At 61.7% G+C, this 115,343-nt stretch carries 102 protein-coding genes, 3 tRNA genes, 1 other RNA gene and 1 pseudogene (2 of these 107 cut by a window edge); 41 read left to right on the top strand and 66 right to left on the bottom strand.

What is annotated here, in order from left to right; translation table 11 throughout:
* The 5 genes from POS17_RS04375 to POS17_RS04355 form a co-directional block, all read left to right on the top strand.
* Positions 1–482, top strand: partial view of an ABC transporter permease gene (locus POS17_RS04375; RefSeq protein ID WP_060837515.1) — the 3' portion only. Its footprint begins 235 nt before the window's first position; only the last 482 of its 717 coding nucleotides appear in the window; its start codon lies beyond the left edge, outside the window; its stop codon occupies positions 480–482.
* Positions 483–506: 24 nt separating this feature from the next.
* Positions 507–1,403, top strand: coding sequence for a glycine betaine ABC transporter substrate-binding protein (locus tag POS17_RS04370; RefSeq protein ID WP_060837514.1), 897 nt, complete (start codon positions 507–509; stop codon positions 1,401–1,403).
* Positions 1,404–1,418: 15 nt separating this feature from the next.
* The gene (locus POS17_RS04365; protein ID WP_060837513.1) at positions 1,419–2,072 is read left to right on the top strand and encodes an ABC transporter permease; all 654 of its coding nucleotides are present in this window, start codon (positions 1,419–1,421) and stop codon (positions 2,070–2,072) included.
* On the top strand, positions 2,069–3,226 hold the full coding sequence (locus POS17_RS04360; RefSeq protein ID WP_060837512.1) for an osmoprotectant ABC transporter ATP-binding protein OsmV: 1,158 nt from the start codon (positions 2,069–2,071) through the stop codon (positions 3,224–3,226). The genes POS17_RS04365 and POS17_RS04360 overlap by 4 nt, the downstream gene beginning before the upstream one ends.
* 651 nt (positions 3,227–3,877) lie before the next feature.
* Entirely contained in the window at positions 3,878–5,041 is a 1,164-nt protein-coding gene (locus POS17_RS04355; protein WP_047301731.1) for a type III PLP-dependent enzyme, read from the top strand.
* Between the two features lie 170 nt (positions 5,042–5,211).
* On the opposite strand, the gene POS17_RS04350 is transcribed toward POS17_RS04355, so the two are convergent.
* Together POS17_RS04350 and POS17_RS04345 are read right to left on the bottom strand one after the other, a co-directional pair.
* The gene (locus tag POS17_RS04350) at positions 5,212–5,973 is read right to left on the bottom strand and encodes a tetratricopeptide repeat protein (RefSeq protein ID WP_060837511.1); all 762 of its coding nucleotides are present in this window, start codon (positions 5,971–5,973) and stop codon (positions 5,212–5,214) included.
* A gap of 3 nt (positions 5,974–5,976) precedes the next feature.
* Positions 5,977–6,657 (bottom strand): Fe2+-dependent dioxygenase, encoded by a 681-nt coding sequence (locus POS17_RS04345; protein ID WP_060837510.1) that lies wholly within the window; start codon positions 6,655–6,657, stop codon positions 5,977–5,979.
* Between the two features lie 207 nt (positions 6,658–6,864).
* Between POS17_RS04345 and POS17_RS04340 the strand changes: the two genes are divergently transcribed.
* Together POS17_RS04340 and POS17_RS04335 are read left to right on the top strand one after the other, a co-directional pair.
* Positions 6,865–9,120 carry a TonB-dependent receptor gene (locus POS17_RS04340; protein WP_060837509.1) on the top strand — a complete coding sequence of 752 codons (2,256 nt, stop codon included), beginning with the start codon at positions 6,865–6,867 and terminating at the stop codon, positions 9,118–9,120.
* Between the two features lie 156 nt (positions 9,121–9,276).
* Positions 9,277–11,808: a PepSY domain-containing protein gene (locus tag POS17_RS04335; RefSeq protein WP_060837508.1), complete on the top strand. Its 2,532-nt coding sequence runs from the start codon at positions 9,277–9,279 to the stop codon at positions 11,806–11,808.
* 379 nt (positions 11,809–12,187) lie between these two features.
* On the opposite strand, the gene POS17_RS04330 is transcribed toward POS17_RS04335, so the two are convergent.
* A complete protein-coding gene (locus POS17_RS04330; RefSeq protein WP_060837507.1) occupies positions 12,188–13,729 on the bottom strand; it encodes an alkaline phosphatase D family protein in 1,542 nt (513 codons plus the stop codon).
* Positions 13,730–13,959: 230 nt separating this feature from the next.
* Here POS17_RS04330 and POS17_RS04325 point away from each other — a divergent pair, with 230 nt between their 5' ends.
* Together POS17_RS04325 and POS17_RS04320 are read left to right on the top strand one after the other, a co-directional pair.
* Positions 13,960–14,739, top strand: a complete 780-nt coding sequence (locus POS17_RS04325) for an SDR family NAD(P)-dependent oxidoreductase (protein WP_060837506.1) — start codon at positions 13,960–13,962, stop codon at positions 14,737–14,739.
* Positions 14,740–14,794: 55 nt separating this feature from the next.
* A complete protein-coding gene (locus POS17_RS04320) occupies positions 14,795–15,427 on the top strand; it encodes a LysE family transporter (RefSeq protein ID WP_060837505.1) in 633 nt (210 codons plus the stop codon).
* A 66-nt stretch (positions 15,428–15,493) separates the two neighbouring features.
* On the opposite strand, the gene POS17_RS04315 is transcribed toward POS17_RS04320, so the two are convergent.
* From POS17_RS04315 to ptsP, 4 genes are all read right to left on the bottom strand, one after another.
* A complete protein-coding gene (locus POS17_RS04315) occupies positions 15,494–15,832 on the bottom strand; it encodes a hypothetical protein (RefSeq protein ID WP_060837504.1) in 339 nt (112 codons plus the stop codon).
* Positions 15,833–16,507: 675 nt separating this feature from the next.
* Complete coding sequence (locus tag POS17_RS04310) at positions 16,508–18,250, bottom strand: PTS fructose-like transporter subunit IIB (RefSeq protein WP_060837503.1); 1,743 nt, start codon at positions 18,248–18,250, stop codon at positions 16,508–16,510.
* An 11-nt stretch (positions 18,251–18,261) separates the two neighbouring features.
* Positions 18,262–19,203, bottom strand: coding sequence for a 1-phosphofructokinase (gene pfkB / locus POS17_RS04305; protein ID WP_060837502.1), 942 nt, complete (start codon positions 19,201–19,203; stop codon positions 18,262–18,264).
* Positions 19,203–22,064 carry a phosphoenolpyruvate--protein phosphotransferase gene (gene ptsP, locus POS17_RS04300; RefSeq protein WP_060837501.1) on the bottom strand — a complete coding sequence of 954 codons (2,862 nt, stop codon included), beginning with the start codon at positions 22,062–22,064 and terminating at the stop codon, positions 19,203–19,205. Before ptsP ends, pfkB begins: the two co-directional genes overlap by 1 nt.
* A 302-nt stretch (positions 22,065–22,366) precedes the next feature.
* On the opposite strand from ptsP, the gene cra reads away from it, so the two are divergent.
* Positions 22,367–23,362: a catabolite repressor/activator gene (cra, locus tag POS17_RS04295; RefSeq protein WP_060837500.1), complete on the top strand. Its 996-nt coding sequence runs from the start codon at positions 22,367–22,369 to the stop codon at positions 23,360–23,362.
* Between the two features lie 4 nt (positions 23,363–23,366).
* A complete protein-coding gene (locus tag POS17_RS04290; protein ID WP_060837499.1) occupies positions 23,367–24,158 on the top strand; it encodes a TatD family hydrolase in 792 nt (263 codons plus the stop codon).
* Here the strand turns inward: POS17_RS04290 and POS17_RS04285 are convergent.
* The 6 genes and pseudogenes from POS17_RS04285 to POS17_RS04265 form a co-directional block, all read right to left on the bottom strand.
* Positions 24,144–24,515: a hypothetical protein gene (locus POS17_RS04285; RefSeq protein WP_060837498.1), complete on the bottom strand. Its 372-nt coding sequence runs from the start codon at positions 24,513–24,515 to the stop codon at positions 24,144–24,146. The two genes, POS17_RS04290 and POS17_RS04285, sit on opposite strands and share 15 nt — an antisense overlap.
* A 196-nt stretch (positions 24,516–24,711) precedes the next feature.
* Positions 24,712–25,416 (bottom strand): methyl-accepting chemotaxis protein, encoded by a 705-nt coding sequence (locus tag POS17_RS32620; RefSeq protein WP_430523205.1) that lies wholly within the window; start codon positions 25,414–25,416, stop codon positions 24,712–24,714.
* 153 nt (positions 25,417–25,569) lie between these two features.
* A pseudogene (locus POS17_RS32615) lies at positions 25,570–25,773 on the bottom strand (HAMP domain-containing protein); the annotation flags it as partial.
* Between the two features lie 1,124 nt (positions 25,774–26,897).
* The gene (gene ampE / locus POS17_RS04275; RefSeq protein WP_060837496.1) at positions 26,898–27,734 is read right to left on the bottom strand and encodes a regulatory signaling modulator protein AmpE; all 837 of its coding nucleotides are present in this window, start codon (positions 27,732–27,734) and stop codon (positions 26,898–26,900) included.
* Positions 27,731–28,291: a 1,6-anhydro-N-acetylmuramyl-L-alanine amidase AmpD gene (gene ampD / locus POS17_RS04270; protein WP_060837495.1), complete on the bottom strand. Its 561-nt coding sequence runs from the start codon at positions 28,289–28,291 to the stop codon at positions 27,731–27,733. The genes ampE and ampD overlap by 4 nt, the downstream gene beginning before the upstream one ends.
* Positions 28,292–28,354: 63 nt before the next feature.
* Entirely contained in the window at positions 28,355–30,577 is a 2,223-nt protein-coding gene (locus tag POS17_RS04265; protein WP_060837494.1) for a DUF1631 domain-containing protein, read from the bottom strand.
* Positions 30,578–30,940: 363 nt separating this feature from the next.
* Between POS17_RS04265 and nadC the strand changes: the two genes are divergently transcribed.
* Positions 30,941–31,789 carry a carboxylating nicotinate-nucleotide diphosphorylase gene (gene nadC / locus POS17_RS04260; RefSeq protein WP_060837493.1) on the top strand — a complete coding sequence of 283 codons (849 nt, stop codon included), beginning with the start codon at positions 30,941–30,943 and terminating at the stop codon, positions 31,787–31,789.
* Positions 31,790–31,829: 40 nt separating this feature from the next.
* Here nadC and POS17_RS04255 read toward each other — a convergent pair whose 3' ends face one another.
* The 18 genes from POS17_RS04255 to rlmE all read right to left on the bottom strand — a co-directional run bounded on the left by POS17_RS04255 (position 31,830) and on the right by rlmE (position 48,870).
* Positions 31,830–32,126: a DUF6388 family protein gene (locus POS17_RS04255; protein WP_042942084.1), complete on the bottom strand. Its 297-nt coding sequence runs from the start codon at positions 32,124–32,126 to the stop codon at positions 31,830–31,832.
* Between the two features lie 269 nt (positions 32,127–32,395).
* The gene (locus POS17_RS04250; RefSeq protein ID WP_082729316.1) at positions 32,396–32,917 is read right to left on the bottom strand and encodes a hypothetical protein; all 522 of its coding nucleotides are present in this window, start codon (positions 32,915–32,917) and stop codon (positions 32,396–32,398) included.
* Positions 32,918–33,396: 479 nt separating this feature from the next.
* A tRNA-Thr gene (locus tag POS17_RS04245) sits at positions 33,397–33,472 on the bottom strand.
* Between the two features lie 118 nt (positions 33,473–33,590).
* Positions 33,591–35,696, bottom strand: a complete 2,106-nt coding sequence (gene pnp, locus POS17_RS04240; protein WP_016967781.1) for a polyribonucleotide nucleotidyltransferase — start codon at positions 35,694–35,696, stop codon at positions 33,591–33,593.
* A 197-nt stretch (positions 35,697–35,893) separates the two neighbouring features.
* Positions 35,894–36,163 (bottom strand): 30S ribosomal protein S15, encoded by a 270-nt coding sequence (gene rpsO / locus POS17_RS04235; protein ID WP_060837491.1) that lies wholly within the window; start codon positions 36,161–36,163, stop codon positions 35,894–35,896.
* A 115-nt stretch (positions 36,164–36,278) separates the two neighbouring features.
* A complete protein-coding gene (gene truB, locus POS17_RS04230; RefSeq protein ID WP_060837490.1) occupies positions 36,279–37,196 on the bottom strand; it encodes a tRNA pseudouridine(55) synthase TruB in 918 nt (305 codons plus the stop codon).
* 3 nt (positions 37,197–37,199) lie between these two features.
* Entirely contained in the window at positions 37,200–37,601 is a 402-nt protein-coding gene (gene rbfA, locus POS17_RS04225; RefSeq protein ID WP_016967778.1) for a 30S ribosome-binding factor RbfA, read from the bottom strand.
* A 159-nt stretch (positions 37,602–37,760) separates the two neighbouring features.
* On the bottom strand, positions 37,761–40,277 hold the full coding sequence (gene infB / locus POS17_RS04220; RefSeq protein WP_060837489.1) for a translation initiation factor IF-2: 2,517 nt from the start codon (positions 40,275–40,277) through the stop codon (positions 37,761–37,763).
* A 27-nt stretch (positions 40,278–40,304) separates the two neighbouring features.
* The gene (gene nusA / locus POS17_RS04215; protein ID WP_011059201.1) at positions 40,305–41,786 is read right to left on the bottom strand and encodes a transcription termination factor NusA; all 1,482 of its coding nucleotides are present in this window, start codon (positions 41,784–41,786) and stop codon (positions 40,305–40,307) included.
* A 47-nt stretch (positions 41,787–41,833) separates the two neighbouring features.
* Positions 41,834–42,292, bottom strand: a complete 459-nt coding sequence (gene rimP / locus POS17_RS04210) for a ribosome maturation factor RimP (RefSeq protein ID WP_041120545.1) — start codon at positions 42,290–42,292, stop codon at positions 41,834–41,836.
* Positions 42,293–42,422: 130 nt separating this feature from the next.
* Positions 42,423–42,499 (bottom strand) — tRNA-Met (locus POS17_RS04205).
* 96 nt (positions 42,500–42,595) lie between these two features.
* Positions 42,596–42,681 (bottom strand) — tRNA-Leu (locus POS17_RS04200).
* Positions 42,682–42,710: 29 nt separating this feature from the next.
* A complete protein-coding gene (gene secG, locus POS17_RS30695) occupies positions 42,711–43,094 on the bottom strand; it encodes a preprotein translocase subunit SecG (protein ID WP_015634120.1) in 384 nt (127 codons plus the stop codon).
* A gap of 4 nt (positions 43,095–43,098) precedes the next feature.
* Entirely contained in the window at positions 43,099–43,854 is a 756-nt protein-coding gene (gene tpiA, locus POS17_RS04190) for a triose-phosphate isomerase (protein ID WP_011059200.1), read from the bottom strand.
* Between the two features lie 66 nt (positions 43,855–43,920).
* On the bottom strand, positions 43,921–45,258 hold the full coding sequence (glmM, locus tag POS17_RS04185; protein WP_016967235.1) for a phosphoglucosamine mutase: 1,338 nt from the start codon (positions 45,256–45,258) through the stop codon (positions 43,921–43,923).
* A gap of 16 nt (positions 45,259–45,274) precedes the next feature.
* Entirely contained in the window at positions 45,275–46,126 is an 852-nt protein-coding gene (gene folP / locus POS17_RS04180; protein ID WP_060837487.1) for a dihydropteroate synthase, read from the bottom strand.
* 8 nt (positions 46,127–46,134) lie between these two features.
* Positions 46,135–48,039 carry an ATP-dependent zinc metalloprotease FtsH gene (ftsH, locus tag POS17_RS04175; protein ID WP_060837486.1) on the bottom strand — a complete coding sequence of 635 codons (1,905 nt, stop codon included), beginning with the start codon at positions 48,037–48,039 and terminating at the stop codon, positions 46,135–46,137.
* A gap of 201 nt (positions 48,040–48,240) precedes the next feature.
* On the bottom strand, positions 48,241–48,870 hold the full coding sequence (gene rlmE, locus POS17_RS04170) for a 23S rRNA (uridine(2552)-2'-O)-methyltransferase RlmE (RefSeq protein WP_016967229.1): 630 nt from the start codon (positions 48,868–48,870) through the stop codon (positions 48,241–48,243).
* 105 nt (positions 48,871–48,975) lie between these two features.
* On the opposite strand from rlmE, the gene POS17_RS04165 reads away from it, so the two are divergent.
* Positions 48,976–49,284, top strand: coding sequence for a YhbY family RNA-binding protein (locus tag POS17_RS04165; RefSeq protein ID WP_007920867.1), 309 nt, complete (start codon positions 48,976–48,978; stop codon positions 49,282–49,284).
* Between the two features lie 12 nt (positions 49,285–49,296).
* Here the strand turns inward: POS17_RS04165 and POS17_RS04160 are convergent, their stop codons facing one another.
* The 8 genes from POS17_RS04160 to grpE form a co-directional block, all read right to left on the bottom strand.
* Complete coding sequence (locus tag POS17_RS04160) at positions 49,297–49,701, bottom strand: hypothetical protein (protein WP_060837485.1); 405 nt, start codon at positions 49,699–49,701, stop codon at positions 49,297–49,299.
* A 28-nt stretch (positions 49,702–49,729) separates the two neighbouring features.
* Entirely contained in the window at positions 49,730–50,206 is a 477-nt protein-coding gene (gene greA, locus POS17_RS04155; protein WP_060837484.1) for a transcription elongation factor GreA, read from the bottom strand.
* Complete coding sequence (gene carB, locus POS17_RS04150; protein ID WP_060837483.1) at positions 50,203–53,424, bottom strand: carbamoyl-phosphate synthase large subunit; 3,222 nt, start codon at positions 53,422–53,424, stop codon at positions 50,203–50,205. Before carB ends, greA begins: the two co-directional genes overlap by 4 nt.
* A gap of 130 nt (positions 53,425–53,554) precedes the next feature.
* Complete coding sequence (gene carA, locus POS17_RS04145) at positions 53,555–54,691, bottom strand: glutamine-hydrolyzing carbamoyl-phosphate synthase small subunit (RefSeq protein ID WP_060837482.1); 1,137 nt, start codon at positions 54,689–54,691, stop codon at positions 53,555–53,557.
* Positions 54,692–54,947: 256 nt separating this feature from the next.
* A complete protein-coding gene (gene dapB / locus POS17_RS04140) occupies positions 54,948–55,754 on the bottom strand; it encodes a 4-hydroxy-tetrahydrodipicolinate reductase (RefSeq protein WP_060837481.1) in 807 nt (268 codons plus the stop codon).
* A 10-nt stretch (positions 55,755–55,764) separates the two neighbouring features.
* Complete coding sequence (dnaJ, locus tag POS17_RS04135) at positions 55,765–56,889, bottom strand: molecular chaperone DnaJ (protein WP_060837480.1); 1,125 nt, start codon at positions 56,887–56,889, stop codon at positions 55,765–55,767.
* A 322-nt stretch (positions 56,890–57,211) separates the two neighbouring features.
* On the bottom strand, positions 57,212–59,128 hold the full coding sequence (gene dnaK, locus POS17_RS04130) for a molecular chaperone DnaK (protein ID WP_060837479.1): 1,917 nt from the start codon (positions 59,126–59,128) through the stop codon (positions 57,212–57,214).
* A 102-nt stretch (positions 59,129–59,230) separates the two neighbouring features.
* The gene (grpE, locus tag POS17_RS04125) at positions 59,231–59,797 is read right to left on the bottom strand and encodes a nucleotide exchange factor GrpE (RefSeq protein ID WP_047301678.1); all 567 of its coding nucleotides are present in this window, start codon (positions 59,795–59,797) and stop codon (positions 59,231–59,233) included.
* Between the two features lie 250 nt (positions 59,798–60,047).
* On the opposite strand from grpE, the gene recN reads away from it, so the two are divergent.
* On the top strand, positions 60,048–61,721 hold the full coding sequence (recN, locus tag POS17_RS04120) for a DNA repair protein RecN (RefSeq protein WP_060837478.1): 1,674 nt from the start codon (positions 60,048–60,050) through the stop codon (positions 61,719–61,721).
* 94 nt (positions 61,722–61,815) lie between these two features.
* Here the strand turns inward: recN and fur are convergent, their stop codons facing one another.
* A complete protein-coding gene (fur, locus tag POS17_RS04115) occupies positions 61,816–62,220 on the bottom strand; it encodes a ferric iron uptake transcriptional regulator (protein ID WP_011059185.1) in 405 nt (134 codons plus the stop codon).
* A gap of 98 nt (positions 62,221–62,318) precedes the next feature.
* Here fur and POS17_RS04110 point away from each other — a divergent pair, with 98 nt between their 5' ends.
* Positions 62,319–62,846 (top strand): outer membrane protein assembly factor BamE, encoded by a 528-nt coding sequence (locus tag POS17_RS04110; RefSeq protein ID WP_060837477.1) that lies wholly within the window; start codon positions 62,319–62,321, stop codon positions 62,844–62,846.
* 59 nt (positions 62,847–62,905) lie between these two features.
* Here the strand turns inward: POS17_RS04110 and POS17_RS04105 are convergent, their stop codons facing one another.
* The 3 genes from POS17_RS04105 to POS17_RS04095 are packed head-to-tail and all read right to left on the bottom strand — an operon-like array spanning position 62,906 to position 65,058.
* Positions 62,906–63,220, bottom strand: a complete 315-nt coding sequence (locus tag POS17_RS04105) for an RnfH family protein (RefSeq protein WP_060837476.1) — start codon at positions 63,218–63,220, stop codon at positions 62,906–62,908.
* Positions 63,213–63,647 (bottom strand): type II toxin-antitoxin system RatA family toxin, encoded by a 435-nt coding sequence (locus POS17_RS04100; protein ID WP_016967218.1) that lies wholly within the window; start codon positions 63,645–63,647, stop codon positions 63,213–63,215. The genes POS17_RS04105 and POS17_RS04100 overlap by 8 nt, the downstream gene beginning before the upstream one ends.
* 7 nt (positions 63,648–63,654) lie before the next feature.
* Positions 63,655–65,058: a sodium-dependent transporter gene (locus POS17_RS04095; protein ID WP_060841873.1), complete on the bottom strand. Its 1,404-nt coding sequence runs from the start codon at positions 65,056–65,058 to the stop codon at positions 63,655–63,657.
* A 117-nt stretch (positions 65,059–65,175) separates the two neighbouring features.
* On the opposite strand from POS17_RS04095, the gene smpB reads away from it, so the two are divergent.
* Complete coding sequence (gene smpB, locus POS17_RS04090) at positions 65,176–65,658, top strand: SsrA-binding protein SmpB (protein ID WP_022642145.1); 483 nt, start codon at positions 65,176–65,178, stop codon at positions 65,656–65,658.
* An 81-nt stretch (positions 65,659–65,739) separates the two neighbouring features.
* On the opposite strand, the gene POS17_RS04085 is transcribed toward smpB, so the two are convergent.
* The gene (locus POS17_RS04085) at positions 65,740–66,507 is read right to left on the bottom strand and encodes an FCD domain-containing protein (protein ID WP_060837475.1); all 768 of its coding nucleotides are present in this window, start codon (positions 66,505–66,507) and stop codon (positions 65,740–65,742) included.
* Between the two features lie 261 nt (positions 66,508–66,768).
* Here POS17_RS04085 and POS17_RS04080 point away from each other — a divergent pair, with 261 nt between their 5' ends.
* The 8 genes from POS17_RS04080 to POS17_RS32610 all read left to right on the top strand — a co-directional run bounded on the left by POS17_RS04080 (position 66,769) and on the right by POS17_RS32610 (position 76,163).
* Positions 66,769–68,463, top strand: a complete 1,695-nt coding sequence (locus POS17_RS04080) for a lactate permease LctP family transporter (RefSeq protein ID WP_060837474.1) — start codon at positions 66,769–66,771, stop codon at positions 68,461–68,463.
* A gap of 141 nt (positions 68,464–68,604) precedes the next feature.
* Positions 68,605–69,429: a (Fe-S)-binding protein gene (locus tag POS17_RS04075; protein WP_060837473.1), complete on the top strand. Its 825-nt coding sequence runs from the start codon at positions 68,605–68,607 to the stop codon at positions 69,427–69,429.
* Complete coding sequence (locus tag POS17_RS04070) at positions 69,426–70,880, top strand: LutB/LldF family L-lactate oxidation iron-sulfur protein (RefSeq protein ID WP_060837472.1); 1,455 nt, start codon at positions 69,426–69,428, stop codon at positions 70,878–70,880. The genes POS17_RS04075 and POS17_RS04070 overlap by 4 nt, the downstream gene beginning before the upstream one ends.
* Complete coding sequence (locus POS17_RS04065) at positions 70,880–71,551, top strand: LutC/YkgG family protein (RefSeq protein ID WP_060837471.1); 672 nt, start codon at positions 70,880–70,882, stop codon at positions 71,549–71,551. The genes POS17_RS04070 and POS17_RS04065 overlap by 1 nt, the downstream gene beginning before the upstream one ends.
* Positions 71,548–74,358: an FAD-binding and (Fe-S)-binding domain-containing protein gene (locus tag POS17_RS04060; RefSeq protein ID WP_060837470.1), complete on the top strand. Its 2,811-nt coding sequence runs from the start codon at positions 71,548–71,550 to the stop codon at positions 74,356–74,358. The genes POS17_RS04065 and POS17_RS04060 overlap by 4 nt, the downstream gene beginning before the upstream one ends.
* 210 nt (positions 74,359–74,568) lie before the next feature.
* A complete protein-coding gene (locus POS17_RS04055) occupies positions 74,569–74,856 on the top strand; it encodes a hypothetical protein (protein ID WP_016967212.1) in 288 nt (95 codons plus the stop codon).
* Between the two features lie 87 nt (positions 74,857–74,943).
* Positions 74,944–75,337: a transfer-messenger RNA gene (gene ssrA / locus POS17_RS04050) on the top strand.
* 1 nt (position 75,338) lies between these two features.
* Positions 75,339–76,163, top strand: coding sequence for a DUF3987 domain-containing protein (locus POS17_RS32610; protein WP_430523201.1), 825 nt, complete (start codon positions 75,339–75,341; stop codon positions 76,161–76,163).
* A 171-nt stretch (positions 76,164–76,334) separates the two neighbouring features.
* Here POS17_RS32610 and POS17_RS04040 read toward each other — a convergent pair whose 3' ends face one another.
* The 8 genes from POS17_RS04040 to POS17_RS04005 form a co-directional block, all read right to left on the bottom strand.
* A complete protein-coding gene (locus POS17_RS04040) occupies positions 76,335–77,552 on the bottom strand; it encodes an O-antigen ligase family protein (RefSeq protein WP_060837468.1) in 1,218 nt (405 codons plus the stop codon).
* A 14-nt stretch (positions 77,553–77,566) separates the two neighbouring features.
* Complete coding sequence (locus POS17_RS04035) at positions 77,567–78,349, bottom strand: WecB/TagA/CpsF family glycosyltransferase (RefSeq protein ID WP_082729816.1); 783 nt, start codon at positions 78,347–78,349, stop codon at positions 77,567–77,569.
* Positions 78,330–79,622, bottom strand: coding sequence for a hypothetical protein (locus tag POS17_RS04030; RefSeq protein WP_060837467.1), 1,293 nt, complete (start codon positions 79,620–79,622; stop codon positions 78,330–78,332). The genes POS17_RS04035 and POS17_RS04030 overlap by 20 nt, the downstream gene beginning before the upstream one ends.
* The gene (locus POS17_RS04025; RefSeq protein ID WP_060837466.1) at positions 79,619–80,620 is read right to left on the bottom strand and encodes a class I SAM-dependent methyltransferase; all 1,002 of its coding nucleotides are present in this window, start codon (positions 80,618–80,620) and stop codon (positions 79,619–79,621) included. Before POS17_RS04025 ends, POS17_RS04030 begins: the two co-directional genes overlap by 4 nt.
* Complete coding sequence (gene asnB / locus POS17_RS04020) at positions 80,613–82,454, bottom strand: asparagine synthase (glutamine-hydrolyzing) (RefSeq protein WP_060837465.1); 1,842 nt, start codon at positions 82,452–82,454, stop codon at positions 80,613–80,615. The genes POS17_RS04025 and asnB overlap by 8 nt, the downstream gene beginning before the upstream one ends.
* Before the next feature lie 15 nt (positions 82,455–82,469).
* The gene (locus POS17_RS04015) at positions 82,470–83,768 is read right to left on the bottom strand and encodes a hypothetical protein (protein WP_129405367.1); all 1,299 of its coding nucleotides are present in this window, start codon (positions 83,766–83,768) and stop codon (positions 82,470–82,472) included.
* Between the two features lie 98 nt (positions 83,769–83,866).
* A complete protein-coding gene (locus tag POS17_RS04010; protein WP_060837463.1) occupies positions 83,867–84,793 on the bottom strand; it encodes an NAD-dependent epimerase/dehydratase family protein in 927 nt (308 codons plus the stop codon).
* On the bottom strand, positions 84,793–85,878 hold the full coding sequence (locus POS17_RS04005; protein WP_129405366.1) for a hypothetical protein: 1,086 nt from the start codon (positions 85,876–85,878) through the stop codon (positions 84,793–84,795). Before POS17_RS04005 ends, POS17_RS04010 begins: the two co-directional genes overlap by 1 nt.
* A 356-nt stretch (positions 85,879–86,234) precedes the next feature.
* On the opposite strand from POS17_RS04005, the gene POS17_RS30685 reads away from it, so the two are divergent.
* Complete coding sequence (locus tag POS17_RS30685) at positions 86,235–87,167, top strand: class I SAM-dependent methyltransferase (RefSeq protein WP_082729814.1); 933 nt, start codon at positions 86,235–86,237, stop codon at positions 87,165–87,167.
* Here the strand turns inward: POS17_RS30685 and POS17_RS30680 are convergent.
* Together POS17_RS30680 and POS17_RS03990 are read right to left on the bottom strand one after the other, a co-directional pair.
* Positions 87,097–88,401 carry a sugar transferase gene (locus tag POS17_RS30680; RefSeq protein WP_129405365.1) on the bottom strand — a complete coding sequence of 435 codons (1,305 nt, stop codon included), beginning with the start codon at positions 88,399–88,401 and terminating at the stop codon, positions 87,097–87,099. The genes POS17_RS30685 and POS17_RS30680 overlap by 71 nt on opposite strands.
* Positions 88,398–89,558 carry a nucleotidyltransferase family protein gene (locus POS17_RS03990; protein WP_060837460.1) on the bottom strand — a complete coding sequence of 387 codons (1,161 nt, stop codon included), beginning with the start codon at positions 89,556–89,558 and terminating at the stop codon, positions 88,398–88,400. The genes POS17_RS30680 and POS17_RS03990 overlap by 4 nt, the downstream gene beginning before the upstream one ends.
* A 104-nt stretch (positions 89,559–89,662) precedes the next feature.
* Here POS17_RS03990 and POS17_RS03985 point away from each other — a divergent pair, with 104 nt between their 5' ends.
* From POS17_RS03985 to wecB, 4 genes are all read left to right on the top strand, one after another.
* The gene (locus tag POS17_RS03985) at positions 89,663–90,961 is read left to right on the top strand and encodes a hypothetical protein (protein WP_129405364.1); all 1,299 of its coding nucleotides are present in this window, start codon (positions 89,663–89,665) and stop codon (positions 90,959–90,961) included.
* On the top strand, positions 90,958–92,709 hold the full coding sequence (locus POS17_RS03980; RefSeq protein ID WP_060837458.1) for a glycosyltransferase: 1,752 nt from the start codon (positions 90,958–90,960) through the stop codon (positions 92,707–92,709). Before POS17_RS03985 ends, POS17_RS03980 begins: the two co-directional genes overlap by 4 nt.
* A 92-nt stretch (positions 92,710–92,801) precedes the next feature.
* A complete protein-coding gene (locus POS17_RS03975; protein WP_159426416.1) occupies positions 92,802–94,490 on the top strand; it encodes an ATP-binding cassette domain-containing protein in 1,689 nt (562 codons plus the stop codon).
* The gene (wecB, locus tag POS17_RS03970; RefSeq protein WP_060837456.1) at positions 94,481–95,575 is read left to right on the top strand and encodes a non-hydrolyzing UDP-N-acetylglucosamine 2-epimerase; all 1,095 of its coding nucleotides are present in this window, start codon (positions 94,481–94,483) and stop codon (positions 95,573–95,575) included. The genes POS17_RS03975 and wecB overlap by 10 nt, the downstream gene beginning before the upstream one ends.
* A gap of 51 nt (positions 95,576–95,626) precedes the next feature.
* On the opposite strand, the gene POS17_RS03965 is transcribed toward wecB, so the two are convergent.
* The gene (locus POS17_RS03965; protein ID WP_159426415.1) at positions 95,627–96,343 is read right to left on the bottom strand and encodes a class I SAM-dependent methyltransferase; all 717 of its coding nucleotides are present in this window, start codon (positions 96,341–96,343) and stop codon (positions 95,627–95,629) included.
* 81 nt (positions 96,344–96,424) lie between these two features.
* On the opposite strand from POS17_RS03965, the gene POS17_RS03960 reads away from it, so the two are divergent.
* From POS17_RS03960 to POS17_RS03955, 3 genes are all read left to right on the top strand, one after another.
* The gene (locus POS17_RS03960) at positions 96,425–97,174 is read left to right on the top strand and encodes a hypothetical protein (protein WP_060837454.1); all 750 of its coding nucleotides are present in this window, start codon (positions 96,425–96,427) and stop codon (positions 97,172–97,174) included.
* 68 nt (positions 97,175–97,242) lie between these two features.
* Positions 97,243–97,401, top strand: a complete 159-nt coding sequence (locus tag POS17_RS32030) for a hypothetical protein (protein WP_159426267.1) — start codon at positions 97,243–97,245, stop codon at positions 97,399–97,401.
* A 37-nt stretch (positions 97,402–97,438) separates the two neighbouring features.
* Positions 97,439–99,364 (top strand): asparagine synthetase B family protein, encoded by a 1,926-nt coding sequence (locus POS17_RS03955; protein ID WP_082729811.1) that lies wholly within the window; start codon positions 97,439–97,441, stop codon positions 99,362–99,364.
* A 31-nt stretch (positions 99,365–99,395) separates the two neighbouring features.
* On the opposite strand, the gene POS17_RS03950 is transcribed toward POS17_RS03955, so the two are convergent.
* The 5 genes from POS17_RS03950 to POS17_RS03935 all read right to left on the bottom strand — a co-directional run bounded on the left by POS17_RS03950 (position 99,396) and on the right by POS17_RS03935 (position 102,942).
* On the bottom strand, positions 99,396–100,235 hold the full coding sequence (locus POS17_RS03950) for a sulfotransferase domain-containing protein (protein WP_060837452.1): 840 nt from the start codon (positions 100,233–100,235) through the stop codon (positions 99,396–99,398).
* A complete protein-coding gene (locus POS17_RS31505; protein WP_148654940.1) occupies positions 100,232–101,188 on the bottom strand; it encodes a hypothetical protein in 957 nt (318 codons plus the stop codon). The genes POS17_RS03950 and POS17_RS31505 overlap by 4 nt, the downstream gene beginning before the upstream one ends.
* A 10-nt stretch (positions 101,189–101,198) precedes the next feature.
* Positions 101,199–101,612 (bottom strand): lasso peptide biosynthesis B2 protein, encoded by a 414-nt coding sequence (locus POS17_RS32605; RefSeq protein ID WP_082729810.1) that lies wholly within the window; start codon positions 101,610–101,612, stop codon positions 101,199–101,201.
* Positions 101,609–101,893, bottom strand: coding sequence for a PqqD family protein (locus POS17_RS03940; RefSeq protein ID WP_060837450.1), 285 nt, complete (start codon positions 101,891–101,893; stop codon positions 101,609–101,611). The genes POS17_RS32605 and POS17_RS03940 overlap by 4 nt, the downstream gene beginning before the upstream one ends.
* A 419-nt stretch (positions 101,894–102,312) precedes the next feature.
* Positions 102,313–102,942 carry a helix-turn-helix domain-containing protein gene (locus POS17_RS03935; protein ID WP_060837449.1) on the bottom strand — a complete coding sequence of 210 codons (630 nt, stop codon included), beginning with the start codon at positions 102,940–102,942 and terminating at the stop codon, positions 102,313–102,315.
* Between the two features lie 165 nt (positions 102,943–103,107).
* Here POS17_RS03935 and POS17_RS03930 point away from each other — a divergent pair, with 165 nt between their 5' ends.
* The 3 genes from POS17_RS03930 to POS17_RS03920 all read left to right on the top strand — a co-directional run bounded on the left by POS17_RS03930 (position 103,108) and on the right by POS17_RS03920 (position 105,803).
* Positions 103,108–104,244, top strand: coding sequence for an NAD(P)/FAD-dependent oxidoreductase (locus POS17_RS03930; RefSeq protein ID WP_060837448.1), 1,137 nt, complete (start codon positions 103,108–103,110; stop codon positions 104,242–104,244).
* Positions 104,245–104,270: 26 nt separating this feature from the next.
* Positions 104,271–104,648: a RidA family protein gene (locus POS17_RS03925; protein ID WP_025131445.1), complete on the top strand. Its 378-nt coding sequence runs from the start codon at positions 104,271–104,273 to the stop codon at positions 104,646–104,648.
* Positions 104,649–104,747: 99 nt separating this feature from the next.
* Complete coding sequence (locus tag POS17_RS03920; RefSeq protein WP_060837447.1) at positions 104,748–105,803, top strand: YkvI family membrane protein; 1,056 nt, start codon at positions 104,748–104,750, stop codon at positions 105,801–105,803.
* 177 nt (positions 105,804–105,980) lie between these two features.
* Here POS17_RS03920 and POS17_RS03915 read toward each other — a convergent pair whose 3' ends face one another.
* From POS17_RS03915 to POS17_RS03905, 3 genes are all read right to left on the bottom strand, one after another.
* Positions 105,981–106,442, bottom strand: coding sequence for a GNAT family N-acetyltransferase (locus tag POS17_RS03915; RefSeq protein WP_060837446.1), 462 nt, complete (start codon positions 106,440–106,442; stop codon positions 105,981–105,983).
* 70 nt (positions 106,443–106,512) lie between these two features.
* A complete protein-coding gene (locus POS17_RS03910) occupies positions 106,513–108,153 on the bottom strand; it encodes an ArnT family glycosyltransferase (RefSeq protein ID WP_060837445.1) in 1,641 nt (546 codons plus the stop codon).
* Between the two features lie 351 nt (positions 108,154–108,504).
* Positions 108,505–109,389, bottom strand: a complete 885-nt coding sequence (locus POS17_RS03905; protein ID WP_060837444.1) for an EamA family transporter — start codon at positions 109,387–109,389, stop codon at positions 108,505–108,507.
* Between the two features lie 115 nt (positions 109,390–109,504).
* On the opposite strand from POS17_RS03905, the gene POS17_RS03900 reads away from it, so the two are divergent.
* Positions 109,505–110,287 (top strand): AraC family transcriptional regulator, encoded by a 783-nt coding sequence (locus tag POS17_RS03900; protein ID WP_060837443.1) that lies wholly within the window; start codon positions 109,505–109,507, stop codon positions 110,285–110,287.
* A 26-nt stretch (positions 110,288–110,313) separates the two neighbouring features.
* Here POS17_RS03900 and POS17_RS03895 read toward each other — a convergent pair whose 3' ends face one another.
* Together POS17_RS03895 and POS17_RS32120 are read right to left on the bottom strand one after the other, a co-directional pair.
* Complete coding sequence (locus POS17_RS03895) at positions 110,314–110,631, bottom strand: hypothetical protein (protein ID WP_011059155.1); 318 nt, start codon at positions 110,629–110,631, stop codon at positions 110,314–110,316.
* A 5-nt stretch (positions 110,632–110,636) separates the two neighbouring features.
* The gene (locus tag POS17_RS32120; RefSeq protein ID WP_164990710.1) at positions 110,637–110,798 is read right to left on the bottom strand and encodes a hypothetical protein; all 162 of its coding nucleotides are present in this window, start codon (positions 110,796–110,798) and stop codon (positions 110,637–110,639) included.
* A 200-nt stretch (positions 110,799–110,998) separates the two neighbouring features.
* On the opposite strand from POS17_RS32120, the gene POS17_RS03890 reads away from it, so the two are divergent.
* From POS17_RS03890 to POS17_RS03880, 3 genes are all read left to right on the top strand, one after another.
* Positions 110,999–111,469 (top strand): hypothetical protein, encoded by a 471-nt coding sequence (locus tag POS17_RS03890; RefSeq protein WP_231979002.1) that lies wholly within the window; start codon positions 110,999–111,001, stop codon positions 111,467–111,469.
* Positions 111,470–111,552: 83 nt separating this feature from the next.
* A complete protein-coding gene (locus POS17_RS03885) occupies positions 111,553–112,041 on the top strand; it encodes a hypothetical protein (RefSeq protein ID WP_173655885.1) in 489 nt (162 codons plus the stop codon).
* A 162-nt stretch (positions 112,042–112,203) separates the two neighbouring features.
* Positions 112,204–113,670, top strand: coding sequence for an ArnT family glycosyltransferase (locus POS17_RS03880; RefSeq protein ID WP_060837440.1), 1,467 nt, complete (start codon positions 112,204–112,206; stop codon positions 113,668–113,670).
* Between the two features lie 55 nt (positions 113,671–113,725).
* Here the strand turns inward: POS17_RS03880 and POS17_RS03875 are convergent, their stop codons facing one another.
* Positions 113,726–114,061 carry a lipoprotein gene (locus POS17_RS03875; RefSeq protein WP_041115848.1) on the bottom strand — a complete coding sequence of 112 codons (336 nt, stop codon included), beginning with the start codon at positions 114,059–114,061 and terminating at the stop codon, positions 113,726–113,728.
* Between the two features lie 214 nt (positions 114,062–114,275).
* On the opposite strand from POS17_RS03875, the gene POS17_RS32265 reads away from it, so the two are divergent.
* Together POS17_RS32265 and POS17_RS03865 are read left to right on the top strand one after the other, a co-directional pair.
* Positions 114,276–114,824 (top strand): hypothetical protein, encoded by a 549-nt coding sequence (locus POS17_RS32265; protein WP_231979001.1) that lies wholly within the window; start codon positions 114,276–114,278, stop codon positions 114,822–114,824.
* Positions 114,825–114,911: 87 nt separating this feature from the next.
* On the top strand, positions 114,912–115,343 hold the 5' portion of the coding sequence (locus POS17_RS03865; protein WP_060837439.1) for a hypothetical protein. 27 nt of this gene lie beyond the right edge of the window; only the first 432 of its 459 coding nucleotides appear in the window; it begins with the start codon at positions 114,912–114,914; its stop codon lies beyond the right edge, outside the window.

Genomic DNA, 115,343 nt, shown 5'->3' with positions numbered 1-115,343 from the left:
TCATGCAGGTGTTCAACATCGGTAACACCGTCCCCCCTCTGGCCGTCCTGGCCATCGCCCTGGGGATCCTCGGCATCGGCAGCGGCCCGGCCATCTTCGCGTTGTTCCTCGCCTCCTTGCTGCCCATCGTGCGCAACACCTACGAAGGCCTGAAAAACGTCCAGGGCTCCCTCAAGGAAGCCGCGGTCGGCATCGGCATGACGCCGCGCCAGGTGCTGTGGAAAGTCGAATTGCCCAATGCCGTGCCGATCATCATCGGTGGCGTGCGGGTGGCCCTGGCGATCAACGTCGGCACCGCGCCCCTGGCCTTCCTGATCGGCGCCAACAGCCTGGGCAGCCTGATATTCCCCGGCATTGCCCTGAACAATCAGCCGCAACTGCTGCTCGGCGCCGCCTGCACCGCGCTGCTGGCCTTGCTCCTCGACGGCCTGGTCACCCTGGCCAGCCGCCTCTGGCTGGAACGCGGTCTGCGCCCGTCCTAAGCCCGTCAGAGACAAGGAATCGACATGAAAAAACTAAGTCTGATACTCGGCTGTGCCCTGCTGTTCGCCGGGCTGGCCCACGCCGCGGAAAAACCGCTGATCCGCATTGGCGCCCGGGTCTTCACCGAACAGACCCTGCTGGCGGAAATCACCTCCCAGTACCTGCGCAGCAAGGGTTACGACACCCGCGTCACCGGCGGCCTGGGCAGCAACCTGGCCCGCAGCGCCCAGGAAAGCGGACAACTGGACCTGATCTGGGAATACACCGGGGTGTCGCTGGTGGCCTACAACCACATCGACGAGAAGCTCGACAGCCAGCAGTCCTACGCCCGAGTCAAAGAACTCGACGCGAAAAAAGGCCTGGTCTGGTTGGCGCCGTCCAAGTTCAGCAACACCTACGCCCTGGCCCTGCCGGAGAACGTGGCCAAGGAACATCCACAGATCAACAGCATCAGCGACCTGACCCGAGCCCTGGCCGAAAAACCCGAGGAGAACCGCCTGGTGGCCCTGGACACCGAGTTCGCCAACCGCTCCGACGGCATGGCCGGCATGGTCAAGCTGTATGAGATGAACCTGACCCGCAAAAACACCCGGCAAATGGATGCCGGCCTGGTCTACACCGCCCTGCGCAACGGCCAGGTGTTCGCCGGCCTGGTCTACACCACCGACGGTCGGCTCAACGCCTTCAAGCTCAAGCTGCTGGAGGACGACAAGCACTACTTCCCGGACTACACCGCCGCCCCCGTGGTGCGTCAGGTGTACCTCGACGCCCATCCGCAACTGGCGGCGGACCTCAAGCCGCTGGCGGCGCTGTTCGATGACGAAACCATGCGCCAGCTGAACGCGCGGGTCGATGTCGACCATGAAAGCCCTTCCGCCGTGGCCGCAGATTTCCTGCGCCAGCATCCGATCAACCACTGATAGAGAGGAGAAGACATGGAATTTTTAAACGCCTTTTCCCATCTCGATTGGGCCCAGGTCCTGCACCTGACCTGGCAGCACATCACCCTGGTGGGCATCGCCGTGAGCCTGGCAATTGTCTTCGGTGTGCCCCTGGGCATCCTGATGACCCGCTTCCCGACCCTGGCCGGCCCGCTGCAGGCCAGCGCCACGGTGTTGCTGACCATTCCGTCCATCGCCCTGTTCGGCCTGCTGCTGCCGTTCTACTCCAAGTTCGGCCAGGGCCTGGGCCCGCTGCCGGCCATCACGGCAGTGTTCCTCTATTCGCTGCTGCCGATCATGCGCAACACCTACCTGGCGCTGACCGGCGTCGAACCGGGCATCCGTGAAGCCGCCCGCGGTATCGGCATGACCTTCGGCCAGCGCCTGCGCATGGTCGAGTTGCCCATCGCGGTGCCGGTGATCCTCGCCGGGGTACGCACCGCCGTGGTGATGAACATCGGCGTCATGACCATCGCCGCCACCATCGGCGCCGGCGGCCTGGGCGTACTCATTCTTGCTTCCATCAGCCGCAGCGACATGTCGATGCTGATCGTCGGCGCGGTGCTGGTCAGTCTCCTGGCCATCTTCGCCGACCTGCTTCTGCAATGGCTGCAACGCTCGCTGACACCAAAAGGACTGCTCAAATGATCGAACTTCAAAAGCTGACCAAGACCTTCCAAAGCAACGGCAAGACCATCACCGCCGTTGACTCCGTAAGCCTGACCGTCAATGAAGGCGAAATTTGCGTATTCCTCGGCCCTTCGGGCTGCGGCAAAAGCACCACGCTGAAGATGATCAACCGCCTGATCAAACCCACCTCGGGCAAGATCCTGATCAACGGCGAAGACACCACCGACCTCGACGAAGTCACCCTGCGCCGCAACATCGGCTACGTGATCCAGCAGATCGGCCTGTTCCCCAACATGACCATCGAGGAAAACATCGTGGTGGTGCCCAAACTGCTGGGCTGGGACAAGCAGAAATGCCACGACCGTGCCCGCGAGCTGATGAGCATGATCAAGCTCGAACCCAAGCAGTACCTGCACCGCTATCCGCGGGAACTGTCCGGCGGCCAGCAGCAGCGCATCGGGGTGATTCGCGCCCTGGCGGCGGACGCCCCGCTGCTGCTGATGGACGAACCCTTCGGCGCGGTGGACCCGATCAACCGCGAGATGATCCAGAACGAGTTCTTCGAGATGCAGCGCGCGCTGAACAAGACCGTGATCATGGTCAGCCACGACATCGACGAAGCCATCAAGCTGGGGGACAAGATCGCCATCTTCCGCGCCGGCAAGCTGCTGCAGATCGATCACCCGGACACCCTGCTCGCCCACCCGGCGGACGACTTCGTCAGCAACTTCGTCGGCCAGGACAGCACCCTCAAGCGCCTGTTGCTGGTCAAGGCCGAAGACGCGGCAGACAACGCCCCGTCGGTCAGCCCGGAAACCCCGGTGGCCGAAGCCCTGGAATTGATGGACGAACACGACCGCCGCTACGTGGTGGTGACCTGCGCCGAGAACAAGGCCCTGGGTTATGTACGCCGTCGCGACCTGCACCGTCAGACCGGCACCTGCGCCCAGTTCCTGCGCGAATTCAACGCCACTGCCGCCTACGACGAGCACCTGCGGATTCTTCTGTCACGCATGTACGAGTTCAACCGCTCGTGGCTGCCGGTGCTGGATGCCGAACGAGTGTTCCTGGGGGAAGTGACCCAGGAATCCATTGCTGCCTACCTGAGCTCGGGGCGTTCACGGGGGATGAAGACCAATATCGTCTCACCGGCTGAAGCGGTGGTTGCCTGATCAATAAATAGCCAACAACGAACCTGTGGCGAGGGAGCTTGCTCCCGCTGGGCCGCGAAGCGGCCCCTCTTGGCAAAAAAGAGTGGAACTGCTGCGCAGTCCGCGGGAGCAAGCTCCCTCGCCACAAGGTTTTTTGTCCGCCAACGCGCCGGAAAAAAATATCAACAGCCACCCCCTTGAACGCTGTCCGGCGACACCTTCCGAAACAGCCAAAATCCCCCTCACACCCGCCTCTCGCCGCTAACGTCGCCGATGTTGACGACTTGACACTTTCCAGCCACTTGGCGCGCAAAAGCGTCGAACGTGCAGGTATTTTTAACACCCGTGAATTCTTCGGGAACATCTGTCCGTCATCTGTGTCGGCTACAAAGAGAGGTGTCGTCAACGCACGTCAGACAAGTGCAAAAACGCGACATTTTTTGTTGATCTCAGGCCCCTCACCGCCTAAAGTTCGCGCCGAACGTCCATGCTGGAAACGATCCATCCGGCTCAAGTACTGACGACGAGACAGCAAGGCCAAGGGCAGATTGCCCATGGCCTTTTTGCTTTCGGCGACATGCCTTGGGAAGTAGGCGAACCAAAGTGGGGATACGGAGGACGTTCATTTGCACCCATTGATTTCTAACGTTTGCCAGTAGGAGCTCCCAACGCATGTCGATTAACGTCGAAGACTATTTTGCGCGCGAAACCTTTCAAAAAATGAAGGCGTTCGCCGACAAGCAAGAAACCCCATTCGTGGTCATCGATACCCAGATGATCGCCCAGGCCTACGACGACCTGCGCGCCGGTTTCGAATTCGCCAAGGTCTACTACGCGGTCAAGGCCAACCCGGCCGTCGAGATCATCGACCTGCTGCACGAAAAAGGCTCCAGCTTCGACATCGCCTCGATCTACGAGCTGGACAAAGTGCTGAGCCGCGGCGTCAACCCGGCCAACATCAGCTACGGCAACACCATCAAGAAGTCCAAGGACATCCGCTACTTCTATGAGAAGGGCGTGCGCCTGTATGCCACCGACTCCGAAGCCGACCTGCGCAACATCGCCAAGGCCGCCCCGGGTTCGAAAGTCTACGTGCGCATCCTCACCGAAGGTTCCACCACCGCCGACTGGCCGCTGTCGCGCAAGTTCGGCTGCCAGACCGACATGGCCATGGACCTGCTGATCCTCGCCCGCGACCTGGGCCTGGTGCCTTATGGCGTGTCGTTCCACGTCGGTTCGCAACAGCGCGACATCAGCGTCTGGGACGCGGCGATCGCCAAGGTCAAAGTGATCTTCGAACGCCTGAAGGAAGAAGACGGCATCGAACTCAAGCTGATCAACATGGGTGGCGGCTTCCCGGCCAACTACATCACCCGCACCAACAGCCTGGAAACCTACGCCGAGGAAATCATCCGCTTCCTCAAGGAAGACTTCGGTGACGACCTGCCGGAAATCATCCTCGAGCCGGGCCGTTCGTTGATCGCCAACGCCGGCATCCTGGTCAGCGAAGTGGTACTGGTGGCGCGCAAATCCCGCACTGCCGTCGAGCGCTGGGTCTACACCGACGTGGGCAAATTCTCCGGCCTGATCGAAACCATGGACGAGTCGATCAAGTTCCCGATCTGGACCGAGAAGAAAGGTGAAGTCGAAGAAGTGGTGATCGCCGGTCCGACCTGCGACAGCGCCGACATCATGTACGAAAACTACAAGTACGGCCTGCCGCTGAACCTGGCCATCGGCGACCGCCTGTACTGGCTGTCCACCGGTGCCTACACCACCAGCTACAGCGCGGTGGAATTCAACGGCTTCCCGCCGCTGAAGGCCTTCTACCTGTAAGGGCAGTGGCTAGCTGTTAGCGACAAACTGCAAGAAAAAGCCCATGACGTGTCATGGGCTTTTTTGTATCCGAACACACATCCGTACCTGTAGGAGCGAGCTTGCTCGCGAAACGCAGACGCCCCATTGCCTGGGTCTGCCCCCTTCGCAGACAAGCCTGCGCCTCCAGGTCATTGCGGTGCGTCACCCAGCTCCACCGCCCGCTGCTGATAAGCCTGGGCCAGTTGGCGAATCTCGGGATGCGTGGCATTAAGCAACTCGGCGCAAGCCACCCGCAGGAAGTTCAGATTGCCGCCGACCAGGGCGCGCTTCAGCCAATCCACCGCTTCGTCGATCCGCCCGGCATCGGCCAGCACCGCCGCATAGCTGAACTGTCCGCGAAAGTCTCCACCCTCGGCCGAACGCCGGTACCAGTCCCGGGCCGCCTCGGGGTCGGCCGGACAGACCAGCCCTTCCTCCAGGTAACGCCCCAGCAGGTTCATCGATTTGGCATGGCCAAGGTCTGCCGCACGGCGGTAGCAGGCCAGGGCCAGGGCATGGTTCTGCGCCACGCCACGGCCAGTGGCCAGCAGGTTGGCGTAGTTGTACAGGCCCCAGTCCAGCCCCGCTTCGGCGGCCAATCGATAATGCCCGGCAGCGCGGGCGGCATCGGCCGGGCAGCCCCAGCCATGTTCATGGCAGCGCCCGAGCATGTTGCGGGCCATCAGGTGCCCGCCTTGGGCGGCGATGTCGAACCAGCGCAAGGCCAGGGCCTGGTCCTGCTGGATGCCGTGGCCGTCGAGGAGGATCTGCCCCAGCAGCGCCTGGGCCTCCACCAGGCCCTCGCCAGCAGCCACCAGGATCGCCTGGGCCGCGCGGGACGGGCTTTGCTGGAGCATGGCGCTCAGTTGCGCGCCGTCGAGGACTTCCTTGCGGCGAAGTTGAACAGTCACCGCCTACACCTCGACCCAGCGCCGCAGCAGGTTGTGATAGGTGCCGGTCAGGCGGATCAGCGAAGGATGCTCGGGCACGTCCCGGGTCAGTTCCTGGATCGCCCCGTCCATCTCGAACAGCAAGGCGCGCTGGCTGTCCTCGCGCACCAGGCTCTGGGTCCAGAAGAACGAGGCGTAGCGAGCGCCACGGGTCACCGGGTTGACCTTGTGCAGGCTGGTGCCGGGGTACAGCACCATGTCCCCCGCCGGCAGCTTGACCCGCTGCAGGCCGTAGGTGTCCTGGATCTCCAGTTCCCCCCCGTCATAGTCCTCGGGGTCGCTGAAGAACAGGGTCGACGACAGGTCGGTGCGCACCCGCTCCGCGCTGCCCTTGGGCTGGCGCACGGCGTTGTCGATATGGAAGTCGAAACTGCCGCCGGCGGTGTAGCAGTTGATCAGCGGCGGGAACACCTTGTGCGGCAAGGCGGCGGACATGAACAGCGGGTTCTGCCACAGGCGCTCGAGCATCGCCGCGCCGATCTCCTGGGCCAGCGGATGCCCTTCGGGCAACTGCAGGTTGTGCTTGGCCTTGGCCGACTGGTAACCGGCAGTGATCTTGCCATCCGCCCAGTCCGCCTGCTCCAGGGCTTCTCGGATACGCCCCACTTCATCACGGGTGAACACGCCGGGGATGTGCAGCAACATGGCCAGGTACCTGAGCAGCGAAAGGTCGTCAATGATATTGATTCTTATTGACTGTGTAAAACCCGGTGACGAATGAGAACGCAAAAACCGTAAGGATAAATTGTAAAGATTGTAAATTCAGTGCGAATAGTAACGTTTCGCAATTGATAACGATTGTTTCTTTCCCCTATATTCCGCGACCTCAAATCCTTGGGGAGGGAAACCACCATGTCACGCCAACAACCACCATCCGCTGTCAGTTCACCGCGCCTGCTGGCCTCCGCCATTGGCGTGGCGATTACCGCCGGCTCCGCGGGCCATATGGTTCAGGCCGCCGAAGACACCCAGCAAAAGACCGCGGGCAAGGCCATTGCCCTGGATGCCACCAGCATTAGTGGTGAGGCCCAGGAGCAGACGTCTTACAAGGTCGACACCTCCTCGTCGAAAAAATACACCGCCCCACTTCGGGAAACGCCGAAAAGCGTGACGGTGATTCCCCAGCAAGTGATGCGGGACACTGCGGCCACCAGCCTGGTGGATGCCCTGCGCACCACGCCCGGGATTACCTTCGGGGCCGGTGAAGGCGGCAACCCGGCCGGTGACCGCCCGATCATTCGCGGCTTCAACGCCGAAAGCGACGTGTTCATCGACGGCATGCGTGATCCGGCCTCGCAAAGCCGGGAGATCTTCAACGTCGAGTCCATCGAAGTCAGCAAGGGCCCAGGCTCGGCCTTTACCGGCGCCGGCTCCACCGGCGGCAGCCTGAACCTGATCTCCAAGACCGCCAAGCTGGGCAACTCCTACAACGGGGGGTTCACCTGGGGCTCTGACCAGACCAAACGCACCACCCTGGACCTCAACCAGCAGATGACCGACAGTTCGGCCTTTCGCCTGAACCTGATGAAGCACGAGGCCAACGTGGCCGGTCGCGACGCCGTGGAAGTCAGCCGCTGGGGCGTGGCGCCCTCCTTCGCCTTCGGCCTGGGTACCGACACTCGGGTCACCGTGGGCTACTACCACCTCAACACCGATGACATTCCGGACTACGGCATCCCGCTGACCAACAGCGGCACCCGCCGCAGCAAGTACAACGTCGACAAACCTGTCAGCGTCAATCGTGACAACTTCTACGGCCTCACCGGCCGCGACTACCGCAAGACCAGCGAAGACAGCGGCACGATCAAGATCGAACACGACCTGAACGACAACCTGACCCTGTCCAACAGCTTCCGCCTGTCGCGCTCGACCCTGGACTACGTCGTCACCAACCCGGACGACAGCCGTGGCAACGTGGCCAATGGCACCGTCTACCGCAGCCCGAAAAGCCGCAACTCGACCTCCAAGGGCTGGACCAACCAGACCGACCTGAGCGCCAAGTTCGACACCGGTTTCATCGAGCACAGCCTGGTGACCGGTATCGAGTTCTCCTACGTGGATACCCACAACCGTGCCTACGACGTGACCTCGGCGGTCAACGGCAGCACCTGTAACGCGGCCCTGATCGCCAACGGCGACTGCACCAGCCTCAACAACCCGACGCCGGGCGCCGGCTGGAACGGCACCATCAAGGACAGCGCGGCCTACACCGATACCGACACCAAGACCGCTGCGGCCTACGTGTTCGACACCCTGAAGTTCAATGAGCAATGGTCGTTGAACCTGGGCCTGCGTTTCGACGATTACCAGACCCGTTCCAGCGGCTACGCCACCCGTGCCCCAGTGGGCGAGTTCGCCCGCGAAAACAACTCGCAGCTGTGGAACTACCAGATCGGCGTGGTCTACAAACCGCTGCCCAACGGCAGCGTCTACGCGGCCTACTCCACCTCCAGCAACCCGGCAGGTGAAACCAGCGGCAACGGTGGACTGGACCTGGCGGCGAACAACAGCAGCCTGGCCCCGGAAAAGAACCGCAACTATGAAGTGGGCACCAAGTGGGACTTCTTCGATGACGATCTGTCGTTGACCGCCGCCCTGTTCCGCACCGAGAAAACCAATGCGCGGATCAACGATCCGGATGGCGGCGCCACCCAGGTGCTGGACGGCGAACAACGGGTCAATGGCCTGGAGCTGACCTATAGCGGCAAGCTGACCCGCAACTGGAAGGTCTACGGCGGCTACACCTACATGGAAAGCGAAGTGGTGAAAACCACCCTGGCGGCGGACGAGGGCAACCACACCCCGAGCACGCCACGGAACAACTTCACCCTGTGGTCGACCTATGACCTGATCCCGGAACGCCTCACTGTCGGTGCCGGCGCCACCTTCGTCGATTCCCAGTTCGGCAACATCGCCAACTCGGTGGAAATACCGTCCTACTGGCGCTACGACGCCATGGCCAGCTACAAGCTGACCAAGAACGTCGACCTGCAACTCAACGTGCAGAACCTGACCGACAAGCGTTACTTCGATCAGGTCTTCCAGACCCATTACGCCCACGTGGCCGCCGGCCGTACCGCGCTGATGAGTGCCAACTTCCACTTCTGATCCAGCGCAACACCCACCTGTGGCCCCGGCTACAGGCGCCCAAGCCCCACGCATCCGAATGCCTGGGGCTTTTGCGTGTAAAAACGAATGCTTCTCGACAACCCACGGCATACTGCGCGCCGTGTTTCACCTCTCTGGACGTACAAGGCGGTCGACGTGTTGAAGAAAACCCTGTTCCAGCTGCACTGGTTCTTCGGCATCAGCGCGGGGCTGATCCTGGCCCTGATGGGCATCACCGGGGCGACGGTGTCGTTCCAGGACGAGATCCTGCGCGCCCTCAACCCATCGGTGCTGCAAGTCGACAAGCTCCCCGCCGGGGCGCTGCCGCCCGCCGAACTGGTGGAGAAAATCCAGGCCGCCGAAGGCCAGACCGTGTCCATGCTCTGGGTGGAAACCGACAGCGGCAACGCCGCGCGGGTGTTCTTCACCCCGCCGCCGGGCGAACGCCGTGGCCAGATGCGCTACTTCGACCCCTACACCGGCGAGCTCCTGGGTGACGCGGTCGGCCAGGACTTCTTCGGCCTCATGCTGCAACTGCACCGTTTCCTGGCCATCGGCGACACCGGCCGGCAGATCACCGGCGCCTGCACCCTGATCCTGATCTTCTTCTGCCTGTCCGGGCTGTACCTGCGCTGGCCGCGCCAGGTCGGCAACTGGCGGGTATGGCTGACCCTGGACTGGGCCAAGAAAGGCCGCGGTTTCAACTGGGACCTGCACGCGGTGTTCGGCACCTGGTGCCTGTTGTTTTACCTCTTGTTCGCCCTCACCGGCCTGTACTGGTCCTACGACTGGTACCGGGAAGGCCTGACCAAGCTGCTCTCCGACGCGCCACACAGTGAGCGCCAGCGCGGCGGTCGCGGCGGCCCACCGCCCAAGGGCCCGGCCCCGGTGGCGGACTACAACGCCCTGTGGAGCAGCCTCTACAGCGCCGCCGGCAAGGACCTCAGCGCCTACAACATCCGCATGCCCGCCGTGGCCGGCCAACCGGCGACAGTGTTCTACCTGCTCAAGGACTCGCCCCACGATCGCGCCCTGAACCAGCTGACCCTGGATCCCGTCACCGGGGTCATCAGTCGCCACCAGCGCTACGCCGAGCAGAGCGTCAAGGCGCAACTGCTCACCAGCGTCTACGCCCTGCACGTGGGCAGCTACTTCGGCCTGATCGGGCGCATCGCCCTGACCCTGGCCTCACTGAGCATGCCGCTGTTCTTCGTCACCGGCTGGCTGCTGTACCTGGATCGCCGGCGCAAGAAGCGCCAGATCAAGGACGCACGCCAGGGCCTGGCAAACCCCGTCGACGACGGCTCGGCGTGGCTGATCGGCTTCGCCAGCCAGAGCGGTTTTGCCGAACAACTGGCCTGGCAGACCGCCGGGCAACTGCAGACTGCGGGGATCGCCGCCCGGGTCCTGCCCCTGGGCGATCTCGGTGAGCAGGACCTGCGTGGCGCCCAGCGTGCGCTGTTCGTGGTCAGCACCTTTGGCGACGGCGAAGCCCCGGACAGCGCACGCGGCTTCGAGCGCAAACTGCTGGGCCGCGAGCTGTCGCTGCCCGGGCTGCACTACGCGGTACTCGGCCTGGGCGACCGCCAGTACCTGCACTTCTGCGGTTTTGCCCGGCGCCTGCATGACTGGCTGGCGAACCAGGGCGCCAGCACTCTGTTCGCCCCTATCGAAGTGGACAGCGGCGACAGCTACGCCCTGCGCCACTGGCAGCAACAACTGGGACAACTCATCGGCCATGCGCCGGTGGATCTGTGGCGGGCCCCAGCGTTCGACAACTGGACCTTGAAAAGCCGCAGCCTGCTCAATCCTGAGAGCAGCGGCTCCGGGGTCTACCTGCTGCAACTGCTGGCCCCCAGCGCCAGCAGCTGGCTGGCCGGGGATCTGGTGGAAGTCATGCCGCGCAACAGCCGTGGCGCAGTGGCGGACTTCCTCGCGGGCCTGGGCCTCTCCGGCAGCACCCCGGTGCAACTGGACGGCCTGCAGGAAAGCCTCGAACAAGCCCTGGGCAGCCGCCAGCTTCCGGAAAACCGCGCCCATTTGATCGGCCTGCACGCCCAGGCCCTGGTGGATGCCCTGGTGCCCTTGAACATGCGCGAGTACTCCATCGCCTCGATTGCCGCCGATGGCTGCCTGGAATTGCTGGTGCGCCAGGAATGCCGCCCCGATGGCAGCCTGGGGATTGGCTCCGGCTGGCTCACCGAACACGCGGCGGTGGGTTCGAGCATCAGCCTGCGGGTACGGCGCAACAGCGGCTTCCACCTGCCGGCCGAACCCTGCCCGCTGATTCTGCTGGGCAACGGCACCGGCCTGGCCGGCTTGCGCAGCCTGCTCAAGGCACGCATAGCCGAGGGCCAGCAACGCAACTGGCTGATCTTTGGCGAGCGCAATGCCGAGCATGACTTCTACTGCAAGGACGAACTGCAGGAATGGCGCACCCGCGGCGACCTGAGCCGCCTGGACCTGGCGTTCTCCCGGGACCAGGCCCAGAAGGTCTACGTCCAGGACCGCCTGCGCCAAGCGGCCGACGAACTGAAGAAATGGCTGGCCGACGGCGCCGCGATCTACATCTGCGGCAGCTTGCAGGGCATGGCGTCGGGGGTGGATCAAGTGCTCAACGAGGTACTGGGCGCAGACCAGGTCGAACGCTTGATCGAACAGGGGCGCTACCGCCGCGACGTTTACTGAGGCGTCAGACGCTTCGCCGGCAAGCCGGCTCCTACACCAATCCTGTGGCCCCCTCCTGCGTAGGAGCTGGCTTGCCAGCGAAGGTGCCCGTCAGAACAGCGCAGGGCTCAAGGCCCTCTTCGCCGGCAAGCCGGCTCCTACACCACTCCTGCAGCCCCCTCCTGCGTAGGAGCTGGCTTGCCAGCGAAGGCACCCGTCAAAACAGCGCAAGGCTCAAGGGCCTCTTCGCCGGCAAGCCGGCTCCTACACCAATCCTGTGGCCCCACTCCTGCGTAGGAGCTGGCTTGCCAGCGAAGGCGCCCGTCAGAACGGCGCAAGGCTCAAGGGCCTCTTCGCCGGCAAGCCGGCTCCTACGGGACGGGGGGGCTGGCGAGGAGGGTTACACCGGTTGAAGGTTGTGTTCGTACACCGCCACGCCATCCAGGTCCCGCAGGATCACCTTCAGCTCCGCCGTCTGCCCGTCGATCTGCACTTCGCCAAAGAACTGAAAACCGGCAAAGGGCGAGGTGTTCTGCGCGGGTGGCGCCTTCTGGAACACCACTTCCGGGCCGAAGGTCTTGTCCAGCACATTGGGCCCGAAACTCCCGGCATTCAGGGGGCCGGCAACAAACTCCCAGAACGGCTCGAAATCCTGGAACGCCGCGCGATCCGGGTGGTAATGGTGAGCCGCACAGTAATGCACGTCCGCCGTCAGCCACACATGGTTGCGAACCTGATGCTTGCGCAGATGCGCCAGCAATTCGGCAATCTCCAGCTCACGCCCCTGGGCCGGTCCCGGGTCGCCGTTGGCAATCGCCTCCCAGCGCGCCACGCCCGGGCTGACCTCGCCATCCGGTACACCCAGGCCAATGGGCATGTCCGCCGCCACCACTTTCCACTGGGCCTGCGAATCCTTGAGTTCACGCTTCAACCAATCCAGCTGCTCGCGGCCCAGGAAGGGCTTCTCGCCACCAAGGTTGTCATCGTTGGCCCCGCGATAACTGCGCATGTCCAGCACGAACACATCCAGCAGCGGCCCATAGCTGAGCTTGCGGTAAATCCGCCCGCCGCCATCGGCGCTCTGCCGACGCATCGGCGCATACTCAAGCCACGCCTGCCGCGCGCGGCCCACCAGGGTCTGGATGTCCTTGACCGCGTAGCGCTCGTCCAACTGCTTGCCGGGCGACCAGTTGTTGACCACCTCGTGGTCGTCCCACTGCCAGATCTGCGGCACCTCGGCGTTGAAGCGACGCAGGTTGTCGTCCATCAGGTTGTAGCGGTAATTGCCCCGATATTCATCGAGGGTTTCAGCCACCTTGCTCTTGGCCTCGGTGGTGATATTGCGCCAGACGCGCCCGTCCTCCACGGTCAACTGCGCCGGCACCGGGCCGTCGGCGTAAATGGTGTCGCCGCTGTGGATAAAGAAGTCCGGCAAACGCAGGCGCATGGCCTCATAAATGCGCATGCCACCGATGTCCGGGTTGATGCCGAAGCCCTGGCCCACCGTGTCGCCGCTCCAGACAAAACGGATGTCCCGGCGTTGCGACGGCGCACTGCGCAAATGGCCGAACCACGGCTCACTGGCCACACCGGATTGCGCATCCTCGAAGGTCACCCGATAGAAGATCGCCTGATCGGCCGGCAACCCGGTCAACTCCACCCGCGCCGTGAAGTCGGTCCGCGCATCGGCCAGGGGCGAGATGAAACGCCGAGGGTTGCTGAACATGCTTCGCGTGTCCCACTCCACCACCATCCGCGCCGGTCGATCGCTGCGGCTCCAGATCATCGCCTTATCCCCCAGCAGATCCCCGGACTGCACCCCATCGGTGAGCTGCGGCCGATCCTTGACCGACGCAATCACCGCCGGCGCCAGACTCGGCAGCAACAGCCCCGCCCCGGCGATTTGCATGATCCGACGACGGCCGAGGTTGATCTCGCTCATGGTGACTCCCTGACAATGGTCAAAAGGCAACCTTAGTCAGCGGGGATGAAGGGGGTGTGACAGGGGACTTGGAACCAGCCGCCTTTAACCTGCTGCCCTGCCGTGCAACACAACAAGAACAATCATTGGCAGCATCTGAAAAATCAGTTCTACATCAAGTTTGATCCTACCTACCCAAAACAACCGAAACGCTAAGCTCGCCCGTTCCGATATAAGCAACCGAGCCGAACATGAATAATAAAAAAAGAATATTAGTAACCGGTGGCGGAAAAGGAATTGGCGAAAAAGTGATTCGCCTATTGGTAAGCAAGGGCTACGAAACGCATTTCACCTACTGCCGATCCAAAGCCAGCGCAGAAAAACTATGCCGCGAGTTCCCCAACAAGGTGTTCGCTCACTATTTGAATATGGCAGACCCCAACTCCATCAACACTGGCGGTTTTAGTGAGATACCCGATTGGTACGGCATTGTCTTCAATGCGGGAGTGGGCTCCGCCAGCGTCACCGGCTATGCCAATAACCCTGATACCTCTGAAGATCAGTTAGATGAGGCGATGTTGAAAATCAATGCCTTGGGGCCCCTCTCCCTGTATCGGCGACTCAAGCCCAACCTGATCAAAAACAACCACGCAAAGATAATTTTCATTTCATCGGTGGGAGGAGGCATCGCCGCATTTCCCGGCTTTCGCTACAGCGACGGAATGAGCAAGGCGGCCCTGAGCTATCTGGCCAAACAGATAGCCACGGAGAACACGGACTCTGGCATCGATGTGTTCACCCTCTGCCCTGGAGCGACCGAAACATCGATGTTTAAGGCCAGTACCCTGAATAAACTGAGCCCGTCGGAACGAGCCCTCTTTGTCCAAAAACTCCCTAAAAGGCGTCTTATCCAGCCTGAGGAAATAGCCCACTGGGTCGCCAAACTATTAGAACCTGAATCCACCGTATTGCATGGTTGCGTCATCGATGCCTCTGCCGGACTGGGCATACGCCCCAGTCACATGGACTGACCCCAGCAATTGTAATACCGACCAACTGAATAACAGCCAAACACCGGAGGTTAACGTGGAAGCTGAAACATGGATCACTTACTTAATAGCCTGCATCTTCATCTGTATCTCTCCAGGCAGCGGTGCCGTTCTGGCGATGAGTCATGGCACTCTTCTTGGCTGGCGCCGGACCTTCTTCACCATTGCCGGCCTGGAAACCGGTGGCGCGCTCATACTCTTGTTGGCAGGAGTGGGAGTGGGCTCTCTATTACTGGCCTCCGGATTCTGGTTCGGCGTGATCAAAGTCATTGGCGCCCTCTACTTGATCTGGCTCGGACTCGTTCAATGGCGCAGTGCAAGAACTCAAAGCCAGGCTGAAGCAGGACACTTCAGCGTCCCGACCACCCGACTCTTCCTGACCGGATTTGCAACTAACGTATCCAACCCCAAAGGCATTGTTTTCATGGTGGCCATCCTGCCCCAGTTCATAAACCAGACACTGCCCTTAGTCCCTCAACTTGCACTCATGGCCGTGACCATGACCCTGGTGGATACGCTGGTGATGACAACCTACGCCTACAGCGCCAACCGACTGCAACACTACCTGCGCAGCCCATCGGCCCTGAGCATTCAGAGCCGATTCTTTGGCGGCGTACTGATGACCATGGGTGCAGCCTTGCTCATGGTGAAAAACCAGGCCGTCGATTGACTGCCCCCCTCTGAACCTGATGGCAAGGGAGCCGGAGCCCCTTGCCAAACGGGCGGAAAATCTCGACTACGAAACCGAGCGATTGCCATCAAGCAAGGCATCGACCACGCCACGGGCCATTTCCACCGAATGCACCAGGGACCAGATCAGGCCACGCTCGATGCCGCTGGCCTGCTCGGTGATCTCGTCGGACACCTCCTCGGCCGCCTTGAGCAACATGGACACGTGGAGCAAGGCTTCCTCGGCACTGATACCGGGGCGCACGATGAAGGGGGAACCAGCGCCAATGGGCGTGCTGACCGTTTCTCTAAGGGCTTTGAGCACTGCGTGGTTGGCAGCATCGTGCTTGAAATCGCATAAACGACGAGCACGCGAGATATGAGAGGTCGAATTTGAACGTTTCATGAAGCTCCTCCGAATGAATGGAGTCGCCATAACCTATCAGAACAAGTAGAAACTCCACTGACTGGGTACGGGACCGAAATCCCTGAACTCAGGCTGCTAACCCCGGACACTAAACTGCAGTGACGTCCCGAAGACTAGCCAGCAAATTATGCAGTCACAAGCGCCTAAGAACGTCTCCTACCAACCTTACAAAAGAAAGAGATTTTCCCGACTTGCATCGCTGACAAATGCCTTCGGAAACCTCAACACCCAACGCCAGCTTCTCGGTCGTTCGCAGCCTGCGGCAGCGACTACAGCAGCCCCTCCCCAAACGCCCCCATCGCCCAAACGCGCCGGCCGGTAGGCCGCGCCAAACGGCTTTTGCTCTTGATCCACCCGCCCCCTTCGGCAGGCCGAGTGGAGGTGTTTATCAGGGGATTGGCGCGCAGCGCCCCTCGACGCAGTCGAGGACATCGCTGGAAGCGATGCCCCCTGATAAGCACCGGAGGGAGGGAACCTGAGCGCAGCGAAGGCCGTACGCGGGGGCAAGCCCTTTTGGTTCCTTTTGTGGCGTTTGACAAAAGGGACTCGCCGTAAGGGCGAAACCGCCAGCCGACGTTACCGCAGCAACGGATATGCACTCCGTACCGATGCACCAGGCCGGCTTCAAGGCCGCCTTCGCCGGCAAGCCGGCTCCTACGAAGACGCAGGTTGCAGGGCCAGCTCCACCGCCTCAGGCCGCTTCACCACCGCATACACCACCGCCGTCAGCAGACTCCCCGCAACAATCGCCAGCAGGTACAGCAGCGCATGATTGATCGCATTCGGAATCAGCATGACAAACAGGCCGCCATGGGGCGCCATCAGTTTGCAGCCGAAGTACATCGACAAGGCCCCGGTCAGGGCGCCGCCAGCAATGCTCGCCGGGATCACTCGCAGCGGGTCCTTGGCGGCAAACGGAATCGCCCCTTCGGAGATAAAGCACAACCCCAGCACCAGCGCCGCCTTGCCGGCTTCGCGTTCGGTCTGGGCAAATTTGCGTCGGGCAATGAGGGTGGCAATCCCTAAGCCAATCGGCGGCACCATGCCCGCGGCCATGGTCGCGGCCATCGGTGCATAACTCTGGGACGCCAGCAGCCCCACCGAGAACGCGTAGGCCGCCTTGTTGATTGGCCCGCCCAGGTCGACGCACATCATCCCGCCCAGCAGTACCCCCAGCAGAATGGCGTTGGTGGTGCCCATGCTGTCGAGGAAATGGGTCAGGGCTTCGAGCATGCCCGCCACCGGTTTGCCCACCACGTAGATCATCACCAGCCCGGTGAACAGGCTGGCCAGCAGCGGGATGATCAGGATCGGTTTCAACGCCTCCAGGCTTTGCGGCAGTCGCACATATTGGCTGATTGCCTTGGCCGCATAACCGGCCAGGAAGCCGGCGACGATGCCGCCGATAAAACCCGCGCCCAGGGTGCTGGCGAGCATGCCGCCGATCATTCCCGGCGCCAGACCCGGGCGGTCGGCGATGGAGTAGGCGATGTAACCGGCCAGCAGCGGCACCATCAACTTGAAGGCGGTCTCGCCGCCGATCTGCATCAAGGCCGCGGCCAAGGTGCCCTGCTCCTTGAAGGCGGTGATGCCGAAGACGAAGGACAGGGCAATCATCAGGCCGCCCGCCACCACCATCGGCAGCATGAACGACACGCCAGTCAGCAGGTGTTTGTAGACCCCGGTCTTTTCCTGCTTGGCCGGTGCCGCGGCGCCTGGCGCGGTGGACTCCAGCTGGCCCTCGGCCAGGGCCTTGTTCAGAGTGGCCTCGGACTGTTTGAGGGCCACGCCGGTGCCGCAGCGGTAGATGCGCTTGCCGGCAAAACGCTCGGTGGCCACTTCGATGTCCGCCGCCAGCAGCACCACGTCGGCGGCAGCGATGGCTTCGGCGCTCAGCGGGTTGCGGGCGCCCACCGAGCCCTGGGTTTCCACTTGCAGGTCGTAGCCCAGGCGCTTGGCGGTCTGCTGCAAGGCCTCGGCGGCCATGAAGGTGTGGGCCACGCCGGTCGGGCAGGCAGTGATCGCCACCAGGCGCGGCGCGCGTTTGCCCGCCTCGACCACAGGCTCGGCACTGGCCTCGGTGGCGACATGGATCTGAGCCTCTTCGGCGCCGCGACGCAGCACCGCATCGACGTCCTGCAGGGCCTGGGACGGGGTGCTGCGATACACCCGCTTGCCGACAAAACGCGACAGGTCCACAGGCCCGGTGCTGACCACCAGCACCCACTCGGCAGCCTCAAGGGTGGCCGCTGACAGTTGGCGTTCGGGGTGTGCGTCATCGTGCACTTCCACGCTGGTGCTCCAGCCCTGGCGCTGGGCCGCGGCGTCCAGCAGGCGGGCGCAGAGTACGCTGGTGACCATGCCGTTGGGGCAGGCGGTAATAATGGCTAACTTCATACGCAACCCTCTTATTGTTCTAGGAGGGGGTGCACGCGCACCCCCTGCTCCAGCCGGGCCAGTTGGGCCCTGTCGCTGATGCCAAAACCGATCTGGGTCACGGCCATGGCGGCAATCGCCGTGGCGGTGCGCAGGGTCTGTTCTAACGGCTGGGCGCCGAGCAGGCCGTGGAGCATGCCCGCCAGCAGCGAGTCGCCGGCGCCCACGGTGCTGACCACGCTGACCTTGGGCGGAAAGGCCTGCAGGGACGGCGCGGCGCTGAACCAGTTGACGCCCTCGGCACCGTGGGAGATCACCACGTGCTCGACGCCTTGGGCCAGCAGAAGGCGCGCCGCCTCGGCCTGCACCGCCACGCCAAGCACCGGGCTGCCGAGGACGTCCGCCAGTTCCTCAGTGTTGGGCTTGATCAGCCAGGGCCCCGCCGCCAGACCGGCGCGCAGAGCGGCGCCGCTGGTGTCGAGGGCGACCTTCAGGCCCAGGCTTTTCAGGCGCAGCAACAGCGCCTGGAACCATTCGGGGCTGATCCCTCGCGGCAGGCTGCCGGCCACCACCACCGCGTCATGCCCGGGGGCGATCTGGTCCAGGCGCTCCAGCAAGGCCTGTTGCGCCGCCTCGCTGACCTCGGGCCCGAGGCCATTGATATCGGTGATGCGCCCGTCGTCTTCGGCCAGCTTGATGTTGCTGCGGGTATCGCCAGGCACGCGGATAAAGGCATCGACAAAGCCGCGCTGGGCGAACAACGCGTCAAACGCCTGTGGATTGTTTTCCCCGAGAAAGCCACTGACGGTCAGTTGATGGCCGAGGTCGGCCAGCACCTGGGCCACGTTCAGGCCCTTGCCTGCCGCGTGGCTGTGCAGGGCGTTGCTGCGGTTGACTTCCCCGACCTCCAGGCGGGCCAGCTGCACCGTCAGGTCCAGCGCCGGGTTGAGGGTCAGGGTGAGAATCTTTGCCATTACATGGCCTCCACTAGGGCACGCACCTCGTGGGCGCTGCCGACGGCCAAAGCCTGTTGAGCAAGGGTTTGCGCCTGGGTCAGGCTGAGCTCGCGAATCCGCGCCTTGACCTCGGCGATGCTGCGTCCGGAGACGCTCAGTTCATCCACCCCCAGGCCCACCAGCACCGGCACCGCCAGCGGGTCGGCCGCCAGCTCGCCGCAGACCCCGACCCACTTGCCGTGGGCATGGGCGGCGCGCACGGTGATGTCGATCAGTTGCAGCACCGCCGGGTGCAGGCCGTCGGCCTGGGCGGACAGGCTCGGGTGGCCACGGTCGATGGCCAGGGTGTATTGGGTCAGGTCGTTGGTGCCGACGCTGAAGAAGTCCACTTCCTTGGCCAGCACCGGCGCCAGCAGGGCGGCGGACGGCACTTCGATCATGATCCCCAGTTGCAGGTCGGCCACCGGGATTTCCCGGCGCAGGCGCTCGGTCATGTCCCGGGCCTGACGCCATTCTTCGACGCTGCCGACCATGGGGAACATGATCCGCAACGGGCGGTTGTCCGCCGAGCGCAGCAGCGCACGCAATTGCGCTTCCATAATGAGCGGCCGCTGCAGGGTCAGGCGGATGCCGCGCACGCCGAGGAAGGGGTTTTCTTCCTTGGCGATCGGCCAGTAAGGCAGCGGTTTGTCGCCGCCCACGTCCAGGGTGCGCACCACCAGCGGACGCCCGGCAAGGCCGTCGAGCACACGGCGGTATTCGGCTTCCTGGGTGGCTTCGTCCGGGGCCTGGGGATGGGCCATGAAGATCAGTTCGGTGCGCAGCAGGCCGATGCCTTCGGCGCCGTTTTCCACGGCGGCGGCGACACCGGCGCTTTCGCCGATGTTGGCGAACACCTCCACCGCATGACCATCCGTGGTGCGGGCCTGTTGATGGCGTTGCTCGGCGGCGGCCTTGAGGCGTTGCTCGCGGGTGTCACGTTCCTCGGCGGCCCGCTGCAGGGTGTGGCTGTCGGCGTCGACATGCAGGCGGCCGCGCTGGCCGTCCAGCAGCAGGGGCGTGCCGGGCTTGATCAGCAACACGCTGGCGCCCGCGCCCACCAGGGCCGGAATGCCCAGGGCCCGGGCGACGATGGCGCTGTGGGCGGTGGCGCCGCCGCGGGCGGTGAGAATGCCGGCGACGCGAGCCGGGTCCAGGCGCGCGACGTCCGAGGGACCGACTTCGTCCATCACCAGGATGTAGGGCTGGTCCGGTTCGGCCGGGGTTTCGATGCCGCACAGTTGCGCCAGCACCCGACGGCCGATGTCCCGCAGGTCGGCGGCGCGTTCGGCGAGCAAGGCATCCTGCAGGGCTTCCTGCTGCTTGGCGGCGGTTTCGATCACGGTCATCCACGCCGCTTCCGCGCTTTCACCCTGCTTGAGGCGGGTGTCCACTTCGTCGGCCAGCTCGGGGTCGTCAAGCATTTCCTGGTGGGTGATGAAGATCTCGCGAATGGCCTTGGCCTTGCTGCGCTGGACCAGCCCATCGATGTCCTGGCGCACGTCGGCCAGGGCCTGCTGCAGGCGCTGGCGCTCGATGGCGGTGGACTCGCCCCGCAGCGGGTAGTCGATGGCTTGCTGGACCTGGATGTGGGCCGGGCCGATGGCGATGCCGGGAGCGGCGGCGATGGCCTGGATCAGGCTGCCGGAAGCCGGGGCGCAGATCGGCACCACGACTTCCTGCGGCTCTTCCCGGGGGGCGCTGGCCGCCGGCAGGGGCTCGACGGCTTCGCCGAGGCCGGCTTCGATGGCCGCCAGCAGGGCCGGCAAGGCATCGGCGGCAATGCTCGGTTCCGCGATCAGCTCCAGCACCTGGCCGCGTCGGGCACCCAGGCTCAGCAGCTTGCTCAGGCTTTTCACCGAGACCGCCGAAGCCGCGCTATCGGCGATACGGATGCGGATCTCACCCTCGAAATTCTTCGCCAACTGCGCCAGCTCCTTGGCCGGGCGCGCATGCAGGCCGTGGGCATTGGCCAGGGCAATGCGGGCGCAGGGCCAGTCCGCGGGCAACTCGCCGCCGAGCACTTCCAGTACCGCGCGACTGCTGGTGGCGCGGCCCAATTCCTGGCCACGGCCCTCGATCAGCAGCGCACACAGGCGCTCCAGCAGGGCTTGATGGGCTTCCCCAAGGCTGGCCAGGCAGAACAGACCGCTCAGGGGCTGGCCCAGGTAGCGGATGGGTTTGTCCGGGGTGACGAACGCCAGCCCGGGGCGCAACACGGTCTGCTCGCTGTGCAACCACCACAGGCCGTCGCCCAGGGGCAGCGCATCCACCTGTTGCAGCACCGCGGCAAAGCCGTTGCTCACGCACTCGGCCTGGCGCAGCAGGCGGGCGCCGCGCCAGACCAGTTCTTCGAAATCTTCCGCCGCCACCCCGAGGCCGATCATCTGCGCGTCCAGCGCCAGCTCCTGGGGCGCCCCCTGCAACAGCTTGAGCAGGGCCTCCGGGGAGCTGGCGCGACGCAGGGCCTGGCCCAGGTCGGTTTCTCCCAGGGCCCGGGTCAGCAGTTGCAGCAGGCGCAGGTGCTCGTCGGATTTGGCCGCGATGCCGATGGCCAGGTAGACGATCTGCCCGTCGCCCCAGTCCACACCGTCGGGAAACTGCAGCAGGCGCACGCCGGTGGCAAATACCTGATCGCGGGTTTCCGGGGTGCCGTGGGGGATGGCGATGCCTTGGCCGAGAAAGGTCGAGCCCTGGGCTTCGCGGGCCTTGAGGCCGGCCAGGTAACCCTCGGCCACCAGGCCGTCAGCCACCAGTTTATCGGCCAGCAAATGCAGCGCCGCGGACTTATCCACAGCCGTTTGGCCCATGGATATCTGCTCTACAGTGAGCTCGAGCATGGCTTCTCCTATTTAGCGCGGCAGGTGGCGGCGCTAGGTATTGTTTTAAGTAAGCAGCGTAGGCGTGTTTATGGCCACAAACGGGACTTGTTACCGAGCAGAGGTGTTTTTCCGCTTATGATCTAGCCTAGAAAATACGCCTGCTGAAACGTTTAATCTAGCAAGTTTGCTAAGTTACTCGATAATCTCGGCGCCTAGAAGTCCTTCCGCTCGATGGCCGGTTCCGACGTTGGTCGCCTGCCCAGATCAGGTAGGATTGGCGAAAATGTCGGGGCAAGCACCAAAAACAAGGAAATCCCGGGTTGAAACTCAGTGATATCGCTCGCCTGGCCGGTGTGTCCGTTACCACCGCCAGTTACGTCATCAACGGCAAGGCCGAACAACAACGCATCAGCAACGCCACCGTGGAACGGGTGCGCGCGGTGGTGGAAGAACATGGCTTTACCCCCAACCCCCAGGCCGCCGGCTTGCGTAGCCGGCACACCCGGACCCTGGGGTTCATTCTTCCGGACCTGGAAAACCCCAGCTACGCGCGCATCGCCAAGCTGCTGGAGCAAGGCGCCCGGGCCCGGGGCTATCAATTGCTGATCGCCAGCTCCGACGACGCACCGGACAGCGAGCGGCAATTGCTCCAGCTGTTTCGCGCGCGGCGTTGCGATGCGCTGTTCGTCGCCAGCTGCCTGCCAGCCGAAGACGACAGCTATGAGCAATTGCAGGCCCAGGGCCTGCCGATCATCGCCATCGACCGGGTGATGCCGGCGCAGCAGTTCTGCTCGGTGATCAGCGACGACCTGCAAGCCAGCCTGCAACTGACCCAGAGCCTGCTTGAGCCCGAGCCCAAGCAGATCGTGCTGATCGGCGCCCGCCCGGAACTGAGCATCAGCCAGGAGCGCGCCGCCGGTTTCCGCCAGGCCCTGCAAGGCTTTGCCGGTGAGGTACTGATCGAGCATGGCGAAGCCTTCAGCCGTGAGTGCGGCCGGCAGTTGATGGAGGAGTTGCTGCAGCGCCTGGGCCACCTGCCGGATGCCCTGGTGACCACCTCTTATGTGCTGCTGCAGGGGGTGTTCGATGCCCTGCATGATTTCCCGCTCAAATCCCGACCGCTGCGCCTGGGAACCTTCGGCGACACCCAGTTGCTGGATTTTCTGCCGCTGCCGGTCAACGCCATGGCCCAGCAGCATCAACTGATTGCCGAAAAAGCCCTGCAACTGGCCCTGGCAGCGATTGAAGAAGGGCATTACCAACCCGGCGTCCAGGCCATCGCCCGGACCTTCAAACAGCGTATCCGGCAGGATTGATACCGTGGAGCTGATCGACAGCCACACCCATCTGGATTTTCCGGATTTCGACGACGACCGTGAGGCGCTGCTGGCCGACAGCCGCGCCCGGGGCGTTTTGCGAATGGTGGTGCTGGGGGTCTATCAGGCCAATTGGCAACGGGTCTGGGACCTGGTGCAGAAGGACCCACAGTTGTACGCCGCCTTTGGCCTGCACCCGGTCTATCTGGACGCTCATCAGCCCGCCGACCTCCAGCAACTGGGGGACTGGCTGACGCGGCTGGCGGGGCATCCCCAGCTGTGCGCGGTGGGCGAGATCGGCCTGGATTACTTTCTGGAACAACTGGACCGCGAGCGCCAGCAATCGCTGTTCGAGGCCCAGTTGCAGCTGGCGGCGGACTTTCACTTGCCCGCCCTGCTGCACGTGCGGCGCAGTCACGCAGCGGTGATCGCCACCTTGAAGCGCTTCAAGCTCAAGCGCGGCGGCATCATCCACGCCTTTGCCGGCAGCCGCGAGGAAGCCCGGGAATACCTCAAGCTCGGTTTCAAGCTGGGCTTGGGCGGCGCCGCCACCTGGCCCCAGGCCCTGCGCTTGCGCAAGGTGATCGCCGAGTTGCCCCTGGACTCTGTGGTGCTGGAAACCGACTCGCCGGACATGGCCCCCGCCATGTTTCCCGGCCAGCGCAACAGCCCGCAGCATTTACCCGCCATTTGCGCCGCCCTGGCGCAGATCATCGGCATCGCTCCCGAGCAACTGGCCAGCGCCAGCACCCGCAATGCCTGCGAACTGTTCGGCTGGCCTTCAGCCGGCCTGTAGCTGCAAGGGTCGGCGCAATCGCCGCCGGGCAATGCCCATCACCAGCAGGTAGCCCAGCAGCATCAGCGCCGAAAGGCTCAATTGCTGGGTCAGGCTGACCAGTCCCAGCCACTCCAGTACCAGGGTCACCAACAGCAGCGTGGCGCACAGCACGATCATCAGCGCCCGCAGCCCGGCCAGGCCGCCGAAGCTTTTCAGGCGCTTGATCTGCACCGGGCAACTGAGCTTCAGGGGCTTGTGGCAATGGTTGCAGTTGAAGGGTTCCTGCAACGCCATGGCGTTGAGTTGCCAGGGTTCAAGATCAAGAAGGGTCTGGCAATGGGCGCAGCGGCCGCGGATTCCAGAAGTGACAGTCATCAGCACATGTCCTCAGGGCCATGGGAGGGTCATGGCCGACGGGGCGAGTCGCCCGACGTGGGACGCTCAAAAAAACAGACGCGCAGGAAAACAGGAAATCCGCCTAAGACAAAGACTTTAATTACTACAGTTTGTATGCGAGACGGCGGAGCACCTTTGGACAAGGCGCCCCGCCGACACTCGTTGCCGGCCGCGTCTAGACCCGGAAGGCGCCGATCAGTTGCTTGAGCTGCATCACTTGGGCCGAGAGCTGACGGCTGGCGTCTTCGGTCTGGTGCGCGCCCTCGGCGGTACGTTCGCCGGCGCGGTTGATCTCGACGATGTTCTGGTCGATGTCGTGGGCCACCGAGGTCTGCTGCTCCACGGCGGCGGCAATCTGCTGGTTCTGGTCGACGATCATGCCCACCGCGCCGAGGATGTTTTCCAGGGCCTGCTGGACCTTTTCCGACTGATCGACCGTACCGTTGGCCATGGCGTGGCTGCTGCCCATGGCCTTGACCGCCGCGCTGACACCGCCATGCAGCTTGCCGATCATCTCCTCGATTTCCTCGGTGGACTGCTGGGTGCGCTTGGCCAGGGTCCGCACTTCATCGGCCACCACGGCAAAGCCCCGGCCCTGCTCGCCGGCACGCGCGGCCTCGATGGCCGCATTGAGCGCCAGCAGGTTGGTCTGCTCGGCAATGCTCTTGATCACTTCCAGCACCCGGCTGATGGACTGGCTGTCGCTGGCCAGCTGGTTGATCACCAGCACCGACTGATCGATCTCGCTGGCAAGGCGAACGATGCTGCCCTGCTGCGACTCCACCAGGCCACGGCCGCTGATGGTTTCGTCGTTGACGCTGTGGGCGCTGCTGACCGCCGCCGCCGCGCTGCGGGCCACTTCCTGGGAGGTGGCGGACATCTGGTTCATGGCCGTGGCCACTTGTTCGATCTGACTGCGCTGACCGGCCACCGCCTGGTTGCTCTGGGCCGAGACGCTTTCCACTTGCCCGGCCTGGCGTTCGACTTCGCTGACGGTATGGCCGACCCGTTCGATCAGGTCGTGGATCTTGCGCACCGTGCCGTTGAACACACTGCCCAGCTCGCCCAGCTCATCACGGCTGTGGGCGGTGAAGGTGACGGTCATGTCCCCCGCCGCCACCTTGTCCATCATCGCCCCCAGGCGCCGCAAGGTGGTGCGGGTCGAGGCGTAGAAACCGCCGTACAGATAGACGATCGAGAGGAACACCAGGGCCAGGGCGGCCACCAGCAGCACCATGTGGCTGCGGTTCTGCGCCAGGCGTTTTTGCAGCTCGACATCGAGGAATTTCAGGGTGCCTTCGTTGAGTTGATAGGTCTGTGCCATCAGGCCGCTGATCTGGTCGTAGAAACCCTGCCAGGGGGCATCCAGGGTATCGGCCATCACCACCTGCTCCTCGAACAGTTCACTGGCCTGCTTGAGGCTGCTCTTGCTGGCGCTGGCCAGGCTGTCCAGGGCGTCGTGGGCGGCACGGCTCGAACCCAGGGCGTCCTGCAGCTTGAGCCCGTACTCGGCCTGGAGCTTTTCGATCTGCACCAGCAGTTCGTCGAAGCGGGTGCTGGATGATGAGTTGAGAAAACCCTGGCCCAGGGAATAGGCGCCCATGGCCCGGCCCTCGCCGAGGGTTTGGGTCACTTGCGGGGTGATGCTGGTGATCAGGTCGCTGAGCTGGCGGATGTCGCCCTGGCCATCGCGGCTCAGGCCCGACTGGCTGGCGATGATCTGGCTGAACAACTGTGCGCTGCCCAGGAGCTTGCCGATCAGTCCGCTCTTGTTCAGCAGCGAGCTTTCCGTCTGCTGGGCCTTGAAGGCCGCCACCAGTTCATCGCGCTTGGCGTTGAACACCTCGACCTGCTGCGGATCGACGGTGACCGCCTGCAGGGCCTGCAGGCGGTCCAGCACGGATTTTTCCAGGGCCAGGATCTTGCCTTCCAGGTCCCCCGCCTTGCCCGATTGTCCGAGACCGGCGTTGATCTGCACCAGGTTGTTGAGCGTCTCCAGATCCCGGCGCAGGCTCAAGCTGCTGCCCAGCAGGTCGAGGCTTTGCAGCTCGACCCGGGTGCCCTGGAACTCGCGGTAGGAATCACGCACCAGATAGAAGTTGGTCACCAGCATGGGCACAAAGAACAGCACGCTGATCAGGCTGAACTTCATGCCGAAGCTCAGGCGGTTCATCAGCGCGACAGCGGGATAGAGCAAGCTCTTCACAAAGAAGTCTCCCTTTTCTTTTATTTTTATTGGCAGGCAGGCGAAGGCAGCAGATAGCCACTATTCGGCGCTCCGTCTGTATAGCTCAATTTCGGGGGAGGTTTTGTAACTTAAAGTTAACCGCTGTGGATGAGGGAGCATGCTCCCTCATTCGTTCAGGCCAGGACGGTCCACAGGGCAAAACCGGCGTACCAGAGCACGGCGGCCCGCAGCAGCAATTCCCAGATGCGGTCCAGGCTGTTGATGCCTTCGGGGCCGGTCAGGGGTGGCGGAATTTCAGCGGCCACCAGGCCGACCCGCTCCACCAGCTGGGCAGCACTGATGTGCCAGTTGAGCAACTCGTGGAGCATCACCCGGCTCACGGCCACGAAGTTGCCCACCAGGGCGAAGCTCGCCGCCAGCAGGCGCACGGGCAACCAGTCGAAGGCATGGCGCAGTTGCGCGGCACGCTCCACCAGGGCGGGATTCTTGCCGTGCTCGGCAGCCAGGGCCAGCAGGCGGTAGCTCAAGGCTGCCACCGGCCCCAGCAGGAAGTACCAGAAGATCACCACAAAGAAGCTCTGGAAGGCCTGCCACAGCACATAGCCCTGCACCCGCTCCAGCAGTTGCTCGCCGCTGTCGGCGCCAATGTCCAGGTCACGCTTGGCGACATGCACCGCCGCTTGCAGGTCCTCGCGCCGCCAGGCGTCGCGAAACGGCCCGAGGCCCCCAAGCAGATCTCCGCGCCCCAGGGCGTAGATCACCACCAGCAGATGCAGCGGCAAGGCCAGCAGCCCGTAGGCCACCGGTTGCAGCACCAGTAACAGCAGACCGAGCAAGGCCACCGGCAGCAGCACCAGTATCAGCAACAGCCACCAGGGGTGTGCGGCCAGACGCGGGCTGGACTCCAGCTGCGCCAGGTTCTTCAGCCACCAGCCGTCACGCTGCACCCGCTGCCGCAAGGCCGAGAATTTCTCGACCCACACCGCTAGCAGCAACACTAGAAAACTCATTGTCCTTCCCCCTTTTCCAAGGCGGCACGATAGCGTGCCCAGTCGAAAGCCCGACCCGGGTCGGTCTTGCGCCCGGGCGCAATGTCGCTATGGCCACAGATCCGTTGTGTGGTGATGGCGCTGTAGGCGGCCTGCAATTGTTCGGTCAGGGCGCTCAAGGACCGGTACTGGGCCTCGGTGAACGGCAGCTCGTCGGTGCCTTCCAGTTCGATGCCAATAGAAAAGTCGTTGCAGGTATCGCGCCCCTCGAAGCTCGACACCCCCGCGTGCCAGGCCCGGTCCAGACAAGAGACAAACTGGGTGACCGCGCCGTCACGTTCGATCAGGAAATGCGCCGAGACGCGCAAATCGGCAATCCCGGCAAAATACGGGTGCTCTGTGACATCAAGGCGATTCTGGAAGAATTCCTGGACCTTGCCGGTGCCGAACTGCCCCGGCGGCAAGCTGATGTTATGAATCACCAGCAGGGAGATTTCCCCCGCGGGACGTTGATTGAAATTGACTGACGGGCAGTGCCGCACGCCGTGACACCAACCCGTGGCAGGGTCCAGCCGCATACCGATTCCTTCAACTAAAGCCTTGAGTGGCCCAGTATGCCGCGTTACCCCCTCGGGTTGCGATCACTTGCCGTGATTGAGTCGCTGCAGATTGCCGATCACCGACTCCAGGGCCCGGTCGAACAGCAGGGTGTCGTCCAGAGCCCGTACCGCGCCGCGCTGGAACTCCAGGGCCAGGCCCATGCGCGTGCGCTCCAGGACCTTCATCCCGGTGCGATTGACGAACACGTACTTGGCCACGGGATGGGGGACAATCGCCGCCAGCTTGCAGCGCAAGGTGGTGTCCTCCTCTTCCTGGAACTCGACCCAGGCCCCCAGCCGCAATTGATCGACCAGCAGCAGGCTGGGGTCGTTGGCCGGCAGGACCAGGGGCGCAGCCTCCAGCGGTCCTTCCTCGGCAGAAGGCAGGACAATCTCCTGGGCGACCACGATCATTTGCGCAGGCTCGGCCGGCGAAGCGCTCCCGCGCAGCAGCGGCGCCAGGGCCTGGCGCTCGAATGCCTGAAGATGCAGGGCCTCCAGCTGGCTGAAGAATTCGCTGGTGGCAAAGGGATCGACCGCCGCACCGTTCAAACCGTCACGCAGGCCCTTGAGCAGCCCCGGCACCCGTTCCAGCAAGCGCATGGCCGCGTCCGCTTGCGGCTGGGGCTGCACACTCCAGATCAAGTCGTGCAGGGTGCGCTCGGCGGTCTGCCACTCGACGGAGTCATCGCCGTGCCTGAGGCAACTGAGCAGCAGCACCTGACTCCAGGCATCGCGAACAAAATCCACCACCTTGTGCGGCAGTACCTTGCCCAGCAGCGCCTCATTGAGTGCCTGCTCGACCCGGCGCCGGGCCAGTTCCGCCTTGGCTCGTCCTTCCTCGGCGTCTCGGGTGCGCTGCTCCAGCAACTCGGCACGACGTCGTTCGTCGGCGGTAAAGGCGAGAAAGTCGGCCAGCAGTTCGGAGAAGATCGCCGGGTCGTCGCTGAACTCGCTCAACAGGCGCTGCACCACCTGTTCGATGCGCAGGTACAGGCTGTCGCGCTGGTGGTCGTCGCAACCGCCCCAGCCCATGGCCGCCGCGGCGATTTCATTGAGCAGGCGTCGAGCCGGGTGGTTGCCGCGACTGAAGAAGCTCTTGTCCAGCACCGCGACCTTGAGCATGGGAATCTGCAGGCGCCCGATCAGCGCCTTGAGCGAGTCTGGCAGGTTGCGATCATCGAGGATGCACTCGAAGAGCATGGCGATCAGGTTGATCACGTCCTCGTCGGCCACGTCCACCACCCGCGACTTGCCGCTCTTGACGCTGACCCGGGTGAGCAGTTGCTCCAACTGGTTGCGCAGGTCGAAATCTTCCTGGGCGCTGGGGGGCGGTACGTATTGCTGCAGGTGCGAGAGCAGGCGCATCAGGTCGCGGGTGGAAATCGGCTGCGTCTCGGCGCTGGCTTCCAGGGTCGGCGCCACGCTGCCACGCACCTGCAGAAGCAAGGTCTGCAAGGCCGCGAAAACTTCCTGCACGCTCTCGTCGAGCTGGCATTGGCTGGGCTTGGTGCCTTCGCCAGCCTGTGCCTGGGCTTCGACCCGGGCTCGGTCCGAGGCTCGACGCGCCGGTGGCGGCATCAGCTCGGGCAGAATGCCGGTGGCGATCAACAGCTGGTTGGCTTCGCCAAAAAGCTGCTCGGCATCGCTGAGCACGTAACGCTCGAACAGCTTGAGGATGATCAACTTGACCTTGATCTCCACCCCCAGACTGCGCCCGGCCTGCAGGAAGTACTCACAAAGCAGCGCCGGCCCCAGGGGATTCTCCGCATCCAGCAGGCGTCGGCCCAGCAGCGCACTCAGGCGCTCCGTCAGTTGCCCGAGGGCAAAGCCTTCGCGGTTGAGGACCTTGGCCACCATGGCCTGCACCGCGACGTTCTTTTCCAGGTCATCCCGGGAGGGATCAAGGGACGGGTCGTATGCCACCGCGTGGGGAATGACCAGGGCGGGGTCGTATTGCACCAGGCTGGCAAAGGCTTCGAAAAACTTCTCCAGGAATGCGCGTTCGATGCTCTTGCGCTTCAGGCGCAGGTCGCGCATGGCTTCGAACAGGGTGTTCTGCTCGACATTGTTCTGGGCACGATCGGCCATTTCGAACAGGGTGTCGTCGGCGTTATCGAACAGCTCCTGCAAACCGTGGCGCAGTTGCTGGGCGGCCTTGTCACGAACCTGAAGCAGAATCACCGGCAGGCGGGCAAGCGGCGAAGCGTTCGCCTGATCTGTAGCCGCCTTGTGCAAAGGCACTACATTCCCGTCGTTGTGCATCCAAGCCTCCTGGAAAGGTGTTTCTTCGGTTCGAGATCAAGATTCAGTCAAGCCGACGGCGCTCACAGTCGGTTCTCAGCGGAGGCGGGTGCACTCCACAGCACTGCGTTTAAAAGGGAGCCAAAGATACGTCAAAGCTATGACGTCAATTACAAGTCATATTATCTTGTAAAACTCCCCTCTTGCGCCAGCAGACTCTGTCGCCTCTCCGGAAATAACCCTCAACTCACCAAGAAAGTTCACTTATCCCCATCAGACAAAACGACGGAAGAGCGGTTCGCCAGAGACTTGCCGGCACTTGCCGCCTTGGGTTCGCTGATCCCATGCCCCTATAATCGGCGCACCTTGATTGTGGAGCCCGTTATGCCGAATCTACGCCTCGCCGACCTGACCGCCGAAATCGAAGCCAACGTGCGCCGCGCGTTGCTGGAAGACATCGGCAGCGGCGACATCACCGCGCAATTGATCCCGGCCGAACGCCTGGCCAAGGCCACCATCATTACCCGCGAAGCCGCGGTCATCGCCGGCACAGCCTGGGTGGACGCAGTGTTCCGCCAACTGGATCCGCGGGTCGCCGTGCACTGGCAAGTGGCTGACGGCGAGCGAGTGGTGCCCAACCAGGCGCTGTTTCACCTCGAAGGACCGGCCCGGTCGCTGCTCACTGGCGAACGCAGCGCGTTGAACTTCCTGCAACTGCTGTCCGGCGTGGCCACCCGTGCCCGCTATTTGGCCGACTTTGTCGCCGATACCCAGGTCAAGCTGCTCGATACCCGCAAGACGCTCCCAGGCTTGCGCCTGGCGCAGAAGTACGCGGTCACCTGTGGCGGCTGCCACAACCACCGCATCGGTCTGTATGACGCCTTCCTGATCAAGGAAAACCATATCGCAGCCTGCGGGGGCATCGCCCAGGCCGTCAGCGCCGCGCACAAGATCGCCCCGGGCAAGCCGGTGGAGGTGGAAGTGGAAAGCCTTGGGGAGTTGAAGCAAGCGCTGGCAGCCGGAGCCGACATCATCATGCTCGACGAACTGAGCCTGGACGACATGCGCGAGGCCGTGCGCCTGAATGCCGGCAAGGCCAAGCTGGAAGCCAGTGGCGGGATCAATGAAAGCACCCTGCGGCCGATTGCCGAAACCGGGGTGGACTACATTTCCATCGGCGCCATGACCAAGGACGTGAAGGCTGTGGACCTGTCCATGCGCCTGAGCCTGTGATGGATGAAAAACGCCAGCCTGGATCAGGCTGGCGTCGGGCTCAATCGTCGATTTCGTTGAGCTGCAGATAGTCCTCAAGGTCCATGCCCAGCGCTTCAGCAACCTCCTGATGCACCTCCAGCCGCATGGCCTTCAACTCCTCCGGTGTCTCGGCCACCAGATCGAGCACCAGCTCCCACGGCTCGATGCCGCGAGACTCTGCCTCGTCCTCAAACGCCCATTGCGCTTGCTGCTTCTGTTCTTCGGGGCTCAGGGCGCTGATTTCCTCTTGCAAGGAAGGCGTGGCAGCCAGGTACCGTTCAAGCGCTACGTCGATTCTTGCCTCTTTAGGAATCATCTCGTTCTCTCTGATCATGGGAATGGAAGATGGATCTGGATCGTTGGGATCTCTCTGCCGCAAAAAATCGTCGTGAACGGCGATTTATCTGGCCTTCAGAACCATTCGGGATCATCTGAAAACAGCATGCTGGTACTCAGACAGCAACCGAATATAGGACCTTTGAGCGACGATTTATATGACCTGATGCACCCATGAGGGAAAAATCGGCGAATTTGCGGGCCATCATCAGACACAGGCCCACCAGAAACCGCAGGAAACAAGGTTGCTCAGCCAGTTGTTGTGTCTTTTCTCAAGCAAACGCCTGCCTTGCCGAGCTCGAAAAATCTTCTGAGATTTTCCAGGATGTCGTACTGCTGGACTGTTCCATCGCGGGCAATATTCATTTCAGCCTTGGTCACCCACAAGTGTCCTTCCTTGCGTTGATTAGGAATAACGGAGAGCACGATATTGAACTTTGTAGCCTCAGGAGGCGTTCCGGCTGACTTAGGTTCATAAAAATTGAAAGTCAGCTGGTTATCATCATTGGGCGAGACGCTCTGCGCACTGACAACAGGCAGTCCAGCCTTCGCAGCTGCTGGAAAACGAGCCGAGAACAACACGTTTCTGCCCCGCACTTCTTTGGTGATCTCCAGATAATATTGTTCAGCATCTTTCACATTCGCCGGAGTCGTGCACTCTTCGCCCTCCATTGCAAAATACTGCCCCTCAAACTCATATGTAGGGGCCTTCTCGCAGGCTGCAAGGGCCAGCGACACTGCGCCAATCAACGCCAACTTCCACTTCTTCACGCTGAACACTCCATGATTCCCGGGCGCCATTATGGGCAATGCCGTTCGCTGGCACCACCTGATTCATGGCCAGCATCAAGTAACCGCATAAGCAACTAAGTACGACTCCCATCCCACCACGAAAGCATTGCCCTCAAATGCCAACGGAGAAACGGCCAGAAGCACGATAGGCACTAACGAATATAAAAAACGAAGTTTCGGTTCGGCTGACTATTTACCGACTGTAAGATCCTTTAAAAATGCCATTCAACAATCAACTACATGAGTAGCCAATTAAATAGAACAGCACGTCCAGCAATCCTCAGAATAAGCCGTGACGACTATCAATAATTTGTTATGAAGACTGCCCATGAACTCAACACAGGTTAAACCTGGCTGACGGCATTTCTTGAAGACGTATCTTTCGAGGGTGCTCATTCAGCACAAGATGGACTTTGCTGGAGGGGCCATACAGTTGCAAACCGCTCCAAACTCGATTCTGGTGCCGGTGACAGGAATCGAACCTGCGACCTTCGCGTTACGAGTGCGCTGCTCTACCGACTGAGCTACACCGGCGTGGGCTAAAACCTAGCACCCGCTCCCTGGACCAGCAACCAAGAAGCCTTGCCGCAGATAGCAAAACGCCCCGAACCAGTCGGGGCGTTTGCTTGTTCAGCATGAGGCTATAGGACGATTAAACGCCCGAAGCCTTGGCCGCTGCCACGTCTTTGATGGACAGCTTGATACGGCCGCGGTTGTCCACGTCCAGTACCAGCACTTCCACTTCCTGACCTTCTTTCAGGATGTCGGTGACTTTCTCAACGCGAGCGTCGCTCAGCATGGAGATGTGCACCAGACCGTCCTTGCCCGGCAGGATGTTGACGAAAGCGCCGAAGTCGACGATGCGCTCAACCTTGCCGAGGTAGATCTTGCCGATTTCGGCTTCCGCGGTGATGCCCAGAACGCGCTGACGCGCGGCTTCTGCAGCTTCCTTGGTTTCGCCGAAGATCTTGATCGAGCCGTCGTCTTCGATGTCGATCGAAGCCTTGGTCTCTTCGCAGATCGCGCGAATGGTGGCGCCGCCTTTACCGATGACGTCACGGATCTTGTCGGTGTCGATTTTCATCGCGATCATGGTCGGTGCGTTGGCCGACAGTTCGCTACGGGACTGACCGATGATCTGGTTCATCTGGCCGAGGATGTTCAGGCGAGCTTCCAGGGCCTGGCCCAGGGCGATCTCCATGATTTCTTCGGTGATGCCCTTGATCTTGATGTCCATCTGCAGCGCGGTCACGCCTTTGGCGGTACCGGCTACCTTGAAGTCCATGTCGCCCAGGTGATCTTCGTCACCCAGGATGTCGGTCAGGACGGCGAACTTCTCGCCTTCTTTAACCAGGCCCATGGCGATACCGGCAACCGGTGCCTTCATCGGCACACCGGCGTCCATCAGTGCCAGGGAAGCACCGCACACGGAAGCCATGGAGCTGGAACCGTTGGATTCGGTGATTTCCGACACTACGCGGATGGTGTAAGGGAACACGTCGGCGGCTGGCAGCATGGCCTGGACCGAACGACGGGCCAGACGGCCGTGACCGATTTCACGACGACCCGCGCCGCCCATGCGACCACACTCGCCCACCGAGAACGGAGGGAAGTTGTAGTGCAGCATGAAGGGGTCTTTCTTCTCGCCTTCCAGGGTGTCCAGCAGCTGTGCGTCGCGGGCAGTACCCAGGGTCGCAACCACCAGGGCCTGGGTTTCGCCACGGGTGAACAGGGCCGAACCGTGGGTCTTCGGCAGGACGCCGACTTCGATGTTCAGCGGACGTACGGTGCGGGTGTCGCGGCCGTCGATACGTGGCTTACCGTTGACGATGTTTTCGCGAACGGTGCGGTATTCGATCTCGCCGAAAGCGGCTTTGACCTCGGCAGCCGAAGGCTGGCCTTCTTCACCGGAGAGCTTGGCAACCACTTGGTCTTTCAGCTCGCCCAGGCGTGCGTAACGGTCGGCCTTGACGGTGATGGTGTAAGCCTGGGAGATGGCTTCGCCGAACTCGGCACGGATAGCGCCCAGCAGTTCGGTGGCTTCTGGGGCAGCAGCCCAGTCCCAGGTAGGCTTGGCCGCTTCGGCAGCCAGCTCTTTGACAGCCTTGATCACCGACTGGAATTCGTCGTGGGCGAACAGTACCGCGCCCAGCATCTGGTCTTCGGTCAGCTCTTTGGCTTCCGATTCAACCATCAGTACGGCTTCTTCGGTACCGGCCACGACCATGTCCAGGCTCGAAGCAGCCAGTTGTTCGTAGGTCGGGTTCAGCAGGTAGCCGGTGCTTTCGTGGAAAGCCACGCGAGCGGCGCCGATCGGGCCGTCGAAAGGAATGCCGGAGATCGCCAGGGCAGCCGAGGTACCGATCATCGCAGCGATGTCCGGATCGGTCTTCTTGCTGGTGGAAACCACGGTGCAGACAACCTGCACTTCATTCATGAAGCCTTCTGGGAACAGAGGGCGGATCGGACGGTCGATCAGACGCGAGGTCAGGGTTTCTTTCTCGGAAGGACGGCCTTCACGCTTGAAGAAACCGCCAGGGATCTTACCGGCAGCGTAAGTCTTTTCCTGGTAGTGCACGGACAGAGGGAAGAAGCCCTTGCCTGGATCCGCTTGCTTGGCGCCCACCACGGTCACCAATACGCTGACGTCGTCGTCAACGGTGACCAATACTGCGCCGGAGGCTTGACGGGCGATACGGCCAGTCTCGAGGGTGACGGTCGACTGACCGAACTGGAATTTTTTGATTACCGGGTTCACGGTGTCCTACCTTCTTTGTGGCTCTTGGGGAAACTTGCTTCTTGCGAAATTCTTGGGCAATGCGGGGAATCGGCCCAGCCTTTATTGTCCAGGTAAAACAGTGCAGCAGATAAAACTTGAGGCTGGAAGCCTGCCATACGCCGGCGGAAAAACCGCTGACGCATGGCAAACAACCAACCTCATAGCGCAATCGCTGATTAGCGACGCAGACCCAGACGAGCGATCAGGGTGCTGTAACGGCTCAGGTCTTTGCCTTTCAGGTAGTCCAGCAGCTTACGACGCTGGTTTACCATGCGGATCAGGCCACGACGGGAGTGGTGGTCTTTACCGTTGGCTTTGAAGTGACCTTGCAGTTTGTTGATGTTGGCGGTCAGCAGTGCAACTTGCACTTCTGGCGAACCAGTGTCACCAACAGCTTGCTGGTAGTCGGTTACGATCTGAGCTTTTTCTTCAACGCTGAGTGCCATGTGGGCAATCCTTATATCAGGAAACTGTTCAAGAACAGTTTCAACAGGCCAGGGACAAATCCCTGTATCTATAAATGAGTAGTGACCGTGCCTGTTAACAGCCACCCTCGTCCGGTCATTCTGACCGAATCAGTCGACGCGGCGCGATGCGCCCGTCTTCGCTCACTTCACCGATACCGATGAAGCGACCGTTGTGATCCTGTACCCGCACCATGCCGAACTTCGGTGCATCCGGGGCACGTACCGGCTGGCCATTGAGCCAGTAGAACGCGCTGTGCTCCGAGAACTGCAGCAGCGGCCAATCCAGCAAGCCGCTGTCCGATGGCATCAGGAAGCGGTCTACCGCTTCGTTGCCGCCTTCGGCGTGCACGGCTTCAAGCTCTTCCAGGGTGACCGTCTGGGCCAGGCTGAAAGGTCCGGCCTGGGTCCGTCGCAGTTCTGCAACGTAAGCACCGCAGCCGAGCTTTTCACCGATATCTTCCACCAGGGTGCGGATATAGGTGCCTTTGCTGCAGTCCACCGCCAGGCGCGCAGTGTCGCCTTCACAGGCGAGTAATTCCAAGCGCGCAATAGTAACAGAACGCGGTTCGCGCTCCACCACTTCCCCTGCACGAGCCAGTTTGTAGAGGGGCTGGCCATCGCGCTTGAGGGCGGAGTACATCGGCGGTATCTGTTTGATTTCACCGCGAAATTCCGGCAATACCGCTTCGATATCGGCACGACCAACGGTCACTTCACGGGTCTGCAAAACTTCGCCTTCAGCGTCCGCCGTGGTGGTGGTCTTGCCCAATTGCATCAGGGTTTCGTAACCCTTGTCGGAATCGAGCAGGTATTGCGAGAACTTGGTGGCCTCGCCAAAGCACAGCGGCAGCACACCGGTGGCCAGGGGGTCGAGGCTGCCGGTATGACCGGCTTTCTCGGCATTGAGCAACCAGCGGACTTTCTGCAGCGCCGCGTTGGAGGTGAAGCCCAGCGGCTTGTCCAGGAGGATGATGCCGCTGACGTTACGACGGATACGCTTGACCTGAGCCACCGCTTACTCCTTGGCGTCTTCAGGGGCAGGCGCGTCGCCATGCTGGCTGTCTTCAGCCACGGCACGCTCGATCAGGGCCGACAGGTGTGCCCCGCGAGCCACGCTTTCGTCGTAATGGAAGTGCAGTTGCGGCACGCTGCGCAGCTTCATTTCCTTGGCCAGTTGCATGCGCAGGAAACCTGCCGCCGAGTTCAGCACCTTGATGCTCTGGGCGATCTCTTCGGCGTTTTCCTGGCCCATCACGGTGATGAAAATCTTCGCGTGACCGACATCACGGCTGACTTCCACGGCGGTGATAGTCACCAGGCCGACGCGTGGATCCTTGACTTCGCGACGGATCAGCTGCGCCAGTTCGCGCTGCATCTGATCACCGATGCGTTGGGTACGGCTGTATTCTTTTGCCATGTCTTGTTACCTGTTACTGCCTCACGGTGAAACCCGTGTGGTCTGAAAGCGGCAAACGCCCGGCCTGGCAGGAGCCAGACCGGGCGTTGCGTTTAGAGGCCGCTGGAGGCGCCGGGCACTTGCATGCGGCGGGCCACCAGGGCTCTTGAAGTGCGCGAGTTAGAGGCTGCGAGCAACCTGGACCTTCTCGAAGACTTCGATCTTGTCGCCGACTTTGACGTCGTTGTAGCTCTTCACGCCGATACCGCATTCCATGCCGGCACGCACTTCGGACGCGTCATCCTTGAAGCGGCGCAGGGATTCCAGCTCGCCTTCGAAGATAACGATGTCTTCACGCAGTACACGGATTGGACGGTTACGGTGCACGACACCTTCGATGACCATGCAACCGGCGATCGCGCCAAACTTCGGCGAGCGGAACACGTCGCGAACTTCGGCAACACCCAGGATGTTCTCCCGAACGTCGCTGCCCAACATACCGGTCAGGGCTTTCTTGACGTCTTCGATGATGTCGTAGATCACGTTGTAGTAACGCATATCCAGACCTTCCTGCTCGACGATCTTCCGTGCACCGGCATCGGCACGCACGTTGAAGCCGAACAGTACAGCGTTGGAGGCCAGTGCCAGGTTGGCATCGCTCTCGGTGATACCACCGACGCCGCCGCCCACTACGCGCACTTGCACTTCGTCGTTGCCCAGGCCGTTCAGAGCGCCTTGCAGAGCTTCCAGCGAACCACGGACATCGGATTTGAGGACGATGTTGAGCGTCTTCTTCTCTTCCTGGCCCATGCTTTCGAAGATGTTTTCCAGCTTGCCGGCGTGAGCACGGGCCAGCTTGACCTCGCGGAACTTGCCTTGACGGAACAGAGCCACTTCACGGGCTTTCTTCTCGTCGGCCACTACGCTCATCTCGTCGCCAGCGTCCGGAGTACCGTCCAGGCCGAGGATCTCGACCGGAATGGAAGGACCGGCTTCCTTGATTGGCTTGCCGTTCTCGTCGAGCATGGCGCGCACGCGGCCGTAGTTCGAGCCGACCAGCACCATGTCGCCTTGACGCAGCGTACCGTCCTGAACCAGCACGGTGGCTACCGGGCCGCGGCCCTTGTCGAGACGGGATTCAACCACGACACCACGGCCAGGAGCCGAAGGAGTCGCCTTGAGTTCCAGTACTTCGGCTTGCAGCAGAACGGCTTCGAGCAGGTCGTCGACACCCGTACCCATTTTCGCGGAGACCGGTACGAACGGCGTATCGCCACCCCAATCTTCCGACGTCACGCCGTGAACCGAGAGTTCACTGCGGATACGGTCCAGGTCGGCGCCCGGCTTGTCGATCTTGTTCACCGCAACCACCAGCGGAACGCCGGCAGCTTGAGCGTGCTGAACAGCTTCAACGGTCTGTGGCATCACGCCGTCGTCCGCTGCAACCACCAGGATCACGATGTCGGTGGCCTTGGCACCACGGGCACGCATGGCGGTAAACGCGGCGTGACCTGGGGTGTCGAGGAAGGTGACCATGCCGCGCTCGGTTTCTACGTGGTAGGCACCGATGTGCTGGGTAATGCCACCGGCTTCGCCCGCGGCCACTTTGGCGCGACGGATGTAGTCCAGCAACGAAGTCTTACCGTGGTCAACGTGGCCCATTACGGTCACGACCGGCGCACGGGCAACCGCTTCACCTTCGAACTTCAGGGACTCGGCCAGGGAATCTTCCAGGGCGGTGTCGCTGACCAGAGTCACTTTGTGGCCCAGTTCTTCAGCAACCAGCTGGGCAGTTTCCTGATCCAGAACCTGGTTGATGGTGGCTGGAGTACCCAGCTTGAACATGAACTTGATGACTTCGGCAGCCTTGACCGACATCTGCTGGGCCAACTCGCCCACAGTGATGGTCTCGCCGATCTGCACGTCACGTACCACTGGCCCGGTCGGGCTCTGGAAACCGTGAGCGTTGCGTTTCTTCAGCTTGGCCTTGCCGCGACCACCACGACGGAAGCCATCGCTTTCTTCGTCGGTGGTACGTGGAGCAACACGCGGTGCTGGTGCCTTTTCCTTGACCGAAGCACGATGCGGAGCGTTTTTGCGCTCGCCATCGCCGCTGCGACGGTTGTCGTCGTTGCGGGACTTGTCCGGACGGCGCTGCTCGTCTTTCTTGCGCTCGGCCACTGGTGCCGGAGCGGCCACCGGTGCTTCTTGCACAGTTTCGACCACAGGCGCAGGTGCAGGGGCTGCAGCAGCTTGCGCAGCAACAGGCTCGGCAACCGGAGCAGGCTGGCGACGCGCTTCTTCTTCGGCGCGACGCTTGGCTTCTTCTTCAGCCTTTTGACGAGCAGCATTTTCTACTGCGCGACGTTCTTCCAGTTCGCGTTGACGCTCGGCTTCGATTTCTTCCGGGCTGCGCTGCACGAAGACTTTCTTCTTGCGCACTTCAACGCTGATGCTCTTGCTGCCAGCAACACGCAGGGTGCTGGTGGTCTTGCGCTGCAAAGTGATCTTGCGCGGTTCTTCCACTTTCGCCTTGTGGCTGCTTTTCAGATGAGTCAGCAACGACTGCTTCTCACTGTCGCTCACATGTTCCTCGGCGGCGGTGTGCGGCAGACCTGCCTCACGCATCTGCTGCAGCAGGCGCTCTACCGGTGTTTTGACCTCATCGGCCAGTTGTTTCACCGTGACTTGCGTCATGCACTTCTCTCCTCAGGCCGCGCCTAATTACTCGAACCAGTGGGCTCGGGCGGCCATGATCAACTTGCCGGCACGATCATCGTCAATGCCGTCGATGTCGAGCAGGTCGTCAATAGACTGCTCGGCCAGGTCTTCGCGGGTAATTACGCCGCGCACCGCCAGTTCCATCGCCAAATCCTTGTCCATACCCTCAAGCGAGAGCAGGTCTTCGGCCGGATGGGCGTCTGCCAGCTTTTCCTCAGTAGCGATGGCTTTAGTCAACAGGCGATCCTTGGCCCGAGCGCGAAGCTCGTTGACGATGTCTTCGTCAAAGCCGTCGATGTTGAGCATTTCTTCCAGCGGTACGTAGGCAATCTCTTCCAGGCTGGTGAAGCCTTCATCAACCAGAACCTGTGCCAGTTCTTCATCGACTTCCAGCTCATCGATGAAATTGCGCAGGATGTCGCCGGTTTCTGCTTGCTGCTTGGCCTGGATGTCCGATTCGGTCATCACGTTCAGGGTCCAGCCAGTCAATTGGCTGGCCAGACGCACGTTCTGACCACCGCGACCAATGGCCTGAGCCAGGTTGTCTGCGCCAACGGCGATGTCCATGGCATGGGCATCTTCGTCAACGATAATTGCCGCGACCTCAGCCGGCGACATGGCATTGATCACGAACTGCGCCGGGTTCTCGTCCCACAGGACGATGTCCACACGCTCGCCGCCCAACTCGCCGGAAACGGCCTGGACGCGCGAACCGCGCATACCAATGCACGCGCCCTGCGGGTCGATGCGCTTGTCTTTGGAGCGGACTGCGATCTTGGCCCGCGAACCCGGATCACGGGAGGCGGCCATGACTTCGATCAGGCCTTCGGCAATTTCCGGCACTTCGATACGGAACAGCTCGATCAGCATTTCCGGCGCGGTACGCGACAGGATCAGCTGCGGGCCGCGGTTCTCGGTGCGGATTTCCTTGAGCAGCGCACGCAGACGCACGCCAACCCGGAAAGTCTCACGGGAGATGATGTCTTCACGGGCCAGCAACGCTTCGGCGTTGTTACCCAGGTCAACGATCACGTTGTCACGTGTCACTTTTTTCACGGTGCCGGAGATGATTTCACCCAGGCGCTCGCGATAGGCATCAACTACCTGTGCGCGCTCGGCTTCGCGAACCTTCTGCACAATGACCTGCTTGGCGGTCTGGGCAGCGATACGGCCGAACTCGATGGATTCGATTTTCTCTTCGATCACATCACCGACTTTAGCGTCGGGATGGGTTTCACGAGCCTTGCTCAACCAGGTCTCGACCGCTGGATCATCCAGATCGGCTTCTTCGACCACCGTCCAGCGACGGAAAGTCTCGTAGGAACCGGTGTGGCGATTGATTTCCACACGCAGGTCCACTTCGTCTTCAAAACGCTTTTTGGTAGCAGTGGCCAGGGCCAGCTCCAGCGCTTCAAAAATCACGCTTGCCGGTACACCCTTTTCATTGGATACCGACTCAACAACCAGCAGTACTTCTTTGCTCATCGTACGCCTCGCCTTTCGCAAGCCATTGGATCCGCGGGATCCGCGTCTCAGTCAAAACTGGGAATAATGTTGGCCTTGTCGATCATATCGATCGGCAACAGAAACTCGTGATCATCTACCTGCACCACGACGTCCTGCTCCTCCACCCCGCGGAGAAGGCCCTGAAAATTACGCCGACCTTCGAAGGGCGAGCGCAGCTTGATCTTCACTTGCTCACCGACATACTTGGCAAACTGTTCAAGGGTGAACAGTGGGCGTTCCATGCCAGGAGAGGAAACTTCAAGGGTGTATTCAACGGAGATCGGGTCTTCCACGTCGAGAACACCACTGATCTGACGGCTGACGATGGCGCAATCGTCCACCAACACGCCGCCTTCTTTATCGATATAAACGCGCAACAATGAGTGGCGACCCTGAGCCGAAAACTCAATACCCCAGCATTCATAGCCAAGGGCCACGACCACCGGGGCCAACAAGGCCTGCAACTGTTCTAGCTTGCTCGACACCTGAACCCCCTCGTGCATGCTTGTGCAAATAAAAAATGGGCGAAGCGCCCATCCCGGAAACGCCGTTGAATAGCGGCGCTGTAAAGTGTCCAGCTAACAAAAAGCCCCTGAAAAGGGGCTCCGCTAAAACTGGTTGCGGGGGCCGGATTTGAACCGACGACCTTCGGGTTATGAGCCCGACGAGCTACCAGACTGCTCCACCCCGCGACAAAGCTGGGGCGGAAGTATACGACCGATCCCTTTTTGGGTCAATGTAACCTTCCACCTACAAGAAAGCCCGCAACAGCGGGCTCTCCTGACAATTGGTACCGAGAAGGGGACTCGAACCCCTACACCCTATGGGCACAACCACCTCAAGGTTGCGTGTCTACCAATTCCACCACCTCGGCATAGACTACGTTACTGCGTGAAACTCTTCTTACTTCTGCTCTGGAGCTGGAGGTACGTCAGTCGCACTGTTGGCCGACTTTTGCTCTTGGAGCACCGGGACATCATCAGAAGCCGGTTTTTGCTTTGGTACTTCAAGTACTGCTGGATCTGGCAAACCTACTTGAGTCAGCTGGTGAGCTTTCTCTTTAGCAAAGTAACCTAACCCCAAGCTGGTTATGAAGAAACCGGCGGCAAGTATAGCAGTAAACTTACTAAGAAAGGTAGAGGAACCTTGGCTTCCGAACACAGTATTTGAAGCACCTGCACCGAAAGACGCGCCAGCATCGGCACCTTTACCCTGCTGCAGCAAAACCAGAGCAACTACGCCCAGGGCACCCAGCAGATGAAAAACGACTACGACTGTTTCCAGCATTTTTTCAGTTTCCCGCGGCGCGACAGATCGCACCGAACTCATCTGCATTCAGGGAAGCTCCACCAATGAGCCCCCCATCGATATCCGGCATGCCGAACAGTTCGACCGCATTGGCCGCCTTCACGCTGCCGCCGTATAGAAGCCGCACTCCTCGTGCCACTTCAGAATTCTCTGCCGCCAACTGTGCGCGAATGGCTGCGTGCACATCCTGCGCCTGTTGCGGTGTTGCAGTCAGCCCGGTACCAATGGCCCAGACCGGCTCGTAAGCGATAACCGCATTGGCGAAAGCGCCAACACCCAACTCTTCGATGATGCTGCCCAACTGACGCCCGACAACCTCTAGAGTCTTACCAGCTTCGCGCTGCTCAAGGGTTTCCCCTACACACAGAACCGGCTTCAAACCACAGGCCTGCGCTGCTGCAAACTTGCGGTTGAGAGTCGCGTCACGCTCACCCATGATCAGGCGGCGCTCGGAGTGCCCAACCAGCACCAGGGAGCAACCTGCATCCACTAATTGACTCGGGGCGATTTCGCCCGTCAACGCACCTTGCATGGATTCCACCGCAGAGTTCTGCGCGCCGACCTGAATCGACTTGCCTTTCAAGCCATCAATCACTTGATTGATATACAAGCAAGGCGGGAATACCGCGACATCAACACCGCTTGGCAAGGCCAGATGACGAAGGCCGTTGATCAGCTCAGCGACGCTGGCGCGGGTACCGTGCATCTTCCAGTTACCAGCTACCATAGGGCGACGCATGCTGTACCTCGTCGGTCAAAGTGGGCGCAGATGTTACCCAACCAAAACAACACTGGCAAGCCGAAATCAGGCAGAAACTTCAGCAACCAGTTTTGCCAGCTCATCGGCGTAGGCTCGAACCTGCGCTTCATCGTCACCTTCGACCATGACACGCACCAGAGGCTCAGTACCGGACTTGCGCAGCAAAACCCGGCCACGCCCCGCCATAGCGGTCGTAACGCGCTCACAAGCCTCTTTCACAGCAGGATGCTCAACCGGACTGTCGCCGCCACCAAAACGGACGTTGACCAGCACTTGAGGGCATTTGCGCAGACCCTGGCGTGATTGCGCCAGACTTTCACCACGCGCCTTGAGCGCCATCAGCACCTGCAGCGCGGCAATGATTGCATCACCGGTGGTCGCGTGGCGGAAGCACACGATATGGCCGGAATTCTCTCCACCCACCAACCAGTTGCGCTCAAGCAGCTCAGCAATCACATAACGGTCGCCAACATTGGCTCGCACAAAAGGAATACCCAGATCCGCCAACGCCAGCTCAAGACCGAGGTTACTCATGAGAGTACCGACCACGCCGCCCTGCAACTTGTCTCGCTCATGCAGATCACGAGCGATGATGAACAACAGTTCGTCACCGTCAACGATGGCGCCGGTCTGGTCGACCATCAGCACCCGATCACCGTCACCGTCGAAGGCAATCCCCAGGTCCGCATGCTCCGCCAGAACTGCCGCCTGCAGTTGCGCCATATGAGTCGAACCGCAGTTCTCGTTGATGTTCAGGCCGTTAGGTTGCGCACTAAGCACCGTCACTTGCGCACCCAGCTCACGGAACACACTGGGCGCTACCTTGTAGGTCGCGCCGTGAGCACAGTCCAGGACGATCTTCAGGCCGGCGAAGCTGGTGCTGGAAGGCACGCTGCTCTTGCAGAACTCGATATACCGCCCCGAGGCGTCATTGATTCGCGATACCTTGCCGAGTTTGCTCGACTCGACCACGGTCATCGGAGCGTCCAGCAACTCTTCGATCATCAGCTCTACTTCGTCGGGGAGCTTGGTACCTTCGCCCGAGAAGAATTTGATGCCGTTGTCATCGTGAGGATTGTGCGAAGCACTGATGACAATGCCCGCTTCGGCGTGAAAGGTGCGCGTCAGGTAAGCGATCGCCGGTGTTGGCATCGGCCCCAACAACATCACATCCGCGCCGGCGGCGGACAATCCGGCCTCCAGAGCCGACTCGAACATATAGCCAGAAATACGGGTGTCCTTGCCCACCAGCACCCGGCAAGCCCCCATGCTGCGGAAAGCCATGCCTGCCGCCCAGCCGAGCTTGAGCATGAAGTCTGGAGTGATCGGGTATTCGCCCACACGACCACGAATGCCGTCGGTGCCAAAGTATTTCTTCGTCATAAGTACTCCATCATTCTTATTCGGCGGATTCCACTGCCGCAATCATTCGCACCACATCCACCGTTTCGGCAACATCATGGACGCGGATAATCTTCGCGCCCTTGGTCACCGCCAGTGCCGCAAGTGCCAGACTGCCGTGCAATCGCTCGGCTAAAGGTCGATTCAGGGACTGACCAATCATGCTTTTGCGCGACACCCCAACCAGCAGGGGGCGCCCAAGGGCATGCAAGGTCTCCATATGCTTGAACAGACTCAAATTGTGCTGCAGGGTCTTGGCAAAACCAAAGCCCGGGTCAAGGACAATGCGCTCAGCCTCGATCCCCGCCGACGCACACGCGGCCATCCGCTCAAGCAGAAACTCACTCACCTCCCGAGCGACATCCTCGTAGTGCGGGTTGTCCTGCATGTCGCCAGGCTCACCGAGCATATGCATCAGGCATACAGGCAAACCTGTAGCGGCCGCCGCATCCAGGGCACCATCACGGCGCAATGCGCGCACATCATTGATCAACCCCGCTCCCTGGCGAGCAGTTTCGCGCATGACAGCCGGCGTTGAGGTATCAACGGAAATAACCACATCCAGCTCGCGATTAATTCGCTCCACGACCGGGGCCACACGCTCCAACTCTTCCAGAGGCGATACCGCACGGGCACCTGGCCGCGTCGACTCGCCGCCGATATCGATCAGCGTAGCACCAGCCAGGACCATGGCCTCGGCATGCCGCAAGGCGACATCCAGCTGGCTGAAGCGACCGCCATCAGAGAAGGAATCGGGGGTTACATTGAGAATGCCCATGACATGCACACGGGCCAAATCAAGAACCCGGTTGCCGCAAGGCAACCGGGTGGAGGAAGGAACAGAAGTCATTTAAAACCTTAGTGGTCGGCAGCAGGGCCGCCGATGGGTGTTTCCGGACGTTCGTTTTGCACCACTGGAGGAGTAGTGCCCGAACCGCCCTCCCAATCACGAGGTTCACGCGGCGTGCGCCCGGCCATGATGTCGTCAATCTGATCAGCATCGATGGTTTCGTACTTCATCAGGGCGTCTGCCATGGCGTCCAGCTTGTCGCGGTTGTCGGTCAGGATCTGCTTGGCAGTGCCGTAGCACTGATCAATGATGCTGCGCACTTCAGAGTCGATCAGCTTCGCCGTTTCAGCGGACAAGCTGGCGTGCTGGCTGCCCGCACTACGACCCAGGAATACTTCGCCCTCTTCTTCCGCGTACATCAACGGACCGAGCTTTTCGGACAACCCCCACTTGGTGACCATGTTCCGGGCAATCTGACTGGCGCGCATGATGTCGTTGGATGCACCGGTGGTCACACCGTCAAAACCAAGAGTCATCTCTTCTGCGATACGGCCACCATAGAGCGAGCAGATCTGGCTGATCAGGGCTCGCTTGGACAGGCTGTAGCGGTCTTCTTCCGGCAGGAACATGGTGACGCCCAACGCCCGACCGCGAGGAATGATCGAGACTTTGTAGACCGGATCATGCTCAGGCACGACTCGACCGACAATGGCGTGGCCAGCTTCGTGATAAGCGGTGTTCTGCTTTTCTTTCTCGGACATAACCATGGATTTGCGCTCAGCGCCCATCATGATCTTGTCCTTGGCCAGCTCAAACTCTTTCATTTCGACAATACGCTTACCGGTACGCGCCGCGAACAGCGAGGCCTCGTTCACCAGGTTCGCCAGGTCCGCACCGGAGAAGCCCGGAGTACCGCGCGCGATCACTGCCGGAGCCACATCTTCGCCCATTGGCACTTTGCGCATGTGAACCTTGAGAATCTGCTCACGACCGCGAATATCCGGCAGCCCCACCACCACTTGACGGTCGAAACGACCGGGACGCAGCAGCGCCGGGTCGAGTACGTCTGGACGGTTGGTAGCGGCAATCACAATGATGCCGTCGTTCATTTCAAAGCCATCCATCTCAACCAGCAATTGGTTGAGGGTCTGCTCACGTTCATCATGACCGCCGCCCATGCCGGCACCACGGTGACGACCGACAGCGTCGATCTCATCGATGAAAATGATGCATGGCGCATGTTTTTTGGCCTGTTCGAACATATCGCGAACACGGCTGGCACCAACACCGACGAACATCTCGACGAAGTCGGAACCGGAAATGGTGAAGAACGGCACCTTGGCTTCACCGGCAATGGCCTTGGCCAGCAGGGTCTTACCGGTACCCGGAGGACCGACCATCAGCACGCCGCGAGGAATACGACCACCCAAACGCTGAAACTTGCCTGGATCACGCAGGAACTCAACCAGCTCGCCAACTTCCTCTTTGGCCTCGTCACAACCTGCGACGTCAGCCAGAGTGGTTTTCACTTGATCTTCAGAGAGCAGACGCGCCTTGCTCTTGCCAAAGCTCATCGGCCCACCTTTGCCGCCTGCCCCACCCTGCATTTGCCGCATGAAGAACATGAAGACTGCAATGATCACCAGGATCGGGAAGCTGGCGACCAACAGTTGGGTCCAGATACTTTGCTGCTCAGGTTGTTTGCCTTCGACCACAACATGGTTGTCCACCAAGTCGCCAATCAGGCCGTTGTCCTGAATCGCAGGGCGGATGGTCTTGAAGCTGTCGCCATCGTTGCGCTTGCCGGTAATAACGTAGCCATCAACAGCTACGCGCTCGACCTTGCCATCCTTAACTTGCTGGATGAAGTCGGAATAGTTGAGGGTCTGCGGCTCGTTAGGGCTGGAGAAGTTGTTCATCACCGTCACCAGGACGGCAGCGATGATCAACCACAGGATCAGATTCTTTGCCATGTCGTTCAATTAACTACCCTCTGAAGCAAGCTCCGCTACTGGCGCGCGCTTCGCATGATATTCACCGGCCTAACTTACTACATTACCTACAGCTCTGGCAGGCGCTGTCTGTAACCCTATGTGAAACTTAGACTACACAATATGCGTTTAATCTGACGGGGCGAAATACGAAAATCCTATCACCCCGGTCAAAAACCTTACTCACTCACTACGACCCCGGAAGCCGCGCCCAAGCAGATACTGCTCTCGGGAACGGTCACGAGAGGACGTCGGCTTACGCATCTGTACCTTCTCGAACATCTGCCGAACGCTCTTGTGGTACTCGTCAAAACCTTCACCCTGGAAGATTTTGATCAGAAAATCACCACCTGGACGTAGTACACGGCTGGCAAGGTCCAGCGCCAATTCGCACAAGAACATCGCCCGCGGCATATCCACAGCCGCTAACCCACTCATATTGGGGGCCATATCGGAAATCACAAGGTCGACTTCCGAATTTCCAACAGCCTCGAGAATCTGTGCCAGCACCGCATCCTCGGTGAAGTCCCCTTGAATAAAGGTCACATCGGGAATGCTGTCCATCTCCAGGATATCGGAAGCAATCAGTCGCCCCTGACCACCAATCAGACGACTGGTCACTTGCGACCAGCCACCCGGCGCAGCACCCAGGTCGATAACACTCATGCCAGGACGGATAAGCCGGTCCTTTTCCTGGATCTCCAGTAGCTTGTAGCTGGCACGAGAACGATACCCATCTTTTTGCGCCATTTTGACGAATGGGTCGTTGAAGTGCTCTTTCAGCCAGTTATGGCTTGTCTTGGAACGGGCCACGGGCCACCTCAAAAATAAAACGGGTCGTGATTAACTGGGCGGTCCCGGACTCGCTCGGGTAAACTGGCCGCCGCTTTTTACAAGATCAGACGCAGGGGTCAGATTATGCCGCTCACTCAAGAGCAGAAGAAACAGTACAAATCCATTGGCCACCATCTGAAACCAGTATTGACTGTGGCTGACAACGGTTTGACCGAAGGTGTGCTAGCCGAACTTGAACGCGCCTTGAGCGATCACGAGCTGATCAAGATCAAGCTCAACATCCTTGAGCGCGAGTCGCGCCTGGAAGCCATTGCCGAACTGTGCAAAGCCGGCAAAGCGGATCTGGTGCAAGTTATCGGCAAGATGGCGTTGATCTACCGCAAGAACGCCAAGGTAAACAAGCAATTGTCGAACGTCCATCGTTTCCACTGACGTCGACAAGGGTCAAGGGTGTGCCTGGCGCACCCTTCCACCCCATCCCGGCACTGGCTGCAATACCAATACCAGACCGGAAAACCCCAGAACCAGATAGCTGAACAACTGCCAGCGCTGAGCCTCCGGCAGCAGAATGCGTACAGTGAAATACATCCCGCACGCATACATCGCCATCAACAGCAGTTGCCCCCGAATATCCCGCCATAGACTTTTCAGCCCTTCGGACTGAATCAGTACCGCCGCCTGCAGGATCAGGCATGCCGCCGAAAAACCCACCAACAACGCACTGAGCAAGGTGGAAATTTCTTCGATCAGCAAAGGGGCAAGACCAATCTGCCCCAGGGCGGGAAGCAAGCCGAGATGCAACAACCACAAGCCGCCAACCCACAACATCTGGGTCAGCTGCCAAAGCATGGCGCCCGCTTGCAGCGGGCGCCTTCTTTCAGATGTGACGGACTTCGACAATCTCATACTCGATAACGCCGCCAGGCGTTTTGACCGCCACCACATCACCCTCTTCCTTGGCAATCAAGGCGCGAGCGATCGGCGAACCGACGGAGATTTTACCGAGCTTGATATCAGCCTCGTCCTCACCAACGATCTGGTAGGTGACACTTTCGTCGGTTTCGACGTTAGCGATCTCCACCGTGGTACCAAAAATCACCTTGCCGCTATGAGGGATGGTCGTGACATCAATGACCACCGAGTTCTGCAAGCGGCCTTCGATATCACGGATCCGCGCCTCGACCATACCCTGCTGCTCACGAGCAGCATGGTATTCGGCGTTTTCTTTCAAATCACCCAACTCACGGGCCGTACCGATGTCCTGGCTGAGCTTCGGACGCACGACCTTGGTCAGGTGAGCATGCTCTTCTTCCAGGGCGCGAGCGCCCTGGACGGTCATTGGGTATTTATTCATGCCTTCAATCCTGCGTGTAGATCCTGCAAGCGACGCACGGTCTTTTCCGGACCGAACTTCAACGCTTCGCAGATAGCTTCGCCAGCAGCAATGGTGGTAGTGCAGTAGATCTTGTGCTGCAAGGCGTTACGACGAATGGAATACGAGTCAGCGATAGACTGACGACCTTCAGTGGTGTTGATGATCAGGGTGACTTCGTCGTTCTTGATCATATCGACCACATGCGGACGACCTTCAGTCACCTTGTTCACGCGACGCACTTTCAGGCCGGCCGCCTCGATCACCTTGGCGGTGCCTGCCGTCGCAACCACTTCGAAGCCCAAGTTGATCAGATCACGGGCTACGCCTGCAACCAGCGGCTTGTCATCATTACGCACGCTGATAAATGCAGTGCCGCCAGTTGGCAATACTTCACTGGCGCCCATCTGGGCCTTGGCAAAGGCTTCACCGAAAGTATCGCCCACACCCATCACTTCACCGGTGGACTTCATCTCTGGGCCGAGGATCGGGTCAACACCCGGGAACTTGGCAAAGGGGAACACCGCTTCCTTGACGCTGTAGAAGTTCGGAATGATCTCCTTGGTGAAACCCAGCTCTTTCAGAGTCTTACCCGCCATCACACGGGCAGCGATCATTGCCAGCGAGACACCGATGCACTTGGACACGAAAGGCACGGTACGGGAGGCACGCGGGTTCACCTCGATCACGTAGATCTGCTCACCCTGCAGGGCCAGCTGCACGTTCATCAGACCGACCACACCCAGCTCCAGGGCCATTTTCTTGACCTGCTCACGCATCTCGTCCTGGATGTGCGCCGGCAGCGAGTAAGGCGGCAGCGAGCACGCGGAGTCACCGGAGTGAACACCGGCTTGCTCGATGTGCTGCATGATTGCGCCGATCACCACATCGGTGCCGTCACAAACGGCGTCCACATCCATTTCGATGGCACAGTTGAGGAAGTGGTCCAGCAGCACCGGGCTGTCGTTGGACACCTGAACCGCTTCGCGCAGGTAGCGCTTGAGCTCTTCTTCCTCGTAAACGATTTCCATCGCCCGACCGCCCAGAACGTAGGACGGACGCACCACCAGCGGATAGCCAATCTTGGTCGCGGCACGAATCGCTTCGTCTTCGCTGCGCACGGTGGCGTTTGGTGGCTGACGCAGGTTCAGGCGCTCGACCATCTGCTGGAAACGCTCACGGTCTTCGGCACGGTCGATAGCGTCAGGGCTGGTACCGATGATCGGCACGCCGGCCGCTTCCAGGGAACGAGCCAGTTTCAGCGGAGTCTGGCCGCCGTACTGCACGATCACGCCTTTAGGCTTCTCGACGCGGACGATTTCCAGCACGTCTTCCAGGGTCACTGGCTCGAAGTACAGGCGATCAGAGGTGTCGTAGTCAGTGGAAACGGTTTCCGGGTTGCAGTTGACCATGATGGTTTCGTAACCATCGTCGCGCAGCGCCAGCGCAGCATGTACGCAGCAGTAGTCGAACTCGATACCTTGGCCGATACGGTTTGGACCGCCACCCAGGATCATGATCTTGTCGCGGGTCGACGGCGCGGCCTCGCACTCTTCTTCATAAGTCGAGTACAGATAAGCGGTGTCAGTGGCGAACTCGGCAGCGCAGGTGTCGACGCGCTTGTAGACCGGGAACACTTCCAGTTTGTGACGGTGAGTACGCAGGTTTTTCTCGGTCACACCCAGCAGCTTGGCCAGACGCTGATCGGAGAAGCCTTTGCGCTTCAGGCGGAACATCAGATCGCGATCGATGGCCGACAGACCCAGGGTCTTGACCCTCTCTTCTTCCTTGATCAGATCTTCGATCTGCACCAGGAACCAAGGGTCGATCATGTTCATGCCGAAGATCTGCTCGACAGTCATGCCGGCACGGAAGGCATCAGCCACGTACCAGATACGCTCGGCACCCGGCACGGTCAGTTCGCGCTTGAGCACGTTCATGCTTTCCGGATTGCTCAGGTCGAGCTTCGGATCCAGGCCGCAAACGCCCACTTCCAGGCCGCGCAGGGCTTTCTGCAGGGATTCCTGGAAAGTCCGGCCGATGGCCATGACTTCACCAACAGATTTCATCTGGGTGGTCAGGCGTGCGTCGGCCTTGGAGAACTTCTCGAAGGCGAAGCGTGGCAACTTGGTCACGACGTAGTCGATAGACGGCTCGAAGGACGCCGGAGTCTTGCCGCCGGTGATGTCGTTGGACAGCTCATCCAGGGTGTAGCCCACTGCCAGCTTGGCCGCGACCTTGGCGATCGGGAAGCCGGTAGCTTTCGAGGCCAGCGCCGAAGAGCGGGACACCCGCGGGTTCATCTCGATCACGACCATGCGGCCAGTGTTCGGGCAGATGCCGAACTGCACGTTGGAGCCGCCGGTTTCCACGCCAATCTCGCGCAATACCGCCAGGGAGGCGTTACGCAGGATCTGGTATTCCTTGTCGGTCAGGGTCTGCGCCGGAGCCACGGTGATCGAGTCACCGGTGTGCACGCCCATCGGGTCGAAGTTTTCGATGGAGCAGACGATGATGCAGTTGTCCTTCTTATCGCGGACCACTTCCATCTCGTACTCTTTCCAGCCGATCAGCGATTCGTCGATCAGCAGCTCCTTGGTCGGCGACAGGTCCAGACCGCGGGCGCAGATTTCTTCGAACTCTTCACGGTTGTAAGCAATACCGCCGCCGGTGCCGCCCATGGTGAAGGACGGACGGATGATGCAAGGGAAGCCCAGCTTGTCGAGAACCGCATTGGCCTCTTCCATGCTGTGAGCGATACCGGAACGTGGGCACGCCAGGCCGATGGACTTCATCGCGGCGTCGAAGCGCGAACGGTCTTCGGCCTTGTCGATGGTGTCGGCGTTGGCACCGATCATCTCTACGCCGAACTTCTCCAGAACGCCTTCGCGCTCCAGGTCCAGGGCGCAGTTCAGAGCCGTCTGGCCGCCCATGGTTGGCAGCAGCGCGTCCGGGCGTTCTTTCTCGATGATCTTGGCAACGGTCTGCCACTTGATCGGCTCGATGTAAGTGGCGTCGGCCATGGCCGGGTCGGTCATGATGGTGGCCGGATTGGAGTTCACCAGGATTACCCGGTAACCCTCTTCGCGCAGGGCCTTGCAAGCCTGGGCGCCGGAGTAGTCGAATTCGCAGGCCTGGCCGATCACGATCGGGCCAGCGCCAAGAATCAGGATGCTTTTAATGTCTGTACGTTTTGGCATGGGTTGTCACTCAAATCCGCAGGTCAGTCGGCAAGCCGTCTTGAACATTCTCTGAGGCGCCTGAGGGGATTCCGCCGGACTCGCCGGGGCCACCCTCAAGCGCTGCTCGCTACACTTTCAAGGCGAGCGCTTAGCGTCGCTTGGCCATCTCGTTGATGAAGCGGTCGAACAGCGGCGCCACATCGTTCGGGCCCGGGCTGGCTTCAGGGTGGCCCTGGAAGCTGAACGCGCTCTTGTCGGTACGCTCGATACCCTGCAGGGTGCCGTCGAACAGCGACTTGTGGATCGCCCGGACGTTACCCGGCAGCGTGGCTTCATCCACGGCAAAGCCGTGGTTCTGGCTGGTGATCATGACCACGCCGGTATCCAGGTCCTGGACCGGGTGGTTGGCGCCGTGGTGACCATGACCCATCTTCAGCGTCTTGGCGCCGGAGGCCAGGGCCAGCAGCTGGTGCCCCAGGCAGATGCCGAATACCGGAATCTCGGTATCGAGGATCTCCTTGATCGCCTTGATGGCGTAGTCGCAAGGCTCGGGATCGCCAGGGCCGTTGGACAGGAATACGCCATCTGGATTGAGAGCCAGGACGTCGCTCGCCGGCGTCTGGGCAGGCACCACGGTCACGCGGCAGCCACGCTCGACCAGCATGCGCAGAATGTTCAGCTTGACCCCGTAATCGTAGGCAACCACGTGGTACGGCAGGTCAGCGGCTTCAAGGGTGGCGTGGCTGTCGGTCTTCAGATCCCAGACAGTCGAACGCCACTCGTAGCTTTGCTTGGTGCTGACGACTTTCGCCAGGTCCATGCCTTTGAGGCCCGGGAAGGCGCGGGCTGCGGCAATCGCCGCTTCTTCGGAGATGTTGTCACCGGCCATGATGCAGCCGTTCTGCGCACCTTTCTCACGCAGGATGCGCGTCAGGCGACGGGTGTCGATACCGGCGATCGCCACCACATTGTTGGCTTTCAGGTAATCGGACAGGGACAGGGTGTTACGCCAGTTGCTGGCCACCAGCGGCAGATCACGAATGACCAGGCCGGCCGACCAGACGCGATCGGACTCGGCATCTTCCGGCGTGGTGCCGGTGTTGCCAATGTGGGGATAAGTCAGGGTAACGATTTGCTGGGCGTAGGAAGGATCGGTAAGGATTTCCTGATAGCCGGTCATTGCGGTGTTGAACACCACCTCACCAACGGTTTGACCGTCGGCTCCAATGGCTTCGCCACGAAAAATGCTGCCATCAGCAAGGGCGAGTATGGCTGGCTTAGTCAAGAAGACCTCCCGTAAATAGAGCCTGAAAGGGCGATCGCAGGTTGCAAAAAAGCGGAATGACGTATAGACACGTCACCCCGCTTCTTCGTCGAATTATCTGCGCGCTTTTAGTGGACACACTAAAGCTGTAGCTTACAGAAAAAGGCTTTTTCGGTCCACCGCTAATGAGCCCTAAAGGCAGAGGAATGCGACAGAACATCGCCTAGCGGTGCGAAGCGAGGTTGAAAGACAACCTCAACCCCACTTCAGATGCTTCTCAACGCAGATCAAGCACATCCTGCATGTCGTAAAGACCGGCCTCGCGACCATCCAGCCAGAGGGCAGCACGTACCGCTCCCTTGGCAAACGTCATGCGACTGGACGCCTTGTGAGTGATCTCCAGACGCTCGCCTTCGGTGGCGAACAACACGGTGTGATCCCCCACCACATCGCCGCCGCGCACAGTGGCAAAGCCAATGGTATCCCGCTCACGCGCACCGGTATGACCTTCGCGACCATAAACCGCAACCTGCTGCAGATCACGCCCCAAGGCATTGGCGATCACCTCACCCATGCGCAGGGCCGTGCCCGACGGCGCATCGATCTTGTGCCGGTGATGGGCTTCGATGATTTCGATGTCCGCGTCATCACCCAGGACCCGCGCTGCCATATCCAGCAGTTTCAGCGACAGGTTGACCCCGACACTGAAGTTGGCGGCGAAGACGATGGGAATATCCTTGCTCGCCTCGACCAGCAACTGCTTTTCCTTGACCCCAAGACCGGTGGTACCAATCACCATGGCCTTGCCCGCCTTGCGGCAGAACGCCAGGTTCTTGAGCATCACTTCCGGCAAGGTGAAGTCGATCAGCACATCGAACTCATCAACGACTTTTTCCAGGCTGTCGGACATTGGCACGCCAAGACGCCCAAGAGACGCCAGCTCACCCGCATCCGCACCGACCAGCGAACTGCCCGGCCGAACGATCGCGGCCGTCAGGCCGGAGAGCGGCGAACGCAGCTGCACGGCCTCGACCAAAGTCTTGCCCATGCGCCCTGCGGCACCCATCACAGCTATACGTCGCATGCCCTACTCCTTACAGGTCGCCGAAGAAGCGCTTGACGCCCTCGAACCAGCCAGTGGTTTTCGGCGAGTGAGAGTTATCGCCATCCAGCGAACCACGCAGCTCTTCCAGCAATTCCCGCTGGCGACGACTCAGATTCACCGGCGTCTCTACCGCAACCCGACACATCAGGTCGCCAGCACCGCCACCACGCACAGGAGCAACACCCTTGCCGCGAATCCGGAACTGCTTGCCAGTCTGAGTCCCCTCGGGAATCTTCAGCTTGACCCGACCATCCAGGGTCGGAATCTCCAGCTCGCCGCCCAACGCCGCATCGACGAAACTGATAGGCACTTCGCAGAACAGATGCTTGCCGTCGCGCTGGAAGATCGCGTGCTCACGCACATTGATCACCACATAGAGGTCGCCGGTCGGACCACCCTGGGCCCCCGCCTCACCTTCACCGGAAAGACGAATACGATCCCCGGTATCGACACCGGCCGGCACCTTGACCGACAGCGTCTTGTACTCTTCGACACGACCTTCGCCGCGGCACGAATCGCACGGATCGGAAATGATCTTGCCCTGGCCATGGCAACGCGGGCAGGTCTGCTGCACCGAGAAGAAGCCCTGCTGCATGCGCACCTGACCAATGCCGCCGCAAGTCGGGCAAGTCACAGGTGACGAGCCTTTCTTGGCGCCCGAACCATCGCACGGCTTGCAATTGACCAGCGTCGGCACACGGATATTTACCGTGGTGCCACGCACCGCCTCTTCCAGATTCAGTTCCAGGGTGTAACGCAGATCGCTGCCGCGCTGCGCGCCGCCGCGGGAACCACCGCGACCACCACCGAAGAAATCACTGAACACATCACCGAAGATATCGGAGAAATTCTGACCACCGAAACCGGCACCGCCGCCACCCATGCTCGGGTCGACACCGGCATGACCGTACTGGTCATACGCTGCACGCTTACTGGAATCGGACAGCACTTCGTAGGCCTCGTTGGCCTCCTTGAACATATCCTCCGACGCTTTGTCGCCGGGATTACGATCAGGGTGATGCTTCATCGCCAGGCGGCGGTAAGCCTTTTTCAGCTCCGCTTCGCTGGAGCCGCGCTCCACACCCAACACTTCGTAATAGTCACGCTTTGCCATAAGTCTTTGCACTCTTAAGGACGTCCGGCAAACCCTCCTGAGCTCTGCCAAACTCGCTGAGCCCCAATACAGGCCCGGACCCAACTCACGTCAATTCAACGATCCTGGTCTTGGATAGACGACCCGATTGCAGGTCGACGACTGCGGTCGTCGCAACCGGAAAGCAGGAGCTTCTCCGGCCCGACCGCCAGCGCACAAACGGAGGTTGCACGCCGTCAAAAATTCACTGACTCCAGACACGCCAACGCGGGAGCAAGCTCCCGCGCGGCGACATCCTACCAGTCACCGCCCAAAGGCAGTCAACCGGCCGACCAACAAGCTATTACTTGTGGTCTTTAACTTCTTCGAACTCGGCGTCGACAACGTCATCGGCTTTTTCAGCGGACTCGGCGTGTGGTGCCGCGCCCTCTGCAGGCTGAGCCTGTTCGGCGTACATCTTCTGAGCAACCGGAGCCGAGACTTTCGACAGCTCTTCGACCTTGGCTTCGATGGCAGCCTTGTCGTCGCCTTTGACAGCGACCTCCAGGGCGACCACAGCAGCTTCGATGGCGGCCTTTTCTTCTGCGGTGACTTTGTCACCGGCGTCAGCCACCATCTTGCGAGTCGAGTGCACCAGCGCATCACCCTGGTTACGGGCAGTGGCCAGCTCTTCGAACTTGCGATCCTCTTCCGAGTTGGCTTCAGCATCACGGATCATCTGCTGGATTTCTTCATCCGACAGGCCGGAGTTGGCCTTGATCACGATCGACTGAGTCTTGCCGGTAGCCTTGTCCTTCGCACCTACGTGCAGAATGCCGTTGGCGTCGATGTCGAAGGTCACTTCGATCTGCGGCACGCCACGTGGAGCAGGTGGAATGTCGGTCAGGTCGAACTTGCCCAGGGACTTGTTCTGCGCGGCTTGCTTACGCTCGCCCTGCAGTACGTGAATGGTCACTGCGCCCTGGTTGTCATCGGCAGTCGAGAACACTTGCGATTTCTTGGTTGGAATCGTGGTGTTTTTCTCGATCAGCGCGGTCATCACGCCACCCATGGTTTCGATACCCAGGGTCAGCGGGCTAACGTCCAGCAGCAGTACGTCCTTCACGTCACCGGCCAATACCGCACCCTGGATGGCAGCACCCATGGCAACCGCTTCGTCCGGGTTAACGTCCTTGCGAGCTTCCTTGCCGAAGAAATCGGTTACAGCTTTCTGCACCAGAGGCATACGGGTCTGGCCGCCGACCAGGATCACATCGTTGATCGAGCCAACGTCGATACCAGCGTCCTTCAGAGCGATACGGCAAGGCTCGATGGTGCGCTGAACCAGGTCTTCAACCAGCGATTCCAGCTTGGCGCGGGAAATCTTCACGTTCAGGTGCTTAGGACCGGTGGCGTCTGCAGTGATGTAAGGCAGGTTCACGTCGGTCTGCTGGCTCGAGGACAGCTCGATCTTGGCTTTTTCAGCAGCTTCTTTCAGACGCTGCATGGCCAGCGGGTCACCCTTGAGGTTCATGCCGCTTTCTTTCTTGAACTCGTCAACCAGGTAGTCGATCAGACGGATGTCGAAGTCTTCACCACCGAGGAAGGTGTCACCGTTGGTAGCCAGCACTTCGAACTGGTGCTCGCCATCGACTTCAGCGATCTCGATCACGGAAACGTCGAAAGTACCGCCACCCAGGTCGTAAACGATCACGGTGTGATCGCCCTTGGCCTTGTCCATACCGTAGGCCAGCGCGGCTGCGGTTGGTTCGTTGATGATGCGCTTGACGTCCAGACCGGCGATGCGGCCAGCATCTTTGGTGGCCTGACGCTGGCTGTCGTTGAAGTAGGCCGGAACAGTGATGACCGCTTCGGTCACCGCTTCACCGAGGTAATCTTCGGCGGTCTTCTTCATTTTCTTGAGAATTTCAGCCGAGATCTGTGGCGGGGCCATTTTCTGGCCGTTCACTTCAACCCAGGCGTCGCTGTTGTCAGCCTTGACGATCTTGTAAGGGACCATCTGAATGTCTTTCTGCACAACTTCTTCGTCAAAACGACGACCGATCAGACGCTTTACGGCGTACAGGGTGTTGTGCGGGTTGGTGACTGCCTGGCGCTTGGCCGACTGACCTACCAGGATCTCGCCATCGTTGGCGTACGCAATGATCGACGGGGTGGTCCGCGCGCCTTCGGCGTTTTCGATAACTTTTACGTTGCCGTTTTCAAGAATGGAGACGCACGAGTTGGTGGTCCCCAAGTCAATTCCGATAATTTTGCCCATGTTAACTCTCCCGAAACTTTGGATTTGGATGCCGCAGCCGTGGTGGCAAACTGCGGTAGCACTTAAACGCTTGACTGATAAATGGGGGCTCTACAGCCGTTTTCAAGCCTTTTCGTCAATCGAAGGCGAAACGGGTGCAGGAACCTTGCTGACCACGACCATGGCCGGGCGCAGCAGGCGACCATTGAGCTGATAGCCCTTCTGGAACACCTTGAGAACACTGTTGGGCTCGACGTCTGCGCTTTCCTGCATGGCCATGGCCTGGTGCTGTTCAGCGTTGAACGGCTCGCCATGCGGATCGATGGCTTCCAACTGATAACGCTTGAGGGTGTCGTGGAACATCTTCAAGGTCAGCTCGATGCCTTCACGCATCGGACGGATGCTCTCGTCGTCCGGGTTGGACAGCTCCAGGCCGCGCTCCAGGCTGTCGATCACCGGCAGCAAGTCGCCGGCAAACTTTTCCAGAGCGAATTTGTGAGCTTTCTCCACGTCCTGCTCGGCGCGGCGGCGGACGTTCTGCAGATCAGCTGCAACACGCAAAGCCTGATCTTGCGCACCAGCCAGTTGCTCTTCGAGCACTTGTACACGAGCCGCCAGGTCTTCACCCGAAGCCTCGGGAGCCTGATTGGCGTCTAGATTTTGCGTATCCAGAGTCTGTTCGTCAGCCATGAAATTCTCCTTTCAATATCGTCAGTGAGCCAGGCCCACTCTTCTGCCCTGCTATATGGGGTCGCATTTTCAGGGTTCAAGCCCGCCACCACAGCAAAAGTCATCAGCCTTCAGTAAATCCAGACAACAGTGATTACCGAACGCGCTAAAAAGACGCATCAATCAAGCGAATCGAGCTAAGGGAAAGCATTGTCAGCCCAAAACAAAACACTGTATAAATAACCAGACATTTAGTTTGGGAGCGGCCTTCATGCTGGTGCACCTGTCCGTACACAATTACGCCATCGTCGAACACCTGGATCTGGAACTGGATCGCGGGATGAGCGTCATCACAGGCGAAACCGGCGCCGGCAAGTCGATCATGCTCGACGCACTCGGCCTGACCCTGGGCGACCGGGCCGACAGCGGTGTGGTACGACCAGGAGCCGACAAGGCCGACATCCTCGCCACCTTCGACCTGGCGGACATTCCCGAGGCCCGCACCTGGCTGGCCGAGCGCGACCTGGACAACGACGGCCCCTGCATCCTGCGCCGGGTCATCACCGCCGAAGGGCGCTCACGCGGCTATATCAATGGCACGCCCTGCCCGCTTGGCGACCTCAAGGCCCTGGGCGAGCTCTTGATCGACATTCACAGTCAGCACGAACACCAGTCGCTGCTCAAAACCGATACCCATCGCCGCCTGCTGGATGAATATGCCGGCGCTACCGATCTTGCCCGCCAGGTACAACTGGCAGCCCAACGCTGGCGCCAGACCCGCCAGGAGCTGGAGCGCCTGTCCAATTCCGGCGATGAGCAGCGCGCCCGCCATCAACTGCTGAGCTATCAGCTTGAAGAGCTGGAGAATCTCGGCCTGGGAGAAAACGAACTCGAAGAGTTGGAGCAGGAACACAAGAACCTGACCAACGCCGAAACCCTGCTGGGCATCTGCCGCCAGGTGGTCGAACAGTGCAGCGAAAGTGACTCCGGCAATGTCCTCAACGCCTTGACCGTCAGCCTCAACCGCCTGTCCAGCATCGGCAACTCGACAGGAGCATTAGGCGAGGCCACCAACCTGCTGGCCAGCGCCCAGATCCAGGTGGAAGAAGCCGTGGGCGAATTGAATCGCTTCCTCGATCACTTCGATGCCGACCCGGCACGCCTGCAACAGCTGGAGGAACGCCTGGACTCCATCTATACCCTGGCACGCAAGCATCGCATCCAGCCCTTCGAACTGGCGGCCATGCAGCAAACCCTGCTGGATGAAATCGAAGCCCTGGACGCCAACGACGAGAGCATCGAGCGCCTCGGCGAAGAGCTGCAGTCCTTCGCCCGCCACTATCAGGAGAAAGCCCAGGAACTGAGTCGCTTGCGGGAGCAGGCGGCCACCGGACTGGCCAGCGCGGTAGAACTTGAAATTCAGCGCCTGGGCATGCCCGGCGGACGCTTCACGATCGAGCTGCGAGCTAACACCAGCGATGAGCTGCTGCCCAACGGCCTGGAGCAGGTCGAACTCCTGGTCAGCGCCAACCCGGGACAACCGCTCAAGGCGCTGGCCAAGGTCGCCTCGGGTGGCGAGTTGTCACGCATCAGCCTGGCGATCCAGGTCATCACGGCACAAACCTCACGAGTGCCTACCCTGGTGTTCGACGAAGTCGACGTAGGGATCGGCGGCCCGACTGCCGAGATCGTCGGCCAATTGCTGCGGCGTCTCGGCGAGCGCGGCCAGGTGCTGACGGTTACTCACCTGCCACAAGTTGCCGCCCAGGGGCATCAACATCTGTTCGTGCACAAGGTCCGTGGCAACAACGCGACCCATACCGCCGTTTCCAAACTGGGCAAGAACGAAAGAATCGAGGAAATTGCCCGCATGCTGGGCGGTATCGATTTGACCAAGGAGTCCCTGGCCCATGCCAAGAAAATGGTGGTAACCACCAAGGCCTGAGGTTTTAGCGCTTCTTTTATATAGGCACAAAGCACGAAGGCGACCCTGAGGTCGCCTTCGATCGTTTCACGACTATGCCAGTCGCGTGAGAGGCTTACTTCTTCTTGCGCACATACAGCACAAGATTGTGATCCACCAACTCGAAACCGTGCTTTTCGACAATCGCCTTCTGAAGCTTTTCGATTTCCTCGTCGAAGAATTCGATCACTTCACCAGACTCCACGTTGACCATATGGTCGTGGTGACCGCCATCCGCCAGCTCGAATACAGCGTGACCGCCATCAAAGTTATGGCGCACCACCAGTCCGGCTGCTTCGAATTGAGTCAGTACACGGTAAACCGTGGCCAGACCGACATCCTCACCAGCTTCCATCAGCGCCTTGTAGACATCCTCAGCGCTCATGTGCCGCTGCTCAGTAGAATCGAGCATTTGTAGAATTTTGACCCGTGGCAGAGTCACTTTAAGGCCGGCTTTACGTAGTTCGCTATTTTCAACCATGGTCAGCTTTCTCGCCGATGCTGCTTCGCAGCTTCTCTTAATGCGGGTATGATCGGGGTTTACGTTGTCCCAGCCAAGATAGTGGAAGTCGCCCACCGATGCAAAACACCAAGCTCTTGCTAACCAGTTTCACATTCGTGGGACTGCTCGCACTCGCCGGTTGTTCATTCCCCGGGGTTTACAAAATCGACATCCAGCAGGGCAATGTCGTGACGCAGGACATGATAGACCAGTTGCGCCCGGGAATGACCCGACGGCAAGTAAGGTTTATCATGGGCAACCCTCTGTTGACCGACACGTTCCATGCCGATCGCTGGGATTATCTCTACAGCCTGCAACCTGGCGGCGGTGAACGCCAACAGGAACGCGTCAGCCTGATCTTCAATGGCAACGACCAACTGGTCAGCTTGGCCGGCGACTTCATGCCTGGCGTGAGCCGCGACGAAGCCCTGCTTGGCAAAGAGAGCGGAAACACCGTCACCGCTCCTGCCGAGAACGCCGAGAAGCCAAAAGCCGAGAAGCCGGTCAAACCGGGCTCGCTGCTGGACCAGATCCAGAAAGATGTGGATGGCGTCAAAACCGTACCAGTGCCTATTCCTGAACCACTGGATACCTCTCCGCAATAATTTGTGGCGAATAAAAAAGCCCGGGCATTCCCGGGCTTTTTATTGCCTGTCACTGGCTATCACTGTCCGCGCTTACGCACCTGAGCGGCCTTGGCAGCACGCAAACGCCGAACCTCTTTCGGATCCGCCAGCAGCGGACGATAAATTTCGATTCGATCCCCTGCCTGAACCAAATGCTGCTCAGGATTCATGACCTGCTTGCCGAAAATACCCACCGGACAGTTCGCCAGATCCAACTCGGCAAAATGCTCACCTATGGAAGAAGCCAGCAGCGCACCGCGCAGAGTCGAGCCCTGGGGCACCCATACAGTGATCAGCAACTGTCGATCGACTGCGGCGTAAACCACCTCGATCGAGATCAGGGACTCAGCCATGCAGTTGCTTGGCCCGCTGACAGAATGCATCCACCAGGGTATTGGCCGCCTGATTGAACAGCGGCCCTAACGTGGCCCGCACCAAAGGCCCCGCATAATCAAAAGACAGATCAAGACTGATCTTGCAGGCCTTCTCTCCCAACGGCTTGAACACCCACAGGCCATGCAATTGATTGAACGGCCCCTCTTCCAGGTTCATCTCGATCGACTGGCCGGGTACCAGGGTATTACAGGTCACAAAACGCTGACTCATGCCGCCCTTGGCCACCGCCAGACTGGCACGCATCCGTTCCTCGCTGTTTTCCAGCACCTCGGCCGAAGAGCACCAGGGAAGAAACTCCGGGTAACGGGCCACATCATTGACCAGGTCATACAGAAACTGCGCCGGATAGGGCAAAAGGGCCGAACGTTGAATATGGGTCGTCATGTGAGCTTCATTTCCACAACTGGGCGGCAAACACCACAAGAATGCCGACGGGCGCCACATAGCGCATCAAAAACAAGGCCAGGGTGAACAACAACGGACTGCGCAACGACAACTCATCACGAACAGCCTCACGGCCCATCACCCAACCTGCAAACACCACGAAGCACAAACCGCCAAGAGGCAACATGATCCGCGAGGTGAAAAAGTCGATCACACCAAAGAAGTCCAGACCGCCGGCCGCGCCCCATCGGTAGAGATGAAAAACGCCGCCTTCGTTCACGAAAAACTTGGCTTGCTGCCAGATATTGAAGGAAAACACCGTCCCCAATCCCACGAACCAGCAGCTGAACGCCAGCCAGAATGTCACCCAGCCGCGGCGGATTTTAGTCCTCTCGACGAGATAAGCCACCATCGGCTCCAACAAGGAAATGGCCGAGCTCCAGGCAGCAATCGCCACCAGGATAAAGAACACTACGCCCATAAGCTGGCCGAACGCCACATTACCGAAGGCGAACGGCAGACTGATAAACATCAAACCAGGCCCTTCGCTGGGGTTCAGCCCGGCAGCGAACACAATGGGAAACAAGGCCATTCCCGCCACCAGGGAAACAAAGGTGTCCAGCAGCGCCACCCCTACCACAGTGCCGGACAGGGACGAATGCTTCGGCATATAGGCGCCGTAGATCATGATCGAACCGACACCGACGCTGAGGGAAAAGAATGCATGCCCCATGGCCGGCAGCAGCCCATCCAACAAGCGGTCCAGGCTGAAATCGAACATGAAATGCAGGCCCTGCATGAAATGCCCGGTGGTCATGCTGTAACCCAGCAGCACCAGCAACATCACAAACAGCAGGGGCATCATGACCCGCAAACTGCGCTCCAGCCCTGCCACCACCCCCTTGGCAATCACCCAGGCCGATAGCAGCATGAACAGCGTGTGCCATAAGGTCAGGCGCCAAGGGTCGGACGTCACGGTAGAGAAATAAGCCCCGACCTGGTCCGCGGTCACACCCTGAAAATCCCCTCGCCCCATATCGATGATGTAGTCCAGGGACCAACCACCCACCACGCTATAAAAGGAAAGGATCAATAGCGCCGTGATCATTCCGGCAAAGGCGCCCCAGGACCACTTGGCCGAATGCCCGGCCTCCAGGGCCAGCGCCTTCAGGGCATTCGCCGGACTTTGCCGCGCACGACGGCCGATCAGGGTCTCTGCCAGCATCACCGGCAACCCGATCAGCGCAATACACGCCAGAAACACCAGGACAAAGGCACCACCACCATAGACGCCGACCATGTAGGGGAATTTCCAGATGCTCCCCAGGCCCACGGCCGAACCAGTTGCAGCGAGTATAAAGACCCAGCGGCTTGCCCAGCCGCCGTGGACAGAGACCCTGTCTGTCGACATCGTTAACGCGCCCAACCGAAAAAAAAGAGGCCGCATTGTCCGGGATTCAATCAACCTGCTCAAGCACGCTGCGTCACCGTAGCCGACGCGCGCGCAACTCCCTATAATGCCGCCCCTATGGCTAAACAGAAGAAACACCCAACAGGGACCATCGCGCAAAACAAAAAGGCGCGTCACGATTACTTCATCGAACATCGGTTCGAGGCTGGACTGGTCCTGGCCGGCTGGGAAGTAAAGAGTCTGCGGGCGGGCAAGGCACAACTGGTGGACAGTTACGTGCTGCTCAAGGATGGCGAGGCCTGGCTGTTCGGCAGCCATTTCACCCCGCTGACCACCGCCAGCACCCACGTCATCGCCGACCCAACGCGCACGCGCAAGCTGCTGCTTAACCAGCGCGAGCTGGAAAAGCTGTTCGCTGCCGTGCAGCAGAAGGGTTACGCCTGCGTGTGCCTTTCGCTCTACTGGAGCAAGCACCTGGTCAAGTGTGAAATTGCACTGGGCAAGGGCAAGAAGGAATACGACAAGCGTCACACCGAACGCGAGCGCGATTCCGATCGCGAGCTGCAGCGTGCGGTGCGGACCAAGGGCAAGGAAGACTGATCTTCCTGCCTTGAGGTCGCTTTCGCCGGCAAGCCGGCTCCTACAACACCCAGGTAGGAGCCAGCTTGCCGGCGATTTGCATTACATGCCCTTGCGCCGTTCGGCCCGGGCTACTCGCTGCACTTCCTGGCGTACTTCTTCGAGCACCTCCTGCACATAGAGAATGTGCCGGCTGGAAACTTCCCGCGCTTCTTCCGCACGCCCCTCGATAATCGCCTGGTACAGGTCGCGGTGCTGGCTGATCAGCATGTCGCGGGTTTCCGTACGCTGCTTGTACATGCCACCGATGTTGGTCACCACGTTGCGCTTGAGCAGATCGAACAAGCCGCGGATGGTGTGCAGCAACACCGCGTTATGACTGGCCTCGGCAATCGCCAGGTGGAACTTGGCATCCGCCGCGCCCTCCTCGATACGGCTGACATCGTCGGAGCGGGAATAACAATCCTGCAGCTCCTCGAAGGCTTGAGTCAGCCGCTCACGATCCACCGCCGTCGCCCGCAGCGCCGCGTAATAAGCGCAAGACGCTTCCAGGGTATGGCGGAACTCCAGCAGATCGCGCTGGGCATCGGTGTTGTTTTCCAACAGGTGCAGCAGCGGATCGCTGAAGGTCGAGCCCAGGGATTCCACCACATAGTTGCCGCCGCCCTGACGACTGATCAGCAAGCCCTTGGCCGTCAGTTTCTGGATCGCCTCGCGCAATGAAGGACGTGACACCCCAAACTGCTCGGCCAGGGCGCGTTCGGCCGGCAGCCGCTCACCGGCCTTCAAGGTGCCTTCGAGAATCATCCCTTCCAGGCGCTCGACAATATCGTCGGACAAACGGCGCTGGCGTATCTGATCAAACCCCATAACTCACTCTCCACCCTCCCGACCCTTCGCCGGGGGGCTCTATTCTGGCCTATTCACGGCGCGCCAACACCTGGCAGAAGGCAGCCATTTGCACCGATCAGATGGCCGCGCCATAGCGCATTCGACAAAAGTTTTAGGGCGGCAAATTGACACACCGAGCACAAGGCTTTTACCCTAGCCAACAGCGATTGTAAATTGGTCTTACCAATTAACCAAGACGCTAGCAGTGCCTGACCAACAACAATTAGGGGCCACCCCATTATGCAAACCTGGCAACAGCTCTATAGCCCGCTTGGCAGCCTCGGCCTGTCCGCCCTCGCCGCCGTCATCCCGATCGTGTTCTTCTTCCTGGCTCTGGCCGTGTTCCGTCTCAAAGGACACGTCGCCGGGAGTATCACCCTGGCCTTGTCGATCCTGGTGGCGATCTTCGCCTTCAAGATGCCCGCCGACATGGCCTTCGCTGCCGCTGGCTATGGATTTGCCTACGGTCTGTGGCCCATCGCCTGGATCATCGTCGCCGCCGTGTTCCTCTACAAACTGACCGTGAAGAGCGGCCAGTTCGAAATCATCCGCAGCTCGGTGCTGTCAATCACCGACGACCAGCGCCTGCAGGTGCTGCTGATCGGTTTCTGCTTCGGTGCCTTCCTCGAAGGTGCGGCAGGTTTTGGCGCACCGGTGGCGATCACCGCCGCCCTTCTGGTGGGCCTGGGCTTCAACCCGCTGTACGCCGCCGGCCTGTGCCTGATCGCCAACACCGCGCCCGTAGCCTTCGGCGCCCTGGGGATTCCGATCATCGTTGCCGGCCAGGTGACCGGCATCGACGCCTTCAAGATCGGCGCCATGACCGGCCGCCAACTGCCGCTGCTGTCGCTGTTCGTGCCGTTCTGGCTGGTGTTCATGATGGACGGCCTGCGCGGCGTCAAGGAAACCTGGCCTGCCGCGCTGGTGGCCGGCCTGAGCTTTGCCGTGACCCAGTACTTCACCTCGAACTTCATCGGCCCGGAACTGCCGGACATCACCTCGGCCCTGGCCAGCCTGATCTCCCTGACCCTGTTCCTGAAGATCTGGCAGCCCAAGCGCACCGCCGGCGCACAGATCGCCGGTGCCACCTCCAGCGCGGCCGTGACCGCCAGCGCCGGCGGCTTCGGCCAGCCACGCAGCACCGTCGCTTCGCCCTACAGCCTGGGGCAGATCTTCAAGGCCTGGTCGCCGTTCCTGATCCTCACTGTGCTGGTGACCATCTGGACCCTCAAGCCCTTCAAGGCGATGTTCGCCGCCGGCGGCTCGATGTACAGCTGGGTGTTCAACTTCGCCATCCCGCATCTGGATCAGATGGTGATCAAGATGGCGCCGATCGTGACCACGCCGACCGCTATCCCGGCGGTGTTCAAGCTCGACCCGATCTCCGCCACTGGCACAGCGATCTTCTTCTCGGCGCTGATCTCCATGCTGGTGCTGAAGATCAACGTCAAAACTGGTCTGACCACTTTAAAAGAGACCTTCTACGAGCTGCGCTGGCCGATCCTGTCCATCGGCATGGTGCTGGCGTTCGCCTTCGTCACCAACTACTCGGGCATGTCCTCGACCATGGCCCTGGTCCTGGCGGCCACCGGCGCGGCGTTCCCGTTCTTCTCGCCGTTCCTCGGCTGGCTCGGGGTGTTCCTCACCGGTTCCGATACCTCGTCCAATGCCCTGTTCAGTTCGCTGCAGGCCACCACCGCGCACCAGATCGGAGTCAATGACACCCTGCTGGTGGCGGCCAACACCAGCGGCGGCGTGACCGGCAAGATGATCTCGCCGCAATCGATCGCCGTGGCCTGCGCCGCCACCGGCCTGGTAGGCAAGGAGTCGGACCTGTTCCGCTTCACCCTCAAGCACAGCTTGTTCTTTGCCACTATTGTCGGCCTGATCACCCTGGCCCAGGCCTACTGGTTCACCGGCATGCTGGTGCACTAAGCAACACCGAAAGAACCGACGCCGCCTTCACCCGCGGCGTCCGCATTCACCACCCGGTCTGCAAGGCTGCTGAAAGCTTGCTGGTTTATCTTTCAGCCGCCGCAACGGACGAATAACCGGGACCACCCGGAGACACGCCTGATGAGCGAGCTTTTCTACAACGCCGTGCCCAATGCGACCCGCGTCGCACCGCCGCTGGCCGAACCCCGGCAGTACCCCAGCGCGAAACCTGCGCGGGTCTACCTGTTCGGCACCTGCGTGGTCGACCTGTTCTATCCCGAAGCCGGGATGGATGCGATTCACCTGCTGGAACGCGAAGGCATTCGCGTGGACTACCCGCAAGGGCAAAGCTGCTGCGGCCAACCGGCCTACACCTCGGGTTACACCGAGCAGGCGCGCACCGTGGCCCGCTCGCAACTGGCGCTGTTTGCCGGTGACTATCCGGTGGTGGTGCCCTCGGGTTCCTGCGCAGGCATGCTGCGCGAGCATTACGCGGACTTGTTCAAAGACGAGCCCGAAACCCTGAAACAGGTGCAGGCCCTGGCTGCCCGCACCTATGAGCTGGCCGAGTTCCTGCTGCACGTGTGCAAGGTGCAGCTCAAGGACAGCGGCGCGCCGGTCAAGGTGGCCCTGCACACCTCCTGCTCGGCCCGTCGGGAAATGAACACCCACCTGCACGGCCGTGAGCTGCTGTCACAGCTGAGCAATGTGGAACGGGTAGAACACAGCCACGAAAGCGAATGCTGTGGCTTTGGCGGGACTTTCAGCGTCCGAATGCCGGACATCTCCGGCGCCATGGTCGCGGACAAGACCCGCGCGCTGAAGGAATCCGGCGCGCATCAGGTACTGAGTGCCGATTGCGGCTGCCTGATGAACATCAACGGCGCGCTGGAGAAACAGCAAGAGGCCTTGCGCGGCCAGCACCTGGCGAGCTTCCTCTGGCAACGTACCGGAGGTGCGCAATGAGCACCCCCGAGCTGATTCCGACCACCACCGTGGCGGACGATTTTCGCACCCGGGCCCACCAAGCCCTGGGTGATAAACAACTGCGAAACAACTTTCGCAGCGCCATGGATTCACTCATGGCCAAGCGTGCGGCCTCGTTCAGCGATGCCCACGAAAGAGAACACCTGCGCGCCCTGGGCAATGCGATTCGCGCCCGGGCGTTATCCAAGCTGCCCGACCTGCTCGAGCGCCTGGAACAGAACCTGACCCGCAACGGTGTGACAGTGCACTGGGCGGAAACGGTGGACGAAGCCAATGGCATCGTCCTCTCGATCATCCGCGCTCACGAGGCGCGGCAAGTGATCAAGGGCAAATCGATGGTCAGCGAAGAGATGGAAATGAACCATGTCCTCGCTGAACAAGGCATTGAATGCCTTGAGTCGGACATGGGCGAGTTCATCGTCCAGCTCGACCACGAGAAGCCTTCACACATCATTATGCCGGCGATCCACAAGAATGCCGGTCAGGTCGCGTCCTTGTTCCACGACAAACTCGGCGTGGAGTACACCAAGGACGTTGACCAACTCATTCAGATCGGTCGCAAGGTCCTGCGGCAGAAATTCTTCGAAGCCGATATCGGCGTCTCCGGCGTCAACTTCGCCGTGGCCGAGACCGGCACCCTGCTGCTGGTGGAAAACGAAGGCAACGGGCGCATGTCCACCACCGTGCCGCCGGTGCACATCGCCGTCACCGGGATCGAGAAAGTCGTCGAGAACCTGCGCGATGTCGTTCCGCTGCTATCGCTGCTGACCCGCTCGGCCCTCGGCCAGCCCATCACCACCTACGTCAACATGATCTCCGGCCCGCGCAAGGAGCATGAGCTGGACGGCCCTCAGGAAGTGCACCTGGTGCTGCTGGACAACGGCCGCAGCCAGGCCTTTGCCGACAGCGAACTGCGCCAGACCCTGAACTGCATCCGCTGCGGCGCCTGCATGAACCACTGCCCGGTCTACACCCGGGTCGGCGGCCACACCTACGGCGAGGTCTACCCGGGGCCGATCGGCAAGATCATCACCCCGCACATGGTGGGCCTGGCCAAGGTGCCGGATCACCCCAGCGCCTCCTCGCTGTGCGGCGCCTGTGGCGAAGTGTGCCCGGTGAAGATCCCGATCCCGGCACTGCTGCGGCGCCTGCGGGAAGAGAACGTCAAGGCCCCGGACAGTCCACATCAAGTGATGCGCGGCCAGGGCAGCAAGTACTCGCGCAAGGAACGTTTCATCTGGAACGCCTGGGCCCGTCTCAACAGCTCGCCGACCCTGTATCGCCTGTTCACCCTGGCCGCCACCCGGCTGCGCGCCCTCACCCCGAGCAACGTCGGCCCCTGGACGCAGAACCACAGCGCGCCCAAACCCGCCGCCCGGTCGCTGCATGACCTGGCCCGTGAGCACCTGGACAAGCAGGGAGATCGCTGATGAGCGCGAAACACAACATCCTCGCCAAATTGCGCAACAGCCTGACCGGCACCACGCCGATTGTGGATAACTTCGACGAGGCGCTGGTCACCGAGCCTTACAGCTACACGGCGGAGCAACGCATTCCGCAGCTGCGCAAACAGATGGAAGCGGTGCACACCGAGATCCACCTGAGCACCGCCGCCGGCTGGCCGGAACTGCTGGCAAAGCTGCTGCAGGAGCGCCAGTTGCCCAGCCTGCTGATCGCCCCGAGCACGCCCCATGGCCAGCGGGTCACCCAGCACTGGGCCGAGCACCCGCACCTGCCGGCGCTCAAGGCCTACGACCGGCCAGTGGAAGAATGGAAGGCCGAGCTGTTCAACGACACCCCCGCCAGCCTCACCGGCACCCTGGGCGCGATCGCCGCCACCGGCAGCCTGATCCTCTGGCCGACCCGGGAAGAACCGCGGCTGATGAGCCTGGTGCCGCCGGTGCATTTCGCCCTGCTCAAGGCCAGCGAGATCCGCGACAACTTCTATCAGGTGCAGCAACAGATGAACTGGGCCGCCGGCATGCCGACCAACGCGCTGCTGGTGTCCGGCCCGTCGAAGACCGCTGATATCGAACAAGTCCTGGCTTACGGCGCCCACGGCCCGAAAGACCTGGTGGTGCTGATCCTGGAGGACCAATGAGCCTACCGGCCGCTTTTCTGCGTGACGCCCAGCAACTGATTCCCCAGGAGCGGCGTTTCGACGACCCGCTCTCGACCCTGGCCTTCGGCACCGATGCCAGCTTCTACCGACTGATCCCCAAGCTGGTGATCCGCGTCGAATCCGAGGATGAAGTGGTCACCCTGCTCCAGCTGGCCCAGCGCGACCGGGTGCCGGTGACCTTCCGCGCCGCCGGTACCAGCCTGTCCGGGCAGGCCATCAGCGACTCGGTGCTGATCGTGCTGGGGGATAACTGGAACGGCAAGGAGATTCGCCATCAGGGTACGCAGATTCGTCTGCAGCCCGGGGTGATCGGCGCCCAGGCCAACGCCTGGCTGGCGCCGTTCGGGCGCAAGATCGGCCCCGACCCGGCCTCGATCAACGCCTGCAAGATCGGCGGCATCGTCGCCAACAACGCCAGCGGCATGTGCTGCGGCACCGCGCAGAACACCTATCACACCCTGGCCGGCATCCGTCTGGTGCTGGCCGATGGCACGCGCCTGGACACCGAGGATGAGGCCAGCGTTAGCGCCTTCCGCGCCAGCCATGGTCCGTTGCTGGAGCGCCTGGCCGAACTGGGCCGCAGCACCCGCGCCAACAGCGAGCTGGCAGCGAAGATCCGCCACAAGTACCGGCTGAAAAACACCACTGGCCTGTCCCTCAATGCCCTGGTGGATTTCGACGAACCGCTGGAGATCCTCAGCCACCTGCTGGTGGGTTCCGAAGGCACCCTGGGCTTTATCAGCGCGGTGACCTACGACACGGTGATCGACCACCCGAACAAGGCCTCGGCGCTGATCGTGTTTCCCGATGTGGAAACCTGCTGCAACGCCGTGACCGTGCTCAAGAGCCAGCCGGTGTCGGCGGTGGAACTGCTGGACCGTCGCAGCCTGCGCTCGGTGCAGGACAAGCCCGGCATGCCGGCTTTCGTCCAGCAGCTCTCGGCCAACGCCTGCGCGCTGCTGATCGAGTCCCGCGCCGCGTCCTCGTCACTACTGCACGAGCAACTGGCGCAGATCATGAATTCCCTGGCCGCCTTCCCGGTGGAAAAACAGGTGGACTTCACCGAAGACCCGCAGGAAAACGCCAAGCTCTGGGCGATCCGCAAGGACACCTTCCCGGCGGTGGGCGCGGTGCGCAAGACCGGCACCACGGTGATCATCGAAGACGTGACCTTCCCTGTGGAACAGCTGGCCATCGGCGTCAACCGCCTGATCGAGCTGTTCGACAAGCACCATTACGACGAAGCGATCCTGTTCGGCCACGCCCTGGAGGGCAACCTGCACTTCGTCTTCACCCAGGGCTTCAACAGCAGCGAGGAAGTGAACCGCTACCAGGCATTCATGGACGACGTGGCGCAACTGGTGGCCGTGGAATTCGGCGGTTCGCTGAAGGCTGAACACGGCACCGGGCGCAACATGGCGCCCTTCGTCGAGCTGGAATGGGGCAGCGCTGCCTACCAGCTGATGTGGCAGCTCAAGCGCCTGCTGGACCCCAACGCCATCCTCAACCCGGACGTGGTGCTCAGCGAAGACCCGCAGATCCACCTGAAGCATCTCAAGCCGCTGCCGGCGGCCGACGAGATTGTGGATAAGTGCATCGAGTGCGGCTTCTGTGAGCCGGTGTGCCCATCCAAGGGCCTGACCCTGAGCCCACGCCAGCGCATCGTCATCTGGCGCGACATCCAGGCACGCAAACGCGCCGGCATCGACACCTCCGAGCTGGAAGCGGCCTACCAGTACCAGGGCATCGATACCTGCGCCGCCACCGGCCTGTGCGCCCAGCGCTGCCCGGTGGGCATCAACACCGGCGAGTTGGTGAAAAAACTGCGCGGCGAGCACGCCACCCACAGCGGCACCGCCGACTGGCTCGGCTCGCACTTCGCCAGCACCTTGCAGGGCGCGCGCTTCACCCTGCACGTGGCCAACGGCGCGCGCATGCTCCTGGGGGCGCCGCGACTGAGCAAGCTGTCGGCGAGCCTGACGCGCCTGTCCAAAGGCCGGGTGCCGCAGTGGAACAACGCCATGCCCCAGCCGGAAAAGGCCATTCGCTTCAGCCCGAGCGTCAGCGACGCGCGCCCGCGAGTGGTGTACCTGGCGGCCTGCGTGTCCCGAGTGATGGGGCCAGCAGCAGGCGACAAGGAACAATCGTCGCTCTACGAAAAAACCCGCGGCCTGCTGGAAAAGGCCGGCTATCAAGTGGTACTGCCGGACAACCTCGACAACCTCTGCTGCGGCCAGCCCTTCGCCTCCAAGGGCTACGCCACCCAGGCCGAAGACAAGCGCCAGGAACTGATCGGCGCCCTGCTGCACGCCAGCCGTGGCGGCCTCGACCCGATCTACTGCGACACCAGCCCCTGCACCCTGCGCCTGGTGCAGGACCTGGGGGACGTGCGCCTGGACCTCTACGACCCGGTGCGCTTCATCCGCACCCACCTGCTGGAACGCCTGGAGTTCACCCCACAGGAAGCACCGATCGCCGTGCACGTCACCTGCAGCACCCAGCACCTGGGCGAGAGCCAGGCCCTGATCGAACTGGCCCGGCGTTGCAGCAAGAATGTGGTGATCCCCGAAGGCATCCACTGCTGTGGTTTCGCCGGCGACAAGGGCTTCACCACCCCGGAACTCAATGCCCACTCCCTGCGCAGCCTCAAGGACGCGGTGCAGTATTGCAGCGAAGGCATTTCCACCAGCCGCACCTGTGAGATCGGCCTCAGCCAGCATGGCGGGATCGACTATCACGGGCTGGTCTACCTGGTGGACCGGGTCACCCGGGCCAAGGCGGTCTGACCTAAGGGGCGATACACAAGGGGCGGTTTCGCCCCTTTTTTGTACCTGCTCGAACGCGATAAGGGCGGCAGCGTTTCATCGCAAAAAAAACCGAACCCCGGCACCCGGCCAGGGTCCACTTTCCAGGCCCGCACAAAAAGGGCTTCGCCCCACTCGGCCGCCTGTCCTGTTGACCGGCAGCACCGAGCCCCTGCAATCAAGGAGATCACCATGAAGCGTTCCGCACTGGCTGGACTGTTCATTACCGCCGCGATGCTGGCCTCCCCGGTGTTTGCCGCCGGGCAAGAGGACCTGTGCCAGATCAACCTGCAAAAGATCAGAGACGCCAAGGTCAGCACCGAGGCCATGAGCTCGGACCTGAGCAGCGACATCGACGCCACGGTGCAGCAAGCCACCGCCGAGCACGCCAAAGGCACCGAGCAAGGCACCAAGAACTGCATCTCCCTGACCACCCAAGCGCTCCAGCGCTTGCAGAACAACACCAAGGGCGATCAGTAGGCCGACGCATTGGCCAACCTTCGGGTTGGCCTTCTGCGCTCGCTTAGCGTAGAATCCGTCCACCTGTTGGTAATGCACAACAGGTTCGGGGCCGTTTAGGATTCGACGCCGGTTGCGAAACTTTAGGTGCATGCCGAGTTGGTAACAGAACTCGTAAATCCACTGTTGCAACTTCCTATAGTTGCCAATGACGAAACCTACGGGGATTACGCTCTCGCTGCGTAAGCAGCCTTAGCCCTTCCCCCCTGGTACCTTCGGGTCCAGCAATCATCAGGGGATGTCTGTAAACCCAAAATGATTGTCATATAGAACAGAATCGCCGTGCAGTACGTTGTGGACGAAGCGGCTAAAACTTACACAACTCGCCCAAAGCACCCTGCCCGTCGGGTCGCTGAGGGTTAACTCAATAGACACGGCTAAGCATGTAGGACCGACAGCGGAGTACTGGCGGACGGGGGTTCAAATCCCCCCGGCTCCACCAAATGAAGCAGTACAAAAAAGGCACTTGGCGATTATCGCAAGTGCCTTTTTTGTGCCTAAAGGGGTGGTTTTGGCTCGGTTATGCCAACTACAGCCTGCCCGCGAAACCTATCCTTGGCTGTCGCCTTTGCCTCAACAACCGACAACACGTTTTCCGGCGCTTTTCCGGTTTGAAAACACGCTACAGCGGTCTGTCAGGGGTATCAAATCTGTATGGACTGATACACAGATCCCCACACATGCCGACACCTACCCCAAAGAAATCCCTGATCAGTCACACCTCTGTGCAGCACTGCTTTGACAAGATCCGTTCCGGCCTTGAAACGCTACGCGGAACCGATCCCTGCTTCCCCCGCCCCATCAAATTAGGCTCAAACAAACAGGCAGAACTTTACTTCGTCGTTGCAGAGGTGGAGGCCTGGCTGGAGAGTAAGATCAGTGAGGGTAACGGCAGCGCCCTGGATCTCGCAGGGCGGGAAGCCCAGTGGCCTCACATGGGCAGATACTTTCGCTCTTGGAGCGAGGACCGGACTCAGCGCCTGCAACTGGCGGTATATCCCGACGATGTCCGAGAGTTGCGCTATATCGACCGTTGGCCGAACAAAATCGCAGTTGAACGTTTTGCCAAGGTTATCGAGCAACTCGACCAAAGACCTGGCAAGCCTCACTGTGCAATCAGGTTTACCCCGGAAGCCCAGGCAAATTTTATCGCCAGGTATACCTGTTACATGCAAAAAAGTCGGAGCGAACATCTTCACCCCACGTTGCAATTCCATTACCGAAAATGCCGAAAAGCATTGCTGGTTTGGCCCTTCTATTTGAGCTGACTGAAAGCGGGCGGGAAGTCGTGGGCGTATGCGGTGCCGGTCGGCCTCGCCGAGCAGTGCTTCGAAGTTGAAGACGTCATAGGCCAGTTTGTTGAAGTCATGCTCGAACTGGAGTTCATCGATGAACAAATAGATGGGGATGCCCGCGACCGGCGGACTCAGTCTTGATTACTATGTGGTCGAGGACTCCTCTACCGGTGACCTCAACCCCATGATCAACCCGATCGGCAGCCACAAGACAATCCAACTGAGATTGGGCCGACTGAACACGGTCGAGACCTCTGACACCATCGCCACCAAGGCGAACACCAAGGTCGCCAGGGCCACACGGGCGGCAGGATCGGCACGCAACCGCCACGCCTTGCGCAGCACAGAACCGAGCAACAGCACGAACAAGGCAAAGCCGACGATCCCGTACTCGAACCACAGTTGCAGGTACAGACTGTGGGCGTAATACACCACATCGCCCCAGGGATAGCGGTAGACCAAATTGACTCCAGCACCCTTTCCTAGGGCCCAGAACTCGGGCAGACGGGCCAGCCAGTTCAGCCAGATAGGACCGCGCTGACTGGTGCCCAAAAACCATTCGTGCTCAACCCGCGACCAGAACACCGCCATCATCAGCAGTATCAACAGTGCACCGATCAGCAGCAGGACACGCGCACGCCGTTGCGGGCTGAGCACCAACAGGGTCAAGCTGCCCGCCAGGGTTGAGAACCAGGCACCACGCGAGAAGGTCAACAGCACATACACCAACAAGCCTGCCAGACCGACCAGTACAGGCAACCAGGCCCACGCCTTGAGTTCACGCTCCACCAGGACGCTGAGCAGCAGAACGGCGAAGATCCCGTAGTAAAGGCCCGCCGGGATGGGATGCGAGAAATCTGCGAAACCATGCCAGCCCAACTCTCGCAGCCGACCAGTGCTTCTGAGTACCTCGTATGCCAGTGGCTTATCCAGAACAACGAACTGAACGATCAGTGTCAGCCAGGCAAAACAGCAGGCGAGCAGCACCGCGAGAGCCAGGGGAATTTCGATCACGCCTTTGCGCACCAGCTGGCCGACGACGAACACATAGAGCAAGATCAGCAGAGCCACCTTCAGCAAGTAGCCCGGCGCCTTCCAGGAATCGTCAAAGCAGCTCCGTAGCACCACCCAGCCAAGCAGGGCCAGCAGTATCAGCGCGCTGGGTTGGCGCCACCAGGAGAGCGCAAAACGTTCGGCAATAAGCAGAATCAGCGCCGGTACGAACAGCAACAGGTAAACCTGTGTGGCCTGGCGACTGCCGTCGTTATTGAACAGAAACCCGCTCAGTTGCACGAACAGGCCCAGGGCCAACAAAGCCTGGCCGGGTCGGGACAGCAAAGTCCGCAAGGGTTCATAAGACATGACTGCTCCTGCTTTCAGCACTGGGCTCTGACCTTGGCCCGCGTCGCAAGCCTTATACGGGTAACGACCAGCAACAGTAAGTAGAGGCTGTTACTACGCACGTAGCGCCAGAGCAGGCGACGAGGTTCGAGCAACAAGCGAAACAACCACTCCATGGCAATCCTCTGAACCCAGCGCGGCGCTCGAGGTAACTGGCCGGAGAGCACGTCGAACGAGCCGCCGACCCCCATGCCTACCCGGACGCCCAAGTTCGACCAGTGGGTGTGCAGCAGCAATTCCTTTTTGGGTGAGCTGATGCCGACAAACAGGATATCCGCACCGCTGGCGCGGACATCTTGAATTACTTTCGCCTCTTCGCCGGCCGTGAAGTAACCGTTGCGCAGGCCGGCAATGCGCAGGCCGGGATAACGGGCCTGCAAACGCTCTGCCGTCAACTCAACCACCTCCTGGCGGGCTCCGAGCAGGTACACCGAAGCACCGGTCGCGGCCGCCATTTCACACAGCAGGCCCATCAGGTCGATACCCGCGCAGCGCGGTGGCGTCTTGATTCCCAGCGCCTTGAGTCCCAGGGAAATACCCGCACCATCGATATGGACACGCTCCGCCTCATGCAGCGCCTGCATCAGGAACGGGGTAGTGCGCGCGTCGACCAGCTTGGCGACATTGAGCCCTTCCAGGCGCAGTCGACAGCCATCCGTGAGAGCGTGCCGGGCCTGTTCGATCATCTCCTGCGGGCTGAGCAGGTCCAGAGGACAACCCAGAAACTCAATGCGGCGGCTATCCGGAGTGCTGTTCATCGATGATGGGCTCAGTTTGGTAGCGAGTGGACGAGGTGCTGCGTAGCGTGGCTCCGCAAAGCAGCCAGAAGGCGCCCGTGCCGGAGACGGTGAGCAGGTGCTCGGAGCTGATCAAGGTGGTGGACAGGCCCAGCGTCAACCAGAACATCGCCAGCAGCATCGGCTCAGGGTGCCTACGATAACGGTTCAACAAGGCCAGGGCCATGTTCAGGTAGAACCAGAGAAACAGCAGGGCGGCAGGCAGGCCGAGCTGGAACGCAATGCTGAAGATTGCCCCTTCGCCACCGCCGATCAGCGTCTGTTGCTGCTGGGCCGCCTGCGCGCCCTGGGCGCCGAGGCCGGCACCCAGCAACAGCACCTTGGGCAGATCCAGCAGGTTTTTCTGCAACGCCTGCCAGTGGCCGATGGTTGAGCCATCCAGAAAATTGATGCTCATCTGCACGATGCCATAGGAGAACATCGCAATCCCCCCGCAGACGCCAGCGGCCACCAACCAGCGTATGGCGCGGTAACGGAACAGCGAGGTCCCCGTGGCCAGGTAACCGATCAGGGCCAGGCTGCCGGCGAGCATGGCGCCGCGCGTTCCCGACATCCAGATTCCCACGAACAGCAAACCACTGAGCAGCAGGCTGAGGTAGCCAGCACGTCGCTCCGACCATGCGATGGCAGCCACAGCCACGACTGCCAGGAACATGCCCTGCGCCAGGGGGGACGCCAGCAGGCCCGCCGCCCGCCGTTGCAGGTCGACGCCGCCGTAGAAGTTCCATGGCAAGCCGCTTTCCCAATCGGCGCCCAACATCATGCCCTTGATATCGCGCATATAACGCGGATAGCCAATGGTCTCGGTCCAAAACGTTGTGTGCTGCTGCTCCCAGGCGCCAAACACTGTGCTGGCAATGCCCAGCAGCACCAGCAAGGCGACGCAGCTGCGCAACTGCTCAGGGCGGCGCACGCAGTAGAAACCCAGCAGAAAAAACAGCACGGGAATCATCAGCGTGCCGTAGGAGCCCAGTAAGATGCTCGGCGTCATGCTTGCCCTGTTGACCAGCAGGTAGCACAGCGCCAGGGCGCTGTAGGCCACCAGCGGCAGCAACAGGCGGCTTGGCAGACGGGTGCTGAGTAGACAGCACGCGGCGAGCACCACCACCAATCCATCACGCAGGTTGCGCAGCAACCCCACGCCTGGCCAGGCACCGTCGCCATACAGCCAGGCGCTGCCCAGATCCCCCAGGTGCACCCAGAGGATGATCAGCAACACGATCCTGAACCTCATCGCCGCGCCTGCTCTGCACAGTGACGGCGATGCTGGCGCCAGCGCTGCCACTCGCCTAGCAAGCCCGCCCCCAGCACACGCATGGCCATGGCTTTGAGCAGCGCCTTGATCCGGTCCCGGTACCCCCAGCCGACCCGTGAGATCCACTGATCGACAGCGTCCACCTGCTGTTGCGCTGCCGACGCCACAGGCTGGCGGATCGGCGTCGTCGGGCGCAGCGCCTCCAGCCACAGCGTCCCCGCCAGCGCGGAGACGGGATGGGCGCCGCAGTACAGCACATGCAGGCCGGCCGCTTCGGCAAGGCGCCGCAGGCTGTCGGCACAGAAGTAACTCAAATGTGCCGGATGGACGAACAGCCGGGTCTGCCAGTCGCTCATCAAGTCTGGCACCTCCAGCCACAGGCGGCCCCCGTCCCGCAGTCTTTGCGCGGCCTGTTCAAGAAAACCGCGTGGGTCGATCAGGTGTTCGAGTACATGGAAGGCCACCACTGCATCCAGGCTCTGTTCCGGCAGGGTTGCCAGGCTCTCGACAAAGCGCACCGATGCCTGCCCGAGCAAGGCCTGGCGTTGCGCGGTGTCCGGCTCGCTGGCGCTCAGTTGCAGATCGGGCCGTTGCTGCGCGGCCTGCCCGAGAAAGGCACCGAAACCTGCGCCCATTTCGAACAGTTGCCCTTGCGGCGGCAGGTTCGCGTCAATCAGGGCAAACCGTTTGCGCGCCACGTCGGCATCGCCACGCCAGGCAAAAAAACGCACCGTGCTGCGCCAAGGTATTTCGGCAGGAAACAGGCGGCGATACGGGCCGCTATAAAAACGCAGCAGCCCGGCTGCACTGAAACCGGGGGCCAGATACACCGTGGCGCAATAGCCACAACGCATGAGGGCCTGCCCGGAGTGGGCATAGACCTCCGGCCAGAAGTAGCGCTGTGCGGCGCTGCTGCCGCACACACGGCACTGACCGGCATCCGCCGCCAGGCCCCAGTCGTGGAACCGTTCAGGCATAGATGCTCCGGTACCAGAGCGCGACTGACAGTGCCAGCCACAGGGTGCTGTGACATTGCGGCCTGGCCAGGTGCCGGCGCAGTGCGCTCAGGTCGACAAAGTCGTTCAGTTGCGCAGGCAGATCCTCCAGCAGCTCACGCCAGGGCAACTGCGCCACCAGGAACTGTTCGGCATGGCCGAATCCGGTACTTTTCGGCGTGGTCACCAGCCGATCCGGCAACACCCCCTTGAATGCATCGCGCAGCAGGGACTTGGAGAGACCGGCCCCTATCCGCTCCAGGGCCGGCGTACGGAACGCCCGCTCGACCAGGCGATGGTCCATGAATGGGCTACGCAGTTCGATGCCGGCACTCATGCTGTTGCGATCGGCCATACGCAGTGCCATGGGCAACAGATTATCCAGCTGGTCCTCGCGCATGCGCTGCTCCAGGGGACTGGACATCCGCTGGCGTATCAGCGCGAGGCGCTGCTGCTGAGACTCCCACAACCCGGCGCTCATCACCCCGACACTCGGACGATGACGACGCAATAGCGGCCCTATCAGCGCTGGAGGCAGGTCCCAGACCAGGCGGTTGAACAGCAAGCTGACAGGAAAGGTACGCAGCCTCAAGCGCTGGACCACCTGCATCAGGTGCCCGGACCAGAGCGCATCTCGGGCCGCCACCGAGTGATAACGGGCCGAATAGCCGCCGAACAGCTCATCGGCCCCTTCGCCGGAGAGCACCACCTTGAATCCCTGTTCGGCGATGGCCCGGTAAGTCCTGAAACTGGCCAGCACCGAGGGCGTACTGAAGGGCTCGCCCTGTACCGAGATCAGGTTCATCAGCTCGTCCGCCGATGGGATGGGGGTAAAGCGCAGCACGTGGTGCCGGTCGTCATGGCCACTTTCGGCCATGAACAGCGCGGCCCGTGCCGACTCATCGAACCCGCGCTGTTGGGCATCGCGGTAGCCGTAGGTGAACGCCGCGTCGAGCCGCTGCCGGGGCTGCTGGCTGGCGTTGAGCGCCACCCGGGTGATGATGGAGCTGTCCAGACCGCCGGACAGCAGGCTGGCCACCGGCACATCCGCCTGCAGACGCAGGTGCACCGCGTCCTCCACCAGTCCCCGCAGTTCCAGGCTGGACAGCGGCTCGGCACTGCCGGGTGCGGGCCATTGGTGATAAGGAGCCTGACTGAATCGGCCGGTCCGGCTCATGCGCCCGACCACGCCAGGTGGGACGGCCCGCACCCCCTGGAAAAAGGTGGCCGAACCCTGTTCGGAAAAGCCCGTGATCAGGAAGTCGAACAACTTTTCAGGATTCGGGGCCGGATAACCGCCAAGCATCTGGGCAATGGCGCCGATTTCACTGGCCAGCACCATCTGCTGACCGTCGTGATGCAGATACAGGGGTTTTACCCCCAGCCGGTCACGGCTATACACCAGGTCGCCACTGGGCGCATCCCAGATCACCACGGCCCACATGCCGTTGCAGCGGGAGAAAAGCCCCTCGCCCCAGACACGCCAGCCGTGCAGCAGCACCTCGGTATCACCATCGGTCACGAAGACACAGCCAAGCGTACGCAGCTCACTACGCAGCTCGACAAAGTTGTAGATGGCGCCGTTGAACACCAGCGCCGTGCCAGTGATCGGGCATCGCATGGGCTGCTCGGCGGCGCGGCTGGTATCGAGGATAGCCAGGCGGCGATGCCCGAGCAGTGTCGGTGGCGCCGTCTCGACCATCAGCAGGCCCTCGGCATCGGGGCCGCGACGGGCCAGGCTGGCCAATGCCCGGCTGGCCCGTTGCTGCAGGTCGGCTGCCGCGCTCAGGGCGCGTACGGCGATCAGCCCGCACATGACCGGTACTCCTGCCTATTCATCCATCCCCCCTGTGCAACGTGGTTCGATATAGCAAGGACGCCGGCCCAGCAAACCGATCATGGCCGGGACCGCCAGCATGATGGCCAGGCCGGTGGCCCAGCTCGTTTGCGCCGCCGCGCAGGTTGCCAACGCCCCCGCCAAGGCGAGCATGCCCCAACGCCCAGGGCGCAGCCTGAGCATGACCAGCAATACGCTCATCACCAACAACATCCCCACGACCCTGGCCCACAACACGGACGCTGGCGCGTCGCTCCAGGCGGCCATGAGCTGCAGCACCGCACTGGCACCTAGCCCCAGAAGGAACGGCCGCACAAACTGCCCTTCGCGACGCTCGCCAATAAGCAGCAGCACGAGAAAACCGCTGGAGGCGGACAGGCCCCAGGCCAACACCACCAGCCCTGCCAACGCCAGCCACTGACGCGACTCGATCGGCAGTTCCAGGCTTTGCGCCAGTGTGCCCAGCAACAGCATGTTGGCGGTCGCCCAAGCCAGCAACGAAGCCACCGCCACGATCCGCTGGCGACCACCCGCGCTGCTGGCCTGGCCCAGCAACAGGCGGGATAACTGGCCCTGTACGCCAGAAAGGCCACTCAAGACATGGTTCAGCAGCAGAAAGACCGGCATGAACCCTGGTACCAGGGGCGCCAGCAGAAAGGGCGTGAGCCGGTCATGCAAGGTGCCGGACACGCTTAATGCACACAGGTGCAGCGCCGCCCTCAACTGGCCTTTGCCCAATAACGGCAACCACAACAGCCGCTGACCGCTCATGGCGAAATTGACGATGGCCTGGGTGAGATACCCCAGGCTTACCGCCAGCCCTGCGCTGGCAGCCGCTGACAGGGGCAGGCTGACGCTGACCGGCCACCACAGCAGCAACCCGGCCGGCCAGGCGATCTGCGCCGCCATCAGCCCGCGCAGACGCTGGCCGGCCGCGATCAGCGGGGCGGAAAAATTGAACAGCGCAAACAGGCTGGCGGGGGCGGCGCTGAACAGGTACTGCCGCCCGGCCTGGTCATCGCTGTAGAACACCCAGCCAGTCAAGGCAAGGCCCATCAACACCAGGGTCGCGAGCAACCGCTGCCCGAGCGCGCAACGCCAGGTCACCAGCCAGTGGCTGGCATGGCGGTCTTCTCGCAGGAACAACGAGGCGTAGCCCAGGTCGGCCAGGAAGATCAGGGTCAGCAACAGCAGGTGCGCCAGGCCGACCACTGCGTAGGTGGTCGCCCCCAGCGACTTCAAGAGAACGATCTGGAACGTCAGGTTGGCCAGTTGACCGATGGCGAAGGTCACGGCCGCCAGCACAAACGATTGGCTGAGGGACCCGCCGTTAGCTGCGAGTCCCTGTCGCTCTGGAGAAACGGACGAGCGTGGTCGCGTCGGACCCACGCTTACCGCACCTGGTCCGGAAACACGACCAGGCGCAGGGCCTCGGCAAACGCCAGGCGGGGCTGCCAGCCCAGTAACTGCAGGGTACGGCGGGGATCGCCCAACTGACTGGGGCGGTCGACCCGCCGTTGCCGGGCCGGGTCAACTTCTACCTTGACCTGCACGCCGACGATGTCTCCGAGTTGCTGCACCAGTTGTTCCACGGAGTGCTCCACCCCGGAACACAGATTGAACACGTCGAATGGCACATCTGTACGCGGGTCGTGCAGCATGGCGATCAGGCCGCGGGCGATGTCATCGGCATGCAGGTAGTCGCGCCGGGGCGTCAGGTTGCCCAGGCGTATGCAGCCATCGCTCGATTGGCGCAATTGCTTGAGCACATCGGGGATCAGATGGGCGTTAGGGTCATCATGGCCCACCGCGTTGAAAATCCGCGCCACCCGACCGATTCGCCCGCCGCGTCCGCTCCAGAACTGCAATTGCTGCTCGTTGCAGTGCTTGGACAATGCATAGTTGTCACAGGCTGCCAAGGGGCTGGACAGCTCCGACAGCGGCCCTTCCTGCCAAGCGTAGACCGCGCCGCTCGAGGCAATCACCACGCGGTCTACCTGCGCCGCCTCAGCCGCAGCCAGCAGCCTTTCGGTACCCACCACGTTGACGTCCAGGCAATGGGCGCGCTGATACTCGCAGGTGGGAATGTGGTGCACCGCCGCCAGATGCAGGATGGCATCGGGGCGCCAGGATGCCAGCAACTCGGCCAGTCCCTGGGCATCGCGAAGATCACCCTGGACCGTCCAACTGGCCTCGGGCGGCATCGCAAGGCCGCTGGAGAGATTATCCAGCACCGCCACTTCACCGCCGGCAGCACGCCACTGCCGAACGACACGGCGCCCCAACATACCGGCGCCGCCGGTCACCAACAGGCGCATCACGGCCTTGGCTCCACAATCAGCCTGCTGCGGATCGGGCGTGGCAGCCACAGCAGCACATCGCGCCCTTTATGCAGCGCCACGTACAGCGCAAGCACAATGGACAACGCCACGAACACCAGCACGAAGGCCGCGACGCCCATTATCAACGGGTTGCGCAGCGGTACCGGCGCCGTGGAAATCGCCGAGCGTGTCTTGATACCGATGGCTTGCTGCCGGGACTCGGCCTGGGTGAGTTTGAGGTTGATGTCCTCGGCTGCTTCCCGAGCGCTGGCGTCCAGTTGTGCCGCGTTGGCAAGCAGCTTTTCGCGGTTGCTCTTGAGCTTGTCGAGAATGACCTGTCCCGAGGTTGCGTTGCGGATCGTTTCGTCCATGCCAGCCAGCAGGCGCTCGGTCCAGTCGAGCTTGTCAAGTTCACGCTGGGCCGCTCGCGCCTTGGCCTGCAGTTCGGAAACCGTGCTTTCCAGAGCCACGATCTGCGGCAAGGGCGACAGGTATTTGCCACCACCATCGCTGACCGAAAACAGGGTGCTGGTTTCCAGATGGCGCAGATCAGGGTAGCGCTCCAGCAACTGGCGCATGTCGGCGATGCGCTGGCGGTTCTGTTCAATCTCGAACTCGGCCTTGAGCACATCCAGCTTGAGTTGCGGACGATGATCGAGGGCCGCCTGGCTGGTCCTCACCAAGTCGATCAGGCTATTGGCCAGAAAGGCTTCGCGTACTTGCCGGGCAAGGGTATTGATGGTCAGGTTGGCCTGTTCCTCGTCGGACACCCGCAGGGCGAACTCCAAGCCAAGCCCCGTGCTGCTCTGGATTTGCGCGACAGGAATATCCCGGGCGTCGTCCCGATTGAGGGAGGAGCGATAGCGCACGCTCTGGATCCAGTACTGGGGATTGAGCGCGCGGTTGCGCAACTGCAGGTGTCCAGGGCCGACTTCTTGCCGGTCGTCGCCGAAGGCGTGATCGACCCAGCGTTTGTCCCAGAGAAACGACTGCGCCTGCCGCCATTCTTCAAGCGTTACCTTCGGCACTTCGAGCAGCGCGGACACGCTATACAGCGGGCGACTGGCTACCCAGGCAGCCACAGTACACGCCGCCAGCAGCGCCAAGAGCAGCAGCAAGCGGCCAAACCGCTGATAGAACTGCAGGGCTCGCAGCGCCAGCTCCGCCAGCGAAATTTCATCGTAAGGCCCAATAGGTCTTGCTGTAGGCGTTGTATGCATCATTCCAACCTGATGGGCCTGCCTGCACAAACGTGAAGGTGGTCTGCTAGTCACGGGGCAAAGTGCGAGAATTTGACACAGCGACCAGGCTGCTGCAATGCGCTGACCGTGTTTGGAACGGCCAATGAATAGAGACAGGTCGTTACCATCGTCTTGCGGACTGCTAGAGTGCTGCCTCTTTTACGGACTCCTTCGATTCAATGCGGGAACAGGCATAGATGGCATTTTCTCTGCTCAATCAGCTTCGCCAGATCAATCGACATCTGGTCGAGCTTCCCTGCCCTGGCTGCGGGCAAAACGATCCACAGCTTATCTGGCGATATGACCGTTATTTTCTGCGAGTCAATCTGTCGACCTGCCGCCATTGCAGCCTGGTTTATCTGGCGCGTGGCCTGAAGGGCGACACCCAGGCACGCTTCTACAGCCAGCTATACCCCCGCCTCATGCGACAACCACCAGCCAGCAAAGCGATGTGGAACTATCGGCTGCTCGCAGGCTATCGCTTTAGCGAGATCAGCGCCGTTGTAGGTCAATGCCAATCGGTGCTGGATATCGGTGCCGGCCTGGGGTTTTTCCTGGATGCCTGTCGCGCCCAAAACTATGAACACTATATGGGCCTGGAGCCAGGCGGCCCTCAGCGCGATCATGCGGTACAGGTGCTGGGCTTGGGCGAACACGTTCGCCCTGAAGAGCTCGACGAACACACGCAACTGCCTTTCGCACCTCGGCTGGTGACATTGTTCCATGTCTTGGAGCATCTTCAGGAGCCGGGCAAAGCACTGGCTCGGATAGCCAAGCTGATGGATCCGCAGGGCTGGCTGGTGATCGAGGTCCCGGATATCGAGGCTGACTGGCCCGAGCTTGGCCTGTTGCAGGTGCATGTTTCGCACCGCAGCTATTTCTCGGCGCAAACCCTTGAGGCATTGTTGAGCGCCAATGGGTTTCATGCCCAGCACTGGCGCCGGGAAGCCCACGGAATCTACGAAGGCAATCTGCGCGTGTATGCGCGGCTCAACGCACCGGCGACACCTACCGTCGCGCCACTACCACCGCAGGCGAACGACATCCGAGCTCACATCCTCAAACAGATTCGGCCTCTGAGTCTGCGTAACGGCTATCCGCGGATGGCGTGGCGGCTTGCTCGTCTCTAGAGGGGGCCGAGACCGCTACACGCTCAGGCTCACAGCGCCCATGGCCGCTGCGCAACAGCGCCATCGGTGTGGCCAGCAGAATAAACAGGTCCAGCCACAGCGACTGGCGCGCAATGTATTCGAGGTCATCGCGCACCCGTGAGGCCATATCGGATACGGCGCGGGTTTCCCCACGCCGACCACGGATCTGGGCAAGCCCGGTGATACCGGGCCTGGCGGCTTGCCGCGCGGTGTAACCACAGACCTTGGCGCCATAATGCAGGTCATGAGCGACCGCATGGGGCCGTGGGCCGACCAGGGACATATCACCGCGCAACACGTTGATCAGCTGTGGTAGCTCATCAATGCCCCAGTAACGCATCCACTTGCCGAGCGGCGTGACACGCGGGTCATCGAGGCGCGCCTGGGGCGCCAGCAGGTCACTACCAGCGGCCACCCGCATGCTGCGAAACTTCAGCACGGTAATGATCGAGCCCTGCAAACCCAGGCGCTGCTGACGAAACAGCGCCGGCCCGCCGTCCTGCAGGCGAACGATCAGCCCGATGACCACCAGCAGCGGCGCACAGCCGCAGAGCAGTACGGCCGCGACGAGTAGATCGAACAAGCGCTTGGCCGCCGCAGCTCCAGGCGAAAAAGCATGCACATCCTGTATGGGCAGCGTGGGGCACCCGCCTTCCAGATGCTGGGGCGGCGTTGCGTGCAGGCAGGTATCGAAAATCACCACCTGTTCTGACAGCTGCCGGCTTGGCTGCTGCGTCAGCAGGCCCAGGGCCTCTTCATGCGACAAGCGAACGGCGGACTGCCCAAGCTGTTCCGTGAACTGACTGACATGTGGACAAGCGCCCGCCAGCACGACCCTGGGCACGCCGGGACGCCAGGCTGCGACCCGATCATTGCCCACCTCGAGCAGGGCAAGCGTGACACTGGCCAACAGCAGCCAGCCCAGCGACCACGACACCGATAACGAATAGCCGAACAGCCCCGCCAGACAGGCCAGCACGCCCAATCCCAGAAGCAGTTGCCCGATCCCGGTAGCCAGGCGTTCGGCCAGGCGATGGCGGGGACGTATCAGTGCCCAGTCCAGCCCCATGAACTGCAGCGCGGCCGCCAATGCCAGGCCCCAGGTGCCAGGCCAGGGAACCCCGGACTCGACGACCCAACCTGCCGACAAGGCACTGGCGGCAACGCCCAGGCCACGAACCAATAAACGAGAGAGCGGAATGGCAAGAGTCAAACTTCGTGCCCCCGCTGGCGCAGCGCCAGCCGCAAAAGGCGCACGAACGGATAGAGAAAGCTCAGCCCGCGCGGCAGTGCCAGCCACTGGAGGTCCTTTGCCGTGGGGCTCAGCCAGCCCACCAGCGCCTGCCAACGGGCCGCCAGCGTGTCCTGCAAGGCAATGTCCAGGCTCACGCGTTTGAACAGACCTTGGCCCATCGCCACCTGGTCATCGCTAAGAGACCTGCGCAGCGCATCCAGTGCCAGCTCGACCATCTCCCGACTTGCCCGGCAAGGTCGGCGCACCTGCTGCAGAGGCGCCGGAACCTGCAGGCCGAACAGCAGGGTCAGCAGGCTGAGGCAGGTATCCAGCATCGCGCAGGTGCCGCTGCGCTTTACCTGGCTGGCGAGCAGCTCAAGGTCCAGGTCGGGGCACTGCAACAGCGCGTGTATATCCATCAGCCAGATCAAGCGGCGGAAGCAGTGCTGGTTGGCGTGGGCAATCAAATACGGCAGCGCATAGGCCGGCGCCAGGCAGGTCACCTCGGTACCTTGCAGGTCGAGCACCTGGGTCATTCGCTGCGGGGCGTGGAGCAAATGCTGGTGACGCAGAAGGCGGCGGTGCAGCTCGATCCGCGGCAGCTGCCCGTGAGCGAGCACCAGTTCATGGGTGGCATCGGGCAGGGGCCACTGTTGGCCAGGAGCCACGTGATAGCCCATGTCCTGCAATACGGCCAGGGCCTCGGGCCACTGTTCCGTCGGCAGCAGTACATCCAGGTCCACACCACCCCGTGCGCCGAGATTGCCGTAGGCCTGCACGGCCAGCGCCGGCCCTTTGAGCGCCAACGGCTGCAGACCTCGCGCGGCAAATCCCGTGACCAGGCGCTTGAGCCCGGCCCCCAGTGCCAGGGCCCGAATGGCAATGCGCTGGCGTTCGGCATTCAGCGCTGCCAAGCAAACGGGGGCTTGGCTTTTTACCCTGTCGGGCTGCATCAGGCCCGCCACCCCATGGTGACGGATGAACTGGCAAAGGGCGGGCACGGCGGGAGCGCTGAACGGCTGCTCAAAACCCATCAACCACAAGGTTGCCTGCAGCAGTTCGACATGATCTCCATGGAAGTCATCGGCGTTCTGCCCGGAAGCGCTGGCGGTACATTGAGAATGGGATATGGCCATAACGGGGCGTGCATCCTATGCACTAGACAAGCGGCTGATGGTGGTTGGCAACTCAACTGCCTAGCTGTAGCGTGGCTGGCATAAGAGAAATCGGATCTTACCCCATGAAGTCATCCGCCTGGCTACGAGAATCTTTCTCGGAGCACGTCGAATACATACGCCAGCAGTTCGGCCCGGATGCGGCAGATGTTCGCCATGAGCTGTTCTATCTACACGCAGGAAGAAGCCAGGTCGCGGCCGGAGTCCGCGCCCTGGGGGCCCTGCTGCGTGATTCCTGGCTATTGCTCAGGCACAAGAACCCTGGCCTCAACGTGCAAGGGCACAAGCAAGCCATCTTGTTGACCACCCTGGCTGGCGTGAGTGGCTGGAGCACCCTGGAGCGGGCACTGCCCGCCCTGGCAGCGGCGGGCTATGCGCCGCTGGTGCTGTTGCACCCGCGCCTGGCCATCGATGATATCTCCCCAGGTCTGACCTGCATCCGCCCCGCGCGACCAGGCCTGCAGGCGTGGCGCTCGGCCTTGTACGTGTTCATCGCCACGCTGAGGCAACAGCAGCCGCTGCTGCTCGCCAGTTGCCTGGCCCGCCGCGCGCTCTGGACCGCCAGCCTGCGGCGGACCCTGACAGGCAGCCGAGGCGTCGTGCTGTTGCACAACGATTTCGATCTAATGAGCCGCGCCGCGATTGGCCAGGGGCTGCCCAGCATCTGCGTGCAACACGGCATTGCCACGGATGAGTTCTTCCCGACCCGGGCCGACTGCTACTTGGTATGGGGAAACGCCAGCCGTCAGGTGTTCGAGGCCAATGGCACCCCGAGCACGCAACTGGTAGAGGACGCATTGGGCCGGGGTCAGCAGCCGGAGCAGGCTGCGCGTGCCCCTGAGGGCATTGCCCTGCTCTCGCAGACCCATGCCCGGATACTGGGCGAGGGCATTGGCGAAACCCTGGCGACCTTTGCCCACGCGCTGCTGCAAATCGCCCCGGATACACGCATTCTGCTGCACCCTCAGGAAGACCAGCCCTACAGCGGTGCGGCCGCATGCGCCACTCGCCGTCCACCGCACCCGGAGCTACAACCCCGGGCCGCCATACCGCAGCTGGTGGTGGGCTACTGCTCCACCGCCATGCTGGAGGCGGCGCTGGCCGGGCATTGGGTGGTGGCGTTGCAGTTGGCCTTGCCTGGAAACCGGGCGGTACGCCAGGCAATGGCGGCGCCTTTACAGGCCGCGACAGCCAAGCAAGTGGCCGGCCTCTATCAGCGTCTGCGCGATGACCCGGCCTTTCGCCAGGCCACCGGACAGGCCCAGGCCCAATGGTTGCGCAGCCACTTTGCCAGGCAAACCAGCGGGCTCGCCGGCTTGCTGCAACAGCTCCAGCAGCCGGCAACGCTGGAGTCCGTGGCATGAAGATACGGGTACTGCATGTCAGCAAGGAGTTCGACCCCCTGTCCAGTGGCGTGGCCCGTCATATCCAGGGGCTGGCCACGGCCATACAGGCCGATGACAGCACCCGCATCACCATCCTTGCCCCGCAGGTCAATGTGGCCGGCGACGGGCTCGACGTACGCCAGGGGGGGCATCGAAGCCTCTGGTCCGCCATGGCCGAGCATGACCTCGTGCATGTGCATGGCGCCCGGACCCCAATTGCCGCATTCGCCGCACTGCTGGCCGTCGTCCGTGGCCGGCCCCTGGTGTACACCCCGCACTGTTACTACGACACGGGCTCCAGGTGGCGACGACTGCTCAAGCGCCTGTGGGACTGCACCGTCGAGCGCCTGATGGTGCGCGCCGCCAGCGCCGTGGTGCTGCTGCACAAGGGCTGGGAGGCCGACCTTGACCGGCGCGGCTTGCAGCCCACGCGGATCCTGATCATTCCCAACTGTATTGATGATCACCGTCAACCTGCCGTCGCCAGTTCGGTGCCGCTGGAGGGGGCGCCCGCCTTGCTGTCCATCGGGCGTCTAGATCCGGTCAAACGCCTCGACGATGTGATTGCTGCGCTGAAGACGCCCCCCCTGGCCCAGGCCATTCTGCACATCGTCGGTCAGGGCAGTGACCGCCCACGCCTGGAAGCCCTGACGGCACAGTGGGGTCTGTCCTCGCGGGTGCGCTTTCATGGCTGGCAGGACGATGCCGTTACCCAACAGATGATGGCCAGCTGCAAGACAATGGTGCTGGCTTCCGAACGCGAAGGCATGCCGACGGTCATCCTCGAGGCGTTGCTGGCCGGTGTGCCCATTGTCTGCTCGGATATCGAGGGGTGCCGTGCCATCACCGACGCCGTCGGCTGGAACGGCGTGTTCGCCCTGGGCGACATCCCGGCCCTGGGCGCGTGTGCCGCACAATGCGCACAAAGCCAAGTACCGGCCAGTGTGGTAGAGGCCGTTCGCCAAGGCTTCACCTGGCAGCGCAAAGCCGCCGAGCTGGTGACCTTCTACCAGCAGGCCATGCAGCGATCGCGGCCTACCGGTTGGATGAAAAGGCTGGCGCGCTATTTGACCAACTACGACAACCCGCGCGCGCTCGCTACGCGGCTGCGCAGCCGGCGTATCGGGCCACTGCGGGACATGATCGAGCAGGCATACGCCCGGCATGGCCATGTCAATTTGCTGGATGTGGGAGGGACACAAAAATACTGGAAAATTTTGCCGGCGACCTACCTGGCCTCACGCCGTGTATCCATCACGCTGCTCAACACTCAGCCCGTACATCAGCCCCCCCTGTCCCCCTTCAGTGCACTGTGCGCTGATGGCTGTGACCTGAGCCAGTTCGAGAACGGTGCCTTCCATATCGTGCATTCCAACTCCGTGATCGAGCATGTGGGCAGTCCGGAGCGTGTCGAACGTTTTGCCCGGGAGCTTGTGCGCGTCGCCGAACGCTACTTTATCCAGACACCGGATTTCTGGTTTCCACTCGAACCGCACTGCATGACGCCTTTTTTTCACTGGCTGCCGCGTCGCCTCAGGGTCGGACTGGTACGCCAAGTGGCACTGGGGCACTGGCAACGCGCCGCGAACCACGAACAGGCCGAGTTTCTCGTCGATAGCGTCCGCCTGCTGACCCGTCGGCAGATGCAGGTTTTGTTTCCCACTGCCCGTATCATCCGCGAACGAATCCTGGGCTTGCCCAAATCCTTGATCGCCGTAGGCCCATGAAACTTGTGAAACCCTTTGCACTGTTCGACCTTCCACCGCGGGCACTGGCCTTCGTCAGACGCTGTGGCGCCAGCACGTCCAGCATTGTGTCGATGCTGGCGCTGCTGCTGGGCAAGGCCGCCATCGATACGCTCTGTGCGCTGCTGGTGGCGATCCTGTTGGGCTCGCTGCTACCGACGGTGCGTACCTCCTCCGGTTGGTATGCGCAGCTCGAAATGCAGTGGTCAGCGTTCGCCGGTAGCGGCGTATCCGCGCTGCCCCTGCTGGTGGTGGCCCTGGTGCTGGGCAAGGGCGTGCTGGCGCCGCTGCTGTCTGCCGCGCGCAGCCGGCTGATCGACGCCTGGACACTGATGATCTCGTTGAGCATTTTCCAGCACGAACTGGACCGCCCCGTTGCCCAGCTCTCAAACACAACCGCGCAGGGCAGCAATGTGGTTGTCAACTACATGGCGCCCAGAATCGTCATAGGCACCCTCCTGCCCAGCCTGGAGCTGCTCACCGAAGTATTGGTGGTCGCTCTGCTGCTCTGTGTGTTGTTGGCTCTGGAGCCCCTGGCGACGGCGATGCTGCTCGGTGCGTTGCTGCTGGCCGCCGGCGCTGGCGGCGCCTTGTCTGTGGTGCTCAACGACATCAGGGAAACGCGCAGGGGCGAAAGCCAGGTGCTGATGCAGCGCTGGGTCACAGACAGCATTGCCTGCCTGCGCGAGATACACCTGTATGGCCGCGTGCAGGCGGTACTGGAGCGCTATTACCCAGTGGCCAAACGCTTCGCCAAAGCCACGGCCCGGGAACGCACGCTGATGGAGGTCCAGTCCCCCGTCATGGAGCTGTTTTTCCTGATGATGCTGGTGCTGTGCGTACTGGTAGCCAGCAAGGGAAGCGGGCAAACGGACCTGCATGCAATGGCCTTGTTTTCAGCCGTGGGCTTGCGTTTGCTGCCAGGTTTTCGGCGGGTGCTGTTCAGCCTGCAGACGCTGCGCTTGTCCCGCCCGTATTTTGAGGAGTTGACCTCGCCCGACTCGCCCTCCCGAACAGCCCCGGAGGCCGTCCAGCAGCACATGGCACCTGCTCGCACCCCACTCCAGCCAGTGCTGCTGTGCGAGGCACTGGAGTACCGGTACCCCCAGGCCAGCCAGGCAGTGATCCACAACCTGAACCTGAGCATCGGCCAAGGGGAGTGGCTGGGTCTGGTCGGCGAGTCGGGCGTGGGCAAATCGACATTGGTGGATGTTCTGATTGGTGAGCTGCAGCCAAACCAGGGCACGCTGCAATGGCTCGACCTGCCAGCGGAGCACCGGGCCATCGGTTACGCCTCCTCCGGCACCACGCTGATTCCAGGCACGCTGCGCGACAACGTGGCCTTTCTGGGTTCCGGTGCAGAGCAGACGCTCAACGACGCACTGGCCATCACCGGTGTCGACGCCCTGCTGAACCGCCTTCCCCAAGGCCTGGACACTCCGGTGGAGGCCTTCGAGCAACAGCTATCGAGCGGCGAGCGGCAACGCATCGGGCTTGCTCGCGCGGTTGCCCACGCCCAGGTGCTGGTGGTTCTGGACGAGGCCACGGCAGCCCTGGACCAACTGAGCGAGAGCCGCTTTCTGCAAGCCCTGCGCGCCGCAAGGCCCGAGCTTGCCGTGGTGCTGATCACCCATCGCCTCACCGCTTTGCGCCATACCGACCGTAACGTGCTGATGGTCGACGGCGCGCTCAAGGACTTCATTTGTCCGCCCGAGCCGGAGCCGACTATCGATTTTGCAGGGCGTTCCCACTCATGCATCTAGCCTTTGTACTGGGCACGCGCCCCGAAATCATCAAGCTTTCCTCGCTGATTAGTGCCTGCATTCGGCAAGGTATCCGCTATACGTTGATCCACACCAACCAGCACTACGCCGCGGCCATGGACAAGCTGTTCTTCGACGAACTCGAGCTGCCTCTCGCGCATTTCAATCTAGGGGTGGGGTCTGATGTCGCGGGCTCGCAAGTGGCGCGCATGGTCATGGGAATCGAACCGGTACTGCAGGCCGTTAGGCCGGACTATGTGATTGTCCAGGGCGACACCAACAGCTCGTTGGCCGGAGGGCTCGCTGCGCGCCAGGCTGATATCCCGATTGCCCATGTCGAGGCTGGTTTACGCAGTTTCGACAAATCTATGCCGGAAGAAACCAATCGAATCCAGCTGGACCACATGTCCGACTTCTGGTTCTGCCCCTCGGCATTGCAGGTCGAGCTACTGGCCAATGAGGGCATCCACGGCGCCAATGTGCATATCACGGGCAACACCGGCATCGATGCCACCCTGCGCTATGTGCACAGCTCCCGGGCACGCTCGGGAATCCTGGAAAGGCTGGGGGTGCAAGCCGAAGACTACCTGCTGCTGACCTGTCACCGGCCTTCCAATACCGACGACATCGCGCATTTCGCCAGACTGATCGAAGCCGTTCAGCGCTTGGCTGAAGCGCGCAACAGGCCAGTGATTTTCCCCGTCCACCCACGGCTGGGCCGGGAGCACTGGAAAATCATCGACAGCTCGTCGCCTGTAAAGACCACAGATCCCCTTGGCTATATCGACATGCTGGCCTTGCTACAAGGCGCCGATCTGGTACTGACCGACAGTGGCGGCCTGCAGGAGGAGGCCTGCGTGCTGCAGCGCCGCTGCCTGGTGCTGCGAGCCAATACCGAGCGCCCGGAAAGCCTGGACAGCGGGGGCTCCAGACTGGCGCCCGTGGTGACGCAAAACAGTTTGATCGATGCTGCAGATGAACTGCGTCATTCAAGCGTTACCTGGAGCAATCCATTTGGCGACGGTCAGGCCTGGCAACGGATTTTGCAGGTGTTGCGAGATGACTTCGGCACACGCCGGGCATAACGCCAGTGAAGGCCCGCAGCAATCCCCGCGGGTCCAGACTGCAGATAAGCGCTAGCGCGTCATGTTCGATGAGGCAAGGGGCGCTGGTCGCTTGCGGTAGATGCCGTCGTCCCCCGGTACGCCGGGCAGCAAGCGGTCGTCCCGTCCATAGATCGGCGAAGCCTGCGCCGCCTCGCCGTGCAGGCACTCGAACAGACCCGCCGCGCCCGTGTCGCCGAGACGGAAGTTGGCGTGGCGGATCACCAGCAAACCACCCGGCTTGAGCACCCTGGCCAGGTCGCCAAGCACGCGATCAAAGTCAGCGAAGCGAATCCAGGCAGAACAGTCGGTGGGGCTCTCGCCCAACGCGCCATGGCGGAAGACGGCCATCGCCATCACCAGGTCATAGCTGGCGGTCGTTTCCAGCGCAACGTCACCTGCACATAAGAAGCTCAGGCGGGGCTCTCGCCCCTCACGCTGCCATCGCGCCCGGCACCGGCTAATACGGCCCGCATCGATATCCACGCCACGGATATGGGCCTGTCGAAAATAGCGGGCCAGGCTGAACACTTCCTCGCCGGTAGAGCAGCCGAACGATAGGAGGCGCGTTTGCGGAGTGTCTGCCAGTACCTGGCGAATTGACTGGAACAACTCGGGGTAGCGATCTTCTCGCGTCGTGCCGTATGGCTGAAACAAGCCTTGTGGACGCCGTCGCATCAGGAGTGCAGAACTCCGTCGTTCACCGCCGCGCAAAACCTGCACCAAGAAACGCACCCATTCGTGAAACAACCAAAGACTCCTCATTTCGCTTTACCGTAATCTCCACGACAAGGAAACTGTCCACCAACAAACGATGCGGAGCGGGTTACCTTGACCACCACCAGCACGGACTTTCTGAACCTCAAATTGGGTAAGTCCACTATTGGGCAAAATCTCCTGATCGCACGCGAAAGAGGCGATGTAGTTCTGCATGAAGATGACACCTGGGAACTGTCGCGTCCTGTCCAATTGAATGAAACCTGGGTAGTTGGTCCCATCCGCACACCATTCCCCTGCGGGAAGCTCCTGGGCTTCCTGTTCCGTCAGGCCTACGGTCGAGCGGCCGTCCCGGTAGGCTGCCGCCACTGCTTCAAGGTCCAGATACGCCCAGCCAACTTGGAACAGCTGATTGCGACCCAGAAGATCGCGCATGACCTACCCTATGCCTACAAGGCCGGCGCCAGCCTGAATGCACGCTACCAGGCCGGTCCCTACCGAGTCCTGTTCCATCTGGATGGACTGCAGAATGCCCGCGAAGCTTACCAGCAGGTACTTGAGAAAGTACTCGATACACCTGAGCTTGGCGCCAGCGTCTCGGTCAGCATAAAGCGTGGCTGCTCCGAATATGAGGTCCATTGCGGCCCTTCAAGCGAATTCACCTTCAGCGATGATCTCGCCGCCGCCGAGTTGGAGTTGCTGAAGCGACTGCGTCAGCCTGCTCCGCCAAAGCCGAAGCAGCACACGCTGACGATGATGAACTGGATGCAGGTTGCCTATCAGTTGGGTGACGAAAGCTACAAGAAATTCACCCAGGGCAGACCTTTGTACCCTGAGCCTGTCTGTTACTCGGCAAAACCTTAGCCAATCCCCAATTGCCAAAATGCGAGCAGTTGATATAGCTTGATCACCGGACTTACAGGAGCAAGAAGATGGCCGAACAAGACACTAATGAATCCAACGAAACCGAGTCCCAACGTAAAGCCTGGGAGAAGCCAGAAATCGTTGAAGTCTCCATATCGGATGTGACCACCTCTATTTTCGCCACAAGCGGCAATGACGGCACGGTTGGCTTTTCGAACGTCTCCTGACCGGCATGCTCCGTCACTGTAAATCCCTGGCTCATCGATGAGCGCATTTGCCGGTCTGCTTTCCGCTCAGGCCATCCCTACGGAACTACCTGAGCATTTTGCAGCAGCACTGGATGCGCCAGGGCTCGAGCAACCCCGTCACTGGTCTCACCCGGGCCTTCACTTTACCCATCGTCTACGTATAACAGCCCCGGAGGATCATCAGGATCATCAGCCCGCACTTCGGCATGATGCCCCTCTGGTGTTGGTATTTGACGGTTACCTGATTAATCGCATCGAGCTGATAGACGCTCTGGCGCTACCCAGGGAAGCACATGGCTGGGCCGACAGCGCCATTGCCTTTGAAGCAATGGCGCGCTGGGGAGCGCGCGGTCCCGAGCGCATGCTCGGAGATTTTGCGCTAGTGGTGTGGAATGTTGCTGATCGTAGTCTACTGCTCGCACGTGACGCAGTTGGTCAGCGCCCCTTGTACTATCACCAGAAGGACGGGCTCTTTGCTTTCGCCACGAACCCGGCAGCCCTACTGGCCGTTCCCGGCATCGATCGCGAGCTAAACGAAGAGCACTTCGTCGCCCTGCTCTCGGACTTGCCCGTGGCCGACAACGGCACACCTTACAAGCATCTGCGACTTCTACCTGCAGGCTCGGTGGCAATACTGCGCTCGGGCCAACTCAAGCAACATTTCTACTGGACGCCTGAGCAACGAACCGAGCTCCGCTTGCCCAGAGAAGAGGAATACGTCGAGGCAGCACGCGAATTGTTCGAGCGTGCGGTCAAAGACTGCCTGAGGATCGAAGGCCCGGCATTTTCCTCGCTCACAGGAGGATTGGACTCCTCCGCCGTGTCGGTGACGGCCGTGAAACACCTGCCAGGCAACTCATTGACCACCATCACCTGCCTGCCCGCCGCCAACACCGAGCTGCTGGATTCAAATCAGCACTACATGAGTGAGCGACGTTATGTAGAGAGCATCTGCGAACAGACCCCCGGATTGCAGCCTCTGTTTTTCAATGGGCCAGTGCAGCATCGATGGGATACCGACTGGCTACAGATGTTCCAGCTGACAGGCGTCCCTTGGCGAAATGTGATGAACCTGGCCTGGATGGGCTCCGCCCGGGATCACATAAGGCGGCAAGGTGGGCGTGTACTGCTGACCGGAGCGCTCGGCAATGTGACTTTGTCTTGGGATGGACAGGGCACCCTTACTGGCTTGATGAGGGATGGCCGCTGGCTGAAGGCCTTTCAGGAATCACTCGCCCTGGCCCGCACGAGCGGACAAAACGCGGCCATTGCGCGCCAGATATGGCGCTCCACCCTGGCCCCGTTCGCGCCAGAGATCATTCAGCAGTCAATAGCAAAACTGCAAGCCAGGTCGAGCGCTTCCGAGTGGGGGCATCTCTATCCAATTGACCCGATGATAAAGGCGCGCATTCGAACCGAAGAGGGGGCCAAGCGGCGCAAGCAAATGGCTTCTATGGCTAGCTGGCAGCTACGCCAGGCGTGGTTCCGGGAGCGCCAGTCAGCGTTACAGGCAACGGGACTTGTACGTGCCCTGCATGGCTTCGAGGTTCGCGATCCGATGGCTGATCGGCGCTTGCTGGAATTCTGCTTTTCACTTCCCGACAGCCTCTACCTGCAAGGTGGCGTAACTCGTCTACTCGCCCGTCGAGTCACAGCGGATCGCCTGCCTGGCGAGGTGGTCAACAACCGCAAACGCGGCATGCAATGTCCTGAATACCTTCATCGAATGAGTATGGTGCGCCCTTTCCTCGGCGAACGACTCGAAGAGCTGGAGGCTTCCCCGCTGGCCCAACGCCTGCTGGACCTTAAACGAATGAAGGCCCTCCTTTCGAACTGGCCGAACCGACCAGCGAGTCCTGAGCATCTGATCGTTCTACACCGAGGTCTTCATTTTGGCGCATTCCTGCGTTGGATCGAAACTGGCCGCCAGTTCCAGGGTTGACCTTCATCGACTCAAGCGCCCAGGCCCTTGCCTAACAATAAGCAAGGCGCGCTCTGACCGACTCGGTGGCCTCTTCAATACGGCGTAGCTGCGCATCGTTCAATCGCTCACGCCACCCTCCAGCACGCCCCTCTCGGAAGAAGCGAGAGGCGCGTTGCGGCCGCTCACTGAAACCATGGCTGGCCTCCGCAGCCTGCAGCCGGTCGAAGCGAGTGGCATCCAAGGCTTGCTCCAGGCGCTCGTCATCTAACGGCCAACCACAATATTTGATGACACAGGCAAAGCTTTCCCAGGGCTTCTCCAACATGTCTTCATAGCGAATGAGCAAAGGACTCCAAGGCGCGGGCAGATCGATCCAGCTCAGTACATGCTGACTCCAACTCCCCAGTCGTTGCGGCAGCTGATCCATGAGTCCGAGCTTTTGGTCACACAGGATAGCTGTCTCGTCCAGGAGAAGGTCGATCGCCCTATCCACACTGAAACCGATGTGCCCGGCCAGCGACAACACCACATCTCGAGGATCACGCACGATATAGACCACTCCCAGGGTATTGGTGGCCGGGAACAGTGGCTCCCCCCCAGGGGTCAATTGCCAGGCGTCATGCACCTTGTTGAACAAAGGTTCGCGGGCCTCTGTCACCTGCAGCTCATACATGCGCGGACGCAATCTCAACAACTCATCAGGCAACAAGTCAGACGAGGCGACGCCCAGAAGCTCGTCGAAGCGGCGACGACTGCTGGCGATAGGAGCGAAGTTCTGCTTCTGCGAGAAGTCTGGCTTCGATCCGCCGAGGCGATAACTGTTGAGGACCAAGCGCAGCCAAGTGTTGCCAGACTTGGGGTAGGACGCCAGCCAGTAAAAGCCACTCATGCCTGATGGGCCGTCCCGGCGTGAAACGCGACGATGCGCTGGACAAGTTCATCCAAATGTTCAAAGCCAGAAAGCTGTCGAACCAGAACATGTCGCGCAACGCCAGCCGCCAATCGCATTGCCAGTGAGAAGTGGGCGCCCTTACCAGAGGCAACCGTCATGAGAATCCGCTCCTGATACAGGGCCTTGGAGAACCGAACCGAAGCGGGTAAACCGCCGACCTCTTCCAGACCTGCATGCCTGGCATCTTCGACTCGCTCAAGGTGGTACAACGCTGCCAGCTTCAGAGGAGCGCCTACGGCGAAGTGCTCGGCCCCTAAGCCAACGGAGAATTTGTCCATATCCTGGCGTACACGCTCTGCGTCACCCATGCCATGGCCAAACTGGCTCATTGCATCCCGCCAGAGCTTGACCCTGGGGAAGGTGGGCAACGCAACGGCACCTCGCTCCTGGTCGAGGCTGACCACCGTGACATCGTCTGCCAGAATCGGGTAACCCCGCCGCATGAAGGCAGATGCCAGGGTCGATTTACCTGTTCCCGAAGGCGCCGTGAAGGCAACTGCAATATCCCCCTGGGGAGAAGGCAGTTTCACGCAACAGGCATGCAAAGGTAAGACGGTACGGCGCTGGCAAACAATTGCAAACACGGTACCGAACAAAAATGTCCTTACTGCGGGGAGATCCACAGAGAGGCTGGGCTGTACCCGAATCGTACGGCCATCGTGTGCTATTCGGTAAGTCGCAACTGACTCGATAGTGAAACGACAGGTTCCATCAGTGCTCATTTGCAGAACCGGACCTTCGTATTGAGGGTCCAGCAGTCGCGCCTCAACTGCTCCAAGTTCGATATTCAGGTCTATCGGAGCCTGTAGGTCCCCTGTCCAGGGCAGTAGCTCCGGCAACGGCAAATCACTGCGCACACGCCAGCCGCAAAGAGAGTAATCGTCATACATGGTGTGACACCTAGTCTTGCCGCCGCAAAGCGCGAACGTTGCCAATATTCTCCGCCCCGCAAACGATCCCACCGTCTTGCCCCGGTAACACCAGCCATGCATGTGCGCCTATAGATTCACCTTCTCTGCGTACACCCAGGCATAGTACGGAACGCTTCCCCCGCAGGCGCAACATGCAGGCCGCCACCAACGCTTGGCGCAGACAAAGAGGTTTCCAGGGAAGGCGCCTGGCCGCGACGGCTACCGCATCTCCCACTGCACGAGCCATGGGCGACAAGGCGGGATTCAAATCAGACGATGCCGGCTCAATGCGGGCGCCACTCAAACTCAGCAAAAGGCGCCACGAAAACAGTCGGCAGAAGATAGGCGTGAGCGAAAAAAAGAGGGCGGCTTCAATGACACGAAGACGGTGAGCGCTGATCAAGCCTGGACCTCAATGAGCTCACGACTCACCAGCTTGCTCAGCAACTCCATGACATCCTGGCGAATCACCTGGATGTCTGCGTCATACTCGGCTACCAGTGCCTCACACAAGGTATCTACACGCACAGGCGATGCGAGTCGCTCCCAAATATCGCTGGCCACGGAGTTAAGGCCGAAGTAATGCCACTGGGACACGCTCATTAGCACCAGTTCTCCACCGATTTCGGCTGCCAGCACGCTGGCATTCCTGATGACAGTCGCCTCTCCCGTGATATCGCTCATTCTTGGCTCCGTCGCCCCAGTCAAACGCAGCTCATAATGCCGAGCCTTCCATGTATCTACAAGCCCGCAGACTGGCCGAGCCAGGGTCTGTTAACGCTGGCCAGAGTACGTCTCAAGATCAGCGGACAAGAGCGCTATGCCGCGGTGTCGATCTTGCCCATAAACAGAGGGAACAAATTCCGGGATTAGGTGCTATCCAGGGGCATACATCCACATGCATGCAAGCCCAAATTGCCAAGGCAGATGGCCCAGCAATAATCACTCCCCCGGTATCAGGTGCACTCAGTGAAGATGGCCCGGGCCGTGGTGGATGCCTTGCTCGATGGCAGTCACCACAGGCCAACGCTGAAGTAGAACACCCCACGAAAGCACGGCGCGGCAGCTGGACCTGTCGCGCTGTTGCTTGATGATGAAGGGCTTCAGCGCTCCGACATCACCACCATCACCTCCGCATCCTCCTCCCCTTCCGCCAAATAAATATGGCCGACGCTGCTGTTGAAGTAGGCGGTCTCCTGCGGGCCGATGCTCACGGCTTCCCCCGTCTCGAACTGAATCCGCACCCGCCCCGACAGCACCAGGGCGAATTCCTGCCCGGGGTGGCGGATGTAGTCCTCGAACTGCTGCAGCTCGCGGGCAAAGATCCGCGCGTACATGGGGGTCATGCTGCGCCCGGGAAAGTCGCCGGCCATGGGGTGGTAGTCGTAGTTGCCGGTGCTGTAGCCGGGGGCGTCGGCGATGGTGGTGCTGACCACGGTCGGTTGCACCTGGGCGCTGCGGGTCTGGGTCAGGTTCGGCGCGGGGGTGAACAGTTGGGCGATGTCGACGCCCAGGGCGCGGGCCGCCGCGGCGAGTTTTTCGTAGCTGACCGAGACTTGGGCCAGCTCCATTTTCGACAGGGTCGACAGGGCTACGCCGGAGCGTTCCGAGAGCTGCTTGAGGGTCAGCTTCTGGTTTTTGCGGATGGTCCGCAGGCGTGCGCCGACCTGGGTTCGGTCGATCAGTGGATGGACGTGGGAGCTCGAGGCGGGCTGGGCTCGGTCGGAACTCATTGGGGCTCTCTGTCAGGCAAATAAGGGCAACCGCGACGCTGGCCGGGGCACGTGGCGAAATATTAACCCAGGACCCCGGGTTGACTGGAAAATTCTCATATCTTACATTTCTCGTATGTGAGAATTTTAACCCCTGTCATTTTCCAGCGATTCAGGAACCCCGGCATGCACGCGAACCAATGCTTCGACTTCGTCATCATCGGCGCCGGTATTGCCGGTGCTTCCCTGGCCTATCGGTTGGCCGGGCAGGCCAGCGTGCTGGTGCTGGAGCGTGAATCGCAGCCGGGCTATCACGCCACCGGGCGCTCGGCGGCGATGTTCATGGAGGCCTACGGCACCCCGCAGATCCAGGCCCTGACTCGCGCCAGCCGGGCTTTCTACCAGCGGCCGCCGCAGGGCTTCTGCGAGCACCCGCTGATGGAACCCCGTGGCTGCCTGTACGTGGCCAGCGAGGAACAGCTGGAACAGTTGCAGCAGACCTACGACGAAACCCGCGCCCGCTCCGCCAATGTGCGCCTGATCACGGCCGAGCAGGCCCGGGCCCTGGTGCCCTGCCTGCGCCCCGACGCCGTCGCCGGGGCGATGCTGGAAACCGCCGCCCAGGACCTGGACGTGCACGCCCTGCACCAGGGCTTCCTGCGGGCCATGCGGCGCGCCGGTGGGCTGCTGGAGTGCGACATACAGATCGTCGAAGCCAGCCGCGAAGACCGCCACTGGAACCTCACACTCAGTGATGGCCGCGCACTGCAGGCGCGCAATCTGGTGAACGCTGCCGGCGCCTGGGTCGATGACGTGGCCCAGCTGTGCGGCGTGGCCCCCATCGGCCTGCAACCCTGCCGGCGCAGCGCCTTCACTTTCGACGGCCCACCGGATGAAGACTTCAGCCGCTGGCCGGCGGTGATCGGCATCGACGAAAGCTTCTACTTCAAGCCCGACGCCGGCCAGTTGCTCGGCTCCCCGGCCAATGCCGACCCGGTGCCGCCCCAGGACGTGATGCCCGAAGAGCTGGACATCGCCACCGGCATCTACCACATCGAGAACGTCACTTCCCTGAGCATCCGCCGCCCGCGCCACAGCTGGGCCGGCCTGCGCTCCTTCGTCGCCGACGGCGATCTGGTGGTGGGCTGGGATGACAGCCGCGAAGGCTTTTTCTGGCTCGCCGCCCAGGGTGGCTACGGCATCCAGTCGGCGGCCGGCGTCTCGCAACTGGCCTGCGCCCTGCTGCTGGGCCACCCGGTCCCCGAAGAACTGCTGAGCCAGGGCGTCGATGCCCAGGCCCTGGCCCCCGCTCGCTTGCGTTAACCCACCCAGCCCACGAGGCCCTTGCCATGTCCACTGATATCCAGCGTTACCCCAGCCACCTGCCCTACCCCTTCTCCCGGGCGATCCGCGTCGGCGGCTTCCTGTTCCTCTCCGGCCAGGTGCCGATGAGCGCCGAAGGCGAAGTGGTGCACGGCGACATCCGCGTGCAGACCGAGGCCGCCATGGCGCGCATCGGCGAAACCCTGGCCGCGTGCGGCGCCAGCTTCGACCAGGTGGTGAAGAGCACCGTCTGGCTCACCGACATGCAGCACTTCGCCGGCTTCAACGAGGTCTACCAGCGTCACTTCAAGAACGGTTTCCCGGTGCGCTCCACCGTCAGCGCCCAACTGGCACTGGGGGTCGATGTCGAGATCGAAGTCCAGGCCTGGGTCGGCGAAAACTGAGTCACCCGCCCCAGCCCTCAAGTGCGATGCCCAGGACCGCCACGCCAGATGACGCGGCCGTCCACCCCACATAACAACAACAAATCGAGGCTAATCGTCATGAAAGAAAGTCTGAAGATCGCCGGCGCCTTCGTCGGTGTGATTGTCGGTGCGGGGTTCGCCTCCGGTCGTGAATTGCTGTTGATGTTCGTCGACTTCGGCGCCTGGGGCCTGGCGGGCGCGGTGGTCAGCGCAGCGCTGTTCACCTTCCTCGGCATGGCCCTGGCGAGCCTGGGCAGCCGCCTGCGGGCAGCGTCGCACAAGGACGTGGTGCAGGCCCTGTGCGGCAAACACCTGGGCACGCTGGTGGACCTGATGATCACCTTCTTCATGTTCGCCGTGACCGTGGTGATGCTGGCCGGCGGCGGTGCCCTGCTGGAGCAGCAGTTCGGCATTCCAGCCATCGCCGGCAGCGTGCTGGTGACCCTGATCGTGGTCGCCATCGTGTGCCTGGACGTGCACAAGGTCATCGGCATGATCGGCGCGGTGACGCCCTTCCTGATCGTCACCGCGGTGGGCGTGGCCCTGTATGGCGCCGCCACCCGCGACCTGAGCTTCGGTGAACTCAATCAACTGGCGGCCAAGCAAGAAGCTGGCGCCAGCCACTGGCTGCTGGGCGCCTTGCTCTATGTGTCCTACAACATCGTGGCCGGGGTGCCGATCCTGGCGATCATGGGCGGCGCGGCCAAGGGCGAGAAACAGGCGATGTGGGGCGGCATTCTCGGCGGCGCGCTGCTGGGCCTGCTGATGCTGGTGATGAGCCTGGGCCTGCTGTCGCGCCTGGACAGCGTGGCGGATCTGCCGATGCCCATGCTGTCGATCGCCGGCGAAGTCTCCCCGGCCCTGGGGCTGCTGATGGCGCTGATCATCTTCTGCATGATCCTCAACACCGCCGTGGGCACCCTGTACTCCTTCTCCGCGCGGCTGTTGCCGGCCGGCACCCGGCAGTTCCGCCTCGGCTCCATTGCCGCCGGTGCCCTGGCGTTTGTCGGCAGCCTGGTGGGCTTTATCAGCCTGGTGGGGCAGGTCTATCCGTTCTTCGGCTACCTGGGGTTCCTGCTGATTGCCGCGGTGGTGATCGGCTGGCTGCGGCCCCGGCGGCTGGCGGTGGCATAAGCACTTGATGGCTCCGGCACCCGGGAGGTATCCAGGTGCCTTGAGCTCAACCCAGCCCTGTAGGAGCGAGCTTGCTCGCGAAGCTCCCAAGAGCGCCGCATTCCTCCAGCGAACGCGCGTTATCGTTGACGTCCACCGCGAGCAAGCGCGCTCCTACAAGGCTCATGGCGGGAAAGGTCAAGCCAGCCCGGACAGGCCCCGCTCCATGATCAGCGTCAACTCCTCGCCCTCGTAATGCTCGCGGACCCGGACAAACCCCAGGCGTGCATAAAAGCCTTCGGCGGTGACCGACGAGGGCACCACCAGCGAGGTCAAACCCGAGTCCAGCGCCGCCTGCTCCACCGCGGCCATGAGTTGCCGGCCCAGGCCATGGCCGTGGTACGCCGGATCGACAAACACCGAGCGCACCGCGCGCCCGTCAAGGCTGGCGGTGCCCAGCAGTTTCCCGTCCACCAGGGCGACGAACATTTGCCGACGCCGCATCAGTTGCAGGACGGCGTCTGGGGTAAAGCTGTCTTGCACCCGCTCGATCACATGGGAGGGATAGTCCTGGGCATTGCTGGTGAGCAAGGCAGCCAGGATCACCTGGCTGACCCTCGCGGCATCGGCCTCTAGGGCCGGACGAACTTGGCATTCCATGACCACTCCCTGGTTTCAACGCGGATCGCAGGGGCCAAAAATACGACCCGCACCACTCGCTGCAAAGGACTTACTGCAACTGAAACACCAAACAGGGATTGTCATTCAAGCGCCCCTCGTACACCGGCTGCTGGTTTTCCAGCGAGGTGCCCTGCAGCTTCTCTCGATCCTTGCGCGCCACGATCACCCAGGAGCCGTGGGGCAGCGTGTCCAGTTGCCCGGGGGCGTCGCCGGCGACAAACAGCGGCTGTTCGTCGTGGTCCAGGTTCATCATGTAGCGCACCGCCCAGGTGTCCTGGCCCAGGTTGAAGAACACCAGGGGACCGTGTTCGGCCGCGCGCAACTGCTCCACGTCGGTGACGAAGCCCTGGGTGTCGAATTGTCGGTCCTTGCCCGGGTCCACCACCGCCACCAGCAGGGTCCATTGCGCCGCCAGGGCCAGGGCGCTGAGCAGCACCAGGCGCCGCCCGAAGCTGCCCCGGGTGTGGCGCCAGCAGTACAGCGCCAGCAGTTGCAGCAGGGCAAAGATCGCAATCAGCAACGGCATCGACACCGGCGGCCAATAGCCGTGCTTGTGCCAGCTGTGTTTGAGCACGAACAGCACCAGGATGCACAACCCCGGCAGCACACCCACCAGCCACAGGTAGGCACTGCGCACCTTGCCCATTTGGCCCCGAACCATGAGCAGGCCGTAGGCGGCCACCGCGGCGAACATCGGCACCATGGGCAGGATGTAATAGGCGCGCTTGAAGTGCGGCACCGACAAGCCCAGCAGGATCATCAGGCCGCAGGCGCCGAGCCGCAGCACCAGGCGCAATTGCGGGTCGGCATGGCGCCGGAACACTTGGCTGCGCAGCATCCATAGGGTCACCAGGGCCAGGGGCACCACCGGGAAATAGCGGTACAGCGCCAGCTGGAAGTAGAAGTAGAACGGCTCGCCACTTTCATCCAGGCGCCCGCTCACCTGCATGTTGTAGACCTGATGGACAAAGGCCTCGCCGCCGCTGACATAGGCCAGCTGCATCAACAGCCACCAACAGCCGGCCAGCACCAGCAGGCCGCCGCAACCGTAGCCGAGCACGCGCTTGAACAAGGTGCGGCGCGCCTCCTGGGTGCGGCTGTCTCCCAGCAGCCAGTAAGTGCAGACCACGCCGCAGACTTCCACCAGCCCCAGGGGCCCGCGAATGGCGAAGGCCAGCACGAACAGCGGCAGCACCAGCCATGGCCGCAGTCGCGAGCCGCGCTGCTCGCCGCTGTGCAGCAGGTAGAACGCCCCCAGGCACAGCAGCGAGATCATCTGGTCCAGGCACACCGAACGGGACTTGTCCAACAGCTGGCTGGTCAGCGCCGTCAGCAGTACCGCGAGCAGCGCCCAGGTGCGCCCCATGGGCGCCAGCAAGCGGTACAGCAGCGCCAGAACCCCCGCCGAGGCCAGGGCCGTGGGCAGCACATTGGCCAGGTGGTTGGGCGCGCCGAACAGCTGGGCGCACAGGTAGCTGAAATAGGTCGCCGTGCCCGGGTAATCCGGATACGGCTGGCCATACGTGGTGGGGAACAGGCTCGGCCCGTGGCGGAACATCTCCTGCAGAAACAGCGCCCAGCGCCCATCGAAACCCTGGGGCTGCTGGTCCCAGATGCCAAAGGTGAACAGCAGCAGGGCCGCCAGGTAGATACCCCAGGACTCAATCCCGAAACGCGTTTCTCGAACCATCTTCGCCCCACCAGAAAGTGCCGTGCCATAAGCTCGGCGTAAGGCTGAACATGGTGCGCGCGCCCCCCCTGAACGGTGACTGAACGAGGATAAAAAACCCGCCTGCCCCACCGACTGTCAGCGACTGGGTGATTGCCGGCCGAACCTCCGGCGCCTTCAAGATCGCCGCGCCTCCTCCGGAGCCGTTCGCAGCCTGCGGCAGCGGCTACACAAAGCCGCCTGTAGCCGCTGCTGAGCCCGCGAAGCTGCGAAAAGGACCGCAGGGCCTTGCTTGGCGATTGACCGACGAACCTCCGGCGCCTTCAAGATCACTGCGTCTCCTCCGGAGCCGTTCGCAGCCTGCGGCAGCGGCTACAGGGACCGGCGCCCCAGGGCCGAAAACCGGCGCCAGTCGAACTGCCCCACGGCCAGCGCCAGCAGGATCAGGCCCATGGATACAGCCTCATCGACCCCGACCCGCTGCCCCAGGATCAGCACCGACCCGGCCATGCCGAACACCGGGATCAGCAACGACAAGGGCGCCACCCGAGAGACCGGATACTCGCGCAGCAACAGGTTCCAGCCCCAGTAACAGAAGTGCGTTGCCGCATAGACCTGGAACATCAGCGACAGCAGCGCACTGACGGACACCTGCCCGGCCAGTTGCAGAAACGGCGCACTCCCGTGGCTTGCCCAGGTCAACGCCAGCAGCGGCAACGGCGCAAACAGGCTGGCCCAGACCACGAAGGCGAACACCTCGCGAACCCCGCAGCGCTTGATGATGACGTTGCCCACACTCCAGCTGAAGGCGCTCACCAGCAGCAAGGCGTAACCCAGGCTGGTGGCGTGCCCAGGGCTGTCGTCGATGATCCGCAACAGCCCCCACAGGGCAATGGCCGTGGCCAGAACCTGTTGCCAGCGCAGGCTTTCGCCGAACAGCAGCACGCCCCAGCCGAGGGAGAAAAAGGCGCTGAACTGGATCAACAGCGACGCCGTGCCCGGCGCCACGCCCTGATCGATCCCCAGGTTGATCAGGGCCCACATGGCCACGCCGAATATCAGCCCGTAGGCCGCCAGCCAGCCAAACCCTACCGGCGGGCGCGGCACCAGAAATACCCAGGGCAAGGCCGCCAGGGTGAAGCGCAAGGCGGTGAGCAGCAACGGATCGATGCTCGCCAGCCCAAGCTTGGTGATGGGAAAGTTCAGGCCCCACAAGGCGGTCACCAGCAGGGCCAGGAACAGGTGTTTTTTCTGCATGTCGCACGGTCCAGGAAAGGCGGCCGCGAGCAAATCCCCGGCCGGGACCGAACTATCGCCGCAGCACGTCATGGCCCGCTTGCAGTATCAGGTCAACTATCGGTAGATTCGGGCCATGCAATCTATCGCTATCGATCCCTACGAAAACATCCCCCGAGACGCGCGGGTCACGGCCGTCGACTATGCGGACGGCCAGCACTTCGCCGAACACCAGCATCGACGCGGGCAATTCGCCTACGCCGCCACCGGGGTGATCAGCGTCTACACCGAGCAAGGCAACTGGGTGGTGCCGCCGCAACGGGCGATCTGGGTGCCGGCCGGGGTGACCCACGCCATGCACATGCGCGGCCCGGTGACCCTGCTCAACACTTATGTGCGCCCCCGGGCGGCACTGCGCCTGGGCTTGCCGGCGCAATGCGAGGTACGGGAAGTGTCCGAGTTGCTGCGCCAACTGCTCCTGCGGGCCATGCACCTCCCCGCGCTCTACGCCCGGGACGGCGTGCAGGGGCAATTGATGAACCTGCTGCTGCATGAAATCGCCAGCATGCCGGCCTTGACCCTCAACGCCCCGCTGCCGGACGAGCCGCGGCTGGCCAGGGTCTGTCGCGCGTTGCTGGAACAGCCGTCGCTGGAGTTGGGGATCGATGCCATAGCCGAGCGCGCCGGCATGAGCCGTCGTACCTTCACCCGGCTGTTTCGCCAGCACACCGGCATCAGTTTCGTCGAATGGCGCCAGCAGGCCTGCCTGTTGGCGGCCGTGGTGCGCCTGGGCCAGGGCGAGGCCGTGACCCGGGTCGCCAGCGACCTGGGCTACAGCAGCCCGAGCGCCTTCAGCAGTGTGTTTCGCAAGGTCCTGGGCGAGGCGCCCAGCCGTTACTTTGCCCGGGCCCGGGCCTGAAGGACCCGAGCCAGAGCGAGGCCGTGCTAGAGGAACACGGCGGACAACATCCCCAACGCACCGAGGCAGAAGCCGATCAAGGCACCGCGCCCGGGCGCCTGCTGGAACAGCGCCCAGATCACCAGCGGCTCCAGGAGCAGCAGCGAGGTCACCGAGACCACGGTGATGATCCAGATATCGCCCACCGCCACGTAACCCAGCCAGTAGGCCGCCAGCAGGCAGATACCGCCCAGGCACATGATCAGCACCGGCAACGCCAGTTCGGCACCAGAGGTGTTGCCGGAATGGGCCAGCCGCGCCACCACCACTTCACTGTAGATGGCGCAAAACTCGCCCAGCACCATCAGCCCTACAGCAGAAACTCCGAGTAATTCTTTGGACATGTAACAAACCCCTTGGTATTGAGAGCCCGATTTTTCAGCTCCCAGGCATTGATCGCTCCGCTGATGGAGCCGGAATCACGATGCGCAGGGGTACGGGGCAACTCGGTAATCGTCAGGAACTTGAACATGTCCATCTCCTTCTGGGTGGGTGACGCAAGCCGGGCCCGTGAACAGTCGACGGGCCGCTGCCTGTATAAGGGATTTTCTGCCCCGACGTCATCCACCAAAGAACATTGACCGCAAAAAAACCACGCAAACTCCACAATCAAACCGCCTGCTTGCCGATAGCCTGGGTCCGGTCATCCTCTGCCTGAAGCCCGTGCCCACCATGTCCCAAGCGCCCCAATCCGTTCGCACCCTGAACCGCGGTCACTGGATCGCCACCTATTTCATCGGCGTCGCCGGGCTGGCCCTGGCCCTGGTGCTGGTGGTCAACCTGATACTGCTGACCACCAGCCAGCACCCGTGGAGGGCGCTGCTCGACTCCCTGTCGTTCAGCGTGGCGGTGCTGATGGTGAGCCTGGTGCTGATTACCCTGATCGCCGCCTTGCCGTGCATCCTGTTCTTCTGGCTGGCCCAGCGCTTTACCTGGCGCCGCCTGTGGATCTACCTGGTGAGCGGAGCCCTGGCGGCGCAGCTCGCCATTCCCGTGATGACCCAACTGCTCCCCGAACTCTTCAACCTCCCGCACGGCGTCAACGCTGCGCTGCACTATTTGCAGCTGGCATCGATGTTCGGCGGCTGTGGGGTGTTCATGGGGGGGCTGTTCTGGTGGCGCAGCGGGCGTCACTTGCGCTGAACCGAGCCTTTATTCACCAGCGGCCAGACGCCAAGGCACCCTTGAGCAGGGCCAGAGCAGCCACCCATACAGCGATCTTTGCCATGTCCGTAACCACTCCACCCCCACGCAGCGTGCAGCCGGAAGACTGGTTCGCCGCCTACTTCATCGGCGTCACGGCCCTGGCCACGGTGCTGGCCCTGCTGCTGATGCTGACGATGCTGGCCAGCGCCGGCTCGTTGAACGGCGACATCATTCTGCAGACGCTGTTCGTGGGCCTGCTGACCCTGGTGGTCAGTGGCGTGCTGACCGGCATTATCACAGCCCTGCCCTGCGCCCTGTTCTTCTGGCTGGCCCAGCGCTTTGCCTGGCGCAACGTGCTGATCTACCTGTTCAGCGGCGCTGTGGCCGCCATGCCGACCATTCCCGTGGTCGCGAGCCTGGCGCCCTCCAGCTTCTATACCGACCGCTACGAGGATGAACCGCTATCCGAGGGCTTGCCGCGCTACCTGCCGCTGGCGCCATTGTTCGGCTGCTCGGGGGCTTTTCTGGGGCTGGTTTTCTGGTGGCGCAGCGGCCGTCACCTGCGCTGATCAACGCCCCTACACCACCCGATCCGGTCCGACTGAGCCCTCAAGACCGAACCGCACCTTTTCCCCCTACTTGTTCACAATTTGTTAAGACTTGCCTCCGTATACTTTGGCGCTTGCCCGCAGCCTCCCGGCTGCGCCTCTTGATCTGCCGGCGCACAACTCATGTCACGACCCGCTCCGCTGCTGTTCCTGCTGGCCTGCCTGCTGTTCTTCTTCGCCCTGGGCAATCACCAGTTGCAAGGCTCCACCGAGGCCCGGGTCGCCGGGATCGCCATGGAAATGCACCTGGACGATGACTGGGTCACGCCGCGCCTGTTCGGCACGCCGTTCCTGGAAAAACCACCGCTGAGCCTGTGGCTCGACGCCAGCGCCATCCGCGCCTTCGGCGGCACGCCCCTGGCGGTGCGCCTGGCCTCGGCCTTTGCCGGGCTGTTCAGCGTGATGCTGCTGTACGCCATGCTGCGCCGTTTTGGCCGCCCGGCCACCCTGGCGGCAGTGGCCGGGCTGATGCTGGCGACCATGGCCAGTTACTGGAGCAACGTGCGTGGCGTGGGTGAAGATGCCCTGCTCAGCCTCGGAGTGACCCTGGCCCTGCTGGCGTTCTTTCAGGCCCAGCGCCGGCAGGCCGAACAGCAACCGGCGTTGCTGGCCTGGTTGGCCTTCGCCGGCGGCATCGCCATCGCCACCCTGAGCAAGGGCGTGCTGGGCCTGGCCATGCCGGGGGTGGTGATCTTCGCCTACCTGCTGGCCGACAGCCTGATCGAAAAACGCTTCAGCTTCGGCCAGTGGCTGCGCCCCGGCTTGCTGACCCTGCTGGGCCTGGTGCCGCTGATGATCTGGCTGTACATACTCTATCAGCGCGGCGGCCTGCAAGCCCTGGGCGAAGTGCTGTGGACCAACAGTGTCGGGCGCTTCGACGGCTCCTTTGTCGAGGCCGGGCACTACGAGCCCTTCTATTACTACCTGGCCAAGCTGCCCCAGGCCTTCCTGCCGTGGAACATCCTGGTCTACCTGGGCCTGTGGCACTTTCGCAAAACCCTGGTGCAAAACCGCTACCTGCTGTTCTTCAGCCTCTGGTTGCTGGCGCAGTTCACCCTGCTGTGCCTGGCCTCCAGCAAACGCACGGTGTACCTGATGTCCCTGACTCCGGCAGCGGCGGTGCTGGCGGCGGAATATGGCGCGGTGCTGTACCAGCGTCTCGCGCAGCGGGCTGCGGGCAGCGGTTTCTGGAGTGCGGTGGGGCGTCGGCGCCAGGGCCTGGCGATCGCCCTCATGAGCCTGATCATCGGCGGTTATCTGGTGAACGCCCAATGGGCCGCGCCCCGGGCCGACCGTGAGCTGTCGTTCGTCCCGGTGACCGACCAGATCATGGCGCTGCAGGCCAGCGGGCATCAGTTGGCGCTGTATCAGGCCAACGAGCGCATTGCCGGCGCCAGCGTGTTCTACACCCAGAGCCTGCTCAAGGACCTGCAGACCGAAGCGCAGTTGCAGGCCTTTCTCGCCGAGTCGCCGCAGCATGTCGCCGTCATCGGCGGCGACCAGACGCCCAAGCCGCCATTGCAGATCCTCAAGACCCTCATGGTCAGCCGCCAGGCCTACCACTTCGTCAGCCTCGCGCCGGGCCACTGACCCGCCAACGAAAACGGCACCTGAATCAGGTGCCGTTTGTCTATCCGGGCGAGGCTTACTGAGGGTTCTTCAGCTTGACCACATCACCGGAGACCTTGGTGGTGTAGCCGCTCAGGACCCAGGCCCAGAACCAGTTTTCCTGGACCTGGGTGTTGATCAGGGCGTCGCCGCCCTTGGCCTTGATCGCCGCAGTCTGCGCGCGGACGAAACGGCTGTTCTGCTGGATCGGGATCACCCCGAACAACATGATGCCGGTGGCGGTCGCTTCACTGTGACCGATCACGGTGTACTGGCTGCTGTCCAACTGCTGGGTTTTCATCGGGGTGCCGGTGCAGCCCGCAAGAACCAGACCGAGGCAGGCAGAGGCAACGACTTTGCTGATGTGCTTCACGACGTAACTCCATGGAAAAAGCGTCCGGGATTCATTTCCCGGGCGCGGCACTTTACTCGCGGGACATTGAAATGCCCATCCCATTCGCCCCGCCATCCCTTGAGCTCCACCTCTTGAACGCCACCCCTTGAATCCTTTCCCGCTGATACCCGCTCACCGCCCTTGAAACCATGACTCCTGCCCATTGACGGGCATTTCCTCAAAGGAGTCAGTCATGACCATTACCGTTACCACCACGACCCTGGACCAGGCCGTCGCCCAGAAGCGTTTCGACGATGCCTGCCACTATCTGCGCCAATCCGACCTGGCCAACTTCCTGATCGACGAACTGATCGCCGTCAAGGAAGAGCTGATCGTGGAAGTCACCAACTCGTCGGCAGCGGACAAGACCGACCGCTGGATTCCTCCGGCTGCCAACTCCACCACTTCCGCCGGGCGCGTGGTGTGGAACCTCAAGTCCCAGGTGTACGCCATCGAGAAAAAATACAAGCAGCCGGACCTGAGCAATTTCCAGAAATTCCTCGCGCTGTTCAGCAGCGACCGCGTCGAGCGCCTGTCCCCCGCCCTGGTGCTGATGCACGAGCTGGGACACGCCTGCCAGTTCCTCACCAACAAGGCCGAGTTCCGCCAGCAACTGGCGAACAAAAACATCCTCGAAGTGGAAAACATCAACGTCAACGCCATCGAGAACACCGTGGCCAAGGAATTGACTGCTAAAAACAACAAGGAAGGCCTGCGCTGGGATTACCTCGACGCCCGCTGAGCCTTGCTCCCCGGCGACAGCCTGTCGCCGGGGGGACTTCCCCCGTGTTCGTGTCGGGCCGTGCGGCCTGGAAAAGGAGTTATTCCCATGTTGATTCTGCGTTCACTGATCATCGGCCTGAGCCTGCTGGCCAGCGCTGCCCACGCCCTGGAAACCGCCCAGGTGCCGCCCGCCACCCTCAAGGCCTACGCCGCCACCCTGAGCTCCGTCGCCGGCAGCAGCCAGTGGCAGCAACTGTGGAAACGCTCTCGTGACCAGGGCGTGTTCGTCCACCAGGGCGAGCAACCGCGCTTTACCGTCAGCCAGGACAAACTGCCGGACATGGCCCGCAGTACCTTGCTCAACGCCGGCAGCGTCACCCCGCAAAACACCACTCAGGCACTGTACCGCTACGAGTTTTCCAACCCCATCGGCCAGGCCAAGGGCATTTCCCTCAGGGCCATGTGCCTGTTGGTGGACTGGCGTACGCTGCCCAGCAATACCCAGCCTGATGACACCCACTACATGGGCAGTGTGAGC

It is taken from the genome of Pseudomonas sp. Os17 (genome assembly GCF_001547895.1).
Taxonomy (GTDB): domain Bacteria; phylum Pseudomonadota; class Gammaproteobacteria; order Pseudomonadales; family Pseudomonadaceae; genus Aquipseudomonas.
The sequence above is the reverse complement of the archived record's forward strand: the minus strand, read 5'-3'. Positions and strand labels throughout refer to the sequence as shown.

Bases quoted from the DNA above. Each gene is read 5' to 3' on its own strand.
- POS17_RS04370 (WP_060837514.1), top strand. From the start codon at position 507: ATGAAAAAACTAAGTCTGATACTCGGCTGTGCCCTGCTGTTCGCCGGG.
- POS17_RS04365 (WP_060837513.1), top strand. From the start codon at position 1,419: ATGGAATTTTTAAACGCCTTTTCCCATCTCGATTGGGCCCAGGTCCTG.
- POS17_RS04360 (WP_060837512.1), top strand. From the start codon at position 2,069: ATGATCGAACTTCAAAAGCTGACCAAGACCTTCCAAAGCAACGGCAAG.
- POS17_RS04355 (WP_047301731.1), top strand. From the start codon at position 3,878: ATGTCGATTAACGTCGAAGACTATTTTGCGCGCGAAACCTTTCAAAAA.
- POS17_RS04345 (WP_060837510.1), bottom strand. From the start codon at position 6,657: ATGTTGCTGCACATCCCCGGCGTGTTCACCCGTGATGAAGTGGGGCGT.
- POS17_RS04340 (WP_060837509.1), top strand. From the start codon at position 6,865: ATGTCACGCCAACAACCACCATCCGCTGTCAGTTCACCGCGCCTGCTG.
- POS17_RS04330 (WP_060837507.1), bottom strand. From the start codon at position 13,729: ATGAGCGAGATCAACCTCGGCCGTCGTCGGATCATGCAAATCGCCGGG.
- POS17_RS04325 (WP_060837506.1), top strand. From the start codon at position 13,960: ATGAATAATAAAAAAAGAATATTAGTAACCGGTGGCGGAAAAGGAATT.
- POS17_RS04315 (WP_060837504.1), bottom strand. From the start codon at position 15,832: ATGAAACGTTCAAATTCGACCTCTCATATCTCGCGTGCTCGTCGTTTA.
- POS17_RS04310 (WP_060837503.1), bottom strand. From the start codon at position 18,250: ATGAAGTTAGCCATTATTACCGCCTGCCCCAACGGCATGGTCACCAGC.
- pfkB (WP_060837502.1), bottom strand. From the start codon at position 19,203: ATGGCAAAGATTCTCACCCTGACCCTCAACCCGGCGCTGGACCTGACG.
- ptsP (WP_060837501.1), bottom strand. From the start codon at position 22,064: ATGCTCGAGCTCACTGTAGAGCAGATATCCATGGGCCAAACGGCTGTG.
- POS17_RS04285 (WP_060837498.1), bottom strand. From the start codon at position 24,515: ATGACTGTCACTTCTGGAATCCGCGGCCGCTGCGCCCATTGCCAGACC.
- POS17_RS32620 (WP_430523205.1), bottom strand. From the start codon at position 25,416: ATGTCCGCCACCTCCCAGGAAGTGGCCCGCAGCGCGGCGGCGGCGGTC.
- ampE (WP_060837496.1), bottom strand. From the start codon at position 27,734: ATGAGTTTTCTAGTGTTGCTGCTAGCGGTGTGGGTCGAGAAATTCTCG.
- ampD (WP_060837495.1), bottom strand. From the start codon at position 28,291: ATGCGGCTGGACCCTGCCACGGGTTGGTGTCACGGCGTGCGGCACTGC.
- POS17_RS04265 (WP_060837494.1), bottom strand. From the start codon at position 30,577: ATGCACAACGACGGGAATGTAGTGCCTTTGCACAAGGCGGCTACAGAT.
- nadC (WP_060837493.1), top strand. From the start codon at position 30,941: ATGCCGAATCTACGCCTCGCCGACCTGACCGCCGAAATCGAAGCCAAC.
- POS17_RS04255 (WP_042942084.1), bottom strand. From the start codon at position 32,126: ATGATTCCTAAAGAGGCAAGAATCGACGTAGCGCTTGAACGGTACCTG.
- rpsO (WP_060837491.1), bottom strand. From the start codon at position 36,163: ATGGCACTCAGCGTTGAAGAAAAAGCTCAGATCGTAACCGACTACCAG.
- rbfA (WP_016967778.1), bottom strand. From the start codon at position 37,601: ATGGCAAAAGAATACAGCCGTACCCAACGCATCGGTGATCAGATGCAG.
- infB (WP_060837489.1), bottom strand. From the start codon at position 40,277: ATGACGCAAGTCACGGTGAAACAACTGGCCGATGAGGTCAAAACACCG.
- nusA (WP_011059201.1), bottom strand. From the start codon at position 41,786: ATGAGCAAAGAAGTACTGCTGGTTGTTGAGTCGGTATCCAATGAAAAG.
- secG (WP_015634120.1), bottom strand. From the start codon at position 43,094: ATGCTGGAAACAGTCGTAGTCGTTTTTCATCTGCTGGGTGCCCTGGGC.
- tpiA (WP_011059200.1), bottom strand. From the start codon at position 43,854: ATGCGTCGCCCTATGGTAGCTGGTAACTGGAAGATGCACGGTACCCGC.
- glmM (WP_016967235.1), bottom strand. From the start codon at position 45,258: ATGACGAAGAAATACTTTGGCACCGACGGCATTCGTGGTCGTGTGGGC.
- folP (WP_060837487.1), bottom strand. From the start codon at position 46,126: ATGACTTCTGTTCCTTCCTCCACCCGGTTGCCTTGCGGCAACCGGGTT.
- ftsH (WP_060837486.1), bottom strand. From the start codon at position 48,039: ATGGCAAAGAATCTGATCCTGTGGTTGATCATCGCTGCCGTCCTGGTG.
- POS17_RS04165 (WP_007920867.1), top strand. From the start codon at position 48,976: ATGCCGCTCACTCAAGAGCAGAAGAAACAGTACAAATCCATTGGCCAC.
- POS17_RS04160 (WP_060837485.1), bottom strand. From the start codon at position 49,701: ATGCTTTGGCAGCTGACCCAGATGTTGTGGGTTGGCGGCTTGTGGTTG.
- greA (WP_060837484.1), bottom strand. From the start codon at position 50,206: ATGAATAAATACCCAATGACCGTCCAGGGCGCTCGCGCCCTGGAAGAA.
- carB (WP_060837483.1), bottom strand. From the start codon at position 53,424: ATGCCAAAACGTACAGACATTAAAAGCATCCTGATTCTTGGCGCTGGC.
- dapB (WP_060837481.1), bottom strand. From the start codon at position 55,754: ATGCGACGTATAGCTGTGATGGGTGCCGCAGGGCGCATGGGCAAGACT.
- dnaJ (WP_060837480.1), bottom strand. From the start codon at position 56,889: ATGGCAAAGCGTGACTATTACGAAGTGTTGGGTGTGGAGCGCGGCTCC.
- dnaK (WP_060837479.1), bottom strand. From the start codon at position 59,128: ATGGGCAAAATTATCGGAATTGACTTGGGGACCACCAACTCGTGCGTC.
- grpE (WP_047301678.1), bottom strand. From the start codon at position 59,797: ATGGCTGACGAACAGACTCTGGATACGCAAAATCTAGACGCCAATCAG.
- recN (WP_060837478.1), top strand. From the start codon at position 60,048: ATGCTGGTGCACCTGTCCGTACACAATTACGCCATCGTCGAACACCTG.
- fur (WP_011059185.1), bottom strand. From the start codon at position 62,220: ATGGTTGAAAATAGCGAACTACGTAAAGCCGGCCTTAAAGTGACTCTG.
- POS17_RS04110 (WP_060837477.1), top strand. From the start codon at position 62,319: ATGCAAAACACCAAGCTCTTGCTAACCAGTTTCACATTCGTGGGACTG.
- POS17_RS04105 (WP_060837476.1), bottom strand. From the start codon at position 63,220: ATGGCTGAGTCCCTGATCTCGATCGAGGTGGTTTACGCCGCAGTCGAT.
- POS17_RS04100 (WP_016967218.1), bottom strand. From the start codon at position 63,647: ATGACGACCCATATTCAACGTTCGGCCCTTTTGCCCTATCCGGCGCAG.
- POS17_RS04095 (WP_060841873.1), bottom strand. From the start codon at position 65,058: ATGTCGACAGACAGGGTCTCTGTCCACGGCGGCTGGGCAAGCCGCTGG.
- smpB (WP_022642145.1), top strand. From the start codon at position 65,176: ATGGCTAAACAGAAGAAACACCCAACAGGGACCATCGCGCAAAACAAA.
- POS17_RS04085 (WP_060837475.1), bottom strand. From the start codon at position 66,507: ATGGGGTTTGATCAGATACGCCAGCGCCGTTTGTCCGACGATATTGTC.
- POS17_RS04080 (WP_060837474.1), top strand. From the start codon at position 66,769: ATGCAAACCTGGCAACAGCTCTATAGCCCGCTTGGCAGCCTCGGCCTG.
- POS17_RS04075 (WP_060837473.1), top strand. From the start codon at position 68,605: ATGAGCGAGCTTTTCTACAACGCCGTGCCCAATGCGACCCGCGTCGCA.
- POS17_RS04070 (WP_060837472.1), top strand. From the start codon at position 69,426: ATGAGCACCCCCGAGCTGATTCCGACCACCACCGTGGCGGACGATTTT.
- POS17_RS04065 (WP_060837471.1), top strand. From the start codon at position 70,880: ATGAGCGCGAAACACAACATCCTCGCCAAATTGCGCAACAGCCTGACC.
- POS17_RS04060 (WP_060837470.1), top strand. From the start codon at position 71,548: ATGAGCCTACCGGCCGCTTTTCTGCGTGACGCCCAGCAACTGATTCCC.
- POS17_RS04055 (WP_016967212.1), top strand. From the start codon at position 74,569: ATGAAGCGTTCCGCACTGGCTGGACTGTTCATTACCGCCGCGATGCTG.
- POS17_RS32610 (WP_430523201.1), top strand. From the start codon at position 75,339: ATGAAGCAGTACAAAAAAGGCACTTGGCGATTATCGCAAGTGCCTTTT.
- POS17_RS04040 (WP_060837468.1), bottom strand. From the start codon at position 77,552: ATGTCTTATGAACCCTTGCGGACTTTGCTGTCCCGACCCGGCCAGGCT.
- POS17_RS04035 (WP_082729816.1), bottom strand. From the start codon at position 78,349: ATGAACAGCACTCCGGATAGCCGCCGCATTGAGTTTCTGGGTTGTCCT.
- POS17_RS04030 (WP_060837467.1), bottom strand. From the start codon at position 79,622: ATGAGGTTCAGGATCGTGTTGCTGATCATCCTCTGGGTGCACCTGGGG.
- POS17_RS04025 (WP_060837466.1), bottom strand. From the start codon at position 80,620: ATGCCTGAACGGTTCCACGACTGGGGCCTGGCGGCGGATGCCGGTCAG.
- asnB (WP_060837465.1), bottom strand. From the start codon at position 82,454: ATGTGCGGGCTGATCGCCGTACGCGCCCTGAGCGCGGCAGCCGACCTG.
- POS17_RS04010 (WP_060837463.1), bottom strand. From the start codon at position 84,793: ATGCGCCTGTTGGTGACCGGCGGCGCCGGTATGTTGGGGCGCCGTGTC.
- POS17_RS30685 (WP_082729814.1), top strand. From the start codon at position 86,235: ATGGCATTTTCTCTGCTCAATCAGCTTCGCCAGATCAATCGACATCTG.
- POS17_RS03990 (WP_060837460.1), bottom strand. From the start codon at position 89,558: ATGGCCATATCCCATTCTCAATGTACCGCCAGCGCTTCCGGGCAGAAC.
- POS17_RS03985 (WP_129405364.1), top strand. From the start codon at position 89,663: ATGAAGTCATCCGCCTGGCTACGAGAATCTTTCTCGGAGCACGTCGAA.
- POS17_RS03980 (WP_060837458.1), top strand. From the start codon at position 90,958: ATGAAGATACGGGTACTGCATGTCAGCAAGGAGTTCGACCCCCTGTCC.
- POS17_RS03975 (WP_159426416.1), top strand. From the start codon at position 92,802: ATGCTGGCGCTGCTGCTGGGCAAGGCCGCCATCGATACGCTCTGTGCG.
- wecB (WP_060837456.1), top strand. From the start codon at position 94,481: ATGCATCTAGCCTTTGTACTGGGCACGCGCCCCGAAATCATCAAGCTT.
- POS17_RS32030 (WP_159426267.1), top strand. From the start codon at position 97,243: ATGGCCGAACAAGACACTAATGAATCCAACGAAACCGAGTCCCAACGT.
- POS17_RS03955 (WP_082729811.1), top strand. From the start codon at position 97,439: ATGAGCGCATTTGCCGGTCTGCTTTCCGCTCAGGCCATCCCTACGGAA.
- POS17_RS03950 (WP_060837452.1), bottom strand. From the start codon at position 100,235: ATGAGTGGCTTTTACTGGCTGGCGTCCTACCCCAAGTCTGGCAACACT.
- POS17_RS31505 (WP_148654940.1), bottom strand. From the start codon at position 101,188: ATGTATGACGATTACTCTCTTTGCGGCTGGCGTGTGCGCAGTGATTTG.
- POS17_RS03940 (WP_060837450.1), bottom strand. From the start codon at position 101,893: ATGAGCGATATCACGGGAGAGGCGACTGTCATCAGGAATGCCAGCGTG.
- POS17_RS03935 (WP_060837449.1), bottom strand. From the start codon at position 102,942: ATGAGTTCCGACCGAGCCCAGCCCGCCTCGAGCTCCCACGTCCATCCA.
- POS17_RS03930 (WP_060837448.1), top strand. From the start codon at position 103,108: ATGCACGCGAACCAATGCTTCGACTTCGTCATCATCGGCGCCGGTATT.
- POS17_RS03925 (WP_025131445.1), top strand. From the start codon at position 104,271: ATGTCCACTGATATCCAGCGTTACCCCAGCCACCTGCCCTACCCCTTC.
- POS17_RS03920 (WP_060837447.1), top strand. From the start codon at position 104,748: ATGAAAGAAAGTCTGAAGATCGCCGGCGCCTTCGTCGGTGTGATTGTC.
- POS17_RS03915 (WP_060837446.1), bottom strand. From the start codon at position 106,442: ATGGAATGCCAAGTTCGTCCGGCCCTAGAGGCCGATGCCGCGAGGGTC.
- POS17_RS03910 (WP_060837445.1), bottom strand. From the start codon at position 108,153: ATGGTTCGAGAAACGCGTTTCGGGATTGAGTCCTGGGGTATCTACCTG.
- POS17_RS03905 (WP_060837444.1), bottom strand. From the start codon at position 109,389: ATGCAGAAAAAACACCTGTTCCTGGCCCTGCTGGTGACCGCCTTGTGG.
- POS17_RS03900 (WP_060837443.1), top strand. From the start codon at position 109,505: ATGCAATCTATCGCTATCGATCCCTACGAAAACATCCCCCGAGACGCG.
- POS17_RS03895 (WP_011059155.1), bottom strand. From the start codon at position 110,631: ATGGTGCTGGGCGAGTTTTGCGCCATCTACAGTGAAGTGGTGGTGGCG.
- POS17_RS32120 (WP_164990710.1), bottom strand. From the start codon at position 110,798: ATGTTCAAGTTCCTGACGATTACCGAGTTGCCCCGTACCCCTGCGCAT.
- POS17_RS03890 (WP_231979002.1), top strand. From the start codon at position 110,999: ATGTCCCAAGCGCCCCAATCCGTTCGCACCCTGAACCGCGGTCACTGG.
- POS17_RS03885 (WP_173655885.1), top strand. From the start codon at position 111,553: ATGTCCGTAACCACTCCACCCCCACGCAGCGTGCAGCCGGAAGACTGG.
- POS17_RS03880 (WP_060837440.1), top strand. From the start codon at position 112,204: ATGTCACGACCCGCTCCGCTGCTGTTCCTGCTGGCCTGCCTGCTGTTC.
- POS17_RS32265 (WP_231979001.1), top strand. From the start codon at position 114,276: ATGACCATTACCGTTACCACCACGACCCTGGACCAGGCCGTCGCCCAG.